The sequence below is a fragment of the Nocardia sp. NPDC049935 genome (assembly GCF_055586645.1).
Window position 1 is genome coordinate 57672 of sequence record NZ_JBVJHV010000006.1, and the last position, 115343, is coordinate 173014.

Sequence of the window (115343 nt, forward strand, 5' to 3'; positions counted from 1 at the left end):
GGAAGTCTGGGGTAGTCCGCAGGGCGAATCCGTGCCCGCGCACAGGGGTGTCGAGGTGCCGCGCGCCGAGGCCGAGGGGTGGGTTCGCGCCGCGCTCGGAATCGAGTGGGCCGAAAAGGCCTGGGTGCTGAGGAATGTCGGTGGGCAACCCACACACCTTTTCCAGGCATTCGTCCTGCTCGACCGAGACTGCCGGGTTGTCGACGTCCCACCGGAGTTCTTCTTCGGATACTTCGCCACACAGCTGCCCACACGCCCGGACCGGGTCGCTGTGCGACCGCTGCTGCCCGACGCCGCAACAGGTCGGCCGATAGCGGAATTCATCGCGCCGAACACCCGCGACGACAGCTTGTTGTGGCCCGTGGAGGTCAGTGGCGATATCTCGGAGGATGTCCGGGCGGCGGTCGATGCGCTGGTCGCGTTGTTGCGCCCGAAAGGCGTGATCGATCATAATTTTCGGCCGGTCTCGCTACGGGTGCACGAGCGCGTTGCCGCAATCGGGTTCATGCGGCGACCTACCGGTCACTACTCGGAGGAGGAAGTCGCCTTACCCACCGACGAGGACCTCTCGGCGGGCACCGACTTCTTCCGGTCGACTCATCCACGATTGCCCACCCGGCCGCGAACCGCAACGGAGTGGGCCGGCCAGCTACAAACGATCTACCAGGAAAAATTCGCTACCGGAGGGATGGGCAGGCTCTACGACCATCCAGAACTACGGTGAGCCCGAATTGGGGGTCTGAACTGGTAGGACCCCGTGGTTTGTCCATTCTCGGCCCGACCGACCGCCATCGACTGCAAAAGGCCGGTCCCGCGAGAGCTCTCATCGGCAGGGGTGAGCGCTCTCGCAGGAGCGGGTTTCACTGCCAGGCGGGTCGCCGTGGAGCAGCAGGCGGTACGGGTGTGGCCGTCGGCCGCTGCATTCATCGATGCCCTGACCGCGGTACAAACGGGTGTCGGCCACTTGGCTCGTTCAGAACCCAAGCTGTGCAGGTGGGCTGAGTGTGAGAGTGCCGCTATCGGTGTCGAGTTCGGCGGTTGTGCCGAGAGGGACAGCGTGAGGATCTCGTCCGTGGCCGAGTTCGAGGCCCCCGAGAACGGGGATGTTGAGTGGGGTCAGTCGGTCGTGAAGAACATCGATGAGGTTCCAGCCGCGGTCGGTGTAGTCCTCGAAACCTGGGAACCGGCCCAGTGCGATTCCTTGGAGGCCGTCGAGTGCACCGGATCGGATCAGCTGAGTCAGTTGCCGGTCGATCTGCCCGAGCCCGACCTGGCGTTCGGCTTCGATCAACAAGATGGCCCCGCTGAGGTCGGGCAGGCCGGCTCCGACCATGCCGGCCAACGCACCCAACCACCCGCCCATCAGGAATCCGGAGGTCTGGCCTGTCACCTCGGCGGAAGCCGACATCAGCTGCGAGTTGCGCTGCAGCACTATTGGTTCAGTGCTGGTCAGCAGTTGGCGGACGGTTCTGGTTGCCTGGTGGCCGACCAAGCAGCCGTGGACGCCCGGGACTCGGCAATGACGCCAGATGGCCAGGTGCAGATAGGTGATGTCGCTGAATCCGACAAGGGGTTTCGGGTCGGCGCGGATGGCATCGAAGTCGAGCCCGTCGAGGATGCGATAGGCCCCAGCCCCTCCTGTGATCGTGATGACCGCTCGAACTGCGGAGTCGGAATAGGCGGCGTTGAGGTCAGCGAGTCGGTCCTCATCACGCCCGGCCATGTAACCCTGCCGGTCGAGCGCATGCTTGCCGACTTCGACCTCCAGACCCCAACTGCGCAAGACCTTTGCGTAGTCATCGATGGCGACGGGTGCTGGAAAGCTGGCCGGAGAGACGAGGCAGACCCGGTCGCCTGCCCTGAGCGGCGACCACGACAGCACTGCCAGCTCGTTCGATTGAGTCATACTCCAAGCCCACCCCTGTGTCGTGAAGAGACGATCCGATTGAGCGACTGTAGCGTCGGATGCCCTGATGACGGTGCCAACGGAAGGGGCTGCTGCACGGATAGGTGACACCGCGCCCGGCCCTCACACCCGCACTTCACCTCGATACGCCGGAAGGATGTCGAGGCCACGCTGCCTCCCACCTGAGCTCCCAAGGAAACAGCGCTAGCCTGCGAGGGCACTTGCACCTCATCCCCCGCCCGGGGCGCGGCTTCAGGTTTCCGGCAACAGCAGCGCCAGGATGTGGGTTGGCCGCCGCAAAAGGACACTACGCGAGCTGATTCTCAGGCCTGTCTCAGCTGAACCCGACTTGAACCCCCACGCCGCTGACCAGCACATATAGTTCGAGCAATTGATACTCACACTGCATAACAGCAGGTAGAAAGAGGAGGATTTGTGTCCGGAGGGGGAATCGACCACTACGTCGACTCACTTTGCCGACGACAGGTTCTCACTCTCGGATGACACCAACCACGGTAACCCACCTACCGAGACTCGGACCGAAGGTTATGTGAGGTCGGTTTCGTTCGCGTCGCGCTCGTCTCGGGTCGCACCGTTCCGCCCTGCCACAGCCTTGTCGATAGCGCGCACGACGGCATCGTGGAACTGCCGTGTCACACCGGTTCGGCGGGCGACGGCATCGAATCCGTGGAACGCGCCGTCCACGATCATCAACTCGCCGGGGACGCCGGCGGCTTTCAGAGCTCGGTGATACCGGACGTCCTGGTCGTAGAGCAGGTCGTGGGTACCGACCCCGATCCAAGCGGGCGCCACACCTCGCAGATCGCCTCGCCGCGCAGGGACGGCGCGTTCGGGGTCGGCGTTCGCCAGATAGGAGGTCCAGCCGAAGGTATTGCTGCGTGGTCCCCACAGGCGGTAGCAGGCGGTGGGATCGGTGATCGGGCCGTCGTCGACCATCGGGTACAGCAGCACTTGCAAGAGCGGGTCGATCTGTCCGTGATCGCGGACGCGCAAGGCCAATGCCGCTGCCAGACCGCCGCCCGCGCTGGCGCCTGCCAGTATCACCTGCCCGGGATCCACCCCGGGCCGTTCGACGATCCAGCGCAACGCCCGGAAGCAGTCGTCCACCGGTATCGGATACGGGTGTTGCGGTGCGAGGCGGTAGTCGACAGAGAACACCCGGACTCCCGCCGACCGGGCGAGGCGATGACACCAGTGGTCATCCTGCGCGGCGCGGCCCATGACATAACCGCCGCCGTGGATCCACAGCACGACCGGCATCGGATGTCCATCATCTCCCGAGGCGCCGAACTCACGCACCGACACGCCGTCGCCGAGATCGGTCACGACGGCCGCCGGGTGTCCCGGCAGCAACCCGGTGAGCAGACGCAGCAGCGGCAATGTCCGGGATCCGACCATTTCCCGGGGGAGAACTGCGGCGTAGGGGCGCAGATCGGGGTGGAAACGGGAGTACTGGACACACCGTGAACGGGCGGGCACTGCGGCGATCCGCGAAACCAGTGAATCGCTCATGCCGGAGTCACCGCGAGGCGCGGGTCGGCCACGCGGCGCACGACCGGACCGTGGGCGTGGACATCCCGCGCCGGCTCGTCGAGCATCGGGGACGGATCCTCTGATATCGCCTCGGAGAACAGGTCGCCGTCGACCATCGCGGTCACCGCCTTTCACGGGTTCGGTAACACGTTATAGCACGCGTTGTACAGCGCGATACCCGCTTTTCGGCACTGCGGATGATCTCGGGGCCCGGCAGCGGCGGCCCACCTCGGTATGATCCGCTCATGGACCGATGGGTGACGGCGGATGCGTAGTCATGGCTGGTCGGGTAATCCCCCTGCGTCCGACGCCGATGCGATCACCCGAATACTCGACGCGGCGGACGAGATCATCGCCGAGCGCGGAACCGCCATCAAGATCAGCGATGTGGCGCGCGCCCTCGGCGTGACCAGACAGACTGTTTATCGCTACTTCCCCGGCGCGGACGCCCTGGTGCTGGCGGTGGCGATGCGGTCCGGTGACGGATTCCTCGACCGCCTCGCCCACCAGGTGGGCGGTATAACCGATCCGGCCCCGGCGATGCTCGAGGGGATGGCCTTCGCAATCGAATCCCTCGCTCCGGACAGCCGGATCGGCCTCTTGCTGACCAGCCGGGACCGCACCGGCGCAACCGCCTCGATCACATCCGAGACTGCTCTCTCCTTCGGGCGGTCCATGCTGCACCGGTTCGAAGTCGACTGGGCAGCCTACGACTACGACGACACCGCCCTGGACGAACTCGCCGAGTTCTGCCTGCGGGTGGTGCATTCATTTCTCATCGACCCCGGCCGTAAACCGCGTGACGGTGTCGATCTACGCCGCTTCCTCACCCGCTGGGTCGGGCCTGCCCTGATACATCCCCGCCTCACCGCCGCGATGGATGCCCTGACACGCAACAGTTCCGGCTCCTGAAGTAGCGGCGATCGCCCGCCGGTAGGCCGGGCCCGCCGCCTGGCAGGACCGGACGGGATCCCTGGACGGAACATCGCTACCCTCGTGACGGTTGACTCGCCTCACCACTGACCATACGCTTTTAAGTATGTGTAACGCCACATCGGGACCTCCCGGTCGGCGTGTGGCGAGAAAGGCGTGGTCGTGAGTCCGATCATCTTCAACAATCCGGTGGATATCGGCTGGCAGGCCAGTCTCTTCGATGTCCTCATGATCGCCGCCTTCGTCTCGGCGGTGACCTACGCGGTGGCCCGGTGGCGACAGGGCACCCGCCGCTACGGCACCCTGCTGGTCGCGGCGTTTCTCTATGGGATCGTGCTGGAGCTCGGCGGCATGGCCACGCTGAACATGTACACCCAGGGCGACTTCGTGGTCATGCTCAACTTCCCCGCTTTCTCGCTGTTCGAGGGCACCACGGCCATGCCCTTCTATGTGCTGATTTTCTATCCCGTGTTCCTGTTCACGGGATTCAAGATCGTCGAGTCGCTGGGCATCGTGAAGAACTGGCAGGCGGCGATCGCCGGCGGCCTGTTCATGATCGCACTCGACGCGCCTTACATCATCGAGGGCGGCCTGAGTCATGTGGTGTGGTGGACCTGGCACACCGATTTCGTGATGTTCCAGTATTGGCTGGGCTGGCCGCTGGTGGATCTGTGCTGGCAGTCGACGTGGGGCGCGATGTTCTTCTACCTGATGCTGCGCGCCCGGCCGCGTATCGACGGACCCGCCGGACCGCGGTGGTCCACCGCGCGATGCCTCGGCGTCGCCGCGCCGCTGATCGCGTTGACGGTACTGGTCACCGGCCCGTTCCTGCTGATCCCACTCACCGCGGTCACGTTCCTCGGCGGGCCGCAGTGGCCGGTGGTGATCGTGCTCGTCCTCGGCTTCGCGACCATCACCGCCTACGGGCTGCGTACCGCGAAACCACCGCGCGACCGCGCGGACGCGATCACTGTGTGGCTCACGGCGATCTACGTCGCAGCATTCGCGGCGATGGTGGCGGGCAACCTCGTCCACGAGGGCACTCTCACTCTGTACACGGCGGTGCAGATCGCCGGACTGCTGACCATCTGCGCGGCGACGGCATACCCGGTACTCGCTGCCCGCCGCGCGACGGGCGAGTCGGCGCCCGAAAGTTTTTCACCCCAGCAACTCCGACAGCATGACCATACGTAATGAGATTTCCGTTTAGCCGATCTACCGGATCACCGTCCCGCACACGGGACGATGTGCTCCGAGGCAGGACAGACCCATGACCAACTTGCAGGTACGGCGAGTACGATTCGACTTCAGCGAGGACGTTCCGTTCAACTGGCACCCCGAGCGGCCGGCGTTCGCGATGCAGTGCAACCTCATCTCGTTCTTCGCACCCGGTTTCGAGAAGATGATCGTCGACGCGACCCGCGAGGGGATACCGCTCATGCGCGATCCCGAAGTCGTCGAAGAGGCCAAAGCCTATCTCCGTCAGGAAGCACAGCACTCCGCCGCACATCTGAGCCATCTGCGCGCTCTGATCCGGCGCTGGCCCGGCCTGCGCGACACCATGCAGGAAGTCGTCGCCTCCTACGACCGCCTCACCGCCACCAAACCGCTGGCCTGGCGGCTCGCGTACCCCGCAGTCGTAGAGGCCACTTTCACGCCCTATTTCAAGGTCTTCCTCGACCACGAGGACAAACTGTTCGCTCCCGGCGACGAACGCGTGGCCTCATTGTTCATCTGGCATTTCGTCGAGGAGATCGAACATCGCAGTTCGGCCCTGATCGTCTACGACGCCGTGCACGACAGCTATATGTACCGTCTGAAGACCATTGCCGGGGTGATCAAGCATATGAGCGAGATCCTGTCGATCGTCTCGACCGGTTTCCAGAAGCACGTTCCGCCGGAGGACGGCGGCGATTTCGGACGGCTCATTCCCAACGGCCTGTCGGCGGGTGCGATCCGGGATGCGCTGCGCGCGGCGAAGACCCTGCCCGGCACACCCACCTATGCCGGCGTGCCGCGACGGGAGATGGCGGCCATGTTCCTCGGACTGGTTCGCTCTCAGGGCCCCCATCACAATCCGGAGTTCGAGAATCTGCCCGAACTCGCGGATCGCTGGTTCGACCGCTACAGCGAAGAGCCCGACAGCGCGGCGCGGTGGTACTCGGTCGGCATGGCGGAGAAATAGCCCGGATCCGGATCGGTCGCAAGATCACCGGAACGCAGACAGGGCACGGACCGATCGTGGTCCGTGCCCTGTCTGCGAAGGCTTTCCGATCAGTGCTGATCCGGCGACGGGTCACCGAGCCGGGCACGGACCGCCTCCCAGGGGTCGGCGAAACGCACCGCACTGTTCCGGTACGGGCTGCCGCGGCGCATATACCAGCGAACCAGTGGCGTCGCCAGGCGTGCGGGATATACCGACGGGCCCATCCGACCACGAAGTTCGGCCAGCATGCCGGGAAACGAATGCTGCTGGAAGCGCAGCACATTTTGGGCGCGCGAGGTGTCCATCCAGTCGGTGGCGAACCAGGTCTCGTCTCGATCGGGATCACCCGGCCGTCCCACCGGCATCACCGCGCCGAGTCCCAGAGCCGCGGTGAACGCGGGCGCGAGATCACGTTGCCGCATCCGGTGCGACTCGTCACCCCCGATCAGCAGGACTTCACGACTGACAGAGGTCGTCAGGGCCGCTTCGACGGCCGCCGCCACATCTCGCACGTCCACTGTCTGGATCCGGCCGTCGGCCGGCAGCGCGGCTTCGAAGTACAAGGTGTCCGCGTCTACCCCGAACGACGGCGCGGCGTTGAGTACGCCACCCAGTCGCAGGATCAGCCAGTCCAGTCCGGATCGCCGGACCGCAGCTTCCGCTTCGGCCTTATGAGCTCCGTACAGATCAGACGGGGCCACCGGAGTCTCGGCTGTCAGCAGCTCATCACCGCGGTGGGGGTTGCGCGAGCCGTAGACCGCGACGCTCGAGATCTGTACGAATCTCGGTGGTATCGGCAGGTCCATGGCAAGCGCGGTCAGTGCGTTCGTCGCGTGCACATTGACGGCGCGCGCGAGCCCTGGTTTGCCGTAACACAGGGGCGGAATGATCGCGGCCAGATGCACGATGGCGACGGGTTGCACCGTGCGCAGCAGTTCGTCGGTCCGGTCGGGGTCGGTGAGGTCCGCCCAGCGCACCTCGAGCCCCGGGGCAGCCAACCGGCGCGCGGCGCGGTGGTTCGCGGGTACCTCCAGGTCGGTGGCCACGACCCGGTGCCCGTTCGCGACCAGCCGCTGCACGACGTGGGAGCCGACGAGCCCGAAGGCGCCGGTGACCAGGACCGGACCGTCGACTCGTCGTGGCGCAGACGCGCTCATACCGGGACTACCGTCAGGTTCAGGTGCGAGAGCCTGCGGACTATCAGACTGTGCACATACGCGGGTTCGGGCTCGGCGAGGTCGACCCATCGGGTCGCACGCAGCAGCGCCTGCACCGCTTGGACCGCCTCCTTGCGAGCGAGGTGGGCACCGAGGCAGAAATGGATACCGCGCCCGAAACTGTGGTGCAGTTTCGGCTGGGCACGCTCGAGGTCGACCTCATCGGGCCGCTCGAAGATCCGGGGATCCCGGTTGGAAGCCCCCCACATCAGCATCAGCCGGGATCCTGCCTCGAGATCGATCCCGGCAAGCTTCGTACGCCGTGTCGTGACCCGGAAATGTCCCCGGAAGGGGCTTTCGATCCGCACCGCCTCCTCGACCAGGGCCTCGACGCGGTGCGGTTCCTCCCGTATCGCCTCCTGCAGGTCCTCGTCCTGTGCCAGCAGCCGGATCGCGGTGCCGAGCAGGCTGGTGGTCGATTCCGCACCGGCGGTCACCAACTGCACCAGGAACATCGCCGCCTGCTCCCGGGTCAGCACACCGCTGCCGACAGCTGTGGAGATAGTGGCCAGCACGCCGCCGCCCTCCGCCGGACGCACGGCGTCCAATTGCGCGGCGAGATATTCGGTGAACGCGAGGACCGCCATCGCCGACTCCCCCACCCGCTCCGGCGTCGCGACACCGGATACCAAATCGATGGCAGCGTCGGACCACTCGGCGAGTTGCTCGAAATCCTGCGACGGCAATCCGAGTACGTGACCGATCACCCGCACCGGCACCCGAGTCGCCACCCTGCGCATCCAGTCGCCGCCACCGGAGGCCACGATGTCATCGATCGCGGGTGCCAGGATCTCGTCGATCACCTCGGTCAATTCCGCAATCGACCGAGGACTGAATCGCGACATCACCAGCGCCCGGTGCTCGGTATGCGCCGGCGGATCCGAGGTGGCGAGCACATCGACCCCGCCGGTCCCGGCAACCATCATCTCCGCCGAACCCGACGCCGCGGTCAGCACCGCGACGAGCTGGCTCGAGTAGGTCTCCGGATCCGCCAGTACGGCACGGATCGCATCGAAGCCCAGCACCACGTAGAGCTGCTGGTCGGCCAGGAAATGCACATCACCGTCGGCACGCAGCTCGTCGAGCACCGGATAGGGATCCTGCAGGACGGCTTCGGAGAAGAGCTCGTCGGTCAGCACAGTAGATACCGCCTTTCACGCGTTACATAACACGTTATACTACGTGTGAAGTACATGCGGTACCCTCTGTCGGTGGCCGACGACGAAATCGCCCGACTCCGGGAATCGCAGAACTCCTTGCGCGTGATCCGGGAGTTCGGACCGCAGGAGCAAAAGCGGCGCAACGAAATCGCCGCGATAGCGCGGGAGATGGCGTCGCGCGACGGCTATCGCGGCGTCACCATCCGCGAAGTCGCGACCGCGGCCGATACGACTCCCGTCACCATCTACCGCTACTTCGGATCCAAAGACGGTCTGGTGCAACACCTCATGGCGGAATGGGCGCTGGGCACCCTGACCCGCCTGCGCGACAACCCCCCGGACCCCGGGGCAGCCGTCGCCGATCTCGTCGCGGCGGCCTACTCGCGGCTCATCGACTGGGCCGACGAAGACCTGAACCTACTCCAGGCCGGCATGAGTTCCGTCCATTCCGCCAACAGCCCCGGAATCCTGGTCTGGCGGCCGATGTTCACCGAACTGGTCCGGGCCGCGATCGGCGACCCGGAATGGACCGACGACCAGGATCGCGCGCTGATTCTGGGCCATGTGCTCACCACCTGCCTACTCGACCTGACCACGAATCCGGGCGGGTTGGCCGATATTCGCCGCACCATCACGCGCGCCGCCCATCTCATCTTCGACAACCACCCCTGACCGGCCCGGCGAGTTCTACCGCGTCCAGCCCACAGGACACGTCGACCGCCGCTCTCGCACAGGCATATCGGCTGGAAACAAACTTTCGGACACATATCCGGACAATTCTCTGGAGAGTTGTCCAGATAGATGTTAGCCTCCCCGGTGACGTAGACCACAATTGCGGCACATTCCCCCATTCGGGCAGCCACGTCGCCGCGAAATGAGTGAGGCGATGTCGACTCGATTCGAACCAGACGGCCGAGGTCCATCCACCGCAGCGTTACTGGCCACCGGTATCTGCTGCCTGCTGTTGACCGCCGGCACCGCTACCGCGATGATCGCGAATTCGCAGGGTGCCTTCCGCGACACAGTGGCGGTGTCGGCCGTCTTGGCAGATGTGGGCGACGGGCTACCCGACAAATCCGATGTGAAGTTCCGCGGAATCCGCGTCGGGCTGGTGTCGGGGGTGGACGCAGGTCCCACGCCCGGGACCAATATCGTGCACATCCAGCTCACCCCGGACCATGCGGCCGGGGTACCCGGAACCGTGACCGCGCGGGTCGTACCGAGCAATGTCTTCGCGGTTCCCTCGGTACAACTGGTCGACAACGGGGAGGCGCCGCCACTGCACCGCGGCGCACAGATCCCCCAGGACCGCAGCCTGGAAACGGTCCGGCTGCAGACCTCACTGGATCAGTTGCGCCGGATCATCGCGGCTGTCGGCCGCGACGAGACCGACAACGCGGTGGGGATGCTGGCGACGCTGGCGCAGGCCACCGACTCCCGCGGCAGCGTGATCACGGAAGCCGGTGGCCGGTTGCGCGAGATCGTGACCGCGTTGGGAGATGTCGTCGCCACCGACTCCGCACCCTCGACCCTGGATTCGCTGTCGGCGGCGCTGCGCAGCCTGCAGGCCTCGGCGCCCGACGCCTTGGACGCGTTGCACCACGCTGTGGTGCCCATGCTCACCCTCGCCCAGCAGCGGTCCCAGCTCACCGCTTTCCTCACCGGCGGACTGAACACCACCGCCACCCTGGACAGTGCGCTGGCGAACAACACCGACCGGCTGCTCGGCATCACCGCCGACGCCGCACCGGTGCTCGGTGCCTTCGGTGACGGCGCGAGCAATTTCCCGCAGATCACCCGATCGGTGACCGGACTGAGCAACAAGATCGTCGACGAGGTCTGGAATCCACAGACCCAGCGGCTTTCCGCCGCGGCGATTCTTCAGCTCACACCGAATCGCCAGTACACACGGGACGACTGCCCCAGGTACGGCGAACTCGCCGGGCCCAGCTGCGAGACAGGACCGGCCGGGGCCCCGCCGCCGGCCGGGCCGGCCGGACTCGATCCGCGAAGCTTCCGGCCACCGGGTGATCTCGTGCCCGCGCCGCATATCGGCCCCGTGGGCAGCCCGCAGGAGCAGCAAACCATCGCGGACATCCTCGGCGGCGTACCCAACGCCGCCGACACCCTTCTGTTCGGACCACTCGCCCGTGGTACCACCGTCACCGCCGCTCCCGGCCAGGAAGGCGCGCCGAAATGAGTTACCGCAGAGCACTGGTCGTACTGGTCGTGTTCGTCGTCGCCTCGATCGCATTCACCTGGAGCGTCGTCACCACTCTCCAACGCGGCGTCAGTGGCGATACCACCCGATTCTCGGCGCTGTTCACCAACGTCTCCGGACTGCGCGCCGGAGACGACGTCCGGATGGCGGGTATTCGGGTGGGCCGCGTCGAGTCGATCGGACTGGTCGGGACGACGGCACGCGTCGAGTTCTCCGTCCGCGCCGATCAGCAGGTCTTCGGCGACACCAGGGCAGCCGTCACCTATCAGAACCTCATCGGCCAGCGCTACCTCGGGCTCTCGCTCGGGGCGGACGGCGACCACGTCGCCCTGCGCCCCGGCACCGAGATCCCACTCGACAGGACCGAACCCTCCTTCGATGTGTCGGCCTTGCTCAACGGATTCGAACCGCTGTTCGGCACCCTCGACCGCAGCGCGGTCGACAACATCACCGATGCCCTGATCAGAGCTTTGCAGGGCGACGACAGTGCGGTCGCGGTGCTTATCGCGCAAACCACCTCGCTGGCCCGATCCTTCTCCGGGCCCGATGACGTACTGGGCCGGGTCATCGCCAACCTCACCGCGGTCGTCGACAACCTCGCGGCGCAGAGCGGAAACCTGACCACGGTGCTCGAGCAGACGCGCCAGGTCTTCGAGGGGCTGTCGGCGAACCGGGACACACTACTCGGCGGCCTGGCACAGGTCTCCGATGTCGCGGACCGGGCGGCGCGAATCGCCGCGGACACCCGGCCCGCACTGGGCGAATTCCTCGGCCGGGAACCGGGCTTCACCCAGCACTTCCTGAACAACAAGGGCAAGTTCGAGTATCTCGGCTTCAATCTGCCACTTCTGTTGAAAGGGTTGGCCCGAGTCACCCAGAGCGGCGCGTACCTCGACGGATACGTGTGCAACCTCAATGTGACCGCTCTTCCGGGCATCAGTCCGCTGATCCCCGGCATCGTCAACGCCATCAGCCCCGGCGGTCAGGCCCAGCAAACAACCAGGTGCAGGTGATCGATATGCCACTACGCCTACCCCGCCCGCGGCCACTCGAGAACTACAGCCCCACCCTGCTGGGGACGACAGCGCTGGTCGCGCTCACGGCAATCCTGGCCACCGTCACGGTGGTGAGCACCCTCGACGTCGGCACCCGGGAGATCCGGGCCGACTTCGCACAGGCAGCCCAGATCGGTGCCGGCGACCAGGTCACCGTGGCCGGTGTGCCGGTCGGCGACGTCGAAGGAGTCCGACTGGCCGGCGACCACGTCACGGTGACGATCAACATCGATCGGAGCGTGGCCCTGGGCGCGGACACCACCGCGGCCATCAAACTCACCACGCTACTGGGAAACCGGTTCCTCGAACTGACCCCGAAAGGCTCCGGTGAACTGCCGGACGACAGCATCCCGCAAGCACAGACCAGCGTGCCCTACGACCTCCAAACCACACTCGCCGATGTCACCACGACCTTCAACCAGGTCGATGCCGACAAAGCCGCCCAGGCGCTGACCCGGCTGACCTCTCAGCTCGACGGTTTGCCGCAGCTGGTCCCGGAGGCGATGCAGAACGTACGCACATTGTCCGAGGTCATCGCCGGGCGCCGGGATCAGATCGGTTCGCTACTGACCAGCACCGGCAAGCTCACCACGGTCGTCAACAATCAGCGGCAGAGTATCGGTGTGCTGGTCACTCAGGGCCGGGACCTGCTCGCCGATATCCAGTCCCAGCGCCGGTCGATCCAGGTACTGCTGTCGGCGACCACATCCCTGGTACAAACCCTGACCCCCATCGTGGTGGACGATCAGCCGCAGATCCGGGCGCTGCTCGACAACCTCGGTCAGATGACGCAGATGCTCGCCCGCCACGACGATCTGCTTCGCAACACCCTGCAGATCCTGCCGGTCCCGTGGCGCAACTGGGCCAATCTGAGCGGTACGGGTCCGGAAATCGACGTCACCCTGTCCCAGGGCGCCTTCATCGACTCGTTCATGTGCGCACTGGCCGGCCGTGCACCGCAGGTGAACCTGCCGCCCTATTCGCAGGAGTGCCGATGAAAGTAGCGTCCCGTCCCGTCAAACTCATCGCCCTGCTCGTACTCGCGGCCGCGGCCGGGGGTGCAGGCGGTCCCGCACTGCTGCGCGATGACACCATCTCGGTCACAGCCCGATTCGCCAGCGCGGCCGGGCTCTACGAGGGCAACCCGGTCGCCGTACTCGGTATGCGCATCGGCGAGATCACGCGCGTCGATCAGCGCGGAACCCACACCGAGGTCGCCATGTCGCTGGACAAGAACGTGCCGATCCCGGCCGACGCCCTGGCCGTGACCGTGTCGGACTCCCTGCTGACCGACAGGCATATCGAGTTCACCCCGCCCTACCGCGACGGACCCGTTCTCGACGACGGCGCTGTGCTCGACACCGACCACACCAGAACGCCCGTCGAGTTCGACAGCCTCCTCGCCATGGTCGACAAGCTGTCGACCGCGTTGAACGGGGACGGGGCCGGTGGTGGCCCGGTTGCCGATCTGGTCGGCCTGGGCGCGGCCACGACATCCGGTAACGGCGACGATATCCGGTCGGCGCTGGATCAGCTGGCGCGCGCACTGCGCATGGGCGATGACGGAGGCGCCGCCACGCGTGACGCGATCACCACCATCGTGAAAAATCTGGACTCGCTCACCGACGCGGCGGCCCGCAACGATGCCACCCTCCGGGATTTCGGAACCGGCGTGCGCCAAATGAGCGAACTCCTCGCCGCCCAACAACTCGGCACCGGGGACACCGGCACGAAATTCCTCGAAATACTCCGGCAGATCACAGATCTGATGCAGCAGTATCGCGGGCAGCTGTCGAATACGGCATCGGGCGCCGCCACCGTCACCCGCAGCCTGGCCGACTACCGCGCCGAGATAGCCGAGTTCCTGGATGTGTTCCCCCTGCTCACCAACAATGCCTACGCGGCCATCGATCAGAACACCCGAACCGGACGGGTGCACATCAACCTCGACAAAGTGGCGCTGGACGGACAAATGGTCAAACAAGTGTGCAATCTGCTCGATCTGAAGCAGCTCGGCTGCAATACCGGGAAACTGTCGGATATGGGCCCCGACTTCGGTGTTGTCGCCATGCTCGCGGGAATCGCGGGGTTGCCGTGACCGCCGGATTGCCCACCCGGGTGCTGGCGACATCCAGCCTGGCGCTCGGTGTCTTCACCGCCTCATGCGCTGTCGACTCCGGCACTGTACCGCTGCCCGCGCCGTCGATCGGATCGGACAGCTACGAACTCACCGCGCATTTCGGCAACGCACTCAATCTGCCGCTGAAGGCGAAGGTCAGGGTGGACGGCGCCGATGTGGGCGAAGTCGAATCCATGGATGTCCGTGACTACCTCGCCGTGGTCACCCTCCGTATCCGATCGGAGATCGTCCTGCCCGCAGGCACCACCGCCGAACTTCGTTCGGCCACCCCCATGGGGGATGTCTTCGTCGCATTGACCCGGCCGCCGGACCCTGCACCCGACGCGGCGCCGCTGGCCGACGGCGCCGAAATCCCGGAGCAGGCCACCGCGGCGGCCGCGACGATCGAGGATGTCCTCACCCGAGCATCACTACTGGTGAACGGGGGTGCGATCCGCGATCTCGCGACAACGATCAACGGCCTGGGCTCCGAGCTCGGGGGCCGCGGCGACCGTCTCGCCGAACTCATCAGAGAGGCCACGGAACTGGTGAACACCCTCTCCGCGCGCACCGACCAGATACGCACGGCCATCCAGGACGCCGAAACGCTCACCGCGACGGTGGCGGCTCAGCAGGCCACAGTGAACGACGTAGTACAGGCCGCCGGCCCCGCACTGGACGTGCTGCGTGCCAATACCGGGTCCATCGTGGACCTCGCCGATCGGCTGGGCGGGATCGCCGCACACCTGCAACGCTTCCCCTCGGTGAACGGAACCGGGCAACGCAGTCTCATCACCGATCTGAACAACCTCGCCGACGGTATGAACGCCGCGGCGGCCGAACCGAACTCCGATATCAGTGCGCTCAACCGGCTCATTCAAGTGGTCGGCGGGAAAGTGGTGTCGTCCCCGGCCGCGGCCGCCGACGCCGAACTGGCCCAGATCGTGGTCGGCGCCGTCCCCGACCCCAACTTCCCGGGGAACCCGGAGGCCCGGCCACCCAGCGCGGTCGACTGGACCAACTTCGTCGGCTCGCTCGCCTACACCCTGCAGCGGCTGCACGATCGCGTGGCGGGTCCCCGGTGATGGCTACGTCTCCCGGAGAAGCCGCGACCCGCACCTCCGCACGGGGGGCCGGCATCCGGCGGTTTCTCCCGGGCAAGTACATCCTCTCCGTGTTCGCGCTACTGCTGACTCTCGTTTTCGGTGCCACCTATCTGACCTTCGGTTCCCTGCAACTCGATCCGATCGATTCGACCTATACCGTGACGGTGCGATTCACCGACTCGGGCGGTCTGCTTCCCGGACGGGACGTCACCGTGCGCGGTGTGCGGGTCGGACGGGTGGTAGCCCTGGACATCGGCCGCGGTGGAGTCGTCGCGGTGGCCGATATCAGCGGTGATGCCAAAATTCCGGCCGGGTCCACCGCGCGCGTGGCCGCGCTCTCGGCCGCGGGCGAGCAGTACCTCGATTTCGTCCCGACGACCGCGGACGGGCCGTACCTGGTGGACGGTTCGATCGTCGACACCGACAAGACCTCGACACCTGTCGGCTTCCCGACCGTCCTGGCGGGGCTCAGCGGTACTTTCGCCCAACTCGATCCCGATCGGCTGCGGGCCATCGTCGACGAGCTCGGCGTAAGCCAGGAGGGACCGGAAAAGCTCGCGGCGATCATCGACGGCGGCACGTTCCTCATTTCCACACTGAGTTCGGTCCTTCCGCAGACGGTGAGTTTGCTGAACAACAGCCAGGTCGTGCTCAACACAGTGCGTGATATCGGCCCCGGGCTCCAGCGGACCTCGGCCGACCTCGACCAAGTCCTCACCGGAGTCGAATCCATGTCCGGCGGATTCGCCCAGGTGGTCGAGACCGGTCCCTCGGCCCTGCAGGCCATGGACGCGATCATCGCCGACAATTCACCGACCATGGTCGAACTTCTCGGCGATCTCGGCACGCTGGGCCAGGTGACCTCACTGCGGGTGCCCGCGATCCGCGAATTGTTCTTTCCCCAGGAACGCGCCGGATCCGCCGCGGATGCGGTCGCCTCGGCCGTGCACGACGGCAAGATCTGGGCGACGGTCAGCATCTACCCCCGCAAACAGTGCGAATACAACGTGCCTCGGCTGCCCGTGGTCCACCCCGATCATCCGGAGCCGTACCTGTACGCCGACTGCTCCGACCCCGATCCGGCCATGCTCCCCCGCGGGGCCCGCAATGCGCCGCGACCTCCCGGTACCGATCCGGTTCTTCCCCCGGGCGCCGATCCACTCGCCACCTCGGACCCGACTCCGCAGGGGCCGATGTCGATCCCGACCCCGTACGGAGGCGCCCAGGCCCCGGCGTACGTGCCGCCCAACTGACAGTTCGAATCACGACACTCAGGAGTAGCCGGTGACGAGCACACCAACCGAAACAGACAAGACAACCACCGAGCCGGATACGGACATCCCGAAACCCGAACCCATCGCGGATACCACCACGGGAGACGGCGATTCCGATCGGCACGACAGCACGGAATCCGGCTCCGGCGACGCGGAAGCGGGAACCGCGCGGCGGACCTCGGCACGGACCCCGAGGCAGCAGTGGACCCTGCGGCTCGGCGCCGGCGCGGTGGTCGTGCTGTTGGTGGCCGCGACCGTCACGGCGGCGGTGCTGGGCTGGAAATTGAACGAGCGCAGCACTGTCGATTCCGCCGCCGAGGAGGCCGCGACGGCCGCCCGCGCCTACGCGGTGACACTCACCAGCATCGACGCCCAATCCGTCGACAAGAATTTCACCGAGGTCCTCGACGGTGCCACCGGCGAGTTCAAGGATATGTACGCACAGTCCAGTACCCAGCTGAAATCCCTGCTCGTCGAGAACAACGCGGTGAGCAAGGGCCAGGTGGTCGATTCCAGCATCAAGTCCGCGACCGAGGACCGGGTCGAGGTGATGCTGTTCGTCGACCAACTCGTCACCAACACGCAGAGCCCCGAACCCCGGCTCGATCGCAGCCGGATCCTGATGACCATGGAGCGCGCCGGCGACCGTTGGCTGGCCGGCAAAGTGGAAATGGTGTGACTCCATGACAATTCAACTCGAGCGGTGGGGGCGGTCCTACGTCCGGGATCATCCGGTCGCCGCACTGAACACGGTCGGCGCACAGTTCGTGATGGGGACACGCGCCCTGCAGTACCTGGTGATCGATATCGCGACCGGGAGTTTCGCCTACCGCGAGTTCGTCCGGCAGGCCGCGTTCATGATCAAGACGTCCTACCTGCCGACACTGGCGGTAGCGATCCCGATCAGCGCCACGCTGTCGATCCAGTTCGGATTGCTCGCCGGCCAGGTCGGCGCGACCTCACTGTCCGGTGCGGCCAGCGGTCTGGCCGTGATCCGGCAGGCCGCACCGGTGGTCACCGCCATGCTGCTCGCTACGGCGGTGGGCTCGGCGATCTGTGCCGATCTCGGATCGCGTACGATCCGCGACGAGATCGCCGCGCTCGAGGTGATGGGCGTCTCCGTGCTGCGCACACTGGTGGTGCCGCGAGTGGCGGCCGGGATCGTGGTAGCGGTCGGATTGACCGGGCTCAGCGCCTACGTCGGATTCCTGGCCAGCTACCTGTTCAACGTCTACGTACAGGGCGGAACACCGGGCAGCTTCCTGGCCACCTTCTCCTCGTTCGCCACGCTCGGTGATATGTACCTCGCGATGGTGAAAGCCGTCGTCTTCGGCATGATCGTCACCATCGTCGCCTGCCAGAAGGGGTTGAGCACGAAGGGCGGACCGGGCGGCGTCGCCGATTCGGTCAACGCCGCGGTGGTGGCCTCGATCGTGCTGCTGATGGTGGTCAACGTGGGCTTCACCCAGGTCTACACCATGCTCTTCCCACGGCAGGCGCTCTGAGGTGGCCGCCCCGTACTACCCCCTGGGCCTGGGCGCAGTCGTCCGCGCCGCCGGGCCGCCGGTATCGGCCGTCATGCGAATCGGGCATATGGCGCTGTTCTTCGCGCGTGCGCTCGCCGGCATCCCGATCGTCCTCCGGCACTACCGCACCGAACTCCTGCGGCTCATATCCATGGTCAGCTGGGGAAACGGTTCCCTGATCGTCGGTGGCGGAACGGCCGGGATCATTATCGTTCTCGGTGCCTCCGCCGGGGCCCTGGTCGGTATCGAGGGCTTCAACGCGCTGAAATTGCTGGGTATCGGACCCGCGACCGGACTGATCTCCGCCACCGCCTCCACCCGGGAACTCGCCCCGATCATGGCGTCACTCGCCTTCGCGGCGCAGGCGGGGTGCCGATTCACCGCACAGCTGGGCGCCATGCGCATCGCCGAGGAGATCGATGCGATGGAATCACTGGCCATCCGGTCGATTCCCTACCTGGTGACCACTCGGCTGATGGCGGCGATCACCGCCATCGTGCCCCTGTACCTGGTGTGCCTGGTCGCCAACTTCGTCGCGGTGGAGCTCGCGATCGGCATCGCCGGCAGCCATGCCCCCGGAACCTACGACCATTACTTCCATATGGTGCTCAGCGCCACGGATATCCTCTACTCCCTGTCGAAGGCGGTTGTTTTCGTCGTTCTCACCACCACGATCCAGTGCTACTTCGGCTACTTCTCCACCGGGGGGCCGGAAGGTGTGGGGATCGCGGCGGGGCGGGCGATGCGGGCCTGCATCACGCTCATGATCTGCGTGAACCTGCTGCTGACCATGGCGCTCTGGGGCTTCGACGCAGGCGCTCGTCTCGGCGGTTGAGCAATCGGGGCCAGGTGCTCCGGCACTGATGCCGATAGGTGTCACGTGACACTATCGGCAGCAGCCGTTCCCAGTGCACTCGGTAGCCGCCGCCGACCGGGATCAGCCCGTGAAGAATCCTCCGTCGAACGCCGACAGCAGAATCTCCACCGCCGGATCCATCGCCTCCGCGGACAGGCCATAGGAGAGTAGGCCCACCCCCATCGCCGCACCGATGAAGGCGACGATCAGATCCGCGTCCTCGGTGCCGGGCGGTATCTCGCCTCGCTCCCGCGCGGCGGCGAACATGGCGTTCATCGGCGTCATCAGCCGAGTTCCCTCGGCCGCGAGCGATTCGAGCAGATCGGGGTGGCGGCGGATCTCGACCGGCATGGACGCCAAGAACGGCGTAACGGACGGCTTGCGCGCATGCGTGCGGGCCGAGGCCCGGAAAATCGCTTTGATCTGTTCCCGGAAGGTTCCCGCCGTATCGATCGCCTCGAGGTATTCCGGCAGTATCTCGGTCTGGGCCGCGTCGAACGCGGCCCGGTAGAGATCGCGTTTGGACGCGAAGTATTGATAAATCGACGAATGCGTCAACCCGGCGGCGGCGGCGATCTCGGTCATCCGCGCACCCGAGTATCCGTACATGCCGAAATGCGCTTGCGCGGCGTCGAGCAATCGCGCCACCGTCTCCTCCGCGGTGCTGCCGGGCGGCCGGCCCAGTTGTTTGGGGGGCCGGCCGCGCCGGCGGACCCGGGGAACTGCCGACGAATCGCTCATAGGCCGCACCGGGTCTCGCACATCCGTCGAGGTTACCGCGCGGGAACGCCCGCGGCGGTCACCGGTTCGGCACTCGCGCCCGCATCGCGGGCGCCCAGAGTGTCCCGGCGGTGCGCGTAGTACGCGTACGCCGACAGCACCACCGCGACCGCCATGGCGGTGGTCACGATTACGATCTGCCCTGCGGGCACCGGATCGGCCGCGAAATTCGCCATGGTGACCACTCCGTAGCCGAGGACATAGATCCCCAGCAGTGCCCAGCCGACCGGTGGCATCCCGACCGGTCGCTTGCTGCTGAACAGGAACACGGTACCGAGGAGCAAGGCCACCGCGATCACGAACGGGTAGTGCGGCAGATCGAATCCGATGGCGATCGAAATCGGGAAGGCCACCACCATTCCGCCGACGTTGACAATCGCCCCGACCAGTATCGGCACACCCACCAGGGTCCGCCAGGGTCGCGCGCGCGCCGCGGCGATCGCGGTCTCCGAGAAAGCGGATCGTCGCTCCCACTGCCACACCAGCCACATCAGCAGTGGCGGCCAGGTGAGTTCCCACATCGCATCGGCCATCGGCCATCCATACCAGTACTGGAAGATATGCCGACCGCCCAGCGTCCAGTCCAGCCACTCCCACCAGCCCACATGCGCTAACGGACCGTTGACCACATAGGGCGCGTCGAGCAGTACCGTGAACACGCCCGCCGACATCGCCCGGGCCGTGATCGAGCGGATTCCGAAGGCCTCGATCAGCATGAACCCGAGGAAGTTGAACGTCGGATACAGCAGCAGGATGTAGAACGGCATATCGGTCTGGTAGCCGGGGATATCGCCCGTTGTCAGCATCACCGTGAACTCGCCCTGGATATAGCTGCGCGAGATCATCATGCCGGTGGTGAACTCCAGGATGAGACCGTAGAACAATGCCGACAACCACAGCACCAGATATATCGGGCTACCCCGCCGGTATCGGCTGATCGAGTAGGTCACGGCCACGATATTGATCACAAGCATGAGCAGATCCAGCGCATGCAGCTGCCAGGCGATCTCCAGCGGGTTGTTGAACCTCATCGCAATGCCGGCACCCGGCCGGGCGCGGTGTCACGCGGCGAGGTGTAGATGGTATCCGGCGGCGGGAGCTCCGGCGACACCGCGGGCGGGATCTTGCTCAGCCGCAGTGCCGCTTTCACTCCGTACCGGACGAGACCGGCGATCACTCGGGGATTCCGCAGCAGATCGAACACCGTCTCCTGCAGGTTGTAGACGCGGTCGAAATGATATTGCACCGCCGCGTCTTCCCAGCACGCCTGGGAGACGAAATGGAATACCGGCCAGGTCGTGCGGCGCATCAGCCGCTTGCGGAAACCCTCGGGCAGGGCTTCGCTGCCGACGGCCTGTTCGTATCCGGCATCCCGCGACAGTGCCAGCACCCAGGCGCCTTTGAGGAAGGCCGCCTGCTCGGCGTAGAACCGGACCGGGAACTGCGCGGCGCCCGGATCCACGGTTTCCGCCAACCGGCCGGCGATCACCGCGGCGGTCGCCGCGCACGACATACCCTGAGCGTAGATGGGGTTGAAGGCGCAGACGGCGTCACCGAGAGCGATGAATCCGCGCGGCGGGTTGGCCAGTCGGTCGTAGCGCCGCCAGATGTTCTGGGTCGAGCGGGTGTGGTGGATATCGGTCAGCGGTTCGGAGGCCTCCAGCAGGCGCGAGAACTCCCGTGTCCGTGTTTTCGCGGCCGCCGCCTCGAACGATTCGGCGTCGGTGGGCATATCGAGACCCCATGAGCCCATCACCGCGATGAACGAATCGTTCTCGATCGGAAACACCGAGCACAGATACTGATGTTCCCGTGGCGCCTGCGGGTTCGGGTCCGGGAAGGTGGTGAGGAATCGGTACCACGGCAGATCCGTGGTCGGCCACTTGTACCACCGGGAGGAATACTTGACCTTCGCGTCGAGCGTCAGCTCCTCCAGTTCCAGGCCGAACTCCTTCATCCAGGTGGCCGCCCGGCTTCCCCGTCCACCGGCGTCGACGACGAGATCGGCGGCCAGATCGTGCGTTTGCCCTTCACGATCGCGGTAGGTAACCCCCGTCACCGCGGACGTCGTGCCATCCTCGTCCGACAGCAGCCGCAGTACCCGGGACTCCTCCAGCAGAGTGACCGCGGGATCATCCCCGACGAACTCACGGATCGTCAGCTCGACGGTGGGACGCGAGGCGAAATACATCCGCATATCGGTGGCCGAACGTCCGGCCCACCCGTTGATCAGGCAATTCGCGGCTTGCAGGCCGGGGTCGATCTCACAGCCGCCCTTGTCCATCAGCTGGTCGGTGAAACCGGGGAACAGCCCCTCGATGGCCTGCCGCCCCGCGGCCAGCAGGAAATGGTTGTGCCATGCCTGCGGTGTGCCGCGTCGTCCCTGCGGATCTGACGGGAGGGCATCCGCCTCGAGAATCGTCACCGTCGCGAACCGCTTCTGCAACGCCCGAGCGGCGCACAGTCCGCCGATACTGGCTCCGATCACCACTGCGTGGCCCGAAGTCGCCATTATGTCCTTACCTTTCTCTGGAGCCCGCCATACACCGGGCACGTTGCTGTCCGATCACCCAATAGGGCCGATTCCGGGTTACCTGGCCGGTTCCCCGCCCCCGACCGGCCGGAGCCGTTCGCCCGGGGTCACGGCGGCCGATTCGGAGCGTTCTTCGCGGATGACCGCCACGAACCGGTAGCCGGCGAACGCCGCGAAGAAGCCCAGCGTCCACAGCGAGACATTGCCGACGGTGAGGTTGGTCGGGTTGAGGTAGATCTGCACACTCATCACGCCCATCAGCACGATCGGCGCGGCATCGGACCACTCGAGGCGGCGCGCAGCGGCCTTGTCGACGGCGGTCCTGCCCAGCAGCGGCATCATCACGAACGTGACGACCAGCATGGTGACGAAGACGTAGATGGCCCAGCCCCGCGGCGCGGTCGGGTCACCGAGGAAGACATCGGCCGCCGGGTATTCCAGCGTGCGCCCGACCCAGTGATACAGCCCGACCTTCTCGCACTCGTTGTTGTAGACCAGCATCAGCCAGGAATGGACCATGCCGTAGAGCCCGCAGCGCCAGACGATCTGCCACCAGGTCATGGTGCGCGGGTCGACGAGGACGCGGCCGTCCAGGGCGAGATTGACCATGGCGTAGGTCGGCCAGAGGATGACTGCCATCATCAACGGGACCGCCAGCGGAACGTCACCCAGATGAATGGTGAAGACACCGATGTCGTCGCCGTATCGCAGGTCGCCCCAGATGAAACCGCCGAAGCTGATGTTGGACTGTTCGAAGGCCCATTCGAGCACCGACCCGGTGGCGAAGAACGCCAGCATGAGCGCGGTGCCGAGATGCTTCCACATATGTCCCAGCAGCAGGACGAACAGCGCCGCCGCGACCACTACCTGCGCGGGGACCGGTAGCCCCATCCCGCCCGGACCCGCGGCCGCCCAGACATTCAACGCCACGAACACGCCGCACGCGGCTATCAACACCTTGTCGAGAGTGGACACCACTTCTCCTCGTCCTCGTTCACGGGCCCGGCCCGGCCCGGTTCTCATCATAGAATTAAATAACAGCTTTGTCTGTTTTTTTGGAGGTTGCAATGCGGCATCCCCCGATCCCCGTCGGGACCGAAGCAGCTATCAGTCAGGCGAGCCGGTAATCGTCGATCGGGAATCGCGCCTGCTCGTCGAGCGCCTCCCGGGTCGAGGTGGGCCGGAACCAGGCAGCCTCGCCGTACCGGTTCAGATAGTAGGTATTGGAGGTCGCACAATTGCCCTGGTAGATCACACCGCTGTTCGACCGGGTGCGCATCCGCTGGACGAATCGGCGGCTGGCCGCATCGGTCACCTCGAAGGTGGTGGCACCCCGGCGCCGCATCGCGCCGAACAGGCGATCGAGATGGACCATCTGCTGCCGGATCGTATCGAAGAACGACAGGCCCGTGAAAGCCCACGGACAGGTCAGCGCGATGTAGTTGGGGAAGTTCGGCACGGTCACTCCCTGGTAGGACTCGTAGCGCCGTTCCCGCCACCAGGCGCCGAGATCGACGCCACCTCGCCCGACCGTCTCGAACGCCGGGAAACTGTGCTCCCATACGTCGAAGCCGGTGGCCAGCACCAGCGTATCGAGGGTGGTCTTGCTGCCGTCACGAGCGACTATCCCGTCCGGTTCGATGTGATCCATTCCGTCGGTCACCAGGTGGACATTCGAACGCGCGAACATCCGGTAGTAGGAGTTGGACAGCGACGGCCGCTTGCAGCCGAAGGAGTAGTCCGGCGTCAGCCGCCGGCGCAGACCACGGTCGCGGACCGAGAGGAACAGCAGCGCCCGGCACTGCCATTCGACGAAGGCACTCAACCATCTGTACCGGTCGTGGTCGAGCACCGCGGACATCAGGATTATCTGGTAGAGAGTGTCGGTGAGCACGCTCAGCACCCGGTGCACCGCCGGGAACGCGGCGAACAGCCGTCGCGCGGCGGCGGGTACCGGAAAATCGAACTTGGGTGTCACCCAGATCGGCGTGCGCTGGTATACCGTCAGGTCGCGAACCCGGCCGGCGAGCCGGGGAAGCAACTGCACCGAGGTGGCACCGGTGCCGATGACACCGACCCGGCGGCCGGTGAAATCGTTGTCCGGGTCCCACCAGGTCGTATGCACGATACGGCCCGCGAAGGTGTCGAGCCCCGGGATATCGGGATAGTGGCGCTGGGAGAGGAATCCGGTCGCACCGATCAGGAACCGGGCCGTCAGCGTGTCGCCGTCGTCCAGGTCGACCCGCCATACTTCCTCGGCCTCATCCCAGACCGCGCGCTGTACCGCGACACCGAAGCGCATGTAACGCCGCACGTCGTATTTCTCGGCGACATGGTCGGCATACTCCTTCAGCTCCGCACCCTCGGCATAGAGATGCTTCCAGCGCGGGTTCGGCTCGAACCAGTACTGGTAGGTCGTCGAGAAGATATCGACCGCGACGCCCGGATAACGATTGACGTGCCATGTTCCGCCGAGGTCGTCCTCGCGTTCGACGACGACGATCCGCTCGTACCCGAGCCTGCCCAATTCGATCGCGGCGGCCAAGCCCGAGAAACCGGCACCGACTATCACCGCGTCCAGCGTCGCTCCCATACTATGACCATACAGTCCATACTTCTCGTATGTTCTGATCTGACAAACTTGCACAACATCGACCGCTTTTTCCAACTCGTGTCATTCGAATCATATTGAGCGTATGGTCATCGGCAGGCTGCGCAGGCGATCGCGTGCCACTACCGAACCGCGCCTGCCCATACCCGGCCGGTTCATCGAGAACTGTCAGGAGAATGACGATGGTCCGTCGCGAAGCCGCTGAACTCACCCGTCGTGTGCTGCGTCATATCGAGGACGACACCCTCGATATCGCCGAATCCACCTGGTCGGAGGCGCGCGAGACATTCACCGACCCCGCGAGATTCGAGGACGATCTACGGATGCTGCGCCGCGTTCCGCACGTCGTCGGATGGTCCGGCGAGGTCGCCGAACCCGGTTCTTACACCACCAAGGACGTCCTGGGCGTTCCGGTGCTGATCAGCCGGAACCGTGACGGCGAGCTGGGCGCGTTCGTCAACGGCTGCGCGCATCGCGGCGCCCAGGTCGCCGCCGGTAGCGGGACTGCGCCCCGCTTCACCTGCCCCTACCACGGCTGGACCTACAACCTCGACGGCCGTCTCACCGGAGTTCCGGCGCGCAAGATGTTCGCGGGTATCGACCTCGGACAGCGTGGACTGCGCCGATTGCCGATCAGCGAAGAGTGCGGATTGATCACGATCGGACTGTCGGCGCACGTGGAGCCGGAGGGTCATCTGGATGCGGTGGCCGAGGAACTCGCCGAGTACACCTTCGCCGAGTACACCCATTTCCGGACCCGCCGTTTCGAGCTGAGAACCAACTGGAAACTTGCGATGGACATCAACTTCGAGGGCTATCACTTTCCGTTCGTGCACAGCACCACCCTCGATCCACTGGTCACCAATAATTCGGTGTACGACACCTTCGGCCGCCACGCCCGCTGGGCCTTCCCGTTCCGCGATATCGCCCGGTATCGCGACGTCGCGGAAACCGAATGGCCCGAACAGTTCTTCGGCACCGTCGTCTACGGACTCTTCCCGACGTGCGTCCTCATCGAAGCACCCGGCAGCACCCAGATGCTGCGCCTGTATCCGGGCGACACCCCCGGGATGTCCGTGGCGTATCTGTCCTACGGGTCCGTCACACCCATCGTCACCGACCAGGACGTGCAATGGCACACCGGTGGATTGGAGGCCGCGTGCCGGGTTCTGCACGATGAGGACTTTCCCGCCGCCGAGGCCTGCCAGCGCGGGATCGAGGCCGGAGTCGAGGAAGTGATCTTCGGCCGCAACGAGCCACTGCTACACCACTTCGCCTCGGTCTGGGAGAAGGCCCTGTCCGACGACCGGTCGTGAGTTCCGAACTGGCCGCGCCGGCGACCGACCCCTCCTGGAACTCGCTTCGGCCGCACCGGTCTCGCGGTTGTCACGGGCGGGATTACGAGGCGACCACCGTATCGTCGTCCTCGCGGTCGCGGCCGGACGCCACCGGCCCGGTCGTACCGGCGTAACAGACAGCGAGCAACACCACCGACACGGCGAAGGCGAGCATTCCATAGGCGAACGAACCCACCGGAGCGCCGTCCGGGGTCACCCCGTCGACCGCGCCCAGGTTGTCCGGGGCACCGGCGATCCAGAACGCAGCGCCGACAGCGAGATAGATGACGGAATAGATCAGCGGAAAGAAGTCCCGCCGCAGTTCAGTGGGCACCAGTGCCGGATCGTGAACCCGGGCGCGGTAGGCGCCGGCCAGTGCCGCGGACCCGATGATCGCGACGAGGGCGATGTAGCCCCAGATTGTGAGCGACCGCGCGGTCTCCAGACGCATCCCGAGCACGCTCAACAGCGCCGCCGGGGCGCTGCACAGCAATTGAATCGGCCAGACCAGCAGGCTCACGAGGACCGTGTCGCGGAACAGGACCGGCGCACCGCGGTATGGGGTCCGGCAGATCCATCGGGCGGCCAGCACCATCCCGAACGGCAGACCGATCGTGAACGCCTGCATATTCATCAACGGCACCACATCCAGCGCCGGTACCGCTGTCGGGGCCGCCGCGGGATCGGTGTTCCAGTTCCACCACCGGAACTGCGGCGCCACCGTGTCCAATACCTCGAACAAACAGTGGAATACGAACGAAACGCAGACCGCGCCGACGATCGGATGGTACTTGCGGAAAACTCCGGTGCGCTGAACCAGCACATAGGAGAGATATCCGTACAGCGGGTACATCGCGACGATGTACAGCGGTAGCCGGTCGAACAGGAATTGCACCGAGAACTGATTGTGCACGAAGGTCAGGCCCATGAACTCTTCGAGCCCGAACCACTGCGGGAAATAGGCTATCGGTTCGATGATCAGCAGAGCCACGATCCCGGTGCACCATATGACGAGATTGGTGCCGTCTCCGGTCCGGCGATACCAGCGGATGCCGTGTACGAGGCAGGCGAACATCCCGGCGATCATCAGCAATTCGACGACCGGCAGGGTCCAATTCTGCAAAGCGAACGGGCTGGTGAACTCGACTATCGGATTACCGTCGCAGCGCACACCACTCAGGGGCCGCGCCAAGCGGTCGAACTCCGCTGTGCAGGTATTCATTGTTCCCTCTCACCCCGGCGGCGCGGCTAGGCCAGCGAGACACCGAGCTTTTCCGATACGACCTTGATCATGTGCTGCACACCGATCTCGTTGCGGCCGATGATCATATGGTCGTGCTGCCCTCGGCGCACCCCCTCGCCGCACTGCGGGAGCATTGCGAAATCCTCGTCGCGGACCGCCGCGTGCACCTGAGCGAAGATCTCGTCGTACACGGTGCGTTGAGCGTCGTCGGTTGCCGGATACTTCGCCATCCAACTGTGCCGCACCGTACAGGTGGTGGCAGAGCCCGCCGGGAGGATATCGATGACCTCGACCCCGACCGGGCTGTTGGCGAGGATCAGATTCGGATAGACCCAGTAGATGAGTCCCATCTGACGCACCGGGTCCCAGGCTTCGCCGGGTTCGCTTCCCTGGAGTTCGGTGATCCAGGAGAAGGGGAAGCCGATTCGGTGATGAGTACCGAACTCATCGTAGACATGGGTATTCGCCAGCGTGTTCATGCCGATCACGCTCTCGCCGTGCACGAACGGGAAATGATATCCCTCGGCGAACGCCTCCAGCGCGCCCTTCCAGCTGACTTCGGAGGTCAGGACCCGTTCGTCGTGGTATCCGTAGGACTCGTAGTGCCACTGCGCCAGTTCCGGCCCCATCGAGCCCAGATGCGCGTCGAGATCGATATCCGCGTCGGCGGTCAGCACCGCCCAGATGAAGCCGTGGCGTTCTTCGCTGGGCAGTTCCACCAGGCCGTACCGCTCCCGGTCGAGATCGGCGAAACCGTCCTTTCCCGGGATCCCCCGCAGCTTTCCGGTGTTGTCGTAAACCCAGGCATGGTAAGGGCAGGTGAAGCGGCGCGCGTTACCCGAGCCGCAGGCCGGCATCGCCCCCCGATGTCGGCAGTAGTTCAGAAAGACATGCGCCTGCCCGTGACGATCGCGGGTGATGAGCAGGGAATCGCCGATCACCGATCGGACCACGTAGTCGTCGGGTGCGGGGATCTGCGCGGTCGCCAGGACCGGGATCGGCACGCGGCGCAGAATCGCCGACTCCTCGAGTTCGGTGAGCTTGTCGTCACGGTAGTAGCCCAGCGGAACTCGCAGGGTGGTGGCCGCCATATCGGTGGTCTTCGCGATTGCCAGATCCAGTCCCCGCCGTGTCAGGTCCTGATTCAACGGGGTCGGCGTGCCGATCGTCGAGGTCATGGGATCTCCTTCGAAGAGTGCCTACCCAGACCATACACAGACCGCTTCTACTGTCTAGTCGAAATGGCGGATTCCGGCGGATCGCAACGGCGCACCGCCGGAAAACAACACATATGCTGGTTCGCGTCCACAGGAAAGGGATCGGGTGCGCACTCACGGATGGTCCGGCGCGGCCCCGGCCAGCGACGCCGAGGCGGTACAGCGCATCCTGCGCGCGGCCGCGGACATCGTCGACACCGGCGAGCGCGACCTGAGCATCCTGCGCGTCGCCGAACGACTCGGCGTGACCAGACAGACCGTCTACCGATACTTCACCAGCACCGACGCACTCCTGCAGGCCACCGCCGCCCACGCGGCCGTCGAATTGCTCGACGATCTCACCGGCGCGCTGTCGGGCCTGACCGACCCCGCCGAGACGGTCGTCGAGGGTATCGCGATCACCCTGGAACGGCTGCGCGCGAACCGCAGGTTCGCACTGTTGTTCGCCGACACCGGCCACGGTGACTTCATCCCGGCGGTGACCTCCGATAGCGCCCTGCGCTCGGCACGCGGGATCTTGGAACGCTCCGATGTCGACTGGACGGGTCACGGATGGGCCGACCACGACCTGGACGGCCTGGCCGAGCATATGCTGCGCACCCTGCAGTCCTTCATCATCGACCCCGGCGATCCCCCGCGTTCCGGTTCCGCCCTGCGGACCTACCTCCGCACCTGGGTCGCCCCGAAGTCGATGCGCTGACCGTTCGCGAAGACCCGACCACCCACTGCAGGGGTCGGATTCGGGTCGGCCTTACGGCCACCCGGCACCGAGCCTGACTAGACACAATGACAGCAATGTTCGGTCAATCCATTGACCGGCGCGCGGCCGAGCGGTTCCATGAATATATGACCTACGACACAATCCTTCGCCACGCTCGGTGGTTCGACGGTACCGGCGCGCCTTCGGCTGTCCGCGATATCGGCATCCGGGACGGCCGAATCGCCGCTATCTCGGAAACGCCCCTCGACTCCAGCGGTTGCGGCCGGGTCGTCGACGCCACCGGCCGCTGGGTCATTCCGGGCATGATCGATATCCACACCCACTACGACGTCGAGGTTCTCGACAGCCCGTCACTGTCGGAGTCCCTGCGGCACGGGGTCACCACCGTCCTGATCGGGTCGTGCTCGCTGTCCACCGTCCACGTCGGCGGGGTCGATGCCGGCGATCTGTTCGGGCGGGTGGAGGCGATCCCCCGCGATCATGTGATCGACGCGGTCGAACGGCACAAGAACTGGTCGACCGCGGAGGAGTACATCGCCGCGCTGCAGGCACGGCCGCTCGGCGCGAATATCGCGGCGTTCATCGGTCACTCCGATATGCGAGCGGCGGCAATGGGGTTGGACCGCGCCACGCGCGGTGATGTGAAACCCACACGTGCCGAGCACGAGCGGATGCTGACCTGGCTGCGTGAAGCGCTCGACGCCGGCTTCGTGGGACTGTCCTCGCAGCAGCTGAAATTCGATCGCCTGGACGGGCAGACCTGCCGGTCACGCACCTTGCCTTCCACCTACGCCGGCCCTCGGGAACTGCGCCGGCTCAAAACCCTCGTCCGCAAGCGCGGGCGAGTACTGCAATCCGGGCCCGATATCGAGAATCCGCTCAATATCCTGTCCCAGATGGTGCAGTCGCTGGGAATTCTGCGCCCCAACCTCAAAACGACGCTGCTCTCCGCGGCCGACGTCAAATCCAATCCGTTCGCCATGCACGTCATGGGCCCGCCCGCGAACCTGATCAACAGGCTGGGTGGTGATTTCCGCTGGCAGCATCTGCCGGTGCCGTTCGAGGTGTACGCCGACGGCATCGACTTCGTGATCTTCGAAGAGTTCGGCGCGGGCTGCCTGGCACAGCATGTACAGGACAGTCCCGAGCGCGACCGCATCATGCGCGACGAGGACTACCGCCGCCGGTTCCGCAAGGACTACGAGAAGAAATTCGGCATCCGCGTATGGCACCGGGACTTCTTCGACGCCGAAATCGTGTCGTGCCCCGACACCTCGGTGATCGGCAAATCGTTCGGGCAGGTCGGCATCGAACGCGGCGGACTGCATCCGGTCGACGCCTTCCTCGACCTCGTGGTCGAGCACGGACGAGCGGTGCGCTGGCGCACCACGATCTCCAACCACCGTCCCGCGGTGCTCAACAACCTGGCGCGGCAACCCGGGATCCAGATGGGCTTCTCCGATGCCGGCGCCCATCTGCGCAATATGGCCTTCTACAACAGTGGACTCCGGCTGCTACGCCGGGTGCACGACGCCGAGCGGGCCGGTCGGCCGTTCATGAGCACGGAATACGCCGTCCACCGGATGACCGGCGAACTGGCCGACTGGTACGGGATCGATGCCGGGCACCTGCGCCCGGGTGATCGCGCCGATCTCGTCGTCATCGACCCCGCGTACCTCGACGACCGCCTCGACGCCTACGCCGAGGACACCGTCGTAGCCTTCGGCGAAATGTCGCGCATGGTGAACCGGAACAGCGGCGTGGTCTCAGCGGTCATGGTCGGCGGCCGGACGGTGTTCGCCGACGACGAGCCCACATCGATCGTCGGAGTCGAACGCACCGGTAGCTTCCTACGGGCGGGCCGCCCCGCACCCGCGCCTCCCAGGGACACACGCGACCGCTCTGCTGCACCTGCCGGGCGATAGCGTCACCGTACTGCCGGAGACGGCAGGAGGCGATGCGGCCCGCCGCTCCGGCCCGGGGTCATGCGGTGCGCGGAATCCCCCGCCGCGGAAAGCAGCGGGGATCAGCCCGGCCCTTCCCGGTCGAGATAGGCCAGGATCGCCGCCGCCGTTTCCTCGGGCCGGTCCACGTGCAGGAAATGGCCGGCTCCGGCGATGAGCTCCCGGCGGCTGCCGACCGGGAGCGCGTCCAGCAGGCGATCGGTATAGCCGACCTGCATGGCGCCGTCCCGCTCGCCGTGCAGGAGCAGCATCGGCCGGCAGGGCAACGCGAATCGGTACCGATGCAGGTCGCGGTAGACCGCCGGCGCGGGCGTGAAACGGAACATGGCCCGGTAATAGCCGACCGCGGCCCGACGATGGGCCGCCGACGGCAACGCGGCCAGCGCCGCGGCGACTCCCCCACCGACCTCGGCACCGCGCGGCGACCAGTCCTTCCACAGCCGCGGGACAACCCACGGTAACGCCCGGTGCGGGAACACCGGAAGCTGGAAGAACAGGATGTACCAGCTCATCCGGCATTGCACTACGGCCATACGCAGCACCCGGCGCATCGTGTCACCCGATATGTCGATCGCCCGCACCGGCGGCAGCGCGAGCGAGATATGTTCGGCGAAGGGCGACGAGGGCAGGGCAGCCAGGGCGTTGCACGTCCACGCTCCCCAATCGTGGCCGATCAGGACGGCATCCGGTGGGGCGCCCAGGGCGGTGTGCAGTTCGAGCAGGTCCGACATCAATGCACCCGCGTGATAATCGCCGTCGGCGGCCAGCGATGTCGGCGCGTAACCGCGCGTGTACGGTGCCACCACCCGATACCCCCGTTCCGCGAGAATACGGCCCGTGGCCCGCCAGCTGTCGGCGCTGTCCGGGAATCCGTGCACACACAGAGCGAGGCGGCCGTCGGCCGGTCCCCAGGAAAGCACCCGCATCCGGACATTGCGCAATGGGAATTCGAGTACCTCGGCGTCGAGCACGATATGACTTCCTGTCCCGGCCGTTGTCAGGCCGATAACGCCCGCAGGTGCCGGCATTGACTTGCAAAGAACGCCAGCGAGATCGGGGCACCGGGCACGATCTGATCGAAGGCGTGGAATGCGCCGGCGGCGATCTCCTCGTGCACCGCGACCCCTGCCGCGCGCAGACGGCGACCGTACTCGAGGCATTCGGCATAGAACAGATCGAGCGTCCCCACCCCAATCCACGCCGGCGGCAAACCGGACAGATCGGCCCGTCGCGCGGGGACCGCTTCGCCCGGATCGGCGTCGCCCAGGTACCACGCCCATGCGCGCCGATTGTCCGATTCGGTCCACATCAGGCGTTTGCGCCCGTCGGCGGGTGTCCCGGTGCGATCGTCGAGCATCGGGTAGACGAGCAGCTGGGACGCGACCTCCACGTCCCCGCGGTCATATGCGCGCTGAGCGAGCGCCGCCGCGAAATGGCCGCCGGCGCTGGCACCGCCGACCGCGATACGGGAACCGTCCACCCAGGGTTGCCGGGCCAGCCACATCAGCGCCGCGTAGCAGTCCTCCAGCGGGATCGGGTACGGATACTCCGGTGCGAGCCGGTACTCCACCGAGACCACGGCCACCTCGGCCAGATATGCGAGCTTGCGGCAGTAGCGGTCGTCCTGCGCCGCCCTGCCCATCACCGTTCCGCCGCCGTGGAGCCACAGCAGCGCCGGAGCCGGAACGGACGATCCCGCGGGCCGATGCACCCGTACGGAAACCTCGGCGGAGACCGGAATCCGCGGCACGGCACGAAGACGTCCCACGGTGGCCGCCAGATTCATCGCCGCGCGCTGCGGCGCCAAGCCACGATGCAACGCGTATCCGCGGGGCAGCAGCCGTCCGGCCACCCGTAGTCCGGGGTCGAGTGCTCGACGGCCGATGAACGCATCGGGGGGATATCGCTGCGCCATGAACCACTCCTTCACCCGATCGATCCGGCGGCCGTCACTCCGGGCCGGACGATGATCGACTCGGGAGCAGGCTAGCAGTTGACCATCCGTATTGTCTCAGATGTATGGCGTATCGGAGGGCGACGCACACCGCACCGTCAGCTCACGAACTCTTCCACGCCCTCCGGGATGGGTCGCGCCGGGCCGGCAGTGAGCCGCTCGCGCGGCGGCACACCACACATTCCCCCGCCGTGCCCGTTCGGCGCTGCTCCCTCCCGCAGCGCGGGAAGCAGAAACGTCCGCACCAATCGATCTTCTGTGCCGGAGTCGCACGGCCACAGAATCAGCGACAGCACCGACCGGATGACCCAGGTGGCGGTCAGCGGGTCGTTGTGGTGAATTCCGAGAAGATCACCGGTGACCTGGATCAACGCCGGTGATTCGGCCAGAGCCGTCGCGATCTCGGCACCGTGGCGGGAACGAAGGAAAGCCATCACTATCGGATCGGAGCGCAGTTCACGCAGGGCCACCACGATCGCCGAATGGGATCGCTCGGGCCCGTCGAGCCCGGTGACGGACCGCCGCACCGAATCGGCGACTCTGGTCGAAGCCAGACGCAGCACGGTTTCACGCAGGTGCGCCTTGCCACCGGTATGCCGGTAGACGGTGGCACGCGAGCAGTGCGCGCGGCGCGCCACCGCGTCGATATCGAGCCGATCGAATCCGTGGCGGGATATCAGATCGGCCGCAGCTGCGTAAATTCGGTCCGCGGCGGTCTTGCGGCGGTCGGCACCGAGAAGCCAATCAACGGCCATTGGATCACTATGAGACATTTTCCGCTGATTTGCACACACGATTTCCCAGGCCGGTGCGATGGCTCGAGACAGGAGGGTGCGGAGGTGGACCCCCGCGCGTATCGACTTCGGTCGAACACCTTGTGGTCGCGGCGCCGCCGGACCGAGCATGAACGCGTCCGAGTATCCACATGATGTTCCGCGGTTCACACCCGCGGCGAGGAGCTGTCTTGAGCGCGAAAAGGTGGACCGAACACGAGGTTCCCGGCCAGCACGGGCGCGTAGCGGTAGTGACAGGGTCCAACACCGGACTCGGCTACGACACCGCCCGGGTCCTCGCGGGACGCGGGGCGACGGTCGTGCTCGCGGTGCGCGACCTGCAGAAAGGCGAAAACGCGGTCGACCGGATTCTGGACCGATCGCCCGGTGCCGATGTCACCCTGCAGCCCCTCGATCTCGGATCCCTGCAATCCGTTCGCGCCGCGGCAGCCGCGCTGCGGACGACCTACCCGCGTATCGACCTCTTGATCAACAACGCCGGCGTGATGATCCCACCCAAACAGGTCACCTCGGACGGCTTCGAACTGCAATTCGGCACCAACCACCTCGGCCATTTCGCCCTCACCGGGCTCCTCCTGGAGAATCTGACCGCGGTCGACGGCTCCCGCGTCGTGGTGGTCAGCAGCAACGGTCACAAGCTCGGCGGCAGAATCCATTTCGACGATCTGCAGTGGGAGCACCGCTATCACCGCGGTGCGGCGTACGCGCAATCCAAACTGGCCAACCTGATGTTCTGCTATGAGCTGCAACGACGGCTCACCGCGGCAGGCGCACCGACCATCGCGGTGGCCGCGCACCCGGGATTCACCAACTCGGAGCTGATGAGGCATGTGTGGAAACCCGTCGCCCCCTTGGTGAAACTTGCCGGACCCGTGCTCGGTCAGGATCCCAGCATGGGCGCACTGCCGCAGTTGCTGGCCGCTACCGATCCACGAGTCCGCGGTGGACAGTACTGGGGCCCGAGCGGGCTCGGTGAGCTCAAAGGACACCCCACGCTGGTCGAGTCCAGCGCCAGATCTCATGATGAAGAAGCCCAGACGCGACTCTGGAAAGTCTCCGAGAACCTCACCGGCGTCACTTTCGCGCTCTGAACAACCGCCGACCTGCACCGTCAGCCGATCCCGCGGTCCGCGCACACGGCCGCGGGTCGCGCACGGACAGGTCGGCGTAGATCCAGACCGGCACTCCCCTACGACCGTCCGGCCTCCTCCCCTGCGGCCGACAGTTGCGGGGGCACTCTCCGGGACCGTCGCAGCGCCACACCGAGCACGATCGTGGCGAATACGAAGCACAGCATCACGTAGGGCAAGCTTCCGGTCGGGGTGCGGTCGGCGGTGACACCGTCCACCGCACCGAGGTAGTCCGGCAGCGACGAGATCCACAGGACGGCGAACACGAGCAGGTAGATGACAGGAAAGCCGGTGAGAAATCCACGCGCGCCGCGCTCACGGGCCTCGGACGTCACGGAGCGGGTGAGATACCAGTGGCGGATCATGATGGCGAGCCCGACTGCCCACAGCATGACGATCTCGATCGTGAGGACGACGGTTTGCGCGGTCACGTTCGGGGTGCCTTGCCCGAAGATCGCGGTGGGGATGCTGAACAACACCATCGCCGGTGGTGTGAGCACACCGGCGAGGGTCGTACGCCAGGCCAGCGACCAGCCGCCGCGTGGTGCCCGGCCGCGCCGCGTACGGTCGCCGATCAGCCGCATCACCAGGTAGGTGAGCACACCGAAGGACACCGATGCGAACAACCAGATGCTGTTCACCGGAACCGATTCCAGCATCGGCTGGTTCGCCGGATTCCCCAGGTCGTCGGCGGTGCCGCCGAAGAACGGTGCGTCGATGTTCCAGGCCCACCATTTCTGCTGTGGTCCCAGGTGATCGAATATCTCGTAGAACGCCTGGTAGACAAGCGCCACGCACACCGATCCGGCCAGCGGGCCCCGAGCAGTGAAGACACCGAGGGCGCGCACGATCTCGTAGGCGAGCTGGCTCAACGCCGGATAGATCGCGACGATGTAGAGCGGCAACCGGTCCCACATGAAGTCGACGGTGAAGACATTGTGGGCGAACATGAACCCGATCGGCTCCTGCAGGCCGAACCATTGCGGAAAGTACAGCGGAGGTTCGATAACAAGCAGGTAGATCACTGAACCTGCCCATAGGGCCAGGTTCGTCGGATCACCGTCGCGGCGTAGCCGCCGGATCGCGTGCACGAGCGCGAGCACGGCCCCGAGGACGATCGTCAGCTCGAGCACGGGCAGAGTCCAATTGTCGAGGGCGACCGGGTTGCGCACGGTCATCACCGCGTTGGCGTCGGCGCAGTCGAATCCGAGGTACTGGGCGATCAGGTATGCAGCGGTTTCCGCCGAACAAACAGAACTCATGGACAACCTCACGGGCGTTTCGGGCTCGGGCTCGGGTCGATCTCGATCGGCCGGCGTCGCCGTATCCGGGCAGCGCCGCACGGCCGCGAGCCGATTAAGGGCCTACCCTCCGGTCATACAGTTACCAAAGAATGGATGCTGCATGACCATAGGCCGGACACTCCGCCGGGTCAACCACGCCAACCGGTCGCCTAATGAGCAGAGTGTGACGGTATCAGCGCAGCCCTCAACCGGCACCAGAGCATACATATTGACATGCTCTGTATGATTACGTCCTGTTGCCGGGCAACATAGACACGAGTTCATGACATCGCACATTTCGGCGAGCCGGCCACACAGTCGCCGATCTCGGATATGTGGGATCGAATGGGCAACTCGCCCGCCGCGGACCACCTCCTACCGGTTCCCGGCAACCGCGGCCGACACGGATGACCCTGCACCGTGTTGCCGTCTCTGCATCGAGGAGAATTCATGGCTATCGTCCGTCCGATCCCGACCGCCGTCGGCGGCCACCGGCGCCTCGCGTTGGACAGCCCCATCGATCGGCACCCGATCGACGAGTTCGATGTCGCCACGACCGCCGAGGTCACTCGGGCGGTGGCGAAGGCCAGGTCGGCACAACCCGCCTGGGCCGCACGGAGTGTGGCGGAGCGCGCGAAGATCGTACGCACTGCCGTGCAGCTCCTGGTCGACCGACGTAAAGAGGTCATCGGAACTCTGCGCAGCGAGACCGGCAAGCCTCGTACCGAGGCGATGATGGTAGAGATAGTCCCTTCCTGCGATTTTCTCAATTACTGGAGTGCACACGCCGGCCAGGTCCTGCGTCCGCGCCGCCAGCGGTTACACGGGTCGTTGCGGCTGACCAAAAAGCTTTACATCCACCACCATCCGGTCGGCGTCGTTGCCGTGATCAGCCCGTGGAACGCACCCTTCGTGCTGTCGCTCAACCCCCTGGCACAAGCACTACTGGCAGGCAACGCCGTACTGCTCAAACCCTCGGAGGCGACGCCTCGCTCTGGCGAGTGGGTGGTGCGGATCCTGCGCGAGGCCGGAGTTCCCGACGATGTGGTCCAAGTCCTCCACGGTGACGGTGAAACCGGAGCAGCCCTCGTCGGCGCCGACATCGACAAGGTGTGTTTCACCGGTAGCGTCGGCACCGGACGAAAGATCGCGGCGTCCTGCGCACAACGACTACTGCCGTACACCCTGGAACTGGGCGGCAAGGACGCCATGATCGTATGCGCCGACGCCGATCTCGAGCAGGCAGCGGCGGGCGCTGTGTTCCTGTCGATGTTCAATACCGGTCAGGTCTGCATGAGCACAGAGCGAATCTACGTCGTGGACAGCGTGGCCGATGAGTTCATCAAACTCGTGAAGCAACGCGCCGGCGAGGTCACCTACGGTCCCGGGGACACCGATATGGGCCCTCTTTTCCAGGACCATCAACTCGAGGTGGTAACCCGCCATCTCGAAGACGCCGTGGCCAAAGGCGCCGAGATCGTTGTCGGCGGTTCCCCGGGGACCGGACAAGGCTTGTACTTTCAGCCCACTGTTGTCGTCGACGCCACTCATGACATGCAGATCATGACCGAGGAAACCTTCGGTCCCGTTGTCACGATCACGCGGGTTCACGACGAGAACGAAGCGATCCGGTCGGCCAACGACAGTTGCTATGGGCTCAGTGGATCGGTGTTCACTCGCGATGCACGCACAGCACGTCGCATCGCGACCCAGCTCACCACGGGATCTGTCCTCCACAACGACGCCGCGGTCATCTACGGCGTTCCCGAAGCCCCGTTAGGTGGACGCAAGGACTCGGGTGTCGGTCATATCCACGGCGTCGACGCCCTCCTCGGATACACCCACCCACAGCCGGTTCTCATCGACCGGTACCGAAGTGGACAGGCCACTGTCCGATACCCATACACCAAGACCACCGCCCGCAACCTCGAAAACCTGGTCAGATACGGATTCGGCACCAAGCTCGGCCGGTGGCTCACCTCCTGACCTGGATATCAACCACCGCCCGGGCCAGGGTCACCACAGTGACCCTGGCCCTCCTCGAGATAGGCGACGATACCGCCGATGAGTCCGGTCAACGCGTCGTCCAGATCGCCGTAACTGCCCAAACTCCGTTCGGAGGTGATACCGCGCATCGCAGCCGGGATCAGAGCCGCCACTTGTCGAATCTTCACCGGATCGACTCGCAGATCCGCGAAGGTACGTTCACATGCCTTGTCCCAGCGCGGTTTCCACGACGCCAGTTCCGCGGCAGTACCCGGATAGTCGCGTTCGAGCTCGGTATGCTCGCGTGGTAGCGCCGCCCGCAGAGTCTCGATCGCCAGGGATTCGGGCCGGCGCAGTCCCGCCGCCATGGTGACGATGAGGGCGGTCACTCGTTCGCGCAGGCTACCGTCGGCTTTCACACCGGCGGGCAGATCGCCCCTCTTGTCGGCGGTATGACGCAGCACAGCCGCCCACAGTCCGTCGATATCACCGAACTGGTACTTGATCACACCCCAGGTCGCGCCGATGTCGCGCGCGATGCGGTTGCCCGAAACAGCGGCAGGATCGCCCGTGGCCAGAGAGGTGATCGCCGCGTCGAGCATCGCTTCCCGTGATTGCATACCGCGCCGGTTCGCGCGTCGTCCGTTTGCCGTCACCTCGGTCACGAGAATGATCGTACCGACATCGCCGCAATTTTCACACAACCCTCTTGCATTCTTTCATAGAGGGTTCTATCTTCGATGGTGCCGCGGGTTCCGGTCGCATGGCCGTTGTGACCACCCGCCGTCGCACTGATGTGAGAGCCCTCGAAAGCCTGGAGGATCTGGATGGCACAACCGCCCCTGTCGATGGAGCCGACAGGCTGGTTCCAAGTGGCCTGGTGCGCCGAGATCACGGTCGGCGCCGTCCACAAAATGAAGTACTTCGGACGTGAGATGGTGGCGTGGCGATCGGCCTCCGGGCAGGTCGCGGTCTTCGACGCCTACTGTGAACATCTGGGCGCACATCTCGGCTACGGCGGCCATGTCGAAGGCGAGAACCTGGTGTGCCCATTCCACGGCTGGGAATGGAACCGCGAGGGCCGCAACGTCTGCATCCCCTACGAGAAACATCCGAACAAAGGCCGCCGCATCCGCACCTATCCCGTCGTCGAACGCAACGAGGCAGTGTGGATCTGGTACGACAGCGCCGGTCGCCCACCCTCTTTCGATGTCCCGGATATGTTCGCGGCCTTCGACGACGGCAGATCCGCCGCCGACTACTACCCGCCGGTGCCCGCGGCCACGCTCTACCGGCCGGGACTCGAGATGCATCCGCAGTACGTCATGGAGAACGGCGTCGACTTCGCCCATTTCAAGTTCGTGCACAAGACACCTTTCACCCCCGAGTTCACCCGCCACGACTTCTCCGGGCCCGTGTCGTATGTCGACTTCACCATCGCCTTCGACGCGGATATCACCGAGGACCAGGTCAACAGCGGCGTGGAATCGATCAACGCCGGGCTGGGCTGTTCGATCACCAAGAGCTGGGGCATGGTCGACAACCGGACCATGCCCGCGGTCACTCCGGTCGACGACAAGACCTCCGACGTCCGATTCACCGTCTGGATCGGCCGCAAACCCGGCGACGACGGCCCGGAAATCAGCAAGTACGGAAAAACGATGGCCGATTTCGTGATCGAGCAGTTCGACGCCGACGTCGAGATCTGGTCCCATCAGCGCTATTCCGACCCACCGGCATTGTCGCGCAAGGAGTTCCAGGGATTCACCGCACTGCGCAAGTGGGCCGAACAGTTCTATCCCGACGGCGGACCCGCGGGCCCCGATCCACAACGACCGCACAGCGGCGCCGTACGACCCGTGACCGCACCGGCCGAGCTCTGAGCACGCCGGCCAGCCTCGGGCAACCCACTTCCGAACCGATAGAAAGGCCACCGATGAGCACTCCCGACAAGATCCGGGTATTCCAGGTCGCAACCGGCAACCTCGGCACCGAGATGATCGGCCGCATCCAGAACCAGCCGGACCTCGAACTGGTCGGCCTGCACTGCTACTCACCCGATAAGATCGGGCGGGACGCGGGCGAGATCGTGGGAATCGACCCGATCGGCGTCACCGCCACCGGTTCGATCGACGAGATCATCGCCGCCAAGCCCGACGTCCTGACCTTCCACGGCGTGTTCCCCGATGAGGACCTATACGAGAAGGTTCTCGAAGCCGGGATCGACGTGGTTACCACCGCCGACTGGATCACCGGCTTCCACCGCGACACCAACCACCCGCACCCGTCGGGCCGCAAGGTCAGCGAGGTCATCGCGGCCGCCTGCGAGCGTGGGCAATCCACGTTCTACGGCACTGGAATGAATCCCGGACTGTGTCAGATCCTCGGCATCGTGCACACCGCCGACGTCGCCGAGATCGAGAACGTCACCGTCACCGAATCGGTCGACGTCTCATGCCACCATTCCGTTGACACCTGGACAGCCGTCGGCTACGGCCGGCCCATAGACGATCCGACGATTCCCGACTCGCTGTACAAATACACCGCGGTCTTCGCCGACGCCGTCTATCTGATGGCCGACGCCTTCGGCCTCGAACTCGACGAAGTCGCTTTCGACTACGAACTCGGTGCCTGCACCAAGGATGTCGACCTGGGCTGGTACTTCATGCCCAAGGGCTCACTCGGCGCCAACTACATCAAATACCAGGGCATGGTCGACGGCGTAGCGCGGGTGGAGACACACCTCGAATGGCAGATGACCCCGCACACCGATCCGTCGTGGGACATCAAGGGCTGCTACATCACCCAGGTCACCGGCGATCCGAACATCTACAGCAAACATATGATCTTCCCCCGCAAGGGATTCGACCTGTCCAAACCGGAGAACTTCGCCTCGATCGGAATGACCGTCACCGGCCTGCCCGCCCTCAACTCCATCAAGTCCGTCGTCGCCGCGCGCCCGGGCATCATCACCAGCGCCGATCTCCCCCTTCGCGGCTTCGCCGGGAGGTTCAAGATCTGAAAGGTTGCCGGTGCTCCACCTCGCGCTTCCACGCACGCTGGAGCACCCCGATTTCCGACGACGCCCCGGCCCCGCACTCCTGCTGATCGCGGGGCCGGGGTCACCCGGTGCGGCCGCGCGACCACCCGCGGCCGCACCGGACCCACACAGCACGGCAGGTCGCCGTAGCCACCGGAACCGGCAGGCGACACCCAGGCTGTCCAGAACCGGCCTGCTCAGACGTAGGAAGACCTGCCATGCCCCAACTGTCGACCGACAACCCGCTGCGAATCGTTCAGTGGACCACCGGCAATGTCGCACGCGCCGCGGTACCCGCCATCCTGGGACGCCCCGACCTGCAATTGGTCGGCTGCTACGCCTGGAGCCGCGACAAGGTCGGACGCGACGCGGCACTGCTGTGTGGTCTGACACAGCCGTGCGGGGTCGCGGCCACCGATGACATCGACACCCTGCTGGCGCTGAAACCGGATTGCGTCGTCTACACACCGTTGCGACCGGATATCGAATTGCTCGAGCGTCTGCTGCGCGCAGGCGTCAACGTCGTCACCACCGCCGAATTCCTCACCGGGCACTGCAAACCCGGCTATATCGAACGGCTCGGCGCCGCGGCTGCCGAAGGCGGCGCGAGCATCCTCGGCACCGGGATGAATCCAGGATTCACACAACTGCTCGCGGTCGTGGCGACAGGAGCCTGTTCCCGGATTCGGCATATACGATCGGTCGAGTCCGTCGATATCAGTCATTTCGCCGCCGATTCCAATATGGACGGCCTCGGCTGGGGGCGACCGGTCGACGATCCCGGACACGCCGAAGATATCCGCGCGGCAGTCGCCGTGTTCGAGGATGGTGTTCACGTGGTGGCCGATTGCCTGGGCATCCCACTCGACTCGGTCGACTGCCGGGTCGAGTTCGCCGCCGCGACGAAGGACCTTCCCTGCCCGGGCGCCATATCGCGCGCGGGGGTGTCGCCGGAATCGACCTCCGTTTCATCGGCATCGCGAACGAACGCGAAATCATCGAACCGCACCAGCGATGGGTGATGGACTCCGAACTCGACCCACCCATGCCTGTCGGCCACGGCTATCGGATCGAGGTCGACGGCACGCCGAATATTACGCTCGACCTCGGCATCCTGCCCGACCAACCGCTCGAGACCCTGACCGTCGACGATATGCACGGCATCGGCATGGCCATCACCGCCATGCCCGCGGTCAACGCCGTTCGCCACGTCGTCGCAGCCGCACCCGGCCTCCTCACCTACGCCGACATCCCCATCGCCGCGGCGGCCCTCGAGCAGTGACGCCGGTCCACGGCAGCCGTGTGCGGCCACGCATGACCTGGGGCCGTTCGGTGCCGGGGGCAGCGGCACATCGCCCACACCCTTGCGGGGCCCCACGCCGGATGCACCAACACGTGCCGACGGACCGCCTCGCGGGCCTTCTCGCGTGCCGGCCGAGGCCACGGCCCGACCACCGGGACCCGCTCGAGCACGTGCCTGCTTGCGGCGCCAGGTCCGTTCGGGCACGGCCTCACGAAGCCCCACCCGGCCTGAGCAGGAGCCAATCAATCCATTGGTGCATGGACTGCGCCGGTACGCCTAACACCTTTTCGGGACGTTGAGCACGCGATCCTGCTGGATACAGTGCTCTGCGAGAGGAACTGATCCTCAGGACTGCCTCAGCTGGACCCGACTTGAACCCCCACGCCGCTTACCTGCGCATACGACTCGAGCAGTTGATACGTACACCGAATAACAGCAGGTAGAAAGAATGAGATTTGTGTCCGGAGGGGGACTTGAACCCCCACGCCCGATAAAGGGCACTAGCACCTCAAGCTAGCGCGTCTGCCATTCCGCCACCCGGACCGGTGTGCTCCGCAAGAGTATCGGATCGTGCCACGGGGGCAAAATCGCGGGGTCCACCTGCGGATATCGAACATACCGAGGGTGGCTGTCGAGCGTTCGGACCTCGACCGGTCGACCGGTCGGTAGATTGTGATGCGCAAGGTGACCGATGTGGTGAGGAGTGCCCGGTGGGACGCGATGTGGCGGTGGTTATCGGGGTCGGCGGTATGGGGCGGGCCATCGCGCGCCGTATCGGGGGTGGGCGGCGGCTGCTGCTCGCCGATTACGACAAGGGCAATCTGGACTCGGTGGTCGAGGTGCTGACGGGGGAAGGGCACGACGTGACCGGGCGGCAGGTCGATGTGTCGGATGCCGGATCGGTGGGGGCGCTGGCCGAGGCGGCGGCGGGGCTGGGGCGGGTGACGCAGGTCGCGCATACCGCGGGGGTGTCGCCGACGCAGGCGCCGACGGATGCGGTGCTGGAGGTCGATCTGCTGGGGACGGCGCTGGTGCTGGACGCGTTCGGGGAGGTCGTGGCCGAGGGCGGTGCGGGGGTGGTGATCGCGAGTATGGCGGCGCATCTGGCGCCGTTGCCGGATGATCAGGTGGCGGCGCTGGCGGCGACGCCGGCCGGGGAGTTGCTGTCGCTGCCGTTTCTCGATCGCGATGCGCATCCGGGGCTCGCTTATGCGCTGGCCAAGCGCGGGAATATCGCGCGGGTGCAGGCGGCGGCGGGTGCCTGGGGGCGGCGTGGGGCGCGGGTCAATTCGATCAGTCCGGGGGTCATCTCGACGCCGATGGGGCGTGCGGAGCTGGCGGGTGAATCGGGCGCGGGGATGCGTGCGATGGTGGAGATGTCGGGGACCGGGCGACTCGGGACTCCGGACGATATCGCGGATGCGGCGGCCTTCCTGCTCGGACCGTCGTCGAGTTTCATCACGGGTGTGGATCTGCTGGTCGACGGTGGGGTGGTCGCCGGGGTGCGTGCCGCGGCCTCGGCCTGATCCGGCCGGTAACCTCCGGTGAACTGATGCCGCGGCGCGGACGACGGGGTCCGCGGCCGATGGCAGCGCGGCGTCCGCACGCCGGTTTTCGTAGACAAGGAAGTGAACTGTGCCCGATACCGCAGCGCCTCGAATCCATCTCGGCCCGTCCCACGACGCGACCCTCGCGCGGGGCATCGAACGCGCGGGCGGGGTGCTGGTACCGCTCGATCGGGCGGAGGCGGTGGTGTGGGCCGCCGGGCCGGATACGTTTCCGGAGCGGCTGCCGGACGCGGTCCGGTGGGTGCAGTTGCCCAGCGCCGGGATCGAACGGTGGTTCGCGACGGGGATCGTGGACGAACGACGGGTGTGGACGTCGGCGGCGGGCGCCTATGCGCGGAATGTGGCCGAACACGCGGTGATGCTGCTGCTGGCCGGGGTGCGGGCGCTGCCGGGGCAGGCGCGGGCGACCTCCTGGCGAAAGGCGGAGTTCGATCCGGAGGTCGGGACGCTGCACGGCGCCACGGTGGCCATCATCGGCTGCGGCGGTATCGGGCGGGCGATGATCCCGTTACTCACCGCGTTCGGCGCCGAGGTGCTGGCGGTAACCAGGTCCGGCACGCCGGTTCCGGGTGCGGCGGAAACCGTGGGCGCGGAGCGGACCGCCGAACTCTGGTCACGCGCCGATCATTTCGTGGTGGCCGCGCCGGCCACGGCGGAAACCGCGCGGCTGGTGGACTCCGGCGCGCTGGCGGCCATGAAACCGACTGCGTGGGTGGTGAATATCGCGCGGGGGTCGCTGATCGACACCGACGCTCTGGTGGCCGCGCTGCGGGCCGGTTCGATCGGCGGGGCGGCGCTGGATGTGACCGATCCGGAACCGCTGCCCGACGGCCATCCGCTGTGGACGCTGCCCAACGCGCTCGTGACACCGCACCTGGCCAACCCGGGCACGGGGCTCGCCGGGTTCCTGGCCGACCATGTGGCGGAGAACGTGGCCCGTTTCGCCGCGGGGCGGCCGCTGCTGGCCCTGGTCGAGACCGGCCGGGGTTACTGAACCGAACCGGCTTCGGCCCCGGCGCCGACGGGCTGGCGCGTGCAGACCTCGAGGATCTCCTCGACGGGCCGCCGCGGTGTCTCGGCCAGCGGGGCGGCACTGGGCGGGCTCCAGCCGATCCGGACCATGGCCTGCGGGTAGGCGCAGTCGTGGAGCAGCCCGGTGCGGATCTCGCGCCGCGAATCGGGCAGGCCCAGCGGTTCGGTCTGCAGGCTGGTGGCCAGGCCGAGACCGGTGGCGGTGAGCAGCAGCGTGCTGACCGCTTCGCCGGCGCGCAGCTGGGCGAGCCTGTCGTCGTGGGCGGTCCCGATCACCAGCCATTGGGCGGCGTCGGGGCGGTCGCTCGGGTCGCGCAGGGCCGGTTCGGCGAAGGAGCGCACCGGTATCTCACCCGCCCGGAAGGGGGCGGGCGCGTTCCGGGACGGGACGCCGTCGGACACCCGGTCGGGGCCGCTCCAGCGGGCGATCTCGTCCTGGTAGGCCCGGTCGGTGGCGTGCTGGGCGGCGGATCTGCGCATCGGCGTCGCCAGCCGGGGCAGGAATTGGTCGGGCACCTGACGGACCGCGGCGCCGCAGGCCGATACCCGGGACGCGATGGAGCGGATATGCCCGACCGGGATCGGGCGCGGAATGTAGTGCCGGCGATCGGTGCGCCGCAGCAGGATGGCCGCGGCCATCTCGATCTCGTCGTCGGTGGGCGGCCGCCGGGTGGTGGAGACGGTGGCCAGATGCGTCGGGTCGGCGGGGTCGGGCAGGTAGTCGACGGTGCTCGCCCAGCCCGTGGCGGCCAGCGCCACACGCAGGTGGTGCAGGGTGGCCCCGCAGCTCACGGTCAGCGACCGGCGGTAGGGGTCGGTGGCGGGGAGGTGACGCGCGGTATCGGCGAACAGCTCGATCCCGGACGGCGTGGTTCGCCACCGCCAGGGCTGGGTGTTGTGGACCGAGGGGGCGCGGACCGCAAGCCCCAGAGCGGCATCGGTGGCCTCACGATCGGGGACCACGCAGCTCATGACATGAATCCTTCCGGTGACGTCTGAAAGCGGCGCGCACGCCACTACTGGCAGGCCTCCGTAACGGAGTGGTATCGGCGCCGCCTCCGCACAACCCACCCGGGCGGCGACCGACATGGTGATGACCAGGGTAGACAGCCTGACGCCGGTTCGACAGGTATCGGGACGAATCCGTCCGGGCGCACCCGGACGGAGGCGGGCGAGCGAATGCCGAAACATCAACGGTTCCGGCCGATTCCGCCGCCCGCGCAGGGCTGAATCCGGGGGCGGGCGATTCATGTGAAATCGGCCATGGCCGAGCACGACAGGGCCTCGTGGGCGGCCGGATCACCGTTATCCGCGCGCGACACGGCCGGACGCGGACCGTTTCCCGCGCCGAATGCGGGGTAGATCGCCAGTACTCTGGGTCACTGCCCTGGTGACCTGCTGCAACAGATGCGTTACACCGAGGAAAGGGATGCACACATGCTGATACGTCGGCTTGCCCGCCCCCTGCTGGCGAGTACGTTCGTCGCGAACGGAGTCGAAACCCTGATGCATCCGCAGTCACGGGTCGAGGAGGCATCGAACCTGGTGCAGAAGGGGCAGGAGACGCTGCCGTCGAATATCGCGGGATCCCTGCCCTCCGACCCCGACACTCTGGTCAAGGTCACCGCCGCCGTCCAGATCGCGGGTGGCACGCTGCTGGCGCTCGGCAAGGCGCCGCGCCCGGCCGCGCTGGCACTCGCGGCGACGGTGGTACCCGCGACGGTGACCGAGCAGAACTTCTGGGCCGAGACCGACCCCGCCCGCAAGGCGGCGAAGCGGACGGCCTTCCTGAAGGATATGGGCCTGCTGGGCGGGCTTCTGATCGCGGCGGCCGATACCGCCGGGAAACCGTCGCTGGGCTGGCGCGGGCGCCGGGCGGCCAAACGTGCCCGGTCGAGTGTGAGCGGGGCGCTGCCGCTCGGGGGCTCCGATCGCAGTGCCACCGGTGAGGCGGTGCGCGACCAGTTGCACGCCGCCGCCGAACGCGGTCAGGATCTCGCGGGCACGGCCGCCGACAAGGGCGCCGAACTCGCCGAGACCGTGCGCCGGCGCGGCCCCGGCTGGGCCGAGGCGGCCAAGCACCGGGGTTCGGAATGGGCCGATATCGCGAAACATCGCGGGACCGAACTCGCCGAAACCGCGCAGGCCCGGGGGCCGGAATGGGCCGAAACCGCCAAACACCGCGCCGCGGAGCTCGCCGACTACACCAAACACCGCGGTAGCGAACTGGCCGACTACACCAGGCACCGGGGCAGCGAACTGGCCGAGACCGCGCAGGCCCGGGGCCCGGAGTGGAGCGAGGCCGCCAAACACCGCGCCGCCGAGCTGGCCGATTACACCAGGCACCGGGGCGGTGAGATCGCCGATTACACCAAACAGCGTGGTGGCGAGCTGGGAGCGGCGGCCAAGGACCAGCGCGCCCAGCTGGCGAAGGCCTATCGGGACAAGGCTCGCTGAACTCGATCGAGACCGCGACCGCGGGCCCGGGGACATCCCGGGCCCGCGGTCGTTGCGGCGAATGCGCGGCCGATACGCGTGTGCCCGCGGCCGCTAATCGCGCCAGACGGGTGGGCGCTTCGCCAGGAACGCCGCCATTCCCTCACGGGCGCCGGGCAGTTGAGCGGCGGCGGCCATGACTTCCAGGGCGAGAGCATAGGCATCGGCCTCGGGGCGGTCGAGTTGGCGGTAGAGAGTGCGTTTGCCGAGTGCCTTGCTGGCCCGGCTGCCCCGGGTCGCGCGGGCGAGTAACTCGCCCACGGCTGTGTCCAGCTCGGCGTCCGGCACCGCGCGGTTGATCAGGCCCCACTGTTCGGCGGTGCGGGCATCGATCGGGTCGCCGGTGAGGGCCAGTTCCATCAGCCGTTTACGGCCGACCGCGCGTGCCACCGGAACCGCGGGGGTGTGACAGAACCAGCCGCCCTTGCCGCCGGGAAGCGCGAAACCGGCCGATTCGGCGGCGACGGCCAGATCGCAGGAGGCCACCAACTGGCAGCCGGCGGCCGTGGCCAGACCGTGCACCCGGGCGATCACCACCTGCGGCACCGACTCGATGGTCGACATGAGTTCGGTGCACAGATCCAGCAGTTCCCGGACGCCGAGCAGGTCGCGCGCGGCGACGTCGGCGAAATCGTGTCCCGCGGAGAACACCGGGCCGTGCGCCCCGAGAACTATCCCGGTCGCGTCGGTCTCGCCGGCGGCCCGGAACGCGGCCAGCAGTTCGGCCAGATGCTCGCCGGACAGGGCATTGCGCCGCTCCGGCCGGTTCATGGTGATGCGCAGCGTGTCGTCGTCCCGCGCGACCAGCAGTTGCCGATACTCCGAGGCGGTCATATCTCCACCGTAGAACTCTTGGGGCGGCGACACCGCGTTTCCGAGGCGGCTCTCCGCCCGTGGCGCGTTCAGTGCGGCACAGGCCGCGGGATCGCTACATTCCCGGGACTTCGATAATGGGCGCCGGATAGTCCACGCTCTGCAGCCGCCACGGACGGTGCACCGCGCGACCCTCGATTCCGGCGAGTTCGGGCACCCAGCGCCGCACGTAGGCACCGTCGGGGTCGTAGCGTTCGGCCTGGCGCAGCGGGTTCAGCACCCGGTTCGGGCGGGTGTCGTTACCGGTGCCCGCGACCCACTGCCAGTTGAGCTGGTTGTTCGCCATATCCGCGTCGACCAGCCAGTACAGGAAATGCCGCGCCCCGACCCGCCAGTCCACGCGGAGGGATTTCGCGAGGAAACTCGCGGTGATCAGACGGGCGCGATTGTGCATCCAGCCCTGGTCGCGCAGCTGCCGCATGCCGGCGTCCACGATGGGGAATCCGGTGCGGCCCTCGGTCCAGGCCCGCACCGCCTGGGTGTCGGTGCGCCACCGGATATCGCGGTCGCGATAGTCGTGCCAGGTGGCGGCGGGGCGGGCCGCCAACACCTGATGGTGGAAATCGCGCCAGGCCAGCTGCCGGACGAACGCGGCGCCGCCCTCGGTGCCGTCGTCCACCCGGCGGACCAGTTCGCCGGGTGAGAGGCACCCGAAATGCAGGTAGGGCGACAGGTGCGAGGTGGCGTCGGCGGCCAGATCGTCGTTGGTGCGGGAGTATTCGGCGACACCGCCGGACAGCCAGTCGCGCACCATTTTCCGGGCGGTGGTCTCACCGCCGACCGTGAGGCCGGGGGACGGCGGTTCGGTGGTGAGGTCGTCCGGCGTGGGGAGCGAACCGGCCGCGATGCGGGGCAACCGCAGTTCGCGAGGTGCGCGCAGCGCCGGTCGCCGGTCGGCCTCGAGCCAGCGCCGATGATAGGGGGTGAACACCGCGAAATGGTCGCGATCGGAGGGCAGGATATCGCCGGGTGCCACCACGGTGAGCGAGGCCGGGTGGACCCGCAGTTCGCGACCGTCGGCGGCCAGGCGTTCGCGTAACCGCCGCTCCCGGGCGCGACTGTAGGCGCTCACATCGGCGGCGATATGCACCACCGCGGCACCGGTTTCGGCCGCGACGCGGGCCACCTCCTCCACCACCTCGCCGCGCCGCACCACCAGCCGGCCGCCGATCTCACGCAGTTCGCCGTCGAGTTCGCGCAGGGCGGCGCTCAGGAAATGCGCGCGGTTGGGCGGGCACCCGGCCAGTATCGCGTCGTCGAGGACGAACAGCGGCACCACGGTGTCGCTTTCGCGGTGCGCGGCGGTGAGCGCCGGATTGTCGTGTACCCGTAGATCACGGGTGAACAGGGCGAGCGCGCCCCCGCTCACGCGAACCAGACGAAACAGAAGGTATGACCGACCGGATCGGTGTAGACCCGGAAACCTTCGGCGGCCTGCACGAAGGTCGCACCCAGGCCGAGTACCGCGCGTTCGGCGACCTCGATATCGCTGACGAGGATGTCGAGGTGGAGTTGCTGGGAGGCCGCCGGGTCGGGGAAGTGTGGGGGGCGGTATTCCGGTGCGTACTGGAAGGCGATCCGCCGGCCCTGTGGGTCGGTCATCGCCACCCAGGTGTCGTCGCTCTCCTCGCGCAGCAGTTCTCCGCCGAGCAGGCCGAGATAGAAATCGGCCAGCTTCCACGGTTGCGGGCAGTCCAGCACCACGGTCCGCAATCCTTCGACACCTTCGGCAGCCATCGTCGATCCTCCTTCGCCACAACCGGTCACGGTGATCGCGTACCCGGGCCGGAATCAGGAAAACCCGGCGGGCGCGTCACTGCGCTCCCCCACTGTCCCGGGCCTCCCGACAATAGGTCAGCGGATGGACCGGAGGCGGCGACCGGCGGTCAGCGTGTCGGCACCTGCTCGTAGACCTCGCCGACCGCGCCGGACAGGAGCCGGTCGGTCATCTCCTGCTTCAGCACCCGCAGGCGCGCGTTGTCCGCGTCGGTGCGGGCGGTCCGGGCTCCCAGCGCGATGAACTCCTCGGTGACGAACCCGGCGTCCCGCAGACGCAGGGTCACCGTGGTGTCGCGGTGGGTGAATTCCCAGACGTAACGGGCGAGGGTGGCGCCGCGGGCGGGTTCGGCGAGCGCGGGTTCGACGGTGAAACGACCACCGGTCACCGCCCGCAACACCATCTCCACCGCGTCCCGTCCCCCGGGACCGGGAAAAGCCGTGCGCACGGTGACCTCCCGGCGTTCGACGGCACCGAGCGCGGTCACCGCGTGGCGCATGGCGCAGTAGGCGTGGGCGACACCGCCGGGGAATTCGGTGCCGTGGTACTTCATCAGATCGTCGAACGAGAACTCCATCGGCGTACCCGATTCGTGGACTGTCAGCATGGGTTCCTAACCTCCGGAGATGGCCCAGTAGAGGGCCGAATAGAGCAGTTGGGTGGCGCCGGGCATGAATCCGGAGCCGTGGTGGTAGACCGGATCCATCGTGGTGACCAGCAGCCGGCCCGCGGTGGTGGTCTCGTCTAGATAGAGGATCGAACCGTCGCGGTCGCCGGTTTCGGTGTGCAGATCGACCAGGCTCACCGCGCCCTCGGGCGGTTCCAGCACCCCGTGGTAGTGCCAGATCACGGCTCGCCGGGAGAAATGGCGCCAGGCCGGGTGTCCGGGCGCACACGGCCGGAGCCGGTGGTCCTCGCCGGTGCGCCACCACCAGAACACGGTGGGACGGCTCTGTTCCCGGATACCGGGGAACCACCGGTCCGCGGAATTCTCCCCGAAGAGGAGCACGGTCGCGCCTCGACGCAGGCGGTCCAGGAGTGGATCGGCCCACCGGATCAGCAGATCGGGCCGGAGGCGGTCGGAGACCACGACGATATCCGCGGCGCCGAGGTCGCCGGGATCAGCGGTGCGGATATGGAGCGGGCGCAGGCGGTAGGGCGCGAGCGCCGGATCCGCGAGGGTGGCCAGCTGCGCGTGGCTGCCGCCGTGGAGGAAGACGATATCGTGTGCGGTGTCGGTCATCGGCCCTCCAACCAGCGCACGATCTGCGGGCCCAGCCGGGCGGTGCCCCGGTCGGCGCCGGCGAACTGCAGCAGATCGTTGCCGCCGTGGACCAGCACCCGGCCGGCGCCCAGCGGATAGTCGTAGTCGATCGGGGCCGCGGTGGGTCCGAGGGTGTGCACGATCCGCGCGCCGGCGGGCAGATCCAGGTAGTACCCGCGGCCGTAGAACCCGGCGACCCCGATCCGTTCCAGCTCCTCGAACGGCAGCGGGCCCGGTGTGCCGGTGTTGTAGAGGAACGCCAGCGGATCGGTGCCCGCCCAGACCGGATGCTCGCTCACGCGGGTGAGCACCAGATCCCGCGGCGTCCGGAACTCGAGTTTGCGCCACCGCGTCAATCCCTCGAGGAAAACACGCTGGACGTGGCCGTTGATCAGGACCCGCCCGCCGCCGGTGACGAAAGCCTCCAGCAGCGGCCGCTGTTCGACGAGGTATTCCTGATCCACATCGCCGGTGAAGTAGATGCCGGTGACCTCCGCGGCGCAGGCCCGGGGCAGGTCGTAGAGGTCGATCTCGCGGAAACCGCCGGCCGGGTTCCCGTCGCGGGGTGCCATCACCGCTTTCAGCACGGTCACGCGATACCCCGTCCGAAGTCGGGAACAGTGAGACGTCGTGTCGCGCTGGGTGTTTCCACATCCGCGGTGACGATGGGTACGCCGTACATCTGCGAGAGCAGGTCGTCGGTGAGCAGGTCGCGGGTGGGGCCGACGCGCTGATCGTCCGCGTCGACCATCAGCATCGACCGTTCCGCCACGTGCAGGGCGTGGTCGGGGTGGTGGGTGGTCATCACCACCGCCATACCCTCATCGGCCAGGTCGCGCAGCACGATCAGCACCTGTGCCTGATTGCGCAGGTCCAGCGCCGACGCGGGTTCGTCGAGGACGATGGTGTCGCAGTCGGAGACCAGGGCCCGGGCGATGAGCACCAGCTGGCGTTCCCCACCGCTCAGCCCGGTGTACTCACGCTCGGCGAGGTGGACGGCGCCCACTCGCCGCAGCGACTCCCGGGCCGCGGCGCGGTCGGCCGCCGACGGAGTGCTGTACATCTTCACCGTCCGCGCCCGGCCCATCAGCACGATATCGAGGACCGAGAACGAGAACACCACCGAATGGCTCTGCGGGACATAACCCACCCGGCCGCGGATCTCGACCGAACCCGAGACCGGGCGGTGGATCCCGGCGAGGCATTTGAGCATGGTGGTCTTGCCGCGCGCGTTGGGTCCGAGGACGGCGAGCACCTCCCCCGCCGCGGCCCGCACCGAGACATCGCGGAAAATCCAGGGCCCCTTGGCCGAATAGCGGAACGACAGCGACCTGGCCTCAAGCATCGGAACCCCACAGACGTGAGCGGTTGCGGATCAGCAGCAGCACGAAGAACGGGGCGCCGATGATGGCGGTGAGGATCCCGATCGGGATCTCGGCGGTGCTCAGGCTCCGGGAGAGCGTGTCGATCACGGTGAGATACGCGGCGCCGAGCAGCGCGCTGACCGGCAACACCATCCGGTTGTCGGTACCGACCATCATGCGCACCAGATGTGGGACGACCAGCCCCACCCAGCCGACCACACCGGCGACCGATACCGACCCGGCCGTGATCAGCGCGACGCACACCAGCAGCAGGTTCCGCAGCCGCCGGGGGTTCACCCCGAGCGCGGTCGCGTCCTCGTCGCCCATCGCCAGGATATTGAGGCGCCAGCGCAGAGCGAGGACCACGGCACCGGCGAGCACGATGGGGACGGCGGCGGTGAGCACTTTGGTGTAGCTCGCCGTCGCGAGTGATCCCATGAGCCAGAAGACGATCGACGGCAGTTCGCTGTAGGGGTCGGCGATATAGGTGATGAACGAGACCATGGCCTGGAACATCGCGCCGACCACGGTGCCGCCGAGGATGATCATCAGCAGCGGCGCCCCGGGCACCGCCCGCGCGATGGATACCACCAGGATCAGTGCGAGGATCCCGCCCGCGAACGCGCCGCCCACCAATGCCACGCCGCCGAACCCGGCCAGCAGGATCAGCACCCCGCCGAACGATGCCCCCGAGGAGACGCCCAGCACCTGGGCGCTGGCCAGCGGGTTGCGGAACACCGCCTGCATCACGGCGCCGCCGACCGCAAGGCCGGCACCGAGCAGGATCGAGAGCAGGACCCGCGGCAGCCGCACATCGAGAACGACCGTGCTTTCCTGCGGATACCAGGTCTGCGCCAGCGGGAGGAACTGCCCGAGCAGGATGCGCACGATCTCGTTGGGCGGCACGGTGTAGCGGCCGATCGCGAGGGCGCCGATCGCGACGACTACGAGGAGCGCGGCGAACCCGAGCAGGATCAGGATTGTGCGGCCGGGTCCCCGGCGGCGCGGCGCGGAATCCTCCGGCGCCGCGACCGCCGGACCGTCAACGGAGGAACTGGTCATAATCCGCGGCATCCCGGTTCATATCGAGACGCAGCACCTGGTCGATCTCCGCCTCGGAGATGTCGTAGGCGAACAGGTCGTCGAAGGCGGCGCGGATATCGTCGCGTAGTGCACCGTCGCGCGCCGCGGGGTAGAGGATCTTGTGCATCCACTGCCACATCAGCGGCGATTCGGCACTGGGCACCTGCCACCGGTAACCGCCCAGCGGAGTCTTGTAGACCCGCTTGTTCTGGACCGCGCTCACACCGGCCAGCCGCGGGTCGGCGTAGATATCGGCGGGGGTGCTCTCGTCGAACCCGCTGAGCATGATGACCTCGGGGTTCCAGGACAGGATCTGCTCGGGGCTCACCTGACCGGAGTCGGAGGTGAATCCCTTGCTGACCAGATCGGCGCCGACGAGGTCGAACTGGAATCCGTCGTAGCCCTTCGCACTGGTGGTGCTGTAGGTATCGCCGGTGCGCGACAGGATCATCGCGCGCGGGCGCGGCCCGGTCTGTGCCGCAACCTCCGCGCGCATGGCCGCCTGTTCGCCGCGCTGCCAGTCGACGAGGTGCTGTCCGCGCTCGGGTTTACCGGCGATCTGCGCGAACAGGGTGATCCAGGTTTCGAGGTCTTCCTGGGTGCCGTATTCGAGTCCGGCGACGGGGAATCCCGCGGATTCGATCGGCGCGGTCACGTCGGTGCCGCGATCGCCCCACTGGACGACCACATCCGGGTCGAGCTGGAGCAGCGTCTCGACGTTCGGCATGAAGTCGTTGCCCGCGACGACCGCGGAGTTCGCGGATTCCGGGAACATGGTCGCGAACATGCCGCCCTGGTTGGCCACCAGCGTCGAGCGGTTGATGCCGACGATGCGGTCGTAGCTGCGGTCGACGGCCGCGAAGATGGACGGCGCCGGCATCACGGCGAAGGCCACCTTCTCGGCGGGGCCGTCCAGGGTCACGGTCTGCCCGCGCTGATCGACGAACGAGACCGCCGCACCGGTATCGGTGGTCTCCGATTGCGCTTCCCGGGTGGAACATCCGGCGGTCAGGGTCAGGGCGCCGATGAGGCCCGCGACCATCCATCGCCGGGACGGACCTGTCCGTGTGCTCCGTCGTACCCGCTGCGCGTTCACTCTCATGCGCCGTACCGTCCTGCCTGTGAATCCGTATACAACGGACACAGGTTAGCCTTACCTATTTCCCATGTGTCAACGGGGGTTGTTTCACATCAGGGCGGCATACCACGCGGTCAGCGGCGGTCCAGCGAGCCGGGAGACGATTCCCTGGGCAGGTCAACGGATTTCGTCTCGGCAGCGGTTTCGGGGACTTTCCGGGCGATCCGGGCCCGCAGCGCCGCCGGCCCGCCGCGGGTGATCGCCACACCGGTCAGGCAGAGCGCACCGCCGGCCAGCGCGAGCGCACTCGGGAACTCCCCCAACGCCGCCCAGGCCATCACGATGACCAGGGCCGGCGATGCGTAGGTGGTCGCGCCGATCTGCCCCGCGGTCATCCGGGCCAGGGCGTACGCCCATGTCGTGAAGGCGACAGCGGTCGGGAACACGCCGAGATAGACCAGGCTCAGGGTCGCGGAGACCGGCGCCGCGGCCACCTCGCCGGCCAGTTGCCAGGAAAAGGGCAGGCAGGCGAGCGCGCCCACCACACAGCCGCCGGTGGTCACCTGGAGTGCCGACGCGTGCGCGAGAGCGGGCTTCTGCAGGATCGCCGAAATCGCCCAGGACGCCGCCGCGACCACGCACAGCGCCACCCCCAGCACCGTCGCGCCGCCCTCGGAACTCGACAGTCCCACCACCGCGGCGCCGGTGAAGGAGACGGCGATCCCGGCCATCAGCCGCCCCGGGAAACCCTCGCCCAGCAGCAGACCGCCCAGCAGCGCGATGAGCACCGGGCCGATATTGATCACCAGCGCCGCGGTTCCGGCGTCCACATGCTGTTCGGCCCAGTTCAGTGCCACCATGTACAGCGCGAACCACAGCACGCCGGTGATACCGATGGCGCGCCAGGTGCGGCGCGGAGGTGGCCCGACGCCGGTCACGGCGCACAGCGCGACCAGGACCACCGCGCCGGATACGAGCCGCCCGAGGGCCAGCGCCCCGGGTGCGAAATGCTCGCCCGCCGCACGGATGAACACGAACGCCGACGCCCACAACGTGACGGTCACCATCGCCGCGGCGGCCGCCCGCCCGCGCCCGGCCCGATCCACCAGCTCCATGCTCCGACCCTAGGCGCCCACCGGGCCCGCGATCACGCGGATTTCGGCTGTCGCTCTTCTTCCCGGGCGAGCGCGCTGGGCCACCAGACCTTGGGTCCGACCACGGTGAACAGGGCCGGAATCACCACCGTGCGCACCAGGAAGGTGTCCAGCACGATGCCGATACCGACGATGATGCCGAGCTGGGTGAGGGTGATCAAGGGCAGAACGCCCAGGACGCAGAACACCGCCGCCAGCACGATTCCGGCGCTGGTGATCACCGCGCCGGTGGCGGAAACGGCGCGCACTATCCCGTCCACGGTCCCGTGGCCGGGCGTCTCCTCGCGGGCCCGGGTCACCAGGAAGATCGTGTAGTCGACGCCCAGTGCGACCAGGAACAGGAACGCGAAGAGCGGGACGGTGGTGTCCAGCGCCGGGAACCCGAAGAGATGAGTACCGACCAGGCTGCCCAGACCGAGCGCGGCCAGCGCGCTCAGCACGGTGACACCGATCAGCAGCAGCGCGGCGGGCAGCGCCCGCAGCAGGATCAGCAGGATCGCGAAGACGACCACCAGAATCAGTGGGATCACCAGCAACTGGTCGTGGCGGGCCGCGTCACGGGTGTCGAGGGCCTGGGCGTCGCTGCCGCCCACCATCGCCTCGGCGCCGGGTATCCCGGCGAGCCCCGCGCGCAACTGCTCGACGGTGGCGAACGCCTGCTCCGATTCCGGTGCGGCGTCGAGGGTCACCATCCATCGGTCCGACCCGGCATGGCTACCGGCCTGGGTGACCCCGGAGGTACCCGGCGTGTTCTCCAGCACGGATCGCACCTGGTCCGCGGTGCCCTGACGGGCCAGGACGACCGTCGGATCAGAAGAGCCCGAGGGGAAGTGCGCGGCCAGGGTGTCGAGCCCGTCGACCGATTCCGCCTCCACCCGGAACTGTTCGGTCTGCGACAACCCGATGGTGACCCCGGCCAGACCGGCGGCACACCCGGCCAGTGCCACGATCGCCACGGCCGCGACCGTCACCGGCCGGGCCACCACCGCCGTCGCGATCCGGTGCCACACTCCCTGTCCGGTCGGATCCTCCTCGCTCACCCGGGGCACGAACGGCCAGAAGATACGCCGCCCGCACAGCGCGAGCGCCGGTGGCAGTGCCACCAGGACGAACACCACGGCCACCAGCAGGCCGGCGGCGGCCATCAACCCCAGCGAGCGAGTGTTCGGCAGCGTCGCCAGGAGCAGGGAACACAGGGCGAGGACGACGGTCACATTACTGGCGAGCACGGCCGGTCCGGCGCGCCGCACCGCCTCGCGCAGGGCGTCCCGGTGGCCGGCGTGCCGGTGCAGTTCGTCGCGATATCGCGAGACCAGCAGTAGCGCGTAGTTGGTTCCGGCACCGAAGACCAGGACGCTGGTGATACCGGAAGTCGAGCCGTCGAAACTCAGATCGGTGAGCCGGGCGAGGGCGGTGCCGGTACTGGTGGCGGTCCGGTCCGCCAAACCGATCACCAGCAGCGGCACCAGCCACAGCACCGGGGAGCGATAGGTGACGATCAGCAGGACGGCGACCACCAGCGCGGTCACCGCCAGCAGGGTCACATCCGCGCCGGCGAAGGAGTCGGCGATATCGGCGCCGAACGCCGGACCGCCGGTGATCTGCACGGTCAGACCCGGTGGCGCCGCCGCGGCGGCGGTCTCCCGGAGTGTGCCGATCGCCTCGGTGAGGGCCTCACCGCTCAGGTCGGCCGAGACGTCGGCACGGCCCAGGGCTGCCTTGCCGTCGGGTGAGACGACCAGGCCGGGCGTCCCCCCGATCCGGACGACGGCCTCCTCCGCGGCCGTCCGGTCCGCCGCGGCGAGTCCGGCACCGTCGGCGCGGGTGATCACCAGGATCACCGGAGCGTCCGCACCGCCCGGGAATTCGGCAACCGCGGCCTTGACCTGCGCCGATTCCGAACTCGCGGGCAGCGATGTCGGCGCTCGCCCGGCGTCGTCGTTTTCGCCGGTACCCAGGATCACGGCGCAGGCGGCGACGAGAACGGCGAGCAGCAACCACCACGAACGACGGCCGGTGACCAGTGCGGCATAGCGATCCCACGCATTCACGCCGCCGACTATTTCAGAAACTGAAATAATACGCAACCGGCGCCTACACTGAGCGGGCCGACAGGAAGGACGCGGAGGGTGACAGCAACGGACGACGAGGCCGGCGCCGAGGTACGAACGCGCGCGGAAACCGATATCGCCATCGATATCCGGGCGCTCACCGGGATTTCCGAACAGATCGCCCACCTCTTCGCCCATTCCCATGACCTGCGCAGCAACGATTTCCGCGCGCTCACCCATATCGCGACCGCCGACGCCGAGGGCCATCCGCTCACCGCCGGAGGACTCCGCGAACTGATGGGGCTCTCCCCCGCCGCGATCACCTACCTGGTCGAGCGGATGATCGCCTCCGGTCATATCCGCCGCGAAACCGATCCGGGCGACCGCCGGCGGGTTCTGCTGCACTATTCCGACCACGGCATGGCTGTGGCCGGGGACTTCTTCCACCCGCTGGGCCGGCGCACCCGGGCCGCGATGGCCGCACTGCCGACCGCCGATCTCACCGCCGCGCACCGGGTACTCAACGCCGTGGTGGGCGCCATGCGGGAACATCACGCGGCCCTGACCCCGAGGCAGACCGGAGGCGGATGACCGGCCGCGCCTCGAATGGACGCGCGGTCGCGGGTTGAAGGCACCGGAGGCGGGTACGCGCTGTCACAGGAGGTGTGTCATGCCGAAGGAATGGACCCGCAAACAGGAACGGCAGTACGAGCACATCAAGGATTCGGCGCAGGATCGCGGCGCCGGGACCGGGCGCGCGAAGGAGATCGCGGCGCGCACCGTCAACAAGAACCGGGCCCGGGCCGGGCAGACCCGCACCGCGAGCCGGACCTCCACCCGCGATATCTCCCCGCAGCGCCGCGGTGGATTGCGCTCGGGTACCGGCGGGCCGAAGGGACCGACCCGCGATCAGCTCTACAACGAGGCCCGGCAACGCAATATCGCGGGCCGTTCGAAGATGACCAAGAGCGAACTGGCGCGGGCGCTCGGCAAGTCCTGACGAGGCGCCTCGCTCTTCCAGTGGTCAGCGGCGGGGCCCGCCGAGATCCAGCCGCCTGGTGACCCGGTCGACCAGATCGGGAGGCATCCCCGGTTCGCGCCGCGCCGCCAATGCTTCGCGGCGGCCCGCGTCCACGATCTCGGCCCGGATGCGTTTCGCCTTCTCGGCCATGCGCGCGTCCCGTTCGGCCTGGTTGCGCGCTTCGTCGTCGGCGGCCTGCGGATCCGCGCGCGCCATCCGCCGGCGCACGCCCTCCCGCAGCCGCTCGTAGAGCTCTTCGGGAATGTGCTCGGTATCCGCGAGTTCCTTGAGGCGGGCCAGCTCCGCCTCGACGACCCGCTCCCACAACCGGCGCTCGAGCCGGCGTTCGGCACTGGTATCGGCCCGCACACCGGTGAGCCGCACGATCAGCGGAAGCGTCGGCCCCTGGATCAACAGCGTGAACAGCACGACCGCGAACGCGGTGAACAGGATCTGGGTACGACCCGGGAATTCCGCGCCGGCCTCGGTGAGCAGCGGGATGGCCAGGGCCAGCGCCACCGTGGCGACCCCGCGCATACCGGCCCACCAGGTGACCACCGTTTCGCGCCAGGTATACGGTTCATCGGCGTCCTCGTCGTGCCACCATTTTCCGCGCAGCCACCACGTGGTGAGCAACCAGACCAGGCGCAGCCCCACCACCACCGCCACCACCGCCGCGGCGCCACCCAGCAGTTGCGGCCAGCTGTGCCCGGTGGCCTGCAGCACGGCGCTCAACTCGAGGCCGATCAATCCGAAGGCGAACCCGCTGATCAGCAGCTCGGTGATATCCCAGAACGAATCGCCCACCATCCGGTAGTCGGCATCACCGAATTCGGTGGCCGCGTCGGTGAGATACAGGGCGCACACCAGCACCGCCAGCACCCCGGATCCGCCCCACGCCTCGGCCAGCCCGAAGGCGGCGAAGGGCAGCAGCAGGCTCAGCGCCACCTGCCAGGCCGCTTCCTCCAGATACCGGGTGAGCCTGCTGCCGGCCATCCCCAGCAAGAGCCCCACCAGTACCGCGACCACCGCCGACACCACGAACTCCACGGCCGCGCCCGGCGCCGAGAAATGCCCGGTGACCACCGCCTGGATCGCGACCGTGTAGATGACGATGGCGGTGACATCGTTGAACAGGCCTTCCCCGCCGAGCACCACGACGAGCCGCCGCGGCAGCCCCAGCCGGTTCGCCATCGCGGTGGCCGCCACCGGGTCCGGCGGGGCCACGATCGCGCCCAGCACCACCGCCGCGGCCGCCGGCAATCCCGGATACCAGGCATGGAACACCGCGGCGACCGCGACGGTGGTCACCACGACCAGCCCCACCGCGCGGAGCACGATGGGTTCCCAGTTCTCCGCGAACTGCCGCCACGAGGTGCGCCGCGCGGCGGCGTAGAGCAGCGGCGGCAGTACCAGCGGCAGGATCAGGTCCGGTGGGACCCGGATCTGCGGGACGAAGGGCAGCAGGGCCAGGGCGCAGCCGAACAGGGTCATCAGCACCGCGGAGGCGACGCCGAGCCGGCGCGCGAGCGCTTCGGCCAGCACCGCGGCGAACAGGATGACGAACATCAGCACCAACTGGTCCATGACCGTCCAGTCTGCGATGCCGGAGCGCCCGCGGGGCCGCGCAATGCCGAGGGCACGCTGATTCGTGCGAGCCGGGCACACCCCACGGCGGTATCGGCGGCAACCCGGCGACCTTCCGGTGAACGGTCCGGTCGCGCGGGCCGGAGAGCGATCGGCCGACATTGCACCCGGCCAGAACCGCCGCGACACCGCCCCTGCCACGGCAGTCGTCCGGCGAACGGTGACGGGCCGTAACACATTGACCCACAAGCAATCTCACGGCAATCGGGAAACTTCGTGTTTCCTTGGCTTTGCGAATGAACTCGGGGCACACTTTAGGAACGACGTTCGATGTGCCGATCGAACTCGGGGGCGAGGACAGCGACTATGAGAATTAGGCCGCGGCAACAGCTGCTGGACCTGTGGCGGGCCGTGCTCGCCTGCTCCTACCGGAACGAGAAATGGACCTGGGGCGGGCGCGACGGCTCCAATTCCATCAGTGACGCCGAACAGTTGCTGTGCCTGCTGTATCCGGCCACCGAACTCGCGGCCTTCGCCCTGGATCAGCCCAACGATATGGCCAACGACGCCCGGCTCGCCCTGGAACCCTTCGGGGAGGAGACCCGGATCGGAGGCGTCCTGGTCGGCCTGCTCGAGGACTATCTCGATCGCTACTCCGATGCCGACGGCGACCCGCGGTTCGCGGCGGGCAGCTATCTGAGCGCGGTCGACGAGCGCCCGGTCGGCGACGGTCAACGCGATCTGGAAGTCGTCGACTCCTACTCGATGTCGCTGAGCCTGTGTATCGCCGCGCTGCGGTTCCTGCGCGGATTCCAGCGTTTCGTCGGCGGGGAGGTCCGGCGGGAGGCCCGGCAACTCAACGAGCGGATACCGCCGCTGATCGATGCGGTGGGAGTCCGGCTCACGGCCGCGATGGCCGGGCTGGTCCGGAGTTTCGTGATCCACACCCCGGAACCGAGATCGCCCGCGGGCCGGGCGATCCTGCACATCATCAATCAGAACGGCGAGCCCACCGACGAGGTGATCCGGCGCCTGTCGGCTCGTCTGGAGCGGCTGCGAGTGCAGGCCGCCAACGAGGTCCGGCTCAGCCAGTCCACCGAGATCGATATCGCCGACGACGAGCGGCTGTTCGAATGCGGCTGGGGCTGGGGCATCGTCCGGATCGCCGAACCCATCGACTTCGTACCCGGCCGGACCGGCAATATGCCCGGGCATGCCGAGCCCCGCCCCTACCTGTACTTCACCGCCGTCGCCCTCGACGGCATCATCGATCTGTCCTCCCAGCGCATCCGGGAACTGGACCTGCTCACCGACGAACAGCGCAAACTCGCCGACGCGCTGCAACTGCGATTCGAACTGGCCCGCAACTACTGGTCGACGGTCGCCCGTTTCGGCGGCGGCCGCTGGCCGCTCGAGGACATCCCCTGGCGCACCTCCGACGGTGAGGAATCGGATTACTTCAGCCTCACGGTCTCCGCGATCCTCATCCAGGATCTGGTCTACCGGGACAGCACCGAGGATCTGGCCCGCACGGTGGCGATCTTCGACCAGCTGGCACGCCGGGGCCGGATCACCAGCCGGCTCATGGCCGAGGACCCGGCGGCGGTCCTGCATTATCCCGGCGTCCGGCTGGCGCTGGCGGGCAGCGAGGATCTCGACGGCGGTCCCCTACTACGGTGGCAGGTACCCGATTTCGCGACCATGATGCTGAAGCGGTGCCTGCAGGCCGCTCGCCTGCGCACCGACGTCGACACCCGGGACCGGTTGATGGCCCTGGCCGAATCCGCCATGGACCATCTCGACCGGCGCATCCTGCGCGAGGGGCCCGCGGCCGGCCTGTGGGACAACCCCGCCGCCGAACTGGGCCCCACGGTCCGCGTCGCCGAGGGCCCGTCCTGGTTCGTCACCGAGCGGATCATGGAATGCCTGGTGATCGCCTACGACACCTTCAGCGAACCGCCGCTGGCGCCGTCGAGTATGGTCGCGCGCGCCATCGACCTGATGAGCGAGGCGGAACATCTGCTCAACCAGGAGGAGCTGGAGGTCGAAGGCGAGGACCTCACGCCGAAGCAGGCGGCGGTCAACCGGATCCGGCAGTCTCTCGATCGTGCTCGCGCCGTCCTGCGGGAGCGGCCGGGCACCGCCTACAGCCTCGCCACCCAGGCATTGATCCAGCTCGACGAACTGGCGTACGCGCGCCAGGACGCGACGCGGTGAGGGTGGCGTAGGTGCTGGTTTTCTCCACTTCCGACAAGGGCGGCACCGGGCGTTCGGTGACGAGTTCCAATATCGCCTACCGGCTGTGCATGTCCGGCCGCAATGTGGCCTATGTCGATTTCGACTTCGGCTCCCCGACCGCGGGCGCGCTCTTCGAGATCAGCACGGTCGAACGGGGTATCGCCGCCGGCGGGGTGCATTCGTATCTGCTGGGCGAGAGCGGTACCGCGGCCCGGGTCGACGTCGGCACCGCCACCGATCGCGCCGAACTCAAACGTATCGGACCGCGATCCGGACGGCTGGTGCTCTTCCCCGGCGACGAAGGTGGCGCCGAATTCCTCACCTCCGACGAAACGGTGGTGACCCGGTGCGCCGAACTCCTGGTCGCGCTGGAACAGGAATTCCGGGTGGTGGTGGTCGATCTCAGCGCCGGCCGCTCGGCGGCGCTGGATATCGCACTGCGGGCCACCGCGCTGCCGCAGCTGCGCCGCCGTACCGCCCGCTGGCTGATCTTCCACCGCTGGACCCGCCAGCACATTCTGGCCGCCGCGGGACTGGTCTACGGTCCGCACGGATTGCTGAGCACCGGCGAGAGCTGCGGGCACGACCCCGAGGAACTGCTCGGCTCCACCCGGTACGTCCGGACCGCGGTACCGGTGGCCGGTTCCCATCTCACCGCGCAGCGGGCCGCGCAGGCGGCCTGGCTGCAGGAACAGGATGTGGCCTTGCGCCGGCTCGCCACCGCGAACCGGCTGGGCTCGACCGCCGTGATCGGCTCGACCCCGATGGAGCCCATCCTGCAATGGCGTGAGCAGTTGATCCTCGACAGCGACGTCAACGCCAATATCGCCAACCCCGAGACCGCGCTGGCCTACACCGAACTGGCCCGGCGCCTTGTCGATATCGCGACCTGGGAGAGGCTCTAGATGGCCGACAGGCAGGTTTACACCGAGGCCACCGATCGGCCGTATATCGCACCGGTTCCCATGTCGCATCTGTCGATCGAGGTCGGCCATTTCTATCTGAACGACATCACGGGCGATCCCGGCCGGGTCCGCTCGGAGTTCCGCCGGATCGTGCCCCTGGTGGCGGCCTTCGTGGAATCGGCCCGGGTGCGGTACGGCCCCGAGGTGCGGGTCAGCACCTGCTATCTGATCGACGACTACGTGCAGCCGGATACCGACGCCGCCGAGATCCTCGGGAAGTTGCTGGACGCCGCGAACGAGGCCGGGCTGACCATCGACTATCTCGCCCGGGAATCCGGATGCTGGCAGACCTCCGCGTTCGCCGGTGGTGTGCCGTCCGGCGAGCCGATTCCGGTCGCCGAGATGGTGGCCGCGCGGATCGTGGCCGAACCCGCGCCCCCGGATACCGGGCGGCGGCCGCCCACCGTGGAATCGGGCTGGCTGTGCAACGGCCGCCGCTCCTCGGAGTTCGAGCAGTCGCAGGCCATGCGCAGCCGTACCTATCAGCCCCCGGAGGAATTCGGGCGGCGTGAACATTCGATCTTTCTCGACGTCCAGCTGTGGAGCAACGAGATCGTCGACGGCGTCTCGGTGACCCGGTGGTCCTGCCCGTTCCTGGCGGCGGTCTGGCACCTGCTGCGACTGGGCATGCTGCGCTATCACGGCGCCCCGGTGGCGGAACCGCAACCGTGGCACGGCGAACCGTGGCCGCACCGCTGGCACGAAGTGCCGCCGGTGGTCCGGCTCAACCCCGGCGCGGCGCCGTTCGCGGCCTATCAGACCCTGTCCATGCTGCCGAAACGGTATATCGGCATCGAGCACGCGGTCCGGCTGGTGCTCGACCATCTCGACCTGGACGACGATATCGTCCGGCAGACGATCGAGGCCGGTGCCGCCGACGCGGTCCCGGTGACCGTTCCGCGCAAGATCAGCGAACGGCTGTCACATCTGCTGCTGGACGGGTCCTGACATGGCCTCGACGGCACCGCTGGTCGTGCTGGGCGAGGTCCGTACCTGCCTGCTACCCTCCGCCGCGGCGCTGGGCCGGGCGGAGGCGGGCGAGCTGCTCGCGCTCATGCCCGGAAGCGCGGTCCGCTGGCGGGAACGGCCCGGCACCCTGGGCATCTCCCCGACCACCGCCGTCGGTGTCGACTGTGATCTGCCGATGGGCGAGACGACGGCGCGAATCGTCGGCACCGTCGCCACCAGCCTCGCGCTCACCGGCGGCAGGGTGTTGCAGTCCTCGGCGCGGACCCGGGTGATACGGGCTTCCGAGCGGCGGCGCCAGACCTGGTCGCACTACATCAGTCAGAAGGGGGTCACCGAGATCATCAGCCGGATCCCGGAGCGGACATCGGCCGCGACCGCGCTCGCGGAGGGGTATCTGACGCAGCCCGCCACCGGAGAGCGGCTCGACCTCGCTTCCATCAGCGAGCGCCTGCTGGCCCGGGTACGGGCCGATCCGCGGCTGGACCAGAATCCGCCGATGCAGACCGGTGCGACCCGGTTGCGCTGGATCGCACGCGTCGGGGGCAGTACCGGCCCCGCCGCCACCCTGCGCCTGGACGACGAGACCTGCCGGACGGTGCGGCTCATCGTGCGCACCGAGGCCGATCTGGAAGCCGCGGAACGCTTCTGCGAGGATCTCGCCGCGCACGACTGGCTGCTGACGGTCCTGGCCGGGGTGCTCGAGGAGGCCGACCGGTTCTCACTGCACAGCCGCGACCGGGTGGATGTCCTCGCGCCGGCGCTGGAACATCTCACCGGATTGTGGATGCCGGGCGCGCATACGCCCGCCGCGCTCCGCGCACTGTGGAAGGAACTCTCGAACGAGCCGGGCTTCTCCCGCCAATGGAACACCCTGGCGGGCCGGCTCCGCGACAATATCGCGGTGGCGACACTGTACGCACTGCGGCACAAGGCATTCGACTCCGAGTGGTAGCCGCGCCACCTCACATCCGGAACCATTTGCGCACCAGTAGCGCGAAGAACACCGACATGGAGACGGCCCCGGACCACCCCTCGATCACGAACAGCACCCGGGCGATATCGTGCAGCCCGCCTGTATCGCCGTATCCGAGCGGGTTCAGGAAACTGGTCACTCCCATGTAGACGGTGGGCCAGGCCCGCTGCTCGTTCTCGAATTGCAGTGCGGCCACGGTGAACAGCGCGATCTGCACGACCACCCAGCCCAGCAGCCACAGCGGCCGGAATCCGTGGCCGCACAGCACATAGGAGCCCTGGCCGGCCCAGCGGCGGAATCCGCGTGGCAGGGCCCGGGTATCGGCGCGGGCCAGGGCGAGCCCGCAGCGGTCCTCGGCCTCGTCGTCCTCGTTCATCCGGTACAGCGCCATCCCCCGCCGGAAGGCCAGCGCCGCGTGGGTGTACAGTCCGGCCGCGGACAGCTGGGCTCCGAGCAGTTCGTACTCCTCGGCCAGCACCGCGTTCTGCCGGGTGCTCAACCGCAACGGCCCGCGATACTCCACCTCCGCCGCGATCAATGCCGCGAGGACGGCACTGGGCACCCGCCAGCCCTCCTCGTCGTCGCTGGGATCGCGTGCCGCCGCGTAGATGTGCTCGAACACGAGACTGTCGGACCGGCGCCGGAGCGTACCGGGCGGATCGTAGTCGTCGAGCACCGTTTCGACATGGGCGGTGAACCCCGGCAGCGACATCCGGCCGGGGTCGTCTTCCCGGTCGATATCGGCGGTATGAGCAGCCGCGTGCCGGGCGATCCGGGTGGACACCGAGGCCACGGCCGGCGAAATCTTGCCCATGGCAAGATTTTAGCGGTCAGGGCTGCAGTCGATATTCGTAGACGTCACGCGGTTCGCCGGGGCCGAAATAGCGTTCGTCGTGGGCGACGAAATCGAAACCGGCCTGTTTGAACAGCTTGCTCGCCGAGTGGTTGTCCGGACGGACCGTCAGGTACACCAGGTCCATCCCGCGCTCACGGCACACCGTCAAGGTGTGATCGAGCAGCGCGCGCGCGTAACCCGCGCCCTGGTACTTCTTGGCGAGCGCGAAGGTGAACAGCAGAGCCCGGCCGGATTTCTCCAGTGTCAGCGCATAACCGATCACCGCGCCGCCGACTTCGGCGACCAGCCATTCCGCGCCGTGGAGTTCGAAGAGTTGACGCAGCATGAGGTACAGGTACGGTTCGGCGAATACCTCGGCCTCGATGGCCGCGATATCTGTCAGATCGTCAAAGCGAGCCTGCCGGTACTCCGGCTCCGGCGCCTTCGCGATATCCATGTGCTCCCTCATGCCAGGGCATATGCCGTCCGATTCCAGCCTAGAACGTCAACTCGCCGACCGCGCCAGTGTAGAGCCCGCGCAATCGTTCCGTGATCCGGCCGGGCGCGTGTTCACGACATACCCGATCGATCCCGGTCGACACAGCCGGTACGGAATCGATATCGCTACCCCCCGCCCCTTGACCTCAACAATAGTTGAGGAATCAAGCTTGTCGTACGGGCCGAACCGGGCCCGTGACCACGACTTGGAGGCCTCCGTGAACACCACCCCCGAATCCGGCACCCCGGCCGCACCGCTGCGGACGGCGGTCATCATCGGCAGCAGCCGCGACGGCCGGTTCGCCCCCGCGGTCGGCGACTGGTTCCTGGCGCGCGCCGCCGCCGACCCGGGGCTGGACACCACCCCGATCGACCTCGCCACCACCGAACTTCCGCATACCTTCGGCGCCCCCGCGCCCGCCGTCGAGGCGATCCGGTCGGTGCTGGCGGACGCCGAGGCGTTCGTGGTGATCACCCCCGAGTACAACCACAGCTACCCCGGCACGCTCAAGAACTTCATCGACCTGCACCATGCCGAATGGCAGGCCAAACCCGTCGGTTTCGTGAGCTACGGCGGTATCTCGGGCGGGCTGCGGGCCACCGAACATCTGCGCACGGTCTTCGCCGAACTGCACGCGGTCACCGTGCGCGATACCGTCAGTTTCCACAACCCGTGGCAGCGCCGCGACGGGACCGGCGCGCTGATCGGTGACCCCGCCGCCGATACCGCGGCGAAAACCCTGCTGAATCAGCTCGTCTGGTGGGGCGAGGCGCTGCGCACCGCCCGCGCCGCCCGCCCGTACACGGGCTGAACGCCGGCGCGGGACTGGCCGGTAGGGCCTGCGGGACCAGGCAATACGATGCACCGGTGACCGAATACGACCATCTCGACACCTCGACCCTGCCCGAGCGCCAGCGGCGGATCCTCGCCGCGATCGGCGATTTCGTCGTCCGGCACGGATACCCGCCGAGTACCCGCCGGATCGGCGAGGCGGTGGGGCTGCGGTCGGCGTCGTCGGTCGCGCGACATCTGAAGAGCCTCGAGGACAAGGGATTCCTGCGGCGTGGGGACGGGGTGTCGCGGCCGATGGATGTGCGGCTGTTCCTGAACACCGGCGCCGAAGCGGCACCGGACGGGGACGCGGTGGCCGTACCGGTGGTCGGCGATATCGCCGCGGGCACCCCCATCGCGGCCGAGGAACATATCGACGATGTGCTGTCGCTCCCGCGCGAACTCGTCGGCCGGGGCACGGTTTTCGGGCTGCGGGTACGCGGCGACTCGATGGTGGACGCCGCGATCTGCGACGGCGATATCGTCGTGGTCCGGCAGCAGCAGGAGGCACAGACCGGTGAGATCGTCGCCGCCATGCTGGACGGGGAGGCCACGGTGAAGGTGTACCGGCGGCGCGGCGGGCATATCTACCTGGAACCCCGCAATCCCGCCTACGAGGTCATCGACGGGGACCACGCCGTGGTCCTGGGCAAGGTGGTCTCGGTGATGCGCCGGATGTGAACGGCGCTCCCGCCGGGCGGGACACCCGGCGCGCCCGGGCCGCCCGATGGGGCATGATCGAATTCATGGCCGCCGACCCGGGACCGCAGGTCCCCGACACGATCGAGGAATTCCGCGCCCTCGCGCACACCCGGCTGGACGCGTTTCCCCGGGTCGCGGTGCCGGACGCACCGGGTATGCGCCGGGCCGCGGTGGTGCTGTGCGTGGTCGGCACCGGCGAGAATCTCGCGGTGATCGTGATCAAACGGGCCTACCAGGGCCGCAACGCCGGGCAGTGGGGGCTGCCGGGCGGGCGGGTGGAAGCCGGGGAGACACTCGCGGGCGCGGCGGCCCGGGAACTCCACGAGGAACTCGGTCTCACCACCCGTGACGCCGATATCCTCGGCGTTCTCGACGATTTTCCGGCGGCCTCCGGCTTCGCCATCACCCCGGTGGTCGCGACGCTCGCCGATACCTCGGCCCTGCGCCCGAGCCCGGACGAGGTGTACTCGGTGCATTTCGTGGACCTGGCCCGGCTGGCGGCCGATGATGTTCCGCACTGGATCCGGCAGGGACCCGCGGAGTCCGGCGCCGCACCGCCGGTGGAGGGCACCGGACTGCTACAGATGCGACTGGCGCCGGATATGACGATCCACGCGCCCACCGGCGCCATGCTGTGGCAGTTCCGCGAGGTGGTCCTGCGGGCACGCCCGCCGGAACAGGCCCGGGTGGCGCATTTCCTGCAGCCCGACTGGACCCACCACTAGGCTCCCGGGCGCGCTCCGGCCGGGCTCGCGCCGTGCCCGGGCAGGACACAGACCGCGTCGAGGCCCAGAACATGGTTGAGACGGCCGAAGGCGAGCCAGGAACCCAGGCACATACTGAGCTCGACGATCTCGGCCTGGGTGTAGCGCGCCGATATCCGCGACCAGAAATCCTCGTCCAGATTGTGGTGGTCGAGCGCGTAGCGTTCGGCGTATTCCGCGGCCAGCCGCGCCCGATCGTCGAGAGCCTCGGAATCCCGCCACGCGGATACGGCGTCGGCGAACCCCTCCTCCACCTTCTGCCCGTCCCGTTCGGTGCGCCAGTCCAGGCAGAAGATACAGCCGTTGATCTGCGCGATCCGGAGCCGCGCGGCCTCGAACTCGCGCAGGCCCAGCGTGGTGTGGGCGTACACGGCCATCGAGAAATTGGATGCGGCGATACCGATTCCGGGGACCATCTCGCCCCAGACGTAGCCGATGGGGTCTTTGCCTTCGGGAATATCGACTCTCATGACCGATCCTTTCCGAGTCGTCCGGCCGCGGGGCGCAGCGGCACATCGAGTGCGTCGTAGAGGCCTGGTCCGGCGTCCGCGAGCCAGGTGAGGGCGCCGACCAGCCGGCCGACCGCGGTGGCATTACCGCCGGCCGCGTAGTTACCGCCCTCGTCGGTCGCCTCGACGGTGACCTCGATCCGGGGGCGGCCTTCGATCACGACCCGGTGCGCGCCCTCACCGTTGGGCGGCGCGGGCCAATCCGGTGCGCACGACGGATGGATCCGGGTGATGTGCTCCACCACGATCCGCGGAACGCCGCCGACGATGCCCTGGACCTCGAACCGCATGGCGCCCTGGGTACCGGCCTCGAACTTGCCCATGGTCGCGGTCTCGATGGTGGTCTCGAGCGGGCGGCGTTCCAGGGTTTCGCGGATCTCGTCGAGTTCGACGCCGAGCGCGCGGGCCATCAGCCGCACCTGCCCGCCCCACACCATGGTGGGCACCGGGGGCATCACCATCGGCGGGACCTGGTCCATGGGCTGCCCCATACCGACCAGGTAGCGCACCGAATCCGGCTGGTCGTAGCTGGAATAGTCGAAGATCTCCTGGCAGCGCACCACATCCACCACGCTGCCCAGACCGCTGACCAGCAACGGCAACACATCGTTGCCCCAGCCGGGGTCGATACCGGAGACGAACAGCGACCCGCCGCCCGCGTCGATCGCGGCGAGGACCGGATCGCGGACCTCCGGCGGTGCGCTGCGATGGTCGTACAGCGCGTACAGCGCCGGTGTCACGACGATCGCACCCGCGGTCAGCGCGCGCACGATATCGGCGAGGGCGTCGTCGGGCCGGATATCCCCGGATGCCGCGTAGACGACGGCGCCGGGACTCGTCGCGAGCACCGCGCCGATATCGGTGGTGGCCGCGACACCGAGTGCCCGGTCCAGTCCGGCGAGCTCACCCGCGTCCCGGCCCTGTTTGGCCGGATCGTGCACGAGCACCGCCGCGAGGGCGAGTTCGGGGTGGGCGTCGACCGCCCGTATCGCGGCCCGGCCCACATTGCCGGTACCCCAGACGACCGTCGAGATCATCGCCGAATTCTAACAAGCGCTTGGTTGTGAAGGGCCGATTCCGGACAATCGCCGATCCGCGGCCCCGGAGGGGTCGCTTCATACCGATCGGGCGACGACGTGGTGTAAGTCTCGGTCGCCCGGAGTGCCGGACCCGGGCCCGTTCCGTATCGTTCTCGAGGTGACGGAATTCCTTACGGAGACAACGGAATACGATGTCCCGTCGGTTACCCGGATGTTACTTCGCGCGGACGGTTCGATGACCGTCCTGCTCGAGGCCCTGGTCGGGCGGCCGCTCGCCCTCGACCTCACCGACCAGCACGTCACCACCGCGCGGTCCCTGGAGCCCCCGGTCCGCGCCGCCCTGGGCTGCGGTACCGACGACCCGGTGGTGGTGCGCCGGTCCGCCCTGGTCACCGGCGAGGGCGTCGCGGTCTCGCTGAACCGGGTCGCCATCGTGGCCGCCGATCGCGAACTCACCGAACTGCTCACCGACGAACATCTGCCGATCGGTCACAGTCTCGCGGCGGGGCGGAGGCATCTGGCGCGCACCGTCCTGGGCACCGGTCTGACGCACTGGGCGGTCGGCGATGACGCCGGCCCGCCCTGCGCGTACAAGGAGAGCGTGCTCAGCGACCATCGGTCGATCCCGGTGGCGCATCTGCACGAACGTTTCAATCCGGCCGTGGTTCCACTCGGGGCGCACCGGTGAGGGTCCTCGTCGTCGGCGCCGGTATCGGCGGCCTGACCGCCGCGCTGAGTCTGCACGCCGCGGGGATCGACGTCCGGATCATCGACCGCGCGAGCGAACTCCGGCCCCTGGGCGTGGGGATCAACCTGCTCCCCCACGCGACCGCCGCGCTGGCCGGGCTCGGCGTGCAGGAGCTCCTCGCCGCCCGGGCGGTGGCCACCTCGGAGCTGCTGCATTTCGACCGGTTCGGCAACGAGATCTGGCGTGAACCCCGCGGGCTGGCCGCCGGGCACGACTGGCCGCAGTACTCGGTGCACCGCGGCCTGTTGCAGACGCTGCTGCTGGAGGCGGTCCTCGACCGGCTCGGTCCCGGCGCCGTCCACACCGGACACCGGTTCGTCACCGCCGCCGGGGAAGCCGGACGGGTACGCGCCGTGATCCGGGACCGGCGCGACGATACGACCACACAGTGGGATACCGATGTACTCGTCGGCGCCGACGGCCTGCATTCGGCGGTCCGCGCGTACCTCTATCCGCACGAGGGCGCACCGCGCTGGAACGGTATCCGGATGTGGCGCGGGACCGCCGACGCCGCCCCGTTCCTGACCGGCTCCTCGATGCTGATGGCCGGGAGCAATCACGCCGCCAAACTGGTCGCCTACCCGCTCGCGAACGCCGCCGACGGCGGCACCGTGCCGGTCAACTGGGTCGCGGAGGTGCGGACACCGCAGGGCACCCAGGGCGTCGCGGATTGGACCCGCACCGGCCGGCTCGCCGATATCGCCCCGTACTACGCGGGCTGGCGGATCGCCGGCTTGGATATCGGCGCCCTGCTGGCCGCCACCGACACCGTGCTCGAGTATCCGATGGTGGACCGGGATCCGCTGCCGCGGTGGAGTTTCGGACGGATCACCCTGCTGGGAGATGCCGCGCATCCGATGTACCCGATCGGCTCCAACGGCGGGTCGCAGGCGATCCTCGACGCGGTCGCCCTGGCCGAGGCACTGCGCGGGTGCGAGGATCCGGCCGCCGGGCTCGCGGCCTACGAATCGGCGCGCCGCGAACCGGCGAACGCGGTGGTGCTGGCCAACCGGGATATGCCGATGGACCGCACCCTGCGGCTGGTCGCCGAACGGGCACCGCACGGTTTCACCCGTATCGAGGATGTGCTGAGCACCGCGGAACTACGGGCGATCACCGACGGGTACCGCCGGACCAGCGCGACCCGGTGACGACCGGCGTCAGGGCTGTGGCAGCCGGTCACCCCGGACCACCTGGATATCGAGGTCCAGTTTGACGGTGGCGCCCACCGCGGCCACCCCCGCACGCACCATCGCGTTGTAGTCGATCGCGAAATCCTCACGCCGCAACAGTGTTTCGGCATGGAACGCGGCGCGCACCCCACCCCAGGGGTCGTCGCCGAATCCGCCGTAGGTCAGGTCCAGATCCACCGGACGACGCTGCCCGTGCAACATCAGCTCACCCGACATCACCCAGGTGTCGGCGCCGGTCCGGCGCATTCCGGTACCGGTATAGGTGATCAGCGGATAGTTGCCGACATCGAGGAAATCCGCGGACCGCAGATGGGTGTCGCGCATGGCGATCCCGGTATCGATACCGGCCGCGTCGATTTCGGCGCGACCGGTGGACTCCTCGAACACCGGCGCGACCTCGAGCCGCCCGCGCACCGTCCCGAAGCGCGCCTTGATACTCGAGATCCCGAGATGGCGGGCGGTGACCAGCACCGACGAATGCGCCGGATCGATGGTCCACGGCCCGGGCGGCGGGACCGCGACCGCCGCCGCCACCGCGGTCAGCGCGAGATCCCCCAGGGCGGCCCGGCCCGCGGCCGGGATCCGGACCGCCCGCGCCGCCGGTTGATATCCGGCGGCGGTGAGTACCGCGGTGTGCACACCCGGCGGCAACGGTTCGGTCGAGACCGCGCCGGTGGCGTCGGCGACCGCCCGGGTCAGCTGGCGGCCGCTCGTATCCGTGACGGTCAGCACCGCGTGCGGGACCGGCCGACCGCCGGTGCCGCGGACCCGGGCGGTCAACCCGGAACCGGCCATGACATCACCTTCTCACCCGTCGCGAATTGTCGGCACGAGCAAACACCCCGGGGCGAATATACCCAGGCCGGTATGGTCGCCGGTCAGTGGTCGAGGATGCGCAGTTCGCCGCCGACCCGGGTGAAGGCGGTGGGGGTGAGGCCGAACATGGCCCGGAACGTATCGCTGAAATGCGAGGGCGACGCGAACCCGGCGTCCACCGCCGAGCGGGTCATATCGTGGCCGGCCGCGAACGACCGCGCGACCCGCACCATCCGCGCCCACTGCACATAGCGCCGGAAACTGGTGCCGGTCTGCGCGGCGAAGGTGCGCAGGAAGTAGGAGGTGGACAGGCCCACCGAGCGAGCGGCATCCGGCGCCCGGTGCGGGGCCGCCGGATCGGCGCGGATCGCGGCCGCCGCCGAGGCGACGCGACCGTCACGCACCTCGGGAACGGGAATACTGGCCAGCTCGAGCAGGCGCTCGATATCGGGGACCGGATCCCGGCACAGCGCCACCAGATCCGCCTCGTGCCGGTGCGTGTGGGGGTAGGAGCCGGCCGATCCGGTCATCCCGCCGAGGCAGCGGGCCAGCCGGGCGCTGGTGGGATCGAAGAAGCAGAACAGCATCGTGCCGCTGCTGCGCACCAGATGGTGGGTCACCCGGGCCCGGAACAGGAAACTGCGCGCGTCGATATCCGGCGCGCCCGCCACCCGCACCCGGAACGGCGCGTCGACGCCCACGCCGAGCGACGGGATCGCGGTCGAATGCGCGTCCAGCCCCAGGCCGGGCCCGAGGTAGACGGCATGCCCCAACCGCACCCACAGACGTGCGGTCACCTCGGGCGCGGGGCACGTTTCCGGAAGTGCCGACACGGTCATACGCGCGACGATACCGGCGCGTACACCCGCTCGCGGCCCCCTTTTCCCCGGAACCCGCGACCACCGGCCCTCAGGAGGAGACGATGACCATCGAACCGACCGGGTACGACACCGGAACCGCACCCGCCCGGCACGAGACGACCGTCGACGGCGCCCGGTTGTGCTACGTGACGGCGGGATCCGGTGATCCACTGGTCCTGTTACACGGCTGGCCGGAATCGCACCGCGCGTGGCGGCATCAGATCGGCCCGCTGTCGACGACTCGCCGGGTCCTCGCCCCGGACTGGTTCGGCTGGGGCGATTCGGTCCGCGATACCGCGCGCGGCTGTGACTACGACAGTGAGGTCGATCGGATCGCGCGGATGTTCGACGCCCTGGGCCTGGACCGGGTGGATCTGGCCTGCCACGACTACGGCGGTTTCCTCGGCCTCGGTTTCGTCCAGCGCCATCCGGACCGGGTCCGGCGGCTGGCCCTGCTGAATTCGCGGGCACACGGCACCTTCACCACGCCGTACCGGCTGCTGTTCGGCATATTCACCGTCGCGGCCCGGCACCGCGCGACCCGGTGGACGGTCTCCACGGCGGCGGTGCATCCGATCCACCGGCGGGGTCTGTCCGGGTACCTGCGCAACGGGTCCTTCGATACCGCGGAGCTGGACCGCTATCTCGCGTTCCTGCGCACACCGGAGGGACGCCGCTGGTACGCCCACTTCTGGGCCGGGTACGAGGTCCGGGTGCGACCGGAACTCGGCGCCCGGCTCGGTGAGATCGATTGCCCGACCACCGTGATCTGGGGTACCCACGATCCCGCGATCCCGGTCGCCACCGCGGAAGAGCTGGCCGCGGGTATCCCCGGCGCCGAACTGGTGCGACTGGACGCCGACCACTTCCTCATGGAACAGCGCCCCGAACAGGTCACCGCGGCCCTGCGGGACTGGTTGCGCAGGCCCGCGCGATAGCGGCGAGCACGGGAGCCCCGGCGCCACCACCGGCCGGACCGCCGCCGGATTCCGGCACCCGGTTTCGCCCCGCCGCGCCCGGGTACCGCGACCGCATCCGGTGCGGATGATCCGGACGATGCCGGTAGGCGGGCGATACACCATCGACAGCTCCCGGAGGAACCATGCAGATCGGGTACAAACTGGCCGCCGAAGGCTTCGGTCCCGGGGAACTCGTCCGGCAGGCCGTACAGGCCGAAGCGGCCGGATTCGATTTCGTCGAGATCAGCGATCACTACCATCCCTGGCTGAACGAACAGGGCCATTCGCCGTTCGCCTGGGCCGTCCTGGCGGCGATCGCCGCCAGGACCGATCGGATCGGGCTCGCCACCGGCGTCACCTGCCCGACCGTGCGCTACCACCCCGCGATCGTGGCCCAGGCCGCGGCGACGGTTTCGCTGCTCTCCGACGGCCGGTTCACCCTGGGCGTCGGTTCCGGTGAAAGGCTCAACGAACACGTGGTCGGCGAGGGTTTCCCGGTCGATGTGGAAGGCCGCCACCGGCTGCTGCGCGAGGCGCTGGAGATCATCCGGCTGCTCTTCCGAGGTGGATACCGGTCGTATGACGGCCGCTACCTGCAGCTGTCGGATGCGCGGCTGTTCGACCTGCCCGGCGAACCGCCTCCGATCGCCGTGGCCGCGGGCGGCACCCGGGCGGCCCGGATCGCCGCCGAACTGGGCGACGGGCTCTTCGCCACCGAGGCGAAACCCGAGCTCGTCACCTCTTACCGCGAGGCGGGCGGCAGCGGCCCCCGCTACACGGAGATACCGATCGCGTGGGGGCCCGACGCCCGGGCCGCCGCGGAGGCCGCCCGGGAGACCACCCGCTGGGCGCTGACCGGGTGGAAGGTGATGAGCGAACTACCCAACCCGGTGAATTTCGCGGCGGCCTCGGCGACCGTGCGCACCGAGGACATTCTGGAGAACTTCGCCTGCGGACCCGATCCCCAGCGCTGCCTGGAGGTGGCCCGGCCGTTCGCCGAGGCCGGATTCGACCATCTGGTGACGATGAACACCGGCCCCGATCCGGACGGTTTCCTGGACTTCTACCGCAGCGAACTGGACAAACCGCTCCGGGCGCTCACCGCACGGCCGGACTGACGATTTCCGCCGGCCGGATTCGATCTCCGCAAGGGGGGTACGCGCCGGGGGTGAATGGCATGAGTATCAGAGACGTAGCGAAACGACCCGGTCCGTTCGCGTCGCTGTACATCGACGCCGAACACGATACCGAGGACGCCGAACACCGGCGGACGCTGCAGTGGCGCGCGCTCGCCGGAGAACTCGCCGAACTGGGGGCAACGGCGACGATGATCGAGACGCTGGGCGCGGCGGTCACCGGCAGCCCGCCGGAGCCGGGACATACCGGCCGCGCCCTGATCGCCGATTCCGGCGCTGTACTGCTCGACCGGCGGCTGCCGCAACCGCCACCGCGCGACACCGTGCGGGTCTCACCACTGCCGTATCTGCTTCCGCTGATCGAATCCGAGGCCCGGGAGGTCCCGCACGCGGTGGCCACGGTCGACAAGGTCGGCTCGGAGATGTACGGGGTCGACGCGCGCGGCACGGTGGTCGGCGAAACCGTTGCGGGCGAGGGCCATCCGATCCACAAGGTGCGACACGGCGGCGGCTGGTCGCATCGGTCGATGCAGCGGCGGGTGGAGGAGAAGGTCAGGCGCAATACCGAGGAGGTCGCCGCCGAGCTGACCCGCCTGGCCCGCGAGATCCGGGCCCAGGTGATCGTGGTGGCCGGTGAGGTGACCGCCAGATCGGCGGTGCGCGCGGCGCTCGGGTCCACCGGGGCACAGGTGGTGGAGGTCGAATCCGACGGCGACGATCTCGACGACGAGGTCCGCGAAATCGTCGCGACCGAGGCGGGGCACCGGCACGAAGAGGTGATCGCGCGCTACGACAAGGCGCGCGGCCGCGCCGAGGGATTGGCGGTCAGCGGGCTGGCGCCGACGGTTTCGGCGCTATTGGCGGCGAATACCGAGAATCTGCTGATCAATTCCACGGCGCTCGGCGACCGTACTGTCGCGCTGGACCCCGAACCGCTGCGCGACCCCGCCGCGCTCGGCGCACCGGGCGAGAAATCGGCGTGGACCTGCCGCGCCGACGAGGCGCTACCGGTGGCCACGCTGGTGCGCGGCGCCATCATCACCCCGGTCGACGAGACCGCGGCACCGCCGGAGGGCGTGGGCGCCCTGCTCCGCCACGCCTGATCACCAGCTGCGACCCGCGACCCGGGGGACGCCGACTGCCGGCGCCCCCGTCGCGGGCATACATCCGGCGGGTCCGCCGCTCAGGAGGGTGACTGCGCGGTCTGCGAGATATCGATGACCCCGAACGCCTCGCCCTGCGGCGCCGTGAGCACCCCCATCCGGCCGAACGGGCTGTCCTGCGGTCCCATCGCCACCGACGCGCCCAGATCGGTCGCGGCGGCGAGCACGCCGTCGGTGTCGTCGACCTGGAACCAGGCCAGCCAGTACGGCGGCGCGGACCCCGGTGACAGGGTGGAATCGTTGATCCCGCCGATCGGATCGGCGTCCGGTCCCGGCGCGAAGGTCGCGTAGGTGACGTTCTCCCCGTCCCCGACCTCGGTGAAGACCCAGCCGAACACCTGGCCGTAGAAGTCCTGGGCGCGCTTGTAGCCGTCGGTGTGCAGTTCGTTCCAGCAGTACGCGCCGTGCTCGTTGTAGATCGCGGCGCCGAAATGCCGCCGGGACTGCCAGACGCCGAACACCGCGGCGGTGGGATCGGCGGCCACCAGCATCCGCCCCACGTCCATCACGTCGAACGGCTCCACGAGTACCGCCCCGCCCGCCGCGCGAATCGCCTCGGCCGTCGCGTCCGCGTCGTCGCTGGCGATATAGGTCGTCCACACCGACGGCATCTCGGGCCCGGGCGGTTTGGGCCCGATACCGGCGGCCGGGCGGCCGTGGCGCATCGCCATCAGATAGCCGCCGGCCTCCGGCGCGCTGTCGGCGATCTCCCAGCCGAACAGGGCGCCGTAGAACTCACGCGCCCGGGCGGTGTCGTCGACCTGGCAGTCGACCCAGCACGGAGTACCGGCGGGCCAGGGTTGTTCACGTACCGGCATATCGTGTCCTTCGTTCTCGGTTCGCGCGAGTCGAGCGATAGCGGGGCGCATGTCAGCCCGGCACCGACAGCCGTTGCACTACGCGGAGCGCTTCCCCGGCTCCGCCGGCTAAACCGTAGCGATCACCCACCTCCCGGGCAACAGGCCGCGCCCGGGCCGACGGAGATAACCGCCGTCCGGTACGGCGTCGCCCCGGCGACGCGGGCGTACCGCGGCGCCCGGCCCCTCCCGTTCGCGCCGGGAGCCGCGGCCCCACGAGCACCGCCGGGGGCTGCCCGGCCGGAATCAACCCACCCACGGCCAGACGATTATGTATACATAGTTCGGAACCTACCCCGGTCCAACTGGGATTATCGGCAATTTCTTGCATACATTCCACCCTTCTGCATACAGTGTGCGCGGTATGTGGGTCCGATCACAAGGCCGACCGGCCTGCGGCACGCACCACACCACATTCGGCTTCACCGTGCCGGGCACGGCACATCAGCGGCGGATATCCGCCGACGGCATCGCCGCCGTCAGTCAGGAGTGACCATGAGTACCCGGGCACCCGCTCGTTCGCCGGGGCGCGTCCGCGCCATCGTCGGAGCAACCGTCGGGCATACGATCGAGTTCTTCGATTTCACCGTGTACGGCTTCCTCGCCGTCCACATCGGAGCCACGTTCTTCCCGTCCGAGGATCCGACGGCGGAACTGCTGAGCAGTTTCGCGGTGTTCGGCCTGGCCTTCCTCGCGCGGCCGCTCGGCGGGTTCGTACTCGGCCCGCTGGCCGACCGGATCGGCCGCAAACGGGTGCTGGTGCTCGTGCTGACGGTGATGGCCGCCTGTTCGGTGGGTATCGGCGTCCTACCCGGATACGACAGCTGGGGGATCGCCGCGCCGCTGGTACTGGTGCTGCTGCGCACGCTGCAGGGTTTCTCCGCCGGAGGCGAGTACGGCAGCGGCAGCGCCTTCCTGCTCGAATACGCCGGACCCAACCGCCGGGCGTTCGGTATCAGCTGGCTCACCTTCGGCACCACGGCCGGACTGATGCTGGGGATCACCGTGGTCACCGGTCTGACCGCGGCGCTCGGCGACGAGACGATGGCCGACTGGGGCTGGCGGATCCCGTTCCTGCTCGCCGCGCCGCTGGCCGGTATCGCCCTCTACATCCGCGCGAAACTCGAAGAGACGCCCGACTTCCGGACGATGAGCGAAACCGGTGCGCTGAGCAGTTCGCCGGCCCGCGAGGTACTCGGCCGGGGCCGCCGCCTCGCCCTCATCGTGGGTATCGGCGCCATGCACGCCACCTGCTTCTACGCGGTCTTCACCTATATGCCGACCTATATCGGCACCGTCAACGACTACGGCGCGACCTTCTCGCTGGTCTCCACGATGTGCGCGGGCGCCGCGACCATGGTGACGCTGCCGCTGGTGGCCCGGGTCTCCGACCGGATCGGCCGCCGGCCGGTACTGCTGGCGGGATCGCTCGGTTTCGCGGTCCTCGTCTTCCCGGTGTTCGCCGCGATAACCCTCGGGAACCCGGTCCTCGCACTGGCCTCCCAGCTGGCGCTGGGCTTCCTCACCGCCGTCTACCTGTCCGCCTCCGCGGCGGCCATGCCGGAACTGTTCCCGGCGGCGATCCGCTCGACCGGCGTCTCCATCGGGTTCAACATCCCGGCCGCGGTCTTCGGCGGCAGCGCGCCCTTCGTGGCCACCTTCCTGATCCAGCAGACGGGCTGGACTCCGGCGCCGTCGATCTATCTGCTGGGCACCGCCATTTGCGGTGCGGTGGCCGCCTTCCTGCTGAAGGGCAGCGATCTGCACGCCGACGATCTCGTCGATATCGACGAAACCCGCGCGCCGGTCCTACCTGCCGCCGCCCTGCGCCGCTCCCCCGATCCGATCCACTGACCCATCCGGCACACCGAGATTCCAGGCGAGGACCGCAATGCCCACATCCAGAGCCGGTGAACTGACCCGCAGCGCCGTCGACGAGATCCGGCAGTGGGTGCTCAACGGCGAGATCGAACCCGGAGAACGCGTCCGCGAAGTGGACGTGGCCGCCCGGCTGGGAATGAGCCGCACCCCGGTACGCCAGGCCTTCCAGCTGCTCAGCGCCGAAGGGATCCTCGACGCGCGCCCGGCCGGCGGTTTCGAGGTGCCGCAGTGGTCGCGCGAGGAGATCGACGAGATCTACCAGCTGCGGGCGGTGCTCGAATCGTTCGCCGCCCGCCGGGCCGCCATGCGCTCGGACCGGGTGCCGATCGCCGCGCTGGCCGATCTCGCCGCGGAGATGACCCGCATCGGGCGCGCCGACGAACCCGACCGGCATCTGCTGGGCGAGCTGAACCTGCGGTTCCATCAGCTGGTGTTCGAATCCTCGGGCAGTCCCCGCCTGGTCGCGGCGCTCACCGGGGTGACCCACGTCCCGCTGATGCACCGGATCTTCTTCCTCTACACCCGTTCGGAAATGGAGAAGACCCTGCAGGAACATCATCTGCTGGTGGACGCGCTCAATGCCGGCGACCCGGATTGGGCCGCCGGTATCCAGCACGCGCATATCCTCGCGGCCCGGTCGGTACTGCTGAACCGGCTGGCACGTCAGGACCGCCGCGGCGTCCCGGCCGCTTCCGACGGCGAGGCGCAGTCGTGACGCTCGCCGCCGAATCCGCCACGCGCCCCGGCCTCGACGGCGATCCGCTGGACCCCAGGCGTTTCCTGCGGGGCGCCGCCGAGGGCCCGGCGCCGCTGGTGGTGGCCGGGGTCGCGCGCGCCACCGGCGCCGTCGCACACACCGGGTCACCGGCCGACGACACCGACCCGATCCGCTTCCACACCGCCGATGCCGATCTGGTGGATACCGCCGCGGCGGCCGCCGATACCGCCCGCGCCCGATGCGCCCGGCTGGATCGCGCCGAGCGCGCCCGGATTCTGGAGTCGATGGCGACCGCCGTCGACCGGGACCGCGAGGTACTGGCCGCGGTGCTGACCCGGGAGGTCGGTAAGGCACTGCGCGACAGCCTCGGTGAGGTCGACCGTGCCGTCGCGACACTGCGCGCCGCCGCGCACGGGGCCGCCGGGCTGGTCGGCCGGGAGATCCCGGTCGACGCCGTACCCTCCGGGCGCGGGCGCCGCGCCCATACCGTGTGGGAACCGGTCGGCGTCGTCACCGCGATCTGCGGTTTCAACTTCCCGCTGCTGCTGGCCGTGCACAAACTCGGCGCGGCCATCGGCGCGGGCTGCCCGGTCCTGCTCAAACCCAGCGACCGGACTCCCCTGGCGACCCTGGCGCTGGCCGGCTACGCGATCCGGGCCGGCTGGCCTCCGGCCGCGATCAGTGTGTTGTGCGGGGACGGCGCGGTCGGCGCCCGGATGGTCGAACACCCGGCCGTGCGGCTGGTCTCGTTCACCGGCAGTACGGCTGTGGGCGCGGCGATCGCCGCCGCCGCGGGCAGCCGGCTGAAGCGCACTGTCCTCGAGCTCGGATCCAATACCGCGACCCTGGTCGCGGCCGACGCCGATCTGGAACTGGCCGCGCAGCGCTGTGCGGCCGGGGCGATGGTGTCCTCCGGCCAGTCCTGTATCTCGGTGCAGCGCGTGCTCGCGGACCGGTCGATCGCCGCGGAACTGGCCGCCGCGATCGCCGGGCACGCCCGCGCGTTGCGGGTCGGGGATCCCTACGATCCCGGCACCGAACTCGGCCGGGTGATCTCCGCCGAGGCAGTGGCCCGGCTCGGTGCGCTGATCGACGACGCGGTCGAGCACGGCGCGCGGTTGCTCACCGGCGGTGTCCGGGGATCGACGGTGCTGCCCACGGTGCTGTTCGATCCGGCGGACGAGGCCGAGATCGGCCACGTCGAAGCGTTCGGCCCGGTGGTCGCCGTCTACCCGTTCGATTCCCTCGACGAGGCGGTCGCGACGGCGAACGCTCCCGAGTTCGGGCTCATGGCCGGGGTTTTCACCCGCTCCCTGGATACGGCCACCGCACTGGCCGGCGCGCTCGAGACCGGCGGTGTGCATATCAACGACTGCGCCAACTTCCGCGCCGACAACATGCCCTACGGCGGCGTGAAGGGCAGCGGATACGGCAAGGAGGGGCCCGAATCGGCCATCCGGGAAATGTCCGTCGAGAAGGTTGTGACCTGGCACCGCTAGCCGAGTCCGCGTCAACGCGAAAGTGAATGTACTGCACATGAATCGATCCGATCCCGTCGACGTGGTCATCGTCGGCGCCGGCCTGGCCGGCGGTATCACCGCCGCCGAGCTGGCGCGGGCGGGGCTGTCCGTGGTCTGCCTGGAACAGGGCGACTGGCCCGACTACGCGAAGGCCCGCGCCGATTTCGACGATTACGAGGTCACCGCCGACCTGCACTGGGCGCGCAACCCGAACAAACGCGCCGCGGCCGCGGATTATCCGGTCGACGACACCGAATCCGATATCAGCCCGCTGATGTGGAACGGGGTCGGCGGCGGGACGGTGCTGTACTCGGCGAAATGGCATCGGATGACACCCGGCGACTTCCGGGTCCGGTCGCTGGACGGCGTCGCCGACGACTGGCCGATCTCCTATGAGGACCTCGAACCGTTCTATGTGGAAGCCGAACGGCAGCTGGGAGTCTCCGGGCTGGCGGGTAATCCCGCCTATCCCCCCGGAGCGGGACCGCCCAACCCGCCGGTGCCGCTGCGGGCGTCGGGCCGGTTGATGGCGAACACTCTCAACGAACTCGGCTGGCACTGGTGGCCCGGGTCCAACGCCATCTCCACCCGCGTCTACCGCGATCTCAAACCCTGCCGCCAGCACGGCACCTGTATGTCGGGCTGCCCCGAGGGCGCCAAGGCCTCGACCGATATCACCCACTGGCCGGCCGCCCTGCGCGACGGCGCGCGGCTGCGCACCGGCGCCCGGGCCACCCGGGTCCTGATGGAGAACGGACGCGCGACCGGCGTCGAATACATCGACGCCGACGGCCGCCTGGACGCGGTGTACGCCCGCGCGGTGGTCCTGTGCGCCAACGGTCTCGGCACGCCCCGGCTGCTGCTGATGTCGGCGACCACCGGTCACCCCGACGGGCTGGCCAACTCGTCGGGCCTGGTCGGCACGCATCTGATGATGCATCCGTTCGCGGCGGTGGCCGGGGTGTTCGAGCAGGATCTGGGCACCACCGCCGGATCGTGGGGGCAGCAGATCCACAGTATGCAGTTCTACGAGACCGACGAATCGCGCGGTTTCGTGCGCGGCGCGAAATGGGGCCTGCAGCCGACGGGCGGCCCGCTCGGGATCACCCGCTCCTACCCCTGGGCCCAGTCCGACGCACCGATGTGGTTCGAGGATTTCCACCGCACCCTGCGCGGCCGCCTCGGGCATACGCCCATGTGGAGCATCGTCGCCGAGGATCTCCCCGTCGCGTCCAACCGGGTGACCCTGTCCGGATCACTCACCGACAGCAGCGGACTGCCGGCGCCGAAGATCGGCTACCGCACCGACGCGAACTCCCGCGCCATGCTCGATTGGCACACCCGGCGTGCGGTCGAATCCTTCGAGGCGGCCGGAGCCGTGGAGACCATCGTCGGCCCGATGGTCAAGGAGAGCGGCTGGCATCTGATGGGCACCGCCCGGATGGGCGACGACCCGCGGACCTCGGTCACCGACCGGTACGGCCGAACCCATGACGTGGACAATCTGTTCGTTTTCGATTCCAGCACCTGGGTGACCAGCGGCGGCGTCAATCCGGCCGCCACCCAGGCCGCACTGGCGCTGTGGGGCAGCCGCCACCTCGTCGAGAACCGGAGGCAGTTGGGATGACCCGTCCACCCACGTTGACCGACGAGGAACGCGAAACCGCCTACCTGCTCGCCGAGGAACTGATTCCCGAGCAGCCGGGCGAACTGTCCGCCGATCAGGCCGGCCTCTCGGCCGAGTTCCTCGACCGGGTGCTCGCGCTACGGCCGGATCTGGTGCCCGGCTTCCGCGCTCTGCTGGCCCGGGCATCCGGCCGGCCGGCCCGCGGGTTCTGCGACCGGCTCCTGGCCGGGGAACCCGCGGAGTTCGAACGGCTGACATTCGTCCTGGCGGGCGCCTATCTGATGAGTCCCCGGGTCCGGGACCGGCTCGGCTACCGCGGCCAGGTCGGCGAACCCCAGCTGGGCGAACCGCAACCCGAATACGCCGGGGACGGGCTCCTCGCGACGGTGCGGGCCCGCGGCAGCATCTACCGGCCCACCCCGTAGCCCGGACCTCCCGCACACTTGCCTATATTGTGAGTCGCCACCCATAATGTGAGCCAGCTGTGGCGCGGGTCACGGCGCACGACCGCCGGAGCGGCGGGACGAGCACTCGGCACGGGTGCGACTCGATGGGATGAACACATGTCAGACCTTGCAACGATGGCCAATACGGCCGCGGCGATCCTCGCCGTGGTGGTGCTGATCATCCGGTTCAAAATCAACCCGGCGGTCTCGCTGGTGATCGGTTCGGCGTATCTGGGGCTCACCGCCGGGCTGGGAGTGGAGAAAACCGTCGACACCATCGCGACGGGTTTCGGCGACATCATGGCCGAGGTCGGCCTGCTGATCGCCTTCGGTGTGCTGATGGGCGCGATGCTGCAGGAAACGGGCGCCATCGAACGCCTCGTGCGATCACTGATCCGGGTATTCGGCGTCAACCGGATGCCGCACGCGCTGTCGCTCACCCTGGCCACGGCACTGCAGTCGATCTACCTCGATGTGCTGCTGGTGATCTCGGCGCCGCTGGCGCGCAATATCGCCGCCAAACTCGACCGCAAGGGCACCGCGCGCATGGCCACCGCGCTCGCCATCGGCGGCGAATGCGGCATCGTGCTGACCGTGCCCGGCGTCGGCGCGCTCGCATTGGCCGGATTGCTCGGGGTGCCGCTGGGCAAGATGCTGCTCTTCGGCGTGCTGCTGGTGATCCCGACCGTCGCGATCGCGGTGAGCATCATGTGCTTCCTCTTCGACCGCGGCTGGTGGAACGAGGAACGCGACGAACAGATCGACCCGGAACCGGAAACGGAAACGGATACGGCACTTCCCGCGGCCGGCGCCACCGCCGGCGTCACCACGAAGACCTCCGCCGAGCCGACCGCGGACGTCTCCGCGACCACGCGCACGCGGACACCGCTCGCCCTGCTCCTGGCGCCGCTGTTCACCGCGCTGGTCCTGATCGCCGTCGGCGCGATCCTGGATGTCGCCGAGATCCGCAACCCGGTGATCGAATTCCTCTCCACCCCCGTGATCGCCCTGCTGATCGGTCTCGTCGGCACCAGCGTGGTGGGCCGGCGCACCGTAGGGATCGACCGGATCCAGCGGTCCATCGGCACCGGTTTCAAGGAGAGCGGCCAGATCCTCATCCTGACCGGGGTCGGCGGTTCGCTCGCGGCGACCGTTTCCGCCATCGGCCTCGGCGATATCCTCGGCGAATACTTCACCGCGAGCACGGCGGCACCGCTGCTGATGGTGTGGGTGATCGCGGCCGCGCTGCATATCGCGGTGGGGTCGGTGACCATCTCGGCCATCACCGCCGCCGGGATCCTGGCCCCCGTGGCGCCCGCGCTCGGTATCGATCCGGTACTGATCGCGCTGGCCGCCGGCGCCGGCTCCCTGTTCGCCGTCCACGTCACCAGCAACACCTTCTGGCTACTGCAATCGCTGATGGGACAGACCACCCGGGGCACGTTGAAAACCTGCTCCGTGGGCGTCTCGGTCGCCTCGGTGGTGGCGATCCTGCTGATCATGCCGCTGAGTGTCGTGATGTAGGCACGGACACCGGCCAGGACCTCCGGCGTGCGCGCCGGCCAGTGAACACCCAACCGTGAGGAAGAGATGAGCGATCAGGCAATCCGGCCGCTGGCCGGTGTCCGCGTGCTGGAACTGGGCAATTACATCGCCGCGCCGACCACCGGGCGCATGCTCGCCGATTTCGGCGCCGAGGTGATCAAGGTCGAGCGGCCCGGCACCGGTGACGAACTGCGCCGGTGGCGGCTCTACGACGGCGAGACCTCGATGCTGTACCGCACGATCAACCGCAACAAGAAGTCGATCGTGCTCGATCTGAAGACCGAACGGGGCCGCGCCCTGGTACTCGACCTCGCCCGGGAATGCGATGTACTGCTGGAGAATTTCCGCCCGGGCACCCTGGAGAAATGGGGCCTGGGCCCGGAGGAACTGCAGCGGGCCAATCCCGACCTGGTGATCACCCGCATCTCGGCCTACGGCCAGACCGGGCCGCAGTCGGCCCGGCCCGGTTTCGCCGCGGTGGCCGAGGCGGTCGGCGGCCTGCGGGAACTGGTCGGCGATCCGGACCGCGCGCCGGTGCGCACCGGGGTCTCCATCGGTGATTCGATCGCCGGAATATATGCCGCCTTCGGCACCGTGATGGCCCTGTTCCAGCGCGCACGCAGCGACGCCTCGCTCCCCCTGGCCGAACGCATCATCGATGTCGCCCTCAACGAATCCATCCTGTCGGTGATGGAATCGCTGGTCCCGGACTATCAGGCCTACGGGGTGCGACGGGAGCGGGTCGGCGGGCGGATGGAAGGTATCGCCCCGAGCAACGCCTATCCGTGCGCCGACGGCACCAGCATCATCATCGCCGGGAACGGCGACGGCATCTTCCAGCGGTTCATGGAGACCATCGACCGCCCCGATCTGGGCGCCGATCCCACACTGCGCGACAACGCCGCCCGCTGGCGCCGCCGCGAGGAACTCGATACCGCGATCGGCGCCTGGACCTCCGGCCGATCGCGCGCCGAGGCGCTGCGGATCCTGGACGCCGCCGGGGTCCCGTCGGGACCGATCTACACCGCCGCCGATATCTGCGCCGACGAACAGTACGCGGCGCGCAATATGATCCAGCCGTTCGAGGTCGACACCGGCGCGGCGCGGCCGCGCACGGTCGGCTTCCCCGGGATCGTCCCGGTGATCGGCGGAGCCTCGTTGCCCATCCGTACAATCGGACCCGACCTGGGCGAACACACACGCGAAGTACTCGGTTCGGTACTCCATCTCACCGACGACGAGATCGATGCCCTGGCCGGTGCTTCCGAGACAGGGGTTGCGGTATGACCTTCACCTATACACCGGAGGCGCAGCTGCGCGATGTCACCCTGCGCGACGGATTGCAGCTCACCGGGAAACCGCTGGCCACCGAACGCAAGGTCGAGATCGCGCGCGAACTGCTCGCACTCGGGGTCCCGGCTCTGGAGATCGGGTCCATGGCGCGGCCCGATCTGGTCCCGCCGCTGGCCGACACCCTCGACGTGATCGCCGCCCTCACCCCCGACGAACTCGCCCGGTGCTGGGTGTGGGTGGCCACGCCCCGCCATATCGAGAAGGCCGCCGCGGCGGGCGCCCGCAATTTCCAGTACTGCCTGTCCGCGACCGATTCGCACAACAAGGCCAATATCGGGCGCACCACCGAGGACAGCGTCGCCGCCATGCCGAAGGCGGTGGAATTGACCCGCGACTGCGGGGGTTCCATCCAGCTCTGTATCGCCACCTCGCTCACCTGCCCGTTCGAGGGCGTCGTGGATCCGGAGCGGGTCCTGGGCATCGCCGCCGACCCGCGCACCGACGGCGCGGACGACATCGTCATCTGCGATACCCTCGGCCAGGCGGTACCCGCCCAGGTGAGCGCCCTGATCCGGGCGGTGCGGGATACCACGCCGCCGCGCCGCATCCTCTATCACGGTCACGATACCTGGGGTCTGGGCGTGGCCAATACGCTCGCGGCCATCGACGCCGGCGCGACCATGGTCGACGGTTCGCTGGGTGGGCTGGGCGGCTGCCCGTTCGCCCCCGGTGCCAGCGGTAACACCGCCACCGAGGATCTGCTGTTCGCCACCCGCCCCGGCTGGCTCACCCCCGGCGCCCTGGCCACCCTGGTCCGCCTCGGCGAGAACCTGCTCGCCGAACTGGGCGAACCCAACCGCTCGAAAACCGCCCAGGGTGCGCGGTCCAAGGCCGAGGCCTTCGACTGGGTGATCGGCGAAACCGCGTGAGCGCCACGGATTTCCTCGTCACCACCCGGCTACCCGACCCCGGAATGCGACTGCTCGAAGAGGCCGGCACGGTCACGCTCGCGGAGGCCATGTCGCCGGCGGAACTCGCCCGGGCCTGCGCCTCCGGCGAACACCGGGTGGTGGTGGCCCAGCTGCGCGATATCTTCGACGCGCCGCTGCTGGCGTCGGCGAAGATCCGGGGCATCAGCAATTTCGCCGTCGGCTACAACAACATCGATATCGAGGCCGCGACCGCGCATTCCATCGTGGTCGGCAACACCCCGGGCGTGCTCACCGATGCCACCGCCGATATCGCGATCCTGCTCATGCTGGCGGTCGCGCGGCGGTGTGTGGAGGCGGACGCCTATGTCCGCGCCGGCCGGTTCCAGGGCTGGGAGCCGGAGCTACTGCTCGGCCACGATGTCAGCGGGCGCACGCTCGGGCTGGCCGGGTTCGGCCGGATCGCCCGGGCCACCGCCCGCCGCGCCCTGGCGTTCGGGATGACGGTCGCCTTCTGCCCGCGTCCCCCCGGCGACCGCGCGGTGAGCGAGGCGGAACTGGGCGAATTCGCCGGGCGGGTCCGGCATCTGGCGTGGCCCGAGCTGGTGGCGGAAAGCGATTTCCTCTCGGTGCACGTACCGCTCACCACCGAAACCCGCCACCTGGTGGACGAATCCGTGCTCCGGTCGATGAAACCGTCGGCGATCCTGATCAATACCGCGCGGGGGCCGATCGTGGACGAAACCGCCCTGGTCGCCGCCCTGCGCGACGGCACCATCGCGGGCGCGGGACTCGACGTCTACGAGGACGAGCCGCGCCTGGCGCCCGGCCTGGCCGATCTGCCGAATACGGTGCTGCTGCCGCATGTCGGCAGTGCGACCGTACCGGTTTGCGCCGAAATGGCCCGCCGGTGCGCGGAGAACGCGATCGCGATGGCGCGCGGCGAACTCCCGCCGTACCCGGTCAACCCGGAGGCGACGGCACGCTGAGCGTGGCGGTCACGCGGGGATCCGGCCGCCCAGGGTCCGGGTGACCTGCTCGGCGTACCCGACGAGCAGGTCCACCCACTCCTCGCACCGCTGCTGCGGCATCCGGATCGTGGGACCGCTGATGGTCAGTGCCGCGAGCACCTCGCCGCCCGCGCCGAAGATGGGGGCCGACAGACCGGACGCCGAATCCTCGCGCTCCCCGGTGCTGATGGCGTACCCGTCGGCCTTCGCCCGGTCGATGAGTGCCCGGAGTTCCGGCGGACTGGTCACGGTGCCCTCGGTGAGCGCCTCCATCGGCGCCGCGAGCACCTGATCGGCGAGTTCGGGGTCCCAGGCCAGCAGGATCCGGCCCGCCGACCCCGCATAGAGCGGAATGATCTTGCCGATGTACATATCCCGGCGCAGGGCGTGCCGGGTCTCGGCGATGGCCACACACACCCGGAACCCGTGATCGGCGCGGAAGACGCACGCCGTCTCCCCGGTCTCGTCGCGGATCTGCCGCAGCACCGGGTCGACGATCGTGAGCAGGTCCAGGCCCTTCACGGCCGTGGCCGCCCAGTAGCTCATCCGCAACCCGATCCGGATCCGGTCCCCGGCGCGGTCCAGCAGTCCCTGGGCGACCATATTGGTGACCAGCCGCTGCACCGTGGAGGTCGGGAATCCGGTCGCCGCCTGGATCTCCCCGAGCGTCAGCGAGGGGCGTGCCAGGGTGAAGGCATCGAGGATCTCGGTGATCTTCCCCAGCACCAGCAACGGCTGGTGGTTTCCCGACGCCGCGCCCTCTTCCCTCGCCATAGCGCAGAATCTACGCCGCGCGGAATCCGCGCGAGACCCGGGCCGCCGGGCGCCGGGACCGCGCGAAAACCGGGGTCAGAGGCAGAGAGTGCCGAGCCGCAGACCCGGCCGCGCCGTCACCTGGATCCCGGCCGAAACCGGGAGGATATCGGGCAGCCCGTTGGAATAGCCCGCGGTGAGCCCGTTACTGCCGAACGCTTCCGGAGTCCACAGGACACTGGCCATGCCGTACTGGACGGGTACCTCACCGAGCAGCACATCGCCGCCGCCCGGCCGGCGGTTGAAGAACTGCACCGTGCCCTTCTCCACCGGGCTGCCGTCGGGCAGTTTCACCTGCGCCTCCAGCATGAGGGTGCAGCCGGTGGGCACCGTATCCGCCGAGGCGGTGGTCGGCTCGCCGAGCAGGTCGAGTTGCACCACCGGCGCCACCGCGGCCCCGGCCGCCGCCGGTGTCGCGAGGGGAACCGCGACCGCGGCCGCGCCGATCACCGCGGCGGCGGCTCCGCGCAGCCGTCGAGAACCCTTGTCCGCCATGACATCACCTGCCCTTTCGTCCGGAAACACTGCCTTCGGCGCCACCCGCGGCCCACCGGCGCGCGCGCTCGCGTCGGCGAGGCGGGCCGCGGCGGGGCGTCCGCCACGGGGGCGGTTACCCGGGAACCGGAGCGGCAACCCCTACAGCGCGTTCCCGGCGTCGACGATATGGGTGGCGCCGGTGATGTACCGCGCGGCATCGGAGACCAGGAACAGCACCGTATTCGAGATATCGTCGGCCTCCAGGGCGACCACGGGCAGTTTGTTCATCTTGGCGGCCACCGCCTCGAAATCGGCGCGCCCCGGATGTTCCAGGTCCGGGCGGAACAACCGATAGGTCGATTCGTTGTGAACCATATCGGTGGCGACCGTGCCCGGATGGATGGAGTTGACCCGGATGTTCTGCGGCGCCAGTTCCTTGGCGAGCACTTTCATCAGGCTCACCAGTCCTGCCTTGGCCGCGGCGTAATGCGCGAGGCCGTGGTTGGCGACCATCGCGGCCACCGAACTGGTGATCACGACCGACCCGCCGCGCCCGCCCGCGACGATCCGCGGAACCGCCGCCTTGAGGGTCTTCCAGACCCCGGTGAGATTGATATCGATCATCTCGTTCCAGGCGTCCTCACTCATCTCGAGTGTCGGTGCCGGACTGGAGATTCCCGCGTTGGCCACGACGATATCGAGCCGGCCGAAGGCCTCGGCCCCGGCTTCGGCAGCGGCGGCCAGGGCCTCGTAGTCGCGGACATCGGCGTCGCGGGCGACGATCCGGCGGCCGGTCGACTCGACGAGCCGGACGGTCTCGGCCAGATCCGCGGCCGAGGCCAGCGGATAGGGCACCGTTTTCGCCTCGGCGGTGGTGTCGATCGCGACGATATCGGCGCCCTCGGCCGCCAGCCGCACCGCATGGGATCGGCCCTGGCCCCGGCCCGCCCCGGTGATGAATGCGACCTTGCCGTCCAGAATGCCCATGGCCCTCTCCGTCACTACTCGCCCGGCTCTCGCCGAAAGAATAATGACCGCGGCTGCCGAAAATGGCCGGAACGCCGGGATCAGGCCTCGACGAGTGCGTTCTCCCGCTCGCCGGATTCGGCCGTGACCTCCGGCGCGGTCGAGCGATTCGGCAGCAGTACGGCCGTGACCACCACGATCACCGCCAGCGCCGCCGAGACCGCGAAGGCCAATCGCATTCCGTCCAGTTGCGCGGTCACCGCGTCGGCGCCCGCGGCCGCGAGCGCGGTGCTGCGGGTGGCCATCACCGTCACCACCAGCGCGGTGCCCAGGGCGGCCGCGACCTGCTGCAGGGTGCCCAGCATGGAACTTCCGTGCGAGTACAGATCCTCCGGCAACGCCCCCAGCGCCAGGGTGAACACCGGCGTGAACGCCGCCGCCAGCGACACCATCAGCAGGATGTGCAGGGCCAGCAGCTGCCAGTAGGGGGTGTCGATCGCGATCCGGGTGAAACCCGCCAGCGCGGCGGTGATCCCGACCGCGCCCGGGATCACCAGGATCCGGCCGCCGAACCGGTCGTAGACACGCCCGACCAGCGGACCCAGCAGACCCATCGCCAAACCGCCGGGCATGACCAGCAGTCCGGTTTCCAGCGGTGACAGTTCGCGCAGATTCTGCAGGTACAGCGGCAGCAGCATCATCGAGCCGAGCATCGCCAGGAACGCGACCGCCATCAGGATCAGGCCCTTGGTGTAGGTGCCGGACCGCAGGATCCGCAGATCCAGCAGCGGAGTCCCGTGACGCTGCAGCCACAGCTGCCGGGCCACGAACAAACCGATGAGCGCGACCCCGGCCGCGGTGATCGCCGCCGGGACGGCGACGCTGCCGGCTTCGAAACGGCTGAGCCCGTAGACCAGGCTGCCGAACCCGAGTGCCGCGAAGACCACGCTGAACCAGTCGATGGTGCCGGTCTCGGGTTCGCCCACGTTCTCCAGCCGGCGCAGCCCGAACCAGGTGACGGCGCCCGCGATCGGCAGCACCAGGACGAACAGCCAGCGCCACGACGCCACCTGCAGGACCAGGCCGGAGATGACCGGGCCCATGGCGGGAGCCACCGAGATCGCGAGGGTCACATTGCCCATCACCCGGCCGCGGTCGCGTTCGGGCACCACCGTCATCAGAGTGGTCATCAGCAGCGGCATCATCACCGCGGTCCCGCCCGCCTGGATGATGCGCCCGATCAGCAGGACCGCGAACGAGGGCGCCACCGCCGACAGCGCGGTGCCGGCGAGGAACACCCCCATGGCCAGCGCGTACGCCCGCCGGGTGGTGACCCGCTGCAGGAACCAGCCGGTCACCGGGATCACCGCGGCCATGGTGAGCATGAACGCCGTGGACACCCATTGGGCGGCCCGTTCGGTGACCTCCAGATCGTTCATCAGCCGGGGTATCGCGTTGATCATGATGGTCTCGTTGAGGATCACCACGAAGGTCGCGAACACCAGTAGCCGGACCACCACCGGAGTACCGCCGCCGGTTCTGTGGACGGATAATCGAGCGGACATCGGCTACCTCCGGGGGTCGAACGAGCGGCAAGGGCGCGGGGTGGGCAGCGGCGGCCGTGCCCGGACGCCGTATGAGGACAGACGAGACCGCGACACCGCGCTCATCGGCGATGCGTCAGTGTTTCCTGGGGGTCCGCCCCGTATCAATCGATTTTCCGGCCCGTGTATTCCCGCCCCGGGCCGCGAATCGGCCGGTCACCGCCCGGAGCGCCCCGGAACCGGTGGCGCTGCGGGTGTGACCGGAGTCATGGCCGCACCGAGACCGGTCAGCCCGCCTCCAACCGGCGCGCGGCGACCTCGAGGTCCTTGTCGCCGCGACCCGACAGGCACAGCAGGATCACCGCGCCGTCCGCGAGCTCCCGGCGATCGTCGAGTTCCAGGAGATGGCCGACGGCATGCGCGGACTCCAGTGCCGCGATGATGCCCTCGCTGTGGCTCAGCGCCCGCAGACCGCGCAGCGCCGTCGTATCGGTGGCGGCGGCGTAGTCCACGCGGCCGGTTTCCTTCAGATGGCTGAGTTCGGGACCCACGCCCGGATAGTCCAGCCCGGCCGCGACGCTGTGCGTTCCGGCGATCTGGCCGTCGTCGTCCTGCAGGAGATAGCTGAAGCTGCCGTCGATCTCGCCGGGGCGCCCGGCGCTCAGCGAGGCGGCGTGTTCCCCGGTATCGACGCCGCGCCCCGCGGCCTCCACACCGAGCAGGCGGACGCCGGTGTCGTCGGCGAACGGGTGGAACGCGCCCACCGCGTTGCTCCCGCCGCCGACGCAGGCGAGCACATAGTCGGGCAGCCGGCCCTCGGCGGCCAGGATCTGCGCCCGGGCCTCGACGCCGATGGTCGTCTGGAAATCGCGCACGATTCGCGGATAGGGCGCGGGGCCGGCGGCGGTCCCGAACAGATAGTGGGTGGAATCCAGGTTGGTGACCCAGTCGCGCACGGATTCGCTGATCGCCTCCTTGAGACGGCGATTGCCGGTGTCCACGGCCCGGATCTCCGCGCCCAGCAGCCCCATCCGGATCACATTGTGCTGCTGGCGGTCCATATCGGCGGCGCCCATGTAGATGGTGCAGGTCAGTCCGAACATGGCGCAGACCGTCGCGACGGCGACCCCGTGCTGCCCCGCGCCGGTCTCGGCGACGACCCGGCGTTTACCCATCCGCCGGGCCAGCAGGCCCTGGCCGAGCGCGTTGTTGATCTTGTGTGAGCCGGTGTGCGCCGTATCCTCCCGTTTCAGGTACACCTTCACACCGGGGGTCGCCAGACCGGCGGCGAACCGCGGTACCTGGTGCAGCAGAGTCGGTCTGCCGACCCGCGTCCGCAACAATTCGCGCAATTCCCGGGTGAACACCGGGTCGGCGCGGGCGCGGTCGTAGGCCGCCTCGAGTTCGAGCAACGCCGCCATCAGCCCTTCGGGCACATATCTACCGCCGAACCGGCCGAACCGGCCGTGTTCGTCCGGTAGATCCCGGCGACGACAAGAACTCTCATCCACTCCGCGACCCACGACCATGCGGCAACCACACTCTCCATCCGAACCGTTCGTGAGCAGTCTGTGCCGCGGTCGCAAGCACCGGGTCACCTCCCGGCAACGGATTAGTTAACAGCAAAGAAGATATGGGCTTTCCGTAGCAGACCACCCCTCCCGGACTTCCCGCTCCGGGGAAGCCGCTCCCGATCGGACACCGGATCGGCGCTCCGCCCGACGGTTTCACCGCGCCGGGCGGGGTCCGTGGATCGCCGCCCGATCGTGGTTACCTGTACGCGTGACATCGATATCCGCCCGCGCCGGCGGAACGCTCGCCTGGGCCGCCACGCTCGCCGGAGCGGCCGGAGTGGCCCTGCACTTCAGCCGGTCGTCGGAGCGGATTCTGGTACTCGGCGCCTCGGGTGCGCCCTACCTCATGGGTTGCGCGCTGATCGGCGCGGCGGGCTGTGTCGCGCTGCGCCGCTGGGGCGGGGCGGCGGTGGCGACAGTGGTCGTCGCCACCGCCGCCTGGACCCAGGCTCCGCTGTACACCGCCGCGGCCGGTGCGGAGAGCGGCGCCGACCTCACCGTCATGCAGGCCAATCTGCTGTTCGACGGGGCCGATCCACGCGCCCTGGTCGAGGAGGTGCGCACCCGCGACGTCACCCTGCTCACCGTCAATGAGGTCACCCGCGCGGGAATCGGCGATCTGGAGCGCGCGGGCCTGGACGGGGTGCTGCCGTTCCGGTACGTCTCCCCCGGGCGCAATGCCGCCGGAACCGGGATCTGGAGCGCCTACCCGCTGTCGGACACCGTCGAATACGACGGCTTCGTTCTCAACCAGCTCGCCGCGACCGCGATCGTTCCCGGCGCCGGACCGGTCACGGTGTATGCGCTGCATCCGGTCCCGCCGGTGTACGACATCCGGGTGTGGGCGGACGAACTGTCCCGGCTGGGCGAGATCCTCGATCGCGCCCCGGCCGACCGCCCGGCCTTGGCCGGTGGCGATTTCAACGCGACCCACGACCACGCGCAGTACCGGGCCCTGCTCTCGGGGCGGTTCGCCGACGCCGCGCGCCAGGCGGGGGCCGGCCATCTCGTCACCTATCCGACCGATAAGCGCTGGCCGCCCTTCGTCGGGATCGACCACATCCTGGTGGCCGGGGGTCGCGCCGTCGAGGTGGAATCGGTCGTCCTGCCCGGTTCCGATCACCGCGCGCTGGTGGCGAGGATCGGCCTCGATCGGCCGCGCTGAGATCCGGACGACCGGGGCCCTTGCGCAACGTCGGCCGACAGTCCACCCTATTGTAGGATTGTCGACAATCAGGGTCCGGGCACGACCGGCCGCCGACTGGGAGGAGCAGCCGCCATGCTCACGGAAGACACACTCACCGCCGCCGAGCGCGCCGCCATCGAGTCCGTACCCAGCGGGCTCTATATCGGCGGGCAGTGGCAGACCACCGCGGCCACGATGCCGGTCCTCGACCCCGCCACCGGCCGGACCCTGCGCTCGGTCGCGGACGCCACCCCCGACGAGGCCCTGGCCGCGCTCGACGCCGCCGCGACCGCGCAGGCCGGCTGGGCCGCCACCGCCCCCCGCGAACGCAGCGAGATCCTGATGCGCGCCCACCGGCTGCTGCTCGAGGACGCCGACCGGCTGGCCCTCGTCGCGACACTCGAAATGGGTAAACCGCTCGCCGAGGCCCGGGGCGAGATCGTCTACGCCGCGGAGTTCTTCCGCTGGTTCGCCGAGGAAGCGGTCCGGCTCGACGGTGGATACATGCCCGCGCCGGCCGGCGGATCCCGCTTCCTGGTCACCAAACAACCGGTCGGCCCCAGTCTGCTGATCACCCCCTGGAACTTCCCGATGGCCATGGGCGCCCGCAAGATCGGCCCGGCCCTGGCGGCGGGCTGCACCAGCGTGGTCAAACCCGCCGAGCAGACCCCCCTGTGCACCCTGGCTCTCGCCGACATCCTGGAACGGGCCGGTGTACCCGCCGGTGTGGTGAACGTGGTGACCACCTCCGATCCCGGCGCGGTGATGACCCCGCTGATCCACGATCCGCGGTCGCGCAAACTGTCGTTCACCGGTTCCACCGCGGTGGGCAAGATCCTGCTCGAGCAGTGCGCGCGGACCGTGATGCGCACCTCCATGGAACTCGGCGGCAATGCGCCCTTCCTCGTATTCGACGACGCCGACCTGGACGCGGCCGTCGAAGGCGCCATGGCCGCCAAGATGCGCAATATCGGCCAGGCCTGCACCGCGGCCAACCGGTTCTTCGTCCAGCGCGGCGTACTGGCCGAGTTCGCCGAGCGCCTCGCCGCCCGGATGGGCGAACTGCCGCTGGGCCGCGGGACCGAACCCGGTGTCGTCGTCGGACCGCTCATCGACGAGGACGCGGTGGCCAAGGTGACCGATCTCGTCGCCGACGCCCGGGAACGGGGCGCTCGCGCGCTGGTCGGCGGCGAGCCGCTGAGCGGGCCCGGGAACTTCTACCCGGCCACCGTGCTGGTCGACGTCCCCGATACCGCGCATATCTGCCATACCGAAGTCTTCGGCCCGGTCGCGAGCATCACCGCCTTCGATACCGAAGCCGAGGCCCTCGACCGCGCCAACGACACCCCCTATGGTCTGGTGGGCTATGTGTACACCGAGAGCCTGCGCCGCGGGCTGCGGGTCTGCGAAGCCCTCGACACCGGCATGGTCGGACTGAACCAGGGCGTGGTGTCCAACCCGGCCGCGCCGTTCGGCGGGGTGAAGGAATCCGGTCTCGGCCGCGAGGGCGGCCTGGTCGGAATCGACGAATTCCTCGAGATCAAGTACATCGGAGTGACTCTGTGAGTTCCTATCGGATCGCGACCATCCCCGGCGACGGCATCGGCGTCGACGTGACGGCAGAGGCGGTGAAGGTCCTCGACCGGGTGCTGCCCGGTATCGAATGGACCGAATTCGACTGGTCCTGCGAGAACTATCTGCGGACCGGCTCGATGATGCCGGCCGACGGCCCCGAACGCCTCGCCGGATTCGACGCGATCCTGCTGGGCGCCGTGGGCTTCCCCGGCGTTCCCGACCACATCTCCCTGTGGGGACTGCTGATCCCGCTGCGGCGCGCGTTCGGGCAGTACGTGAACCTGCGCCCGGTGCGGCTGCTCCCCGGCACCACCTCGGCCCTGCGGGATCGCGACGCCGCCGATCTCGATCTGCTGATCGTGCGGGAGAACTCCGAGGGCGAATACTCCGAGATCGGCGGTAAACACAATCCGGGCCGCCCCGACGAATTCGTGCTGCAGGAGTCGGTGTTCACCCGGGTGGGGTGCGAACGGATCATCCGCTACGCGTTCGAGCGGGCCACCGAACGCGGGGGCCGGTTGTGTTCGGCGACCAAATCCAACGGGCTCATCCATTCGATGCCCTACTGGGACGAGATCTTCGAGCGCATCGCCGCCGAATACCCGGCGGTCGAGACCCGGCAGATGCATGTGGACGCGCTCGCCGCCGAGATCGTCCTGCATCCCGACCGGCTCGATGTGATCGTCGGGTCGAACCTGTTCGGCGATATCCTCTCCGACCTCGCCGCCGCTGTCACCGGCGGGCTGGGGCTGGCGCCGTCGGGCAATATCAACCCGGCCGGCGACGCTCCCTCCATGTTCGAGGCGGTGCACGGCAGCGCCCCGGATATCGCCGGCCAGGGCATCGCCAACCCGGTGGCGCAGATCCTGGCGGGCGCCATGCTGCTGGAGCATCTGGGCGAGCGTTCGGCGGCCGCCGCCGTCGACCGGGCGGTGACCGAGGTGCTGGGATCGGGCGGGCCCCATACCCCCGATCTCGGCGGCACGGCCACCACCACCGATATCGGCGACGCCATCGCCGACCGGGCCTCCGCGCTGCTGCTGCCGCGCTGAGCCGGACCGGGGCGGCCGCGGTCCGGCCGCCCCGGTCACCCGGATCCGGGCGGAAAACACCGTCCGAGCTGCCCGGACACCAGGATCGCGAATCGAATCTTCCCAACCCGAGTACCGGGTGACATGCTGGGTACTGCCAGTGTGTGGACGGCTGCGGACCAGCTCGTTTCCTCGCGCTCGATCCGGCCGTCCGTCCGGTCGCCGGCACCGCGCCGCGGTGCCGTCCCGAACGCTCGGAAGGAGACGCCGCGAGCATGACCAGCGACAAGCCCGAAATCCTGACCACCGACGCCGGTATCCCCGTCGAAAGTGACGAGCATTCACTCACCGTCGGCCCCGACGGCCCCATCCTGCTGCAGGACCACTACCTCATCGAGCAGATGGCGCAGTTCAACCGGGAACGTATCCCGGAACGCCAGCCGCACGCGAAGGGCAGTGGTGCGTTCGGCCGGTTCGAGGTCACCAACGATGTCAGCGCCTACACGAAGGCGGCGCTGTTCCAGCCGGGGGCGAAAACCGAGATGGTCGCCCGGTTCTCCACCGTGGCCGGCGAGCGCGGCAGCCCGGATACCTGGCGCGATCCGCGTGGTTTCGCCCTGAAGTTCTATACGACCGAGGGCAACTACGACATGGTCGGTAACAACACGCCGATCTTCTTCATCCGCGACCCGCTGAAGTTCCAGAACTTCATCCGCTCCCAGAAGCGGCGCGCGGACAGCAATCTGCGCGATCACGATATGCAGTGGGATTTCTGGACGCTGTCACCGGAATCGGCGCACCAGGTCACCTGGCTGATGGGTGATCGCGGTATCCCCAAGACCTGGCGGCATATGAACGGCTACTCCAGCCACACCTATATGTGGGTCAACGCCGAGGGCCAGAAGTTCTGGGTCAGATACCACTTCAAAACCGACCAGGGCATCGACTTCCTCACACAGGAGGAGGCCGACCGGATGGCCGGGGCGGACAGCGACTACCACATGCGCGATCTGTATCAGGCGATCGACCGGGGCGAATACCCCAGCTGGACGCTGCATATGCAGATCATGCCGTTCCACGACGCACAGAATTACCGGTTCAATCCGTTCGATCTCACCAAGGTGTGGCCGCACGGCGACTATCCGCTGATCGAGGTCGGCCGGATGACGCTGGACCGCAATCCGACCGACAACCACACCCAGATCGAGCAGGCGGCGTTCCAGCCCAACAATCTGGTGCCGGGTATCGGTCTGAGCCCGGACAAGATGCTGCTGGGCCGCGTGTTCTCCTACGCCGACGCCCACCGGGCCCGGCTGGGCGCCAACTACCAGCAGATCCCGGTGAACGCGCCCCATGTGCCGGTGCACAGTTACAGCAAGGACGGCGCGATGCGCGTCGAACCGGTCACCGATCCGGTGTACACGCCCAATTCGAAGGGCGGGCCGCGGCCGGATACCGATCGTTACGGTGAACCGGCGGGCTGGCAGTCCGACGGCGCCATGGTGCGGTCCGCCTACACCCTGCACGCCGAGGACGACGATTTCGGCCAGGCCGGAACCCTGGTGCGCGAGGTGCTCGACGACGCGGCGCGCGAACGGCTGGTGAACAATATCGTCGGCCATCTGCTCGACGGGGTGAGCGAACCGGTCCTGCACCGGGCGTTCGAGTACTGGCGCAATGTCGACAAGGATCTGGGCGACCGGATCGAGCGGGGCGTGAAGTCCCGGGCCTGACCGGCCGGTCCCGCGCAGCCGCGGGGGTCTGCGGACCTCCGCGGCTCCGGTGCGCCCGGGACGCGTGGTGTCGCGTCCGGGCGCCCGGGGATCCGCCCCGGCCGGCGCGCGGAATATAGAGTCGGCGACCATGACCGTTCTCGTCGCCCCGGACAGTTTCAAGGGCACCTACACCGCCACCGAGGTCGCCGAAGCCGTCGGCGCGGGAATCGAGGCATCCGGCGGTACGGCGATCCGGTTGCCCGTCGCCGACGGCGGCGAGGGCACGCTCGCGGTACTCACCCGCCCCCTCGGCCTGCGCATCGTGACGGCCGAGGCCCGTAACCCCTGGGGTGCGCCGTACCGGGCCGAATTCGGGCTCTCCGCGGACGGTACCGCGGTGATCGAGATCGCCGCGGCGAGCGGGATCACCACCCCGCACGACGGGCCGAAGGATCCTGTCACCGCCGATACCTACGGCACCGGCATGCTCATGGCGGCGGCCGTACGTCAGGGAGCGCGCCGGATCGTGGTCGCGGCCGGTGGATCGGCCACCACCGACGGCGGGACCGGCGCGATCGCGGCACTCGAGGAGGCGGGCGGCCCGGGAACCGCGTCCGTCGTCGTCCTCACCGACGTCACCACCCGCTACCTCGACGCCGCCCGGGTGTTCGGGCCGCAGAAAGGCGCCGACCCCGCCACGGTGGAGTTGCTCACCCGGCGGCTCGCCGAGACCGCGCGGCGCCTACCGCGTGATCCCTCCGGTGTCGACGCGACCGGCGCCGCGGGCGGTTTCTCCGGCGGTATGTGGGCGCAGTACGGCGCCGAACTGCGCTCCGGCGCGCAATACGTCCTGGACGCGGGCGGTTTCGACGAGCACGCGCGGCAGGCGTCGGCGATCGTGGTCGGCGAAGGGCGCCTGGACGGGCAGACCAGGGCCGGCAAGATCATCTCGGCGATCCTGGACCGCGCGGGCTCGGTCCCCGTTTTCGCCGTGGTGGGATCGGTGGGCGCGGACCTGGGCGACTACCGGGCGCGGTTCGCCGAGGTGATCGTGGCCTCCGACGCCGCGGCGATGCGGGCGGCCGGGCAGCGGATCGGCGCCGCGGTCACCGCGAGCTGATACCGGCGCCGAGCGGCCGGCGCTTCACCGCGGCGGAGTGAGATCCGGTGGGAAACCGCCCGTCGCGACGGGCCCCCACCGGTCGATCTCGATCCGGATCAGCGATTTGTTCTGCCGGGCCATCGCCTCGCGGTATTCGTCCCAATCCGGGTGCTCACCGGTGATTCCGCGGTAGTAGTCCACCAGGCCGTCGGCGGCCTCGGGCATATCGATGACCTCGGCGCGCCCGTCCACCTGCACATAGGCGTCGTCGAACTCGTCGGAGAGCACACAGATCGACACCCGGGGATCGCGGCGGATATTGCGGGTCTTCGCCCGGCCCGGATACGTCGAGACGACCACTCGCCCCGCCGGGTCGAGGCCACAGGTCACCGGGGACATCTGCGGGCTCCCGTCCGAGCGGTGGGTGACGAGGACACCGTGGTGGCGGGACGCGAGGAATTCCAGAAGCGCGGACCGGCCGACGGCGTCGGCGGTGGCGATTCGCGGCATGCGGGCCCTTCCGTTCGATTCGGCAACGGCCCGAGCATAGCGAGCGCACGCGCACCCCCGGGCCGGCGCGCGAACCCCTGTTGTGGGCGGCGCCACCGCCGCGCGGCCGGTGATTCGACGACCTCGATGCGGGTATCCGCCTCATTGCCCTGGTCGCACGCTCGACAGGAAGGACAGACCATGGTCGCCGGACGCGACGATCCGAATCAGAACACCCCTGCCCCCGAGCACAACTTCCCCGACGACACGCGCACCACCCGGTCACACGCCGGAGAATCGATCGAGGACACCCGGAACTGGCCGGGCATCATCCTCGCCGCCCTCGGTATCGTGCTGGTAGGGCTCACCCTCACCGCGGCGGGATACGGATTCGCGGGCTGGGCACTGGTCGCCGGAATCCTGGGCGGACTATGCCTGGTGGCCGGCGTGGCGATCGTGGTCGCCGAGCACCGCCGGGTCAAGGCCGCGGAAGGAGCCGCGCTGTGGGAACAGCGTGGCCATTGACGTAACGATCGGGGTCACGGGAGAGACGTGATCGTGTCCGGCCGGGTCGGTTTGCCCCGAACCGGCCGGGTACGCGCGCGATATGGAATTCCTCGTGGTCCTCGGGATCGCGGTCCTGGTCACGCTCGCCCTGCGCTATCGGCGCCGGGCGGGCGGGCACCCGGACACTTCCGAACCGCCGGGCGACCGGGGGCAGTAGCCCCGGCGTGGCCGGGAAGGGCATCGGGTGCGGGCCCGTCCGCCCGGGTCACCGGCATTCCCGGAGCGGGACACACCGCACATCATGTTTCGATCTCCACCGTCCTGGGCATCTCTGATCCGGGCCCGGACGGCGCCGCGCGTACGCCCCTGCCCTGATTTTCGCTCTCGTCGGCGACGCGCCGCGCCCGGAACCGGTCCGGCTGCGGGAAGGCCGCGACAGTCGACGGACACCGGGCACGGGGAGGTCGGATCCTGGACACGTGGTGGACCTTCGTCGTGCAACGGCGGCACCAGCTCTTCATCGACTCCTATCTGCACGTCTCGGCGGTCGTCCAATCGCTGCTGATCGCCACGGCGGTGGCGGTGCTGATCGGCATCCTGGTGTATCGCAGTCCGATCGGTTCGTCGGCCGCCACCGCGGCGGCGGGCGCGATTCTCACCGTGCCGTCGTTCGCCCTGCTCGGGCTGCTGATCCCGATCTTCGGACTGGGTGTGGTGCCGACGGTGACCGCGCTGGTGCTCTATGCTCTGCTGCCCATCCTGCGCAATACGCTCATCGGTCTGTCATCGGTGGACTCGGCGGTGGTCGACGCGGCGCGCGGGGTCGGTATGAACCGGTTGCGCGTACTCACCACGATCGAACTGCCGCTGGCCTGGCCCGCCATCCTCGCGGGTATGCGGGTGAGCACCCAGTTGATCATGGGCATTCTCGCCCTCGCCGCCTATGCCAAGGGGCCGGGCCTGGGCAACCTCATCTTCTCCGGGCTCTCCCGGCTCGGCAGCCCGAACGCCGTCCCGCAGGCGCTCACCGGCACGGTGCTGATCGTCGTTCTCGCTCTGCTGCTCGACGGGATCTTCGTCCTCGTCGGGCGTCTCACCATTTCGAGGGGTATCCGTGACTGATTCCCAGACCGGCGCGGCGGTGTCCGGTGTCGAGATCGTGCTCGATACCGTCACCAAACGGTATCCGGGGCAGCGCGAGCCCGCCGTCGACGCGGTCTCGCTGACGATCCCCGCGGGCGAGATCGTGGTCCTGGTCGGGCCGTCGGGCTGCGGTAAGACCACCACCATGCGGATGATCAACCGCCTCATCGAACCCACCTCCGGCACGATCACCATCGACGGCCGGGACGCGGCCTCGATCGACCCCGACCGGCTGCGCCGGGGCATCGGCTATTCGATCCAGCAGGCGGGCCTGTTCCCGCATATGACCGTCGCCCGCAATATCGCGACCGTGCCCGGGCTGATGGGCTGGGACCGCGCCCGGATCACCGCGCGCACCGACGAGATGCTGGAACTGGTGGGCCTGGAACCGGATATCTACCGGGGCCGCTATCCGCGTCAGCTGTCGGGTGGTCAGCAGCAGCGGGTGGGCGTGGCCCGCGCTCTCGCCGCCGACCCGCCGGTTCTGCTGATGGACGAACCGTTCGGCGCGGTCGATCCGATCACCCGCGGACTACTGCAGGACGAACTGCTGCGGTTGCAGGCCGAACTCGGCAAGACCATCGTTTTCGTCACCCATGATTTCAACGAGGCGGTCAAACTCGGTGACCGGATCGCGGTGCTGGGTACCGGCTCCCGGATCCTGCAATACGATACGCCCGCCGCGATCCTGGCCGACCCCGCCGACGAGACGGTGGCGGGTTTCGTCGGCGCCGACGCCTCGCTCAAACAGCTGACGCTGACCCGCATCCGCGATGTGGAACTGGACGACTACCCCACGGTCACCGAGGACGTCACGGTCGAGGCGGCCCGTACGGCGCTGGCCGAGGCAGGCCACGGCTGGGTCCTGGTGCTCGACAGCCGGCGACGCCCGCTGCGCCGGATCTCCGCCGACCAGCTCGCGCACGCGCGTTCGGTACGCGAGTCCGGCTCCGCGCTCGGCGAAACCCTCTCCACGGCGTCGACGCTGCAGGACGGGCTGGAAGCCCTGCTCAACGATCAGAACGCCGCGGCAGTGGTCACCGGTTCGCGCGGCGAGTACGCGGGGGTGGTCACCATCGACACCCTGGTCGCTCATCTGTCCGCCCTGCGCGGCGCGCACGGCGACCGGGCCGGATCGGACGCGACCGCATGACGGCCGCCGCCTCGATCACCGATACCCGGCCGGAACCCCGGCGCAGATCGGCGGAGCGGCGCGCCGATACGCTCCGGTTGATCGTGCAGCCCGCGGTGGTCGCGCTGCTCACCGTCGGCGTTCTCGTCTGGGCGCTGCGCCGCGATCTCACCGTCACCCAGCAGACCAGCCTGAACGCGGACAATATCGTCACCGTCACCTGGCAGCACATCGTGATCACCGCGACGGTGACGCTGATCGTGGTGGCGGTCGGCGTCCCGCTGGGCACCCTGCTCACCCGGCCCGGCTACCGGCGGCTCACGCCGCTGGTGGTGACCATCGCCAATATCGGCGCCGCGGCCCCCGCCATCGGCCTGATCGTGCTGTTCTATCTCCTCACCCGGACCACCGGGTTCTGGATCGGGGTGGCGCCGATCGCCTTCTATTCCCTGCTGCCCGTCCTGCGCAACACCATCCTGGGCTATCAGCAGGTCGATCCGATGCTCATCGACGCGGGCCGCGGCCAGGGCATGTCCGCCCGCACCGTGCTGCGCCGGATCGAATTCCCCCTCGCGGTGCCCTATATCCTGGCCGGCCTGCGCACCTCCCTGGTCCTGGCGGTCGGCACCGCCACGCTGTCGTTCCTCGTGAGCGCGGGCGGGCTCGGCATCCTCATCGATACCGGCTACAAACTGCGCGACAACGTCACGCTGGTGGTCGGGGCGGTACTGGCGGTGGCGCTCGCGTTGCTGGTGGACTGGCTCGGCGCGGTGGCCGAACGCTTTCTCGGACCCCGGGGGCTGGAATGAGGACGAACCGGGCGGTGCGGGTGCTGGTCGCGGCGGCCGCGGTACTGCTGGCCGGCTGCGGGCTGCAGTCGGGCGGTTCGGTGCCGCTGCAGGTGGGGCCCGGAAGTATCGTCGCCGAACCCGCCCTGAGCGGAGTGCCGATCACGGTGGGTTCCAAGGATTTCACCGAACAGAACATCCTCGGCTACATCATCGAATTCGCGATGGTCGCGGCCGGGGCCGAGGTACGCGATCTGACCGATATCCAGGGGTCGAACAGTCTGCGCGACGCGCAGCTCAGCGGCCAGATCGATATCGCCTACGACTACACCGGCACCGGCTGGGTGAACTATCTGGGCAACGAGACCCCGGTGCCCGACGAGCGGGCGCAGTTCGACGCCGTGCGCGAGGCCGACCGGGCGGCCCACGGCATCGTCTGGTCGGCCATGGCCCCCATGAACAACACCTACGCCCTCGCCACCAGCAGGCGGACCGCCGAACGCACCGGTGTGCGCACCCTCTCCGCGTACGCCGCACTGCTCGCCGCCGACCCGGCGGCCGCCGCGACCTGCGTCGGCACCGAGTTCAGTGTGCGCCAGGACGGCTACCCCGGGATGGCCCGCGCGTACGGGATCGACCCCGGGCGCGCGCAGAAACGGATCGTGCAGGACGCCGTGGTCTATCAGGCGACCGCCGACGCCGATCAGTGCGCGTTCGGTTCGGTCGCGGCCACCGACGGACGGATCCCGGCACTGGACCTGGTGCTGCTGGAAGACGATCGGGCCTTCTTTCCCAAGTACAATGCCGCTTTGGTGATGCGGGCCGAGTTCGCGGACGCATATCCCGAGGTCGCCCGGATCATGACACCCATCTCGCGGCTGCTCACCAACGAATCGATCACCGAGCTCAACCGGCAGGTCGATGTGGAGGGCCGGGAACCGGCTGAGGTCGCCCGCGACTGGATGGTGGCGCAGGGTTTCGTGACGAAGGAGTGAACCGGCGGACGCGGAGGAGGCGACGGTGACCGACGGCCCGAAACTCCCCGCACCCGCTCCGGCCCGCGCGGTGCTCTTCGGCCTGCCGCCCGCGGGACGCCGGCTGCCCGGGGCGATCCGCGCGGCGGTAGCCTTCGGCGCGCCGGCGCTGCTCGCGGTGGCACTGGGTCACGAACAGCAGGGTCTGATGGCCGCGACCGGAGCGCTGGCGGTGATCTTCGGCGAGGGTCAGGCCTACCGGCGGCGGCTGCGGGTGGTGGGTACGGCCGCGATCTGCCTGATCTGCGTGGCGTTCGCCGGCGGCCTGGTGGGGAATCTGGTGCACCACCGGCTCGACGCCGGCGGATCGCAGTGGTGGCAACTGCTGCTCGTGGTGCTGATGTCGGCGGTCGCGGTGGCCGCCACCTTCGTGAATTCGGCACTGCGGCTCGGGCCGCCGGGCGGATTCTTCTTCGTGCTGGCCGCCGGGGTCGGCGCGCTCATCGCCGGTCACGGGGTGGCCCCCGGCCAGATCGCGCTGTGGACGGCGGCAGGCGGGCTCAGCGCTGTGATCGTCGGTATGTCGGCGGCGCTCACCTCGGCCCGGCCCCCCGAAGAGCGCGCGGTGGCGGACGCGGTCGAAGCCGTCGAGGCCTTTGCCGGGCTCGATCCCGCGAGCGAGCCGACCGGCGCGCGCTACACCGCGACCATGAAGGTGCGCACCGCCTGGACCCTGCTCGACGATGCCGGGAACCTCGACGGCGACTTGGCCGCCACGCTCGATCACGCACAGCGGCGGTTCGCCGCCCTGCTGTACCGCGAGCACGAGGACGACGAATCCGATCTGTTGTTCGATACCGGCCATCCCGCGCCGACTCCGCGCCCCTCGCTGCGCTACCGGATCCGGCGCTCACTCTCACCTGACAGCCACGCGGCCGTCTCCGCGACCCGGCTCGCCCTCGCGGCCCTGGCCGCAGGCTGCCTGACCGTCGCCTTCGATCTCGGGCGCCCCGACTGGGCGGTACTCACGGTGACCGTCCTGCTGCACCAGGGCCCCGACCGTATCCGCGGCACCTACCGCGGCGTGCACCGTATCGGCGGAACCGCCTTGGGCCTGGTGCTGTTCGCCGGGCTCTACGCGCTCGAACCGCGGGCCTGGGCACTGGTGCTGATCCTGATGGCGCTGCAATTCGCGATCGAACTGCTGGTGGCCCGCAACTACGGGCTCGCGGTCGTCTTCATCACGCCGCTGGCACTGCTGATGGGCGGTGGCGGACTCTACGGCGATGTGTTCCCGGTACTGCGCGACCGGCTCCTCGAGAGCGCGATCGGGGTGGCGATCGGCCTGGCGGCGTTGTGGTCGGTGGACCGCCGGGCGCACCGGCGGGTACTGGTGCGCGACGATCAACGGGTCATCGAGGCCCTCGACCGGCTGATACGGCTCACCGCGCGCCCGCCGGGGCAACGCGCGCAGGTGCCCACCCTGCGCCGGGAACTGGAATTCGAACTGATGGGCTCGACCCTGGCCGCGATCGACGCCGCGCACAACGAACCCGGCTGGACCCGCGGGCACTGGACCCGCCACCAGCGCATCCGCCGGCTCGGGCACCGGATCCTGGCCGCCACCTGGCGGCTCTCACCCGACTCCCCCACCGACACCGCGCGACTCGACCGCTGGTCACGCGAGCTCGCCGAACTGGCCTGAGATCACCGCACACCGACGATCAGGTCAGTGCGAGAACACGGCACGGGCCGCCGGTGCCGCCGAGATGTTTGGGCGCGCCGACCACGATCGTCGCCCCGGCGGGTGGCACCGCCGCGAGATTCGCCAGCATCTCCACGCCGTAGCGGCCGGACCCCAGGATCGCGGTATGGACCGGGAAGTCCTTATCGGCCGACCGGTCCAGGCTGAGGGTGTCGACTCCGGCGCCGACGATCCCGCGCTCGGACACCAGGAAATCCGCGGTGTCACCGGCGAATCCGGGGGCGTGCGGTACACCGTCGCCGTCCAGGCCGACGAATCGCTCCGGTGTCGCCAGGCGCCCCTCCCAGCCGGAATACATTGCCACGAAGGCCCGTTCGGGAAGACGCCCGTGCCGCGACTCCCAGTCGGTGATATCGGCGAGGGTCACCACGGCCTCGGGGTCACGCTCCGCGCGGGCGCTGATATCGATGACCGCCAGCGGCGCCACCAGATCCTCGGCGGCCAGGGCGTCGGTGGTGGCGGCGCCGGAGCGGCGGTGCACCGGGGCATCCAGATGGGTGCCGGTGTGCTCCCACAGGGTGAGCATGTTCTGGTTGAATCCGCCCATCCGGTCCCAGGCCACCGGCACCATCGCGAACGGCGGGTTGCCGGGCCAGACCGGCGTCCGCGGGCTCAGCGGATGGGTGAGATCGGCCACGGCGCCGCGGGATTCGCGCGCCACGGCCGGGGCGGCCGTCACCGCCAGTGCCGCGGCCGCCGACAGTCCGAAGAAGGCCCGCCGGCCGCTGCGGGGCGCACGGGCGACGGTATCGCGGACGGTGCCGATGATCTCCGGTGCGCACATAACGGCGCAGCCTACGCCCGCACTCCATCCGTGAGCCGGATTGCCGGGCCGGGGGTTTCGCCGTGTCCGCGAAATCCCCTCACGCTCAGGGGACGATCGGTTGCGCCAGGATCTCGTCGAGAACATCCGCGGCGCCGGCGACGGTGAGCCCCGCCTCGGCGGCGGTCATCCGTCCCCACAGCAGCAGCGCAAGCCCCTCGGCCGGGCCGGACACCCGCACCGCGACCTCTCCCCCGTCGCCCGGTTCGCCGAGTACCCACCCGGAGCCGCCGTCGATATCCGTGGCGGTCAGCGCCACGGCGGCGTCCAGCGGCGCCATCCGCCCGGTGCCCACCTGACGGGGATAGAACACGGTCAACACCTCCTCGACCGTATCCGCCCAGACCCGGGGCACCGCCCGCACCAGCCCGAGCGCACCCCGGCCCGCGATCGCCGCACGCAGATCGTGCGCGTGGACCAGGGTTTCGTGTACCTGGCGACGCTGCCAGAACGAGACCGGGCCCTCCCCCATCGGCTTCGGGTACGCCAGGATCCGCGCGGTGGCCGCCGGGTCCAGTTCGGCCAGGGTCTCCCGGAGTTCGGTCGCGCACGCGGAGTAGTGGGTGATCAGATCGAACGGCCCGTCCCCCAGTGGTTCGGCCTTACGCGCCCGCGCGCTCGCCGCGGCCCAGTGGTGCACGAACGCCAGATGTTCCACCAGATCGCGGACGGTCCAGTCACCGCAGCGCGGCACCGGCGCCGACGGATCGGCGTCCGGGACGGAAGCGAGGAACTCCCCTTGGAAATCGGCCAGCAGCAGCGGGAAGTCGAGAGTCGCCGGAGCACCCATGCGGTCACGGTACCGCCCACCGGCGGCGCCCGCCCGCCGGAAACCACGGCCGGTGATCCACCTCATCGGCGCCGCCCGGACCGGGCGGCGGGGCGCCGGGCGGCGGCGCCGTGTCGGATAACCTGCAGTCATGCTCGCCGATACGCCGTCACCGCGTCCGTTCAGCACGATCCGGTGGACCGCGGCGCAGCGCCGGACCATGGACGCGGCGCTGGATCTGTTCGGCGCGCACGGCGTGAGCGGGACGTCCCTGCAGATGATCGCGGATATGGTCGGGGTGACGAAGGCGGCGGTCTACTACCAGTTCAAGACCAAGGAGGAGATCGTCATCGCGGTCGCCGCGAACGAACTCGCCATCATCGAGGACGCGCTCATCGCCGCCGAGGCCGAATCCGAACGCGTGCGCGCCCGCACGGTCCTGTTGACGCGGGTGATCGATATGGCCGTCTCCCGGCGCCGCTGGGTGAGCACGCTGACCAACGATCCGGTGATCGTCCGGGTCCTCGGCGAACACGAACCGTTCCGCCTGTTCATGAGCCGGCTCTACGCGGTACTGCTCGACGAGCGGGAGGCCGACGATACGGTGGCCCGGGTGTCGGCGGCGGTGCTCTCGGCGGCGATCGCCGGCGCGGTGGTCAACCCCCTGGTCACCGACCTCGACGACGACACCCTGCGCGCCACGCTCATCCAGCTCACCCAGCGGATGCTCGATCTGCCCGACCCCGCGCCGCCGGACTGAAACCCACGGCCTTCACCTCCACGGAGCAACGCGCCCCGTCGGCGGTCCCCGGCGTCAGGCGATCGGCAGACCGGGGTCCAGCAGGAACGGCAGCAGGAAGGTGCGCAGCAGGGCCCGCTCCTCGTCCTCCCCGGCGGGCGGCAGAGTGAGCAGTGAGACCATCACCCGCACCGCCCACCGGCCCAGCCGCTCGGCGGCGGCCGGTGACAGATCGTGCCGCAACCGCGCGACGAACGCGGCGACCAGCGCGTCGATCACCGTCGACGAATCCGACAGGCGGGCGACGATACCCGCGTTCGCGGGTTCGAACCAGACGGCCAGATGCGGTGTCTTCCGGGTTTCGGCGAGGGTCGCGACCAGCCCGTCCAGCAGTCGTCCGGCCCGATCCGGCCCCTCCAGCGGGTGATCGCGCCAGACCCGTTCGATCAACCGGGTCGCCTCCCGGCCGGCGAAAGCGACATAGAGCGCCTGCCGGTTGTCGAAATACCGGTACAGGGTGGCCCGGGAACATCCGGCCGCCTCGGCGACCTCGGCCATCCCGACCGTCCCGGCGCCCTTGTCGATGACCAGGGCGCGGACGGCGTCGAGAATACGTTCGGCCGCGAGTTCGGTCCGGCCCGCGGCCAGCCAGTCACCGCCCACGGCGCGCTCCCGCGGCGGCCCGGTTCAGGCCGTGCATCGGAACGGTACGGAGGTCGGCCGCCGCACATACGGGCCGGGCGCGTAGGTGACCGCGTCGATATCGACGCGGTAGTCCGGGAAGCGGTCCAGCAGTTCCTCCAGCGCCACCCGGGCCTGCATCCGCGCCGCGGCCGCGCCGAGACAGTGATGCGGGCCGTGCCCGAAGGTCATGATGCGCTGCGGATCACGGTCGATATCCAGGTCCGCGGCATCGGCGCCGAAGGCGCGTTCGTCGCGATTGGCCGATCCGTACACCAGCAGTACCTTACGACCCGCCGGAATGGTCACGCCGTCCAGTTCGATATCGCGGGTGGTCGTGCGGGCCAGCCCCTGGACCGGCGAGGTGAGGCGGGCCAGTTCCTCGATCGCGATCCGGATCCGCTCGGGGTCGGCGGCCAGCGCGGCGCGCTGCTCCGGGTGCTGCTGCAGCAGCTGCACCGCACCGCCCAGCAGTCCGGTGGTGGTGTCGTTACCGCCGGCCACCATGGTCCAGGTGTAGGCGAGGATCTGCACGAGACCGTTCACATCGGTCTCGTCGGCGGCGAAGCCCGCCTGGACCAGCAGCGAGACCGTATCGTCGCCCGGATCGGTGCGCCGGCGGGCGATCAGTTCGGCGAAGTACCCGAGCATCTCCATCGACGCGGCCTGGGCGTCGGCGGTGCGCTGGGTACTGGCCGCCACCACCGCGTCGGTCCAGCCGTCGAACCGGTGCCGGTCTTCCTCCGGAACGCCCAGGTAGTACGCGACCACCATCGTCGGCAGCGGTTTGAACAGATCCGTGACGATATCGCCGCCGCCCTGCTCCGCCAGCCGGTCCAGCCGCTCCCGTACGTAGGCGCGCACCACCGGTTCGACATCGGCGACCTGGCGGGGCGTGAAGCCGCGGGCCACCAGTTTGCGGAACTCGGTGTGCTCGGGCGGATCCTGCATGACCATCGGCGGGTTGCCGGTGAGCCCGATCTGTTCGAGTTCCCCGTATTCGACGGTGAGCCCCTGGCCGGAGGAGAAGGTCGCGACATCGCGGGCCGCGTGGAAGACGTGCTCGTGCCGGGTGAGCACCCAGTAGTCGTTCTCGGGGCGCTCGGCGGGAACGGCCCGGTGGACCGGATCGTGGTCGCGCAGGGCGGCGTACATGGCCCACGGGGTGCGCCAGGACTCCTCGGAGCACAACTCGAATCGCGCGGGCCGATGAAACGTTTCTGCCGTCATGTTCCGACAATAAGACAGAACTGACATTCTGTCTAACATTCGCCGATACTCGCTCGACAGCGGGTTCCGCCCGCCCGCACTCGCCACCGATCGGCCCCACCGGCCCGGCTAGGCTCGCCGGGCATGAGCGTCCTCCGGTCGATCCCGCTGTTCCTGCTCGCGGCCGTGGCCGAGATCGGCGGCGCCTGGCTGGTGTGGCAGGGGGTGCGGGAACACCGCGGCTGGGCCTGGATCGGCGCGGGCGTGCTCGCCCTCGGGGCCTACGGATTCGTCGCCACCCTGCAACCCGACGCGCATTTCGGCCGGATCCTCGCGGCCTACGGCGGCGTCTTCGTCGCCGGATCACTGCTGTGGGGTATGGCGCTGGACGGGTACCGTCCCGACCGCTGGGATATCGCGGGGGCTCTGCTGTGCCTGGCCGGGGTCGCGGTGATCATGTACGCGCCCCGCGATATCGCCGGTTCATGAGAGAACCGGGGTCCGCCGCGAATCTCCGCGCCGATCCCGCCCCGGCGGCACGGCCGGACACGGCATAGTTGGACTCAGGGCGAACACAACCGTGGCCGTGCCCGCGAGGTTGCCCCTAGCTTGAACGGGCCGCAGCGGCGCACGGCCGCGGCAGGCCGGAACGCGCGCTGCCCGAATCGGATTCACGCGCACCTCCGGCGCGATCGGCTGTACACCCACCGACAGGAGATTTCGCGATGACCGATTCCACCCCACCGGCCGACCCGTCCGCCGCCTGGAGTTTCGAGACCAAGCAGATCCACGTCGGGCAGGTCCCCGACGGCGCCACCAGCGCCCGTGCCCTGCCGATCTACCAGACCACCTCCTACACCTTCCGCGATACCGAGCACGCGGCGGCACTGTTCGGGCTGGCCGAACCGGGCAATATCTACACCCGGATCATGAACCCGACCCAGGACGCGGTGGAACAGCGCATCGCGGCCCTCGAGGGCGGTGTCGCGGCCCTGCTGCTCTCGTCCGGGCAGGCCGCCGAGACCCTGGCGATCCTGAACCTCGCCGGCGCCGGCGACCACATCGTCTCCAGCCCGCGCCTGTACGGCGGCACCTACAACCTGTTCCACTACACGCTGCCCAAACTGGGCATCGAGGTCTCGTTCGTGGACGATCCCGACGATCTCGGCCAGTGGCGCGCGGCGGTGCGGCCGAACACCAAGGCGTTCTACGGCGAAACCGTCTCCAACCCGCAGAACCATATCTTCGATATCCCCGGAATCGCCGAGGTCGCGCATACCGCGGGTGTACCGCTGATCGTCGACAACACGGTCGCCACCCCGTATCTGATCAAACCCCTCGAGCACGGCGCCGATATCGTCGTGCACTCGGCGACGAAGTATCTGGGCGGGCACGGCGCGGCCATCGCGGGTGTGATCGTGGACGGCGGGACCTTCGACTGGACCGTGCGCGCGGGCGACGGGCCGCGCTTCCCCGGTTTCACCGAACCCGACCCCAGCTACCACGGTGCCGTCTTCGCCGATCTGGGCGCACCGGCCTTCGCGCTCAAGGCGCGGGTACAGCTGTTGCGCGACCTCGGCGCGGCGATCGCCCCGTTCAACGCCTTCCTGATCAGCCAGGGCCTGGAGACCTTGAGCCTGCGGATCGAACGGCATGTGCAGAACGCGCAGGCGGTCGCGGAGTTCCTGGCCGGACGGCCGGAGGTGACCACGGTGTCCTACGCGGGCCTGCCGTCCTCGCCCTGGTACGAGCGCGGGAAGCAGCTGGCGCCGAAGGGCACCGGCGCGGTCGTCGGCTTCGAGCTGGCCGGCGGCGTGGACGCGGGCAAGCGGTTCGTCGAGGCCCTGACCCTGCACAGCCATGTCGCCAATATCGGCGATGTCCGGTCGCTGGTCATCCACCCCGCCTCGACCACCCACTCCCAGCTGACACCGGAGG

110 protein-coding genes and 1 tRNA gene (2 of these 111 cut by a window edge) are annotated in these 115343 nt (G+C 68.5%); 63 read left to right on the plus strand and 48 right to left on the minus strand.

Going from position 1 to position 115343, the window contains the following annotated elements:
- Positions 1-724, plus strand: the 3' portion of a protein-coding gene (locus ACZ6SF_RS22610; protein ID WP_466064183.1) for a hypothetical protein. Its footprint begins 866 nt before the window's first position; 724 of the gene's 1590 nt are visible here — the last part of the coding sequence; its start codon lies off the left edge, out of view; it ends in the stop codon at positions 722-724.
- 249 nt (positions 725-973) lie between these two features.
- Here the strand turns inward: ACZ6SF_RS22610 and ACZ6SF_RS22615 are convergent, their stop codons facing one another.
- The 3 genes from ACZ6SF_RS22615 to ACZ6SF_RS22625 form a co-directional block, all read right to left on the minus strand.
- The gene (locus tag ACZ6SF_RS22615; protein WP_466064185.1) at positions 974-1906 is read right to left on the minus strand and encodes a S66 peptidase family protein; all 933 of its coding nucleotides are present in this window, start codon (positions 1904-1906) and stop codon (positions 974-976) included.
- A gap of 546 nt (positions 1907-2452) precedes the next feature.
- Positions 2453-3439 (minus strand): alpha/beta hydrolase, encoded by a 987-nt coding sequence (locus ACZ6SF_RS22620; RefSeq protein ID WP_466064187.1) that lies wholly within the window; start codon positions 3437-3439, stop codon positions 2453-2455.
- Positions 3436-3585 (minus strand): hypothetical protein, encoded by a 150-nt coding sequence (locus ACZ6SF_RS22625; protein ID WP_466064189.1) that lies wholly within the window; start codon positions 3583-3585, stop codon positions 3436-3438. Before ACZ6SF_RS22625 ends, ACZ6SF_RS22620 begins: the two co-directional genes overlap by 4 nt.
- Before the next feature lie 142 nt (positions 3586-3727).
- Here ACZ6SF_RS22625 and ACZ6SF_RS22630 point away from each other — a divergent pair, with 142 nt between their 5' ends.
- The 3 genes from ACZ6SF_RS22630 (at position 3728) to ACZ6SF_RS22640 (ending at position 6578) form a co-directional block, all read left to right on the plus strand.
- Positions 3728-4372 carry a TetR/AcrR family transcriptional regulator gene (locus ACZ6SF_RS22630; protein WP_466064191.1) on the plus strand — a complete coding sequence of 215 codons (645 nt, stop codon included), beginning with the start codon at positions 3728-3730 and terminating at the stop codon, positions 4370-4372.
- Between the two features lie 183 nt (positions 4373-4555).
- The gene (locus ACZ6SF_RS22635) at positions 4556-5587 is read left to right on the plus strand and encodes a hypothetical protein (RefSeq protein ID WP_466064193.1); all 1032 of its coding nucleotides are present in this window, start codon (positions 4556-4558) and stop codon (positions 5585-5587) included.
- Positions 5588-5663: 76 nt separating this feature from the next.
- Entirely contained in the window at positions 5664-6578 is a 915-nt protein-coding gene (locus ACZ6SF_RS22640; RefSeq protein ID WP_466064195.1) for a metal-dependent hydrolase, read from the plus strand.
- 89 nt (positions 6579-6667) lie between these two features.
- Here ACZ6SF_RS22640 and ACZ6SF_RS22645 read toward each other — a convergent pair whose 3' ends face one another.
- On the minus strand, positions 6668-7756 hold the full coding sequence (locus ACZ6SF_RS22645; protein WP_466064196.1) for an NAD-dependent epimerase/dehydratase family protein: 1089 nt from the start codon (positions 7754-7756) through the stop codon (positions 6668-6670).
- On the minus strand, positions 7753-8955 hold the full coding sequence (locus tag ACZ6SF_RS22650) for a cytochrome P450 (protein ID WP_466064198.1): 1203 nt from the start codon (positions 8953-8955) through the stop codon (positions 7753-7755). The genes ACZ6SF_RS22645 and ACZ6SF_RS22650 overlap by 4 nt, the downstream gene beginning before the upstream one ends.
- Before the next feature lie 72 nt (positions 8956-9027).
- On the opposite strand from ACZ6SF_RS22650, the gene ACZ6SF_RS22655 reads away from it, so the two are divergent.
- The 10 genes from ACZ6SF_RS22655 to ACZ6SF_RS22700 all read left to right on the plus strand — a co-directional run bounded on the left by ACZ6SF_RS22655 (position 9028) and on the right by ACZ6SF_RS22700 (position 19112).
- Positions 9028-9648: a TetR/AcrR family transcriptional regulator gene (locus tag ACZ6SF_RS22655; protein ID WP_466064199.1), complete on the plus strand. Its 621-nt coding sequence runs from the start codon at positions 9028-9030 to the stop codon at positions 9646-9648.
- A 214-nt stretch (positions 9649-9862) separates the two neighbouring features.
- Positions 9863-11176: an MlaD family protein gene (locus ACZ6SF_RS22660; RefSeq protein ID WP_466064201.1), complete on the plus strand. Its 1314-nt coding sequence runs from the start codon at positions 9863-9865 to the stop codon at positions 11174-11176.
- Positions 11173-12210 (plus strand): MlaD family protein, encoded by a 1038-nt coding sequence (locus ACZ6SF_RS22665; RefSeq protein WP_466064203.1) that lies wholly within the window; start codon positions 11173-11175, stop codon positions 12208-12210. Before ACZ6SF_RS22660 ends, ACZ6SF_RS22665 begins: the two co-directional genes overlap by 4 nt.
- Positions 12211-12215: 5 nt before the next feature.
- Positions 12216-13250, plus strand: a complete 1035-nt coding sequence (locus tag ACZ6SF_RS22670) for an MCE family protein (protein ID WP_466064205.1) — start codon at positions 12216-12218, stop codon at positions 13248-13250.
- Entirely contained in the window at positions 13247-14350 is a 1104-nt protein-coding gene (locus ACZ6SF_RS22675; protein ID WP_466064207.1) for an MCE family protein, read from the plus strand. The genes ACZ6SF_RS22670 and ACZ6SF_RS22675 overlap by 4 nt, the downstream gene beginning before the upstream one ends.
- On the plus strand, positions 14347-15456 hold the full coding sequence (locus ACZ6SF_RS22680) for an MlaD family protein (protein ID WP_466064209.1): 1110 nt from the start codon (positions 14347-14349) through the stop codon (positions 15454-15456). The genes ACZ6SF_RS22675 and ACZ6SF_RS22680 overlap by 4 nt, the downstream gene beginning before the upstream one ends.
- An 89-nt stretch (positions 15457-15545) precedes the next feature.
- A complete protein-coding gene (locus ACZ6SF_RS22685) occupies positions 15546-16730 on the plus strand; it encodes an MlaD family protein (protein ID WP_466064211.1) in 1185 nt (394 codons plus the stop codon).
- 31 nt (positions 16731-16761) lie between these two features.
- On the plus strand, positions 16762-17430 hold the full coding sequence (locus tag ACZ6SF_RS22690; protein WP_466064213.1) for a hypothetical protein: 669 nt from the start codon (positions 16762-16764) through the stop codon (positions 17428-17430).
- Positions 17431-17434: 4 nt separating this feature from the next.
- Positions 17435-18256: an MlaE family ABC transporter permease gene (locus tag ACZ6SF_RS22695; protein ID WP_466064215.1), complete on the plus strand. Its 822-nt coding sequence runs from the start codon at positions 17435-17437 to the stop codon at positions 18254-18256.
- 1 nt (position 18257) lies between these two features.
- Entirely contained in the window at positions 18258-19112 is an 855-nt protein-coding gene (locus tag ACZ6SF_RS22700; RefSeq protein ID WP_466064217.1) for an ABC transporter permease, read from the plus strand.
- A gap of 102 nt (positions 19113-19214) precedes the next feature.
- Here the strand turns inward: ACZ6SF_RS22700 and ACZ6SF_RS22705 are convergent, their stop codons facing one another.
- The 5 genes from ACZ6SF_RS22705 to ACZ6SF_RS22725 form a co-directional block, all read right to left on the minus strand.
- The gene (locus ACZ6SF_RS22705; RefSeq protein ID WP_466064220.1) at positions 19215-19874 is read right to left on the minus strand and encodes a TetR/AcrR family transcriptional regulator; all 660 of its coding nucleotides are present in this window, start codon (positions 19872-19874) and stop codon (positions 19215-19217) included.
- Between the two features lie 32 nt (positions 19875-19906).
- The gene (locus tag ACZ6SF_RS22710) at positions 19907-20944 is read right to left on the minus strand and encodes a hypothetical protein (protein ID WP_466064222.1); all 1038 of its coding nucleotides are present in this window, start codon (positions 20942-20944) and stop codon (positions 19907-19909) included.
- The gene (locus tag ACZ6SF_RS22715) at positions 20941-22425 is read right to left on the minus strand and encodes an FAD-dependent oxidoreductase (protein ID WP_466064223.1); all 1485 of its coding nucleotides are present in this window, start codon (positions 22423-22425) and stop codon (positions 20941-20943) included. Before ACZ6SF_RS22715 ends, ACZ6SF_RS22710 begins: the two co-directional genes overlap by 4 nt.
- Before the next feature lie 78 nt (positions 22426-22503).
- A complete protein-coding gene (locus ACZ6SF_RS22720; protein WP_466064225.1) occupies positions 22504-23421 on the minus strand; it encodes a hypothetical protein in 918 nt (305 codons plus the stop codon).
- Between the two features lie 136 nt (positions 23422-23557).
- Positions 23558-25039: a flavin-containing monooxygenase gene (locus tag ACZ6SF_RS22725; protein WP_466064227.1), complete on the minus strand. Its 1482-nt coding sequence runs from the start codon at positions 25037-25039 to the stop codon at positions 23558-23560.
- 200 nt (positions 25040-25239) lie between these two features.
- Between ACZ6SF_RS22725 and ACZ6SF_RS22730 the strand changes: the two genes are divergently transcribed.
- Positions 25240-26373 carry an aromatic ring-hydroxylating oxygenase subunit alpha gene (locus ACZ6SF_RS22730; RefSeq protein ID WP_466064229.1) on the plus strand — a complete coding sequence of 378 codons (1134 nt, stop codon included), beginning with the start codon at positions 25240-25242 and terminating at the stop codon, positions 26371-26373.
- Positions 26374-26455: 82 nt separating this feature from the next.
- Here ACZ6SF_RS22730 and ACZ6SF_RS22735 read toward each other — a convergent pair whose 3' ends face one another.
- A complete protein-coding gene (locus ACZ6SF_RS22735) occupies positions 26456-27616 on the minus strand; it encodes a hypothetical protein (RefSeq protein WP_466064231.1) in 1161 nt (386 codons plus the stop codon).
- A gap of 26 nt (positions 27617-27642) precedes the next feature.
- Entirely contained in the window at positions 27643-28815 is a 1173-nt protein-coding gene (locus ACZ6SF_RS22740; protein ID WP_466064233.1) for an aromatic ring-hydroxylating oxygenase subunit alpha, read from the minus strand.
- A gap of 145 nt (positions 28816-28960) precedes the next feature.
- Here ACZ6SF_RS22740 and ACZ6SF_RS22745 point away from each other — a divergent pair, with 145 nt between their 5' ends.
- Positions 28961-29554, plus strand: coding sequence for a TetR/AcrR family transcriptional regulator (locus ACZ6SF_RS22745; RefSeq protein ID WP_466064235.1), 594 nt, complete (start codon positions 28961-28963; stop codon positions 29552-29554).
- A gap of 146 nt (positions 29555-29700) precedes the next feature.
- Positions 29701-31500: an N-acyl-D-amino-acid deacylase family protein gene (locus ACZ6SF_RS22750; protein WP_466064237.1), complete on the plus strand. Its 1800-nt coding sequence runs from the start codon at positions 29701-29703 to the stop codon at positions 31498-31500.
- A gap of 101 nt (positions 31501-31601) precedes the next feature.
- Here the strand turns inward: ACZ6SF_RS22750 and ACZ6SF_RS22755 are convergent, their stop codons facing one another.
- The 3 genes from ACZ6SF_RS22755 to ACZ6SF_RS22765 form a co-directional block, all read right to left on the minus strand.
- Entirely contained in the window at positions 31602-32510 is a 909-nt protein-coding gene (locus ACZ6SF_RS22755; RefSeq protein ID WP_466064238.1) for an alpha/beta fold hydrolase, read from the minus strand.
- 26 nt (positions 32511-32536) lie between these two features.
- Positions 32537-33454, minus strand: coding sequence for an alpha/beta hydrolase (locus ACZ6SF_RS22760; RefSeq protein WP_466064239.1), 918 nt, complete (start codon positions 33452-33454; stop codon positions 32537-32539).
- Between the two features lie 137 nt (positions 33455-33591).
- Positions 33592-34248 (minus strand): TetR/AcrR family transcriptional regulator, encoded by a 657-nt coding sequence (locus ACZ6SF_RS22765; RefSeq protein WP_466064241.1) that lies wholly within the window; start codon positions 34246-34248, stop codon positions 33592-33594.
- Between the two features lie 173 nt (positions 34249-34421).
- Between ACZ6SF_RS22765 and ACZ6SF_RS22770 the strand changes: the two genes are divergently transcribed.
- Positions 34422-35378 carry an SDR family NAD(P)-dependent oxidoreductase gene (locus ACZ6SF_RS22770; protein WP_466064243.1) on the plus strand — a complete coding sequence of 319 codons (957 nt, stop codon included), beginning with the start codon at positions 34422-34424 and terminating at the stop codon, positions 35376-35378.
- Between the two features lie 98 nt (positions 35379-35476).
- Here ACZ6SF_RS22770 and ACZ6SF_RS22775 read toward each other — a convergent pair whose 3' ends face one another.
- Complete coding sequence (locus tag ACZ6SF_RS22775; RefSeq protein ID WP_466064244.1) at positions 35477-36679, minus strand: hypothetical protein; 1203 nt, start codon at positions 36677-36679, stop codon at positions 35477-35479.
- 471 nt (positions 36680-37150) lie between these two features.
- Here ACZ6SF_RS22775 and ACZ6SF_RS22780 point away from each other — a divergent pair, with 471 nt between their 5' ends.
- Positions 37151-38686, plus strand: coding sequence for an aldehyde dehydrogenase family protein (locus tag ACZ6SF_RS22780; protein ID WP_466064246.1), 1536 nt, complete (start codon positions 37151-37153; stop codon positions 38684-38686).
- An 8-nt stretch (positions 38687-38694) separates the two neighbouring features.
- Here the strand turns inward: ACZ6SF_RS22780 and ACZ6SF_RS22785 are convergent, their stop codons facing one another.
- Positions 38695-39351, minus strand: coding sequence for a TetR/AcrR family transcriptional regulator (locus ACZ6SF_RS22785; protein WP_466064247.1), 657 nt, complete (start codon positions 39349-39351; stop codon positions 38695-38697).
- Between the two features lie 162 nt (positions 39352-39513).
- Here ACZ6SF_RS22785 and ACZ6SF_RS22790 point away from each other — a divergent pair, with 162 nt between their 5' ends.
- The 4 genes from ACZ6SF_RS22790 (at position 39514) to ACZ6SF_RS22805 (ending at position 43008) form a co-directional block, all read left to right on the plus strand.
- Positions 39514-40569: a Rieske 2Fe-2S domain-containing protein gene (locus tag ACZ6SF_RS22790; RefSeq protein ID WP_466064249.1), complete on the plus strand. Its 1056-nt coding sequence runs from the start codon at positions 39514-39516 to the stop codon at positions 40567-40569.
- 53 nt (positions 40570-40622) lie between these two features.
- Positions 40623-41708, plus strand: a complete 1086-nt coding sequence (locus ACZ6SF_RS22795; protein WP_466064251.1) for an NAD(P)H-dependent amine dehydrogenase family protein — start codon at positions 40623-40625, stop codon at positions 41706-41708.
- Positions 41709-41944: 236 nt separating this feature from the next.
- Positions 41945-42748 carry a hypothetical protein gene (locus tag ACZ6SF_RS22800; protein ID WP_466064252.1) on the plus strand — a complete coding sequence of 268 codons (804 nt, stop codon included), beginning with the start codon at positions 41945-41947 and terminating at the stop codon, positions 42746-42748.
- Positions 42748-43008 (plus strand): hypothetical protein, encoded by a 261-nt coding sequence (locus ACZ6SF_RS22805; RefSeq protein WP_466064254.1) that lies wholly within the window; start codon positions 42748-42750, stop codon positions 43006-43008. Before ACZ6SF_RS22800 ends, ACZ6SF_RS22805 begins: the two co-directional genes overlap by 1 nt.
- 479 nt (positions 43009-43487) lie before the next feature.
- Here ACZ6SF_RS22805 and ACZ6SF_RS22810 read toward each other — a convergent pair.
- Positions 43488-43572, minus strand: a tRNA-Leu gene (locus tag ACZ6SF_RS22810).
- A gap of 167 nt (positions 43573-43739) precedes the next feature.
- On the opposite strand from ACZ6SF_RS22810, the gene ACZ6SF_RS22815 reads away from it, so the two are divergent.
- Positions 43740-44555 carry an SDR family oxidoreductase gene (locus ACZ6SF_RS22815; protein WP_466064255.1) on the plus strand — a complete coding sequence of 272 codons (816 nt, stop codon included), beginning with the start codon at positions 43740-43742 and terminating at the stop codon, positions 44553-44555.
- Between the two features lie 109 nt (positions 44556-44664).
- Positions 44665-45591, plus strand: coding sequence for a D-isomer specific 2-hydroxyacid dehydrogenase family protein (locus ACZ6SF_RS22820; RefSeq protein ID WP_466064257.1), 927 nt, complete (start codon positions 44665-44667; stop codon positions 45589-45591).
- On the opposite strand, the gene ACZ6SF_RS22825 is transcribed toward ACZ6SF_RS22820, so the two are convergent.
- Positions 45585-46601, minus strand: a complete 1017-nt coding sequence (locus ACZ6SF_RS22825) for an Acg family FMN-binding oxidoreductase (RefSeq protein ID WP_466064258.1) — start codon at positions 46599-46601, stop codon at positions 45585-45587. The two genes, ACZ6SF_RS22820 and ACZ6SF_RS22825, sit on opposite strands and share 7 nt — an antisense overlap.
- Before the next feature lie 465 nt (positions 46602-47066).
- Between ACZ6SF_RS22825 and ACZ6SF_RS22830 the strand changes: the two genes are divergently transcribed.
- On the plus strand, positions 47067-48086 hold the full coding sequence (locus ACZ6SF_RS22830) for a DoxX family protein (protein ID WP_466064259.1): 1020 nt from the start codon (positions 47067-47069) through the stop codon (positions 48084-48086).
- 93 nt (positions 48087-48179) lie between these two features.
- Here the strand turns inward: ACZ6SF_RS22830 and ACZ6SF_RS22835 are convergent, their stop codons facing one another.
- From ACZ6SF_RS22835 to ACZ6SF_RS22885, 11 genes are all read right to left on the minus strand, one after another.
- Positions 48180-48959: an enoyl-CoA hydratase-related protein gene (locus tag ACZ6SF_RS22835; RefSeq protein ID WP_466064260.1), complete on the minus strand. Its 780-nt coding sequence runs from the start codon at positions 48957-48959 to the stop codon at positions 48180-48182.
- 94 nt (positions 48960-49053) lie between these two features.
- Entirely contained in the window at positions 49054-50367 is a 1314-nt protein-coding gene (locus tag ACZ6SF_RS22840; RefSeq protein WP_466064262.1) for a cryptochrome/photolyase family protein, read from the minus strand.
- Positions 50364-50735, minus strand: a complete 372-nt coding sequence (locus tag ACZ6SF_RS22845) for a VOC family protein (protein WP_466064264.1) — start codon at positions 50733-50735, stop codon at positions 50364-50366. Before ACZ6SF_RS22845 ends, ACZ6SF_RS22840 begins: the two co-directional genes overlap by 4 nt.
- A 149-nt stretch (positions 50736-50884) precedes the next feature.
- Entirely contained in the window at positions 50885-51382 is a 498-nt protein-coding gene (locus ACZ6SF_RS22850; protein WP_466064266.1) for a hypothetical protein, read from the minus strand.
- Positions 51383-51388: 6 nt separating this feature from the next.
- Entirely contained in the window at positions 51389-52018 is a 630-nt protein-coding gene (locus ACZ6SF_RS22855) for a hypothetical protein (RefSeq protein WP_466064268.1), read from the minus strand.
- Complete coding sequence (locus ACZ6SF_RS22860) at positions 52015-52632, minus strand: hypothetical protein (protein WP_466064270.1); 618 nt, start codon at positions 52630-52632, stop codon at positions 52015-52017. The genes ACZ6SF_RS22855 and ACZ6SF_RS22860 overlap by 4 nt, the downstream gene beginning before the upstream one ends.
- Complete coding sequence (locus ACZ6SF_RS22865; RefSeq protein ID WP_466064272.1) at positions 52629-53384, minus strand: ABC transporter ATP-binding protein; 756 nt, start codon at positions 53382-53384, stop codon at positions 52629-52631. The genes ACZ6SF_RS22860 and ACZ6SF_RS22865 overlap by 4 nt, the downstream gene beginning before the upstream one ends.
- Positions 53377-54465, minus strand: coding sequence for a FecCD family ABC transporter permease (locus ACZ6SF_RS22870; RefSeq protein WP_466064273.1), 1089 nt, complete (start codon positions 54463-54465; stop codon positions 53377-53379). The genes ACZ6SF_RS22865 and ACZ6SF_RS22870 overlap by 8 nt, the downstream gene beginning before the upstream one ends.
- Complete coding sequence (locus tag ACZ6SF_RS22875) at positions 54446-55588, minus strand: ABC transporter substrate-binding protein (RefSeq protein WP_466064275.1); 1143 nt, start codon at positions 55586-55588, stop codon at positions 54446-54448. Before ACZ6SF_RS22875 ends, ACZ6SF_RS22870 begins: the two co-directional genes overlap by 20 nt.
- Before the next feature lie 110 nt (positions 55589-55698).
- Positions 55699-56679, minus strand: coding sequence for a DMT family transporter (locus ACZ6SF_RS22880; RefSeq protein ID WP_466064276.1), 981 nt, complete (start codon positions 56677-56679; stop codon positions 55699-55701).
- A gap of 32 nt (positions 56680-56711) precedes the next feature.
- Positions 56712-58769: an MMPL family transporter gene (locus ACZ6SF_RS22885; RefSeq protein WP_466064278.1), complete on the minus strand. Its 2058-nt coding sequence runs from the start codon at positions 58767-58769 to the stop codon at positions 56712-56714.
- 78 nt (positions 58770-58847) lie between these two features.
- Between ACZ6SF_RS22885 and ACZ6SF_RS22890 the strand changes: the two genes are divergently transcribed.
- Positions 58848-59360, plus strand: coding sequence for a MarR family winged helix-turn-helix transcriptional regulator (locus ACZ6SF_RS22890; protein WP_466064280.1), 513 nt, complete (start codon positions 58848-58850; stop codon positions 59358-59360).
- A 79-nt stretch (positions 59361-59439) separates the two neighbouring features.
- The gene (locus tag ACZ6SF_RS22895) at positions 59440-59769 is read left to right on the plus strand and encodes a plasmid stabilization protein (RefSeq protein WP_466064282.1); all 330 of its coding nucleotides are present in this window, start codon (positions 59440-59442) and stop codon (positions 59767-59769) included.
- Between the two features lie 24 nt (positions 59770-59793).
- Here the strand turns inward: ACZ6SF_RS22895 and ACZ6SF_RS22900 are convergent, their stop codons facing one another.
- A complete protein-coding gene (locus ACZ6SF_RS22900) occupies positions 59794-61377 on the minus strand; it encodes a Na+/H+ antiporter (RefSeq protein WP_466064284.1) in 1584 nt (527 codons plus the stop codon).
- A gap of 366 nt (positions 61378-61743) precedes the next feature.
- On the opposite strand from ACZ6SF_RS22900, the gene ACZ6SF_RS22905 reads away from it, so the two are divergent.
- The 4 genes from ACZ6SF_RS22905 to ACZ6SF_RS22920 are packed head-to-tail and all read left to right on the plus strand — an operon-like array spanning position 61744 to position 66501.
- Positions 61744-63594, plus strand: a complete 1851-nt coding sequence (locus ACZ6SF_RS22905) for an SCO2524 family protein (RefSeq protein ID WP_466064286.1) — start codon at positions 61744-61746, stop codon at positions 63592-63594.
- Positions 63595-63605: 11 nt separating this feature from the next.
- Positions 63606-64520 (plus strand): SCO2523 family variant P-loop protein, encoded by a 915-nt coding sequence (locus ACZ6SF_RS22910; protein ID WP_466064288.1) that lies wholly within the window; start codon positions 63606-63608, stop codon positions 64518-64520.
- Positions 64521-65528: an SCO2522 family protein gene (locus ACZ6SF_RS22915; protein WP_466064290.1), complete on the plus strand. Its 1008-nt coding sequence runs from the start codon at positions 64521-64523 to the stop codon at positions 65526-65528. It begins immediately after the preceding gene.
- A 1-nt stretch (position 65529) separates the two neighbouring features.
- A complete protein-coding gene (locus ACZ6SF_RS22920) occupies positions 65530-66501 on the plus strand; it encodes an SCO2521 family protein (protein ID WP_466064292.1) in 972 nt (323 codons plus the stop codon).
- A 10-nt stretch (positions 66502-66511) separates the two neighbouring features.
- On the opposite strand, the gene ACZ6SF_RS22925 is transcribed toward ACZ6SF_RS22920, so the two are convergent.
- Both ACZ6SF_RS22925 and ACZ6SF_RS22930 read right to left on the minus strand, forming a co-directional pair.
- Positions 66512-67336 (minus strand): hypothetical protein, encoded by an 825-nt coding sequence (locus ACZ6SF_RS22925; protein WP_466064293.1) that lies wholly within the window; start codon positions 67334-67336, stop codon positions 66512-66514.
- Between the two features lie 16 nt (positions 67337-67352).
- Positions 67353-67814 (minus strand): GNAT family N-acetyltransferase, encoded by a 462-nt coding sequence (locus tag ACZ6SF_RS22930; protein ID WP_466064294.1) that lies wholly within the window; start codon positions 67812-67814, stop codon positions 67353-67355.
- 259 nt (positions 67815-68073) lie between these two features.
- On the opposite strand from ACZ6SF_RS22930, the gene ACZ6SF_RS22935 reads away from it, so the two are divergent.
- From ACZ6SF_RS22935 to ACZ6SF_RS22945, 3 genes are read left to right on the plus strand one after another with little or no spacing between them, the layout of a single operon-like run.
- Entirely contained in the window at positions 68074-68667 is a 594-nt protein-coding gene (locus ACZ6SF_RS22935; protein WP_466064296.1) for an NADPH-dependent FMN reductase, read from the plus strand.
- Positions 68668-68723: 56 nt separating this feature from the next.
- Positions 68724-69368 carry a transcriptional repressor LexA gene (lexA, locus tag ACZ6SF_RS22940; protein WP_466064297.1) on the plus strand — a complete coding sequence of 215 codons (645 nt, stop codon included), beginning with the start codon at positions 68724-68726 and terminating at the stop codon, positions 69366-69368.
- Positions 69365-70114 carry an NUDIX hydrolase gene (locus tag ACZ6SF_RS22945; RefSeq protein ID WP_466064299.1) on the plus strand — a complete coding sequence of 250 codons (750 nt, stop codon included), beginning with the start codon at positions 69365-69367 and terminating at the stop codon, positions 70112-70114. The genes lexA and ACZ6SF_RS22945 overlap by 4 nt, the downstream gene beginning before the upstream one ends.
- Here the strand turns inward: ACZ6SF_RS22945 and ACZ6SF_RS22950 are convergent.
- Together ACZ6SF_RS22950 and ACZ6SF_RS22955 are read right to left on the minus strand one after the other, a co-directional pair.
- On the minus strand, positions 70111-70623 hold the full coding sequence (locus ACZ6SF_RS22950) for a carboxymuconolactone decarboxylase family protein (protein ID WP_466064300.1): 513 nt from the start codon (positions 70621-70623) through the stop codon (positions 70111-70113). The two genes, ACZ6SF_RS22945 and ACZ6SF_RS22950, sit on opposite strands and share 4 nt — an antisense overlap.
- Positions 70620-71699, minus strand: coding sequence for an NAD(P)H-dependent amine dehydrogenase family protein (locus ACZ6SF_RS22955; protein WP_466064302.1), 1080 nt, complete (start codon positions 71697-71699; stop codon positions 70620-70622). The genes ACZ6SF_RS22950 and ACZ6SF_RS22955 overlap by 4 nt, the downstream gene beginning before the upstream one ends.
- Before the next feature lie 238 nt (positions 71700-71937).
- Between ACZ6SF_RS22955 and ACZ6SF_RS22960 the strand changes: the two genes are divergently transcribed.
- Both ACZ6SF_RS22960 and ACZ6SF_RS22965 read left to right on the plus strand, forming a co-directional pair.
- A complete protein-coding gene (locus tag ACZ6SF_RS22960; protein ID WP_466064303.1) occupies positions 71938-72390 on the plus strand; it encodes a hypothetical protein in 453 nt (150 codons plus the stop codon).
- A complete protein-coding gene (locus ACZ6SF_RS22965; protein ID WP_466064304.1) occupies positions 72387-73601 on the plus strand; it encodes a flavin-dependent oxidoreductase in 1215 nt (404 codons plus the stop codon). Before ACZ6SF_RS22960 ends, ACZ6SF_RS22965 begins: the two co-directional genes overlap by 4 nt.
- Positions 73602-73610: 9 nt before the next feature.
- On the opposite strand, the gene ACZ6SF_RS22970 is transcribed toward ACZ6SF_RS22965, so the two are convergent.
- Both ACZ6SF_RS22970 and ACZ6SF_RS22975 read right to left on the minus strand, forming a co-directional pair.
- Complete coding sequence (locus ACZ6SF_RS22970) at positions 73611-74438, minus strand: YceI family protein (RefSeq protein WP_466064306.1); 828 nt, start codon at positions 74436-74438, stop codon at positions 73611-73613.
- Positions 74439-74521: 83 nt separating this feature from the next.
- Entirely contained in the window at positions 74522-75298 is a 777-nt protein-coding gene (locus tag ACZ6SF_RS22975) for a helix-turn-helix transcriptional regulator (protein WP_466064308.1), read from the minus strand.
- Between the two features lie 83 nt (positions 75299-75381).
- On the opposite strand from ACZ6SF_RS22975, the gene ACZ6SF_RS22980 reads away from it, so the two are divergent.
- The 3 genes from ACZ6SF_RS22980 (at position 75382) to ACZ6SF_RS22990 (ending at position 78517) form a co-directional block, all read left to right on the plus strand.
- Positions 75382-76257: an alpha/beta fold hydrolase gene (locus tag ACZ6SF_RS22980; protein ID WP_466064310.1), complete on the plus strand. Its 876-nt coding sequence runs from the start codon at positions 75382-75384 to the stop codon at positions 76255-76257.
- A gap of 164 nt (positions 76258-76421) precedes the next feature.
- Positions 76422-77396, plus strand: a complete 975-nt coding sequence (locus ACZ6SF_RS22985) for a TIGR03557 family F420-dependent LLM class oxidoreductase (protein ID WP_466064312.1) — start codon at positions 76422-76424, stop codon at positions 77394-77396.
- A gap of 59 nt (positions 77397-77455) precedes the next feature.
- Positions 77456-78517, plus strand: coding sequence for an Rv2629 family ribosome hibernation factor (locus tag ACZ6SF_RS22990; RefSeq protein ID WP_466064314.1), 1062 nt, complete (start codon positions 77456-77458; stop codon positions 78515-78517).
- Positions 78518-78597: 80 nt separating this feature from the next.
- Here ACZ6SF_RS22990 and ACZ6SF_RS22995 read toward each other — a convergent pair whose 3' ends face one another.
- Positions 78598-79395: a VOC family protein gene (locus ACZ6SF_RS22995; RefSeq protein ID WP_466064315.1), complete on the minus strand. Its 798-nt coding sequence runs from the start codon at positions 79393-79395 to the stop codon at positions 78598-78600.
- A 534-nt stretch (positions 79396-79929) separates the two neighbouring features.
- Between ACZ6SF_RS22995 and ACZ6SF_RS23000 the strand changes: the two genes are divergently transcribed.
- The 9 genes from ACZ6SF_RS23000 to ACZ6SF_RS23040 all read left to right on the plus strand — a co-directional run bounded on the left by ACZ6SF_RS23000 (position 79930) and on the right by ACZ6SF_RS23040 (position 90382).
- Entirely contained in the window at positions 79930-81288 is a 1359-nt protein-coding gene (locus ACZ6SF_RS23000) for an MFS transporter (RefSeq protein ID WP_466064317.1), read from the plus strand.
- A gap of 37 nt (positions 81289-81325) precedes the next feature.
- Positions 81326-82030, plus strand: a complete 705-nt coding sequence (locus tag ACZ6SF_RS23005) for a GntR family transcriptional regulator (protein ID WP_466064318.1) — start codon at positions 81326-81328, stop codon at positions 82028-82030.
- Positions 82027-83532, plus strand: coding sequence for an aldehyde dehydrogenase family protein (locus tag ACZ6SF_RS23010; RefSeq protein ID WP_466064320.1), 1506 nt, complete (start codon positions 82027-82029; stop codon positions 83530-83532). The genes ACZ6SF_RS23005 and ACZ6SF_RS23010 overlap by 4 nt, the downstream gene beginning before the upstream one ends.
- 37 nt (positions 83533-83569) lie before the next feature.
- Positions 83570-85180, plus strand: coding sequence for a GMC family oxidoreductase (locus tag ACZ6SF_RS23015; protein WP_466064322.1), 1611 nt, complete (start codon positions 83570-83572; stop codon positions 85178-85180).
- Positions 85177-85605, plus strand: coding sequence for a hypothetical protein (locus ACZ6SF_RS23020; RefSeq protein WP_466064324.1), 429 nt, complete (start codon positions 85177-85179; stop codon positions 85603-85605). The genes ACZ6SF_RS23015 and ACZ6SF_RS23020 overlap by 4 nt, the downstream gene beginning before the upstream one ends.
- A gap of 138 nt (positions 85606-85743) precedes the next feature.
- Positions 85744-87150 (plus strand): GntP family permease, encoded by a 1407-nt coding sequence (locus ACZ6SF_RS23025; protein WP_466064326.1) that lies wholly within the window; start codon positions 85744-85746, stop codon positions 87148-87150.
- A 66-nt stretch (positions 87151-87216) separates the two neighbouring features.
- The gene (locus ACZ6SF_RS23030; RefSeq protein WP_466064328.1) at positions 87217-88458 is read left to right on the plus strand and encodes a CaiB/BaiF CoA transferase family protein; all 1242 of its coding nucleotides are present in this window, start codon (positions 87217-87219) and stop codon (positions 88456-88458) included.
- Positions 88455-89393, plus strand: a complete 939-nt coding sequence (locus ACZ6SF_RS23035) for a beta/alpha barrel domain-containing protein (protein ID WP_466064330.1) — start codon at positions 88455-88457, stop codon at positions 89391-89393. Before ACZ6SF_RS23030 ends, ACZ6SF_RS23035 begins: the two co-directional genes overlap by 4 nt.
- Positions 89390-90382: a 2-hydroxyacid dehydrogenase gene (locus ACZ6SF_RS23040; RefSeq protein ID WP_466064332.1), complete on the plus strand. Its 993-nt coding sequence runs from the start codon at positions 89390-89392 to the stop codon at positions 90380-90382. The genes ACZ6SF_RS23035 and ACZ6SF_RS23040 overlap by 4 nt, the downstream gene beginning before the upstream one ends.
- A 9-nt stretch (positions 90383-90391) precedes the next feature.
- Here the strand turns inward: ACZ6SF_RS23040 and ACZ6SF_RS23045 are convergent, their stop codons facing one another.
- The 5 genes from ACZ6SF_RS23045 to trpB form a co-directional block, all read right to left on the minus strand.
- Complete coding sequence (locus tag ACZ6SF_RS23045; protein WP_466064334.1) at positions 90392-91177, minus strand: IclR family transcriptional regulator; 786 nt, start codon at positions 91175-91177, stop codon at positions 90392-90394.
- A gap of 75 nt (positions 91178-91252) precedes the next feature.
- The gene (locus ACZ6SF_RS23050) at positions 91253-91711 is read right to left on the minus strand and encodes a hypothetical protein (protein WP_466064336.1); all 459 of its coding nucleotides are present in this window, start codon (positions 91709-91711) and stop codon (positions 91253-91255) included.
- A gap of 141 nt (positions 91712-91852) precedes the next feature.
- Complete coding sequence (locus ACZ6SF_RS23055) at positions 91853-92680, minus strand: mycofactocin-coupled SDR family oxidoreductase (RefSeq protein WP_466064337.1); 828 nt, start codon at positions 92678-92680, stop codon at positions 91853-91855.
- An 80-nt stretch (positions 92681-92760) separates the two neighbouring features.
- The gene (locus ACZ6SF_RS23060; protein ID WP_466064339.1) at positions 92761-94224 is read right to left on the minus strand and encodes an MDR family MFS transporter; all 1464 of its coding nucleotides are present in this window, start codon (positions 94222-94224) and stop codon (positions 92761-92763) included.
- Positions 94225-94490: 266 nt separating this feature from the next.
- A complete protein-coding gene (gene trpB / locus ACZ6SF_RS23065; RefSeq protein WP_466064340.1) occupies positions 94491-95732 on the minus strand; it encodes a tryptophan synthase subunit beta in 1242 nt (413 codons plus the stop codon).
- Between the two features lie 253 nt (positions 95733-95985).
- Here trpB and ACZ6SF_RS23070 point away from each other — a divergent pair, with 253 nt between their 5' ends.
- From ACZ6SF_RS23070 to ACZ6SF_RS23090, 5 genes are all read left to right on the plus strand, one after another.
- Positions 95986-96942: an endonuclease/exonuclease/phosphatase family protein gene (locus ACZ6SF_RS23070; protein WP_466064342.1), complete on the plus strand. Its 957-nt coding sequence runs from the start codon at positions 95986-95988 to the stop codon at positions 96940-96942.
- Between the two features lie 114 nt (positions 96943-97056).
- Positions 97057-98529, plus strand: coding sequence for an NAD-dependent succinate-semialdehyde dehydrogenase (locus tag ACZ6SF_RS23075; RefSeq protein WP_466064344.1), 1473 nt, complete (start codon positions 97057-97059; stop codon positions 98527-98529).
- A complete protein-coding gene (locus tag ACZ6SF_RS23080) occupies positions 98526-99590 on the plus strand; it encodes a tartrate dehydrogenase (RefSeq protein ID WP_466064346.1) in 1065 nt (354 codons plus the stop codon). Before ACZ6SF_RS23075 ends, ACZ6SF_RS23080 begins: the two co-directional genes overlap by 4 nt.
- 254 nt (positions 99591-99844) lie before the next feature.
- Positions 99845-101302 (plus strand): catalase, encoded by a 1458-nt coding sequence (locus tag ACZ6SF_RS23085; protein WP_466064348.1) that lies wholly within the window; start codon positions 99845-99847, stop codon positions 101300-101302.
- A 130-nt stretch (positions 101303-101432) separates the two neighbouring features.
- On the plus strand, positions 101433-102404 hold the full coding sequence (locus tag ACZ6SF_RS23090; RefSeq protein WP_466064350.1) for a glycerate kinase family protein: 972 nt from the start codon (positions 101433-101435) through the stop codon (positions 102402-102404).
- Positions 102405-102428: 24 nt separating this feature from the next.
- Here the strand turns inward: ACZ6SF_RS23090 and ACZ6SF_RS23095 are convergent, their stop codons facing one another.
- Positions 102429-102896, minus strand: coding sequence for a PPOX class F420-dependent oxidoreductase (locus tag ACZ6SF_RS23095; RefSeq protein WP_466064352.1), 468 nt, complete (start codon positions 102894-102896; stop codon positions 102429-102431).
- Between the two features lie 180 nt (positions 102897-103076).
- On the opposite strand from ACZ6SF_RS23095, the gene ACZ6SF_RS23100 reads away from it, so the two are divergent.
- From ACZ6SF_RS23100 to ACZ6SF_RS23125, 6 genes are all read left to right on the plus strand, one after another.
- Complete coding sequence (locus tag ACZ6SF_RS23100; RefSeq protein WP_466064354.1) at positions 103077-103400, plus strand: hypothetical protein; 324 nt, start codon at positions 103077-103079, stop codon at positions 103398-103400.
- 453 nt (positions 103401-103853) lie between these two features.
- Positions 103854-104504, plus strand: coding sequence for an ABC transporter permease (locus ACZ6SF_RS23105; protein ID WP_466064925.1), 651 nt, complete (start codon positions 103854-103856; stop codon positions 104502-104504).
- Positions 104497-105678, plus strand: a complete 1182-nt coding sequence (locus ACZ6SF_RS23110) for an ABC transporter ATP-binding protein (RefSeq protein WP_466064356.1) — start codon at positions 104497-104499, stop codon at positions 105676-105678. Before ACZ6SF_RS23105 ends, ACZ6SF_RS23110 begins: the two co-directional genes overlap by 8 nt.
- A complete protein-coding gene (locus ACZ6SF_RS23115) occupies positions 105675-106466 on the plus strand; it encodes an ABC transporter permease (protein WP_466064358.1) in 792 nt (263 codons plus the stop codon). Before ACZ6SF_RS23110 ends, ACZ6SF_RS23115 begins: the two co-directional genes overlap by 4 nt.
- Positions 106463-107440 carry a glycine betaine ABC transporter substrate-binding protein gene (locus ACZ6SF_RS23120; RefSeq protein ID WP_466064360.1) on the plus strand — a complete coding sequence of 326 codons (978 nt, stop codon included), beginning with the start codon at positions 106463-106465 and terminating at the stop codon, positions 107438-107440. The genes ACZ6SF_RS23115 and ACZ6SF_RS23120 overlap by 4 nt, the downstream gene beginning before the upstream one ends.
- A gap of 25 nt (positions 107441-107465) precedes the next feature.
- Positions 107466-109124: an FUSC family protein gene (locus tag ACZ6SF_RS23125; protein ID WP_466064362.1), complete on the plus strand. Its 1659-nt coding sequence runs from the start codon at positions 107466-107468 to the stop codon at positions 109122-109124.
- Between the two features lie 19 nt (positions 109125-109143).
- Here the strand turns inward: ACZ6SF_RS23125 and ACZ6SF_RS23130 are convergent, their stop codons facing one another.
- On the minus strand, positions 109144-109968 hold the full coding sequence (locus tag ACZ6SF_RS23130; protein WP_466064364.1) for a cyclase family protein: 825 nt from the start codon (positions 109966-109968) through the stop codon (positions 109144-109146).
- 85 nt (positions 109969-110053) lie between these two features.
- The gene (locus ACZ6SF_RS23135) at positions 110054-110797 is read right to left on the minus strand and encodes a maleylpyruvate isomerase family mycothiol-dependent enzyme (RefSeq protein WP_466064366.1); all 744 of its coding nucleotides are present in this window, start codon (positions 110795-110797) and stop codon (positions 110054-110056) included.
- A 130-nt stretch (positions 110798-110927) separates the two neighbouring features.
- On the opposite strand from ACZ6SF_RS23135, the gene ACZ6SF_RS23140 reads away from it, so the two are divergent.
- The gene (locus tag ACZ6SF_RS23140) at positions 110928-111536 is read left to right on the plus strand and encodes a TetR/AcrR family transcriptional regulator (protein ID WP_466064368.1); all 609 of its coding nucleotides are present in this window, start codon (positions 110928-110930) and stop codon (positions 111534-111536) included.
- Positions 111537-111590: 54 nt separating this feature from the next.
- Here ACZ6SF_RS23140 and ACZ6SF_RS23145 read toward each other — a convergent pair whose 3' ends face one another.
- Together ACZ6SF_RS23145 and ACZ6SF_RS23150 are read right to left on the minus strand one after the other, a co-directional pair.
- Complete coding sequence (locus ACZ6SF_RS23145; protein WP_466064369.1) at positions 111591-112178, minus strand: TetR/AcrR family transcriptional regulator; 588 nt, start codon at positions 112176-112178, stop codon at positions 111591-111593.
- A 24-nt stretch (positions 112179-112202) separates the two neighbouring features.
- Positions 112203-113426, minus strand: a complete 1224-nt coding sequence (locus ACZ6SF_RS23150) for a cytochrome P450 (RefSeq protein WP_466064371.1) — start codon at positions 113424-113426, stop codon at positions 112203-112205.
- Positions 113427-113549: 123 nt separating this feature from the next.
- Between ACZ6SF_RS23150 and ACZ6SF_RS23155 the strand changes: the two genes are divergently transcribed.
- Both ACZ6SF_RS23155 and ACZ6SF_RS23160 read left to right on the plus strand, forming a co-directional pair.
- Positions 113550-113894 carry a YnfA family protein gene (locus ACZ6SF_RS23155; protein WP_466064373.1) on the plus strand — a complete coding sequence of 115 codons (345 nt, stop codon included), beginning with the start codon at positions 113550-113552 and terminating at the stop codon, positions 113892-113894.
- Positions 113895-114130: 236 nt separating this feature from the next.
- A protein-coding gene (locus ACZ6SF_RS23160; RefSeq protein WP_466064375.1) for a bifunctional o-acetylhomoserine/o-acetylserine sulfhydrylase crosses the window boundary here: on the plus strand, positions 114131-115343 show its 5' portion. The gene runs 110 nt beyond the window's last position; only the first 1213 of its 1323 coding nucleotides appear in the window; its start codon is at positions 114131-114133; its stop codon lies off the right edge, out of view.

Bases quoted from the DNA above. Each gene is read 5' to 3' on its own strand.
- ACZ6SF_RS22615 (WP_466064185.1), bottom strand. From the start codon at position 1,906: ATGACTCAATCGAACGAGCTGGCAGTGCTGTCGTGGTCGCCGCTCAGG.
- ACZ6SF_RS22620 (WP_466064187.1), bottom strand. From the start codon at position 3,439: ATGAGCGATTCACTGGTTTCGCGGATCGCCGCAGTGCCCGCCCGTTCA.
- ACZ6SF_RS22630 (WP_466064191.1), top strand. From the start codon at position 3,728: ATGCGTAGTCATGGCTGGTCGGGTAATCCCCCTGCGTCCGACGCCGAT.
- ACZ6SF_RS22640 (WP_466064195.1), top strand. From the start codon at position 5,664: ATGACCAACTTGCAGGTACGGCGAGTACGATTCGACTTCAGCGAGGAC.
- ACZ6SF_RS22645 (WP_466064196.1), bottom strand. From the start codon at position 7,756: ATGAGCGCGTCTGCGCCACGACGAGTCGACGGTCCGGTCCTGGTCACC.
- ACZ6SF_RS22660 (WP_466064201.1), top strand. From the start codon at position 9,863: ATGTCGACTCGATTCGAACCAGACGGCCGAGGTCCATCCACCGCAGCG.
- ACZ6SF_RS22665 (WP_466064203.1), top strand. From the start codon at position 11,173: ATGAGTTACCGCAGAGCACTGGTCGTACTGGTCGTGTTCGTCGTCGCC.
- ACZ6SF_RS22670 (WP_466064205.1), top strand. From the start codon at position 12,216: ATGCCACTACGCCTACCCCGCCCGCGGCCACTCGAGAACTACAGCCCC.
- ACZ6SF_RS22675 (WP_466064207.1), top strand. From the start codon at position 13,247: ATGAAAGTAGCGTCCCGTCCCGTCAAACTCATCGCCCTGCTCGTACTC.
- ACZ6SF_RS22695 (WP_466064215.1), top strand. From the start codon at position 17,435: ATGACAATTCAACTCGAGCGGTGGGGGCGGTCCTACGTCCGGGATCAT.
- ACZ6SF_RS22705 (WP_466064220.1), bottom strand. From the start codon at position 19,874: ATGAGCGATTCGTCGGCAGTTCCCCGGGTCCGCCGGCGCGGCCGGCCC.
- ACZ6SF_RS22710 (WP_466064222.1), bottom strand. From the start codon at position 20,944: ATGAGGTTCAACAACCCGCTGGAGATCGCCTGGCAGCTGCATGCGCTG.
- ACZ6SF_RS22715 (WP_466064223.1), bottom strand. From the start codon at position 22,425: ATGGCGACTTCGGGCCACGCAGTGGTGATCGGAGCCAGTATCGGCGGA.
- ACZ6SF_RS22725 (WP_466064227.1), bottom strand. From the start codon at position 25,039: ATGGGAGCGACGCTGGACGCGGTGATAGTCGGTGCCGGTTTCTCGGGC.
- ACZ6SF_RS22730 (WP_466064229.1), top strand. From the start codon at position 25,240: ATGGTCCGTCGCGAAGCCGCTGAACTCACCCGTCGTGTGCTGCGTCAT.
- ACZ6SF_RS22735 (WP_466064231.1), bottom strand. From the start codon at position 27,616: ATGAATACCTGCACAGCGGAGTTCGACCGCTTGGCGCGGCCCCTGAGT.
- ACZ6SF_RS22740 (WP_466064233.1), bottom strand. From the start codon at position 28,815: ATGACCTCGACGATCGGCACGCCGACCCCGTTGAATCAGGACCTGACA.
- ACZ6SF_RS22750 (WP_466064237.1), top strand. From the start codon at position 29,701: ATGACCTACGACACAATCCTTCGCCACGCTCGGTGGTTCGACGGTACC.
- ACZ6SF_RS22760 (WP_466064239.1), bottom strand. From the start codon at position 33,454: ATGGCGCAGCGATATCCCCCCGATGCGTTCATCGGCCGTCGAGCACTC.
- ACZ6SF_RS22765 (WP_466064241.1), bottom strand. From the start codon at position 34,248: ATGGCCGTTGATTGGCTTCTCGGTGCCGACCGCCGCAAGACCGCCGCG.
- ACZ6SF_RS22770 (WP_466064243.1), top strand. From the start codon at position 34,422: ATGTTCCGCGGTTCACACCCGCGGCGAGGAGCTGTCTTGAGCGCGAAA.
- ACZ6SF_RS22775 (WP_466064244.1), bottom strand. From the start codon at position 36,679: ATGAGTTCTGTTTGTTCGGCGGAAACCGCTGCATACCTGATCGCCCAG.
- ACZ6SF_RS22780 (WP_466064246.1), top strand. From the start codon at position 37,151: ATGGCTATCGTCCGTCCGATCCCGACCGCCGTCGGCGGCCACCGGCGC.
- ACZ6SF_RS22790 (WP_466064249.1), top strand. From the start codon at position 39,514: ATGGCACAACCGCCCCTGTCGATGGAGCCGACAGGCTGGTTCCAAGTG.
- ACZ6SF_RS22795 (WP_466064251.1), top strand. From the start codon at position 40,623: ATGAGCACTCCCGACAAGATCCGGGTATTCCAGGTCGCAACCGGCAAC.
- ACZ6SF_RS22800 (WP_466064252.1), top strand. From the start codon at position 41,945: ATGCCCCAACTGTCGACCGACAACCCGCTGCGAATCGTTCAGTGGACC.
- ACZ6SF_RS22805 (WP_466064254.1), top strand. From the start codon at position 42,748: ATGGACTCCGAACTCGACCCACCCATGCCTGTCGGCCACGGCTATCGG.
- ACZ6SF_RS22825 (WP_466064258.1), bottom strand. From the start codon at position 46,601: ATGAGCTGCGTGGTCCCCGATCGTGAGGCCACCGATGCCGCTCTGGGG.
- ACZ6SF_RS22830 (WP_466064259.1), top strand. From the start codon at position 47,067: ATGCTGATACGTCGGCTTGCCCGCCCCCTGCTGGCGAGTACGTTCGTC.
- ACZ6SF_RS22835 (WP_466064260.1), bottom strand. From the start codon at position 48,959: ATGACCGCCTCGGAGTATCGGCAACTGCTGGTCGCGCGGGACGACGAC.
- ACZ6SF_RS22845 (WP_466064264.1), bottom strand. From the start codon at position 50,735: ATGGCTGCCGAAGGTGTCGAAGGATTGCGGACCGTGGTGCTGGACTGC.
- ACZ6SF_RS22850 (WP_466064266.1), bottom strand. From the start codon at position 51,382: ATGCTGACAGTCCACGAATCGGGTACGCCGATGGAGTTCTCGTTCGAC.
- ACZ6SF_RS22855 (WP_466064268.1), bottom strand. From the start codon at position 52,018: ATGACCGACACCGCACACGATATCGTCTTCCTCCACGGCGGCAGCCAC.
- ACZ6SF_RS22865 (WP_466064272.1), bottom strand. From the start codon at position 53,384: ATGCTTGAGGCCAGGTCGCTGTCGTTCCGCTATTCGGCCAAGGGGCCC.
- ACZ6SF_RS22870 (WP_466064273.1), bottom strand. From the start codon at position 54,465: ATGACCAGTTCCTCCGTTGACGGTCCGGCGGTCGCGGCGCCGGAGGAT.
- ACZ6SF_RS22875 (WP_466064275.1), bottom strand. From the start codon at position 55,588: ATGAGAGTGAACGCGCAGCGGGTACGACGGAGCACACGGACAGGTCCG.
- ACZ6SF_RS22880 (WP_466064276.1), bottom strand. From the start codon at position 56,679: ATGGAGCTGGTGGATCGGGCCGGGCGCGGGCGGGCGGCCGCCGCGGCG.
- ACZ6SF_RS22895 (WP_466064282.1), top strand. From the start codon at position 59,440: ATGCCGAAGGAATGGACCCGCAAACAGGAACGGCAGTACGAGCACATC.
- ACZ6SF_RS22900 (WP_466064284.1), bottom strand. From the start codon at position 61,377: ATGGACCAGTTGGTGCTGATGTTCGTCATCCTGTTCGCCGCGGTGCTG.
- ACZ6SF_RS22905 (WP_466064286.1), top strand. From the start codon at position 61,744: ATGAGAATTAGGCCGCGGCAACAGCTGCTGGACCTGTGGCGGGCCGTG.
- ACZ6SF_RS22915 (WP_466064290.1), top strand. From the start codon at position 64,521: ATGGCCGACAGGCAGGTTTACACCGAGGCCACCGATCGGCCGTATATC.
- ACZ6SF_RS22920 (WP_466064292.1), top strand. From the start codon at position 65,530: ATGGCCTCGACGGCACCGCTGGTCGTGCTGGGCGAGGTCCGTACCTGC.
- ACZ6SF_RS22925 (WP_466064293.1), bottom strand. From the start codon at position 67,336: ATGGGCAAGATTTCGCCGGCCGTGGCCTCGGTGTCCACCCGGATCGCC.
- ACZ6SF_RS22930 (WP_466064294.1), bottom strand. From the start codon at position 67,814: ATGGATATCGCGAAGGCGCCGGAGCCGGAGTACCGGCAGGCTCGCTTT.
- ACZ6SF_RS22950 (WP_466064300.1), bottom strand. From the start codon at position 70,623: ATGAGAGTCGATATTCCCGAAGGCAAAGACCCCATCGGCTACGTCTGG.
- ACZ6SF_RS22955 (WP_466064302.1), bottom strand. From the start codon at position 71,699: ATGATCTCGACGGTCGTCTGGGGTACCGGCAATGTGGGCCGGGCCGCG.
- ACZ6SF_RS22960 (WP_466064303.1), top strand. From the start codon at position 71,938: ATGACCGTCCTGCTCGAGGCCCTGGTCGGGCGGCCGCTCGCCCTCGAC.
- ACZ6SF_RS22970 (WP_466064306.1), bottom strand. From the start codon at position 74,438: ATGGCCGGTTCCGGGTTGACCGCCCGGGTCCGCGGCACCGGCGGTCGG.
- ACZ6SF_RS22975 (WP_466064308.1), bottom strand. From the start codon at position 75,298: ATGACCGTGTCGGCACTTCCGGAAACGTGCCCCGCGCCCGAGGTGACC.
- ACZ6SF_RS22980 (WP_466064310.1), top strand. From the start codon at position 75,382: ATGACCATCGAACCGACCGGGTACGACACCGGAACCGCACCCGCCCGG.
- ACZ6SF_RS22985 (WP_466064312.1), top strand. From the start codon at position 76,422: ATGCAGATCGGGTACAAACTGGCCGCCGAAGGCTTCGGTCCCGGGGAA.
- ACZ6SF_RS22990 (WP_466064314.1), top strand. From the start codon at position 77,456: ATGAGTATCAGAGACGTAGCGAAACGACCCGGTCCGTTCGCGTCGCTG.
- ACZ6SF_RS22995 (WP_466064315.1), bottom strand. From the start codon at position 79,395: ATGCCGGTACGTGAACAACCCTGGCCCGCCGGTACTCCGTGCTGGGTC.
- ACZ6SF_RS23000 (WP_466064317.1), top strand. From the start codon at position 79,930: ATGAGTACCCGGGCACCCGCTCGTTCGCCGGGGCGCGTCCGCGCCATC.
- ACZ6SF_RS23005 (WP_466064318.1), top strand. From the start codon at position 81,326: ATGCCCACATCCAGAGCCGGTGAACTGACCCGCAGCGCCGTCGACGAG.
- ACZ6SF_RS23015 (WP_466064322.1), top strand. From the start codon at position 83,570: ATGAATCGATCCGATCCCGTCGACGTGGTCATCGTCGGCGCCGGCCTG.
- ACZ6SF_RS23020 (WP_466064324.1), top strand. From the start codon at position 85,177: ATGACCCGTCCACCCACGTTGACCGACGAGGAACGCGAAACCGCCTAC.
- ACZ6SF_RS23025 (WP_466064326.1), top strand. From the start codon at position 85,744: ATGTCAGACCTTGCAACGATGGCCAATACGGCCGCGGCGATCCTCGCC.
- ACZ6SF_RS23030 (WP_466064328.1), top strand. From the start codon at position 87,217: ATGAGCGATCAGGCAATCCGGCCGCTGGCCGGTGTCCGCGTGCTGGAA.
- ACZ6SF_RS23035 (WP_466064330.1), top strand. From the start codon at position 88,455: ATGACCTTCACCTATACACCGGAGGCGCAGCTGCGCGATGTCACCCTG.
- ACZ6SF_RS23045 (WP_466064334.1), bottom strand. From the start codon at position 91,177: ATGGCGAGGGAAGAGGGCGCGGCGTCGGGAAACCACCAGCCGTTGCTG.
- ACZ6SF_RS23050 (WP_466064336.1), bottom strand. From the start codon at position 91,711: ATGGCGGACAAGGGTTCTCGACGGCTGCGCGGAGCCGCCGCCGCGGTG.
- ACZ6SF_RS23055 (WP_466064337.1), bottom strand. From the start codon at position 92,680: ATGGGCATTCTGGACGGCAAGGTCGCATTCATCACCGGGGCGGGCCGG.
- ACZ6SF_RS23060 (WP_466064339.1), bottom strand. From the start codon at position 94,224: ATGTCCGCTCGATTATCCGTCCACAGAACCGGCGGCGGTACTCCGGTG.
- trpB (WP_466064340.1), bottom strand. From the start codon at position 95,732: ATGGTCGTGGGTCGCGGAGTGGATGAGAGTTCTTGTCGTCGCCGGGAT.
- ACZ6SF_RS23075 (WP_466064344.1), top strand. From the start codon at position 97,057: ATGCTCACGGAAGACACACTCACCGCCGCCGAGCGCGCCGCCATCGAG.
- ACZ6SF_RS23085 (WP_466064348.1), top strand. From the start codon at position 99,845: ATGACCAGCGACAAGCCCGAAATCCTGACCACCGACGCCGGTATCCCC.
- ACZ6SF_RS23090 (WP_466064350.1), top strand. From the start codon at position 101,433: ATGACCGTTCTCGTCGCCCCGGACAGTTTCAAGGGCACCTACACCGCC.
- ACZ6SF_RS23095 (WP_466064352.1), bottom strand. From the start codon at position 102,896: ATGCCGCGAATCGCCACCGCCGACGCCGTCGGCCGGTCCGCGCTTCTG.
- ACZ6SF_RS23100 (WP_466064354.1), top strand. From the start codon at position 103,077: ATGGTCGCCGGACGCGACGATCCGAATCAGAACACCCCTGCCCCCGAG.
- ACZ6SF_RS23115 (WP_466064358.1), top strand. From the start codon at position 105,675: ATGACGGCCGCCGCCTCGATCACCGATACCCGGCCGGAACCCCGGCGC.
- ACZ6SF_RS23120 (WP_466064360.1), top strand. From the start codon at position 106,463: ATGAGGACGAACCGGGCGGTGCGGGTGCTGGTCGCGGCGGCCGCGGTA.
- ACZ6SF_RS23130 (WP_466064364.1), bottom strand. From the start codon at position 109,968: ATGTGCGCACCGGAGATCATCGGCACCGTCCGCGATACCGTCGCCCGT.
- ACZ6SF_RS23135 (WP_466064366.1), bottom strand. From the start codon at position 110,797: ATGGGTGCTCCGGCGACTCTCGACTTCCCGCTGCTGCTGGCCGATTTC.
- ACZ6SF_RS23140 (WP_466064368.1), top strand. From the start codon at position 110,928: ATGCTCGCCGATACGCCGTCACCGCGTCCGTTCAGCACGATCCGGTGG.
- ACZ6SF_RS23150 (WP_466064371.1), bottom strand. From the start codon at position 113,426: ATGACGGCAGAAACGTTTCATCGGCCCGCGCGATTCGAGTTGTGCTCC.
- ACZ6SF_RS23155 (WP_466064373.1), top strand. From the start codon at position 113,550: ATGAGCGTCCTCCGGTCGATCCCGCTGTTCCTGCTCGCGGCCGTGGCC.